Source organism: Microbacterium sp. MYb64 (assembly GCF_002979495.1).
Classification (GTDB): domain Bacteria; phylum Actinomycetota; class Actinomycetes; order Actinomycetales; family Microbacteriaceae; genus Microbacterium; species Microbacterium azadirachtae_A.
Map to the genome: position 1 here is coordinate 1 of NZ_PCOW01000009.1, position 113031 is coordinate 113031.

The following is a 113031-nucleotide window of genomic DNA, read 5'->3' on the forward strand; positions in this document are numbered from 1 at the left end:
GGCGCCCATCTCCACCGACGCGCACAACCCCGCCAGTAGGTCATCCACCTGCTGCAGAACCTCCGCCGGACTCGATCTCATACCCCCATCCAACACGGGACCACCGACATTCGAACCCCCAGATCAGCCCATATTTCCGAACTGTGCACAACTCCCCCGAAACGCAACCTGTGGAGGACGAAACAACCACCACCGCACGCGGCAGCCACCGCACATCGGCCACCGACCCTAGGATGAACGCGTGACCGATCCGCAGCAGTCCAGCCCCGTTCCGCCGCCCGCCGCGCCGGGATATCCGGCGCCGCCGGTCGCTCCGCCCGCCTACCAGCAGCAGCCGGTCGCGCCCGCGTACCCGCAGCAGCCGGTGGCACCCGTCTATCAGGCGCCGCCCGGAGCCTTCTCCGGACCCGCCGGCGGCTACGCAGACCCGTACGCTCCGGCGGCCCGTCCGGCAGGCGGCCCCGGCCTCGGCCGCGTGGCCCTGCTGCTCGCGCTCCTCGCCACCGTGGTGCTCACCATCGTGGGCGCCGTGCTCGCCTGGCAGGTCGGGCACGGCATCGGCTCCTCGACAGACCTCACGGCCCTCGAGAACAGGGTGTCCTCTGACGACCTCTCCTTCCTCACCCCCGTGCGCGATCTCATCCTGTGGGTCGAGATCACGACCTGGACGGCGACCGCGCTGGGGATCTGGGCGCTCGTGCAGGGCATCGTCGCGATCGCCAAGCGGCGCGGTCGCGGGCCCGGCATCGCCGCGGTCATCATCGCCGCGCTCGGACCGTTCGTGTACGGCCTCGTGGGCTACATCGTCTTCATCGTCGCGCTGGGCGTCGCGGCGACGCAGCGCTGACGCGCGAAGACATCCGCGTCCGTGCCGTCGCGGACGGAGTGCGGCGCCGGAGGCGCAGGGAGATCAGCGCGGCGCGTGATGCTTCTGCTGCGCCGCGAGCAGCCCGTCCTCGACCAGCAGCTCCACGGCATCCGCCGCATCGGAGATGAGGATCGGGAGGTTCGGACGCTCTGCCGCGCCGAACGGCGCGAGCACCCAGTCGGCCGGATCCTGTCGCCCCGGAGGCCGGCCGATCCCCACCCGCACGCGCGGGAAGTCGGGCGTGGTCAGCACACGAGCGACATCGCGGATGCCGTTGTGCCCGCCGTGCCCCCCGCCGACCTTGAGCTTGATCGTGTCGAAGGGGATGTCGAGCTCATCGTGCACGAGCACGATCCGATCCGGATCCACCGAGTAGAACCGGGCGAGCGCGCCGACCGGGGCGCCCGAGACGTTCATGAAGCTGTTCGGCTTGGCGAGCACGAGCTTGTCGCCGCCCGGGCGCACCCACGTCTCCACGACCCTGGCCCCGCCCTTGTGCTCGCGGAAGGTCTCGCCGCGACGAGCCGCGAGCTCGTCGAGGACCATCTGCCCGACGTTGTGCCGGGTCGTCGCGTACTTCGGCCCGGGGTTGCCGAGCCCGACGACCAGCCATGTCTGCGCCATGGATCCATCCTCCCTGAATTCGCGGGGTGCCAGGACACATCCTGGGACGACGAAGGGGGCGCGATCCGATCGCGCCCCCTTCGCCAGAAGTTCGAACCGCGGATTACTCCGCAGCGGCCTCCTCGGACTGCGCCTCGGCGACGGCCTCATCGGCAGCGGCGATCTCGCCCTCGGCCGCAAGCGCGGCGGCGGGAACGGCGACGGCGACGATGAGGGTCTCCGGGTCGGCGATCAGGGTGACGCCCTTGGGCAGCACGACGTCGGCGGCGGTGATGCGCGCGCCCTCCTCGAGTCCCTCGACCGAGACCTCGACGTGCTCGGGGATGTGGGTGGCCTCGGCCTCGACCGAGAGGTGCGTGGCGTCGAGGTTCGCGATGGTGCCCGCGAAGGACTCGCCGGTCAGCACGACGGGGAGCTCGATCGAGACCTTCTCACCCTTCTTCACGACGAGCAGGTCGATGTGCTCGATGATCTGGTGCACCGGGTCCTTCTGCACGTCCTTGACCAGGGTCAGCTCGGCGCGACCAGCGATGTCGAGCTCGAGCAGCGCGTTGGCACGACGGATCAGCAGGCCGACCTGGTGGCCGGGAAGGGCGACGTGCACCGGGTCGGTGCCGTGGCCGTAGATGACGGCGGGGATCTGGCCGGCGGCGCGCAGACGGCGGGCGAAGCCCTTGCCGAAGCTGGTGCGGAGCTCCGCGACGACCTTGTTGTCTTCAGACATGCTGTTCTCCTTGTTCACGCGCGGCGCAGGGGCTGCGCGGTGGTCTGGGTGCGTCGTCTCGACATGACGGAAGGAGAGCCAGAGCTCGCCGCGTCGATCACGGATGTGCGCGCACGCGCGTCATCCCTCGCCGAGGACCCCACCATGCTACCCGAGTTCGGCGCGCGCCACTGACGATAGGCTGTACGACATGACCGATGGTGTATTCCTCTCCGAAGCGCTGGCGTGGCTGATCGGCCTGATGGCGGTCGGTGCGACGGTGCTCTGCTTCGGCGCGCTGTTCTCGCTCGGCCGCTCCGGCTACCGCAAGGACTGACGAACCGCACACGAAGAACCGCGCCGCCCCGAGGGACGACGCGGTTCTTCTCGTGTGTGCGGCCTTCGACAGGCGCAGGGATCGCTCACCCCACGCCGAGGTAGGCCTCCTTCACGGCCGGATCGGCGAGCAGCTCCTTGCCGGTTCCGGTGCGCGTGATCGCTCCGGTCTCGAGCACGAACGCGCGATGCGCCCTTGCCAGGGCCTGGTTCGCGTTCTGCTCCACCAGCAGCACGGTCGTACCCTGCGCGTTGATCTCCGTGATGATCTTGAAGATCTGCCGGATGAACTGCGGAGCGAGCCCCATCGACGGCTCGTCCAGCAGCAGCACGCGCGGCTGCGACATCAGAGCACGGCCGATCGCGAGCATCTGCTGCTCCCCGCCGGACATCGTGCCGCCGAGCTGCTTCTTGCGTTCGTCGAGCCGCGGGAACAGAGAGAACACGCGCTCGAAGGACTCCGAGACGCCCGACTTGTTCTTCAGGCCGAACGTGCCCATGTCGAGGTTCTCCAGCACCGTCATGCCGGGGAAGATCCCCCGGCCCTCCGGCGACTGCGAGATGCCCTTGACCACCCGCAGGTGCGCCTTCATCTTCGTGATGTCCTGGCCGTCGAACGTGATGGATCCGCTCGACGGCTGGAGCAGCCCGGAGATCGTGCGCATCGTCGTCGTCTTGCCCGCGCCGTTCGCACCGATCAGCGTGACGATCTCGCCCTCGTCGACCGAGAAGGAGATGTCGTGGATCGCCTTGATCCTGCCGTAGTGGACCGCGACGTCCTTGAGCTCAAGCAGCGTCATCTTCGGGCACTCCCAGGTAGGCGGCGATCACGCGCGGATCGTTGCGGATGGTGGCGGGCAGGTCGTCGGCGATCTTGCGGCCGAACTCCAGCACCACGATGCGGTCGGTGACGCCCATCACGAGCTTCATGTCGTGCTCGATGAGCAGCACCGTGTAGCCCTCGTCCCTGATGGACCGGATGAGCGCCATCAGATCCTCCTTCTCGGCCGGGTTGAAGCCGGCGGCCGGCTCATCCAGGCAGAGCAGCTTCGGATCCGTCGCCAGCGCGCGGGCGATCTCGAGGCGCCGCTGGGATCCGTAGGACAGATCCCTCGAGCGCTTCTGCGCGTGCTGGGCGATGCCGACGAAGTCCAGCAGCGCCATCGCCCTGTCCACGGAGCTCCTCTCTTCGCGGATGTGCCGCGGGGAGCGGATCAGCGCGCCGGGCACCGAGGTGCGGTGCCGGGCGTCGAGGCCCACCACCACGTTCTCGAGCGCCGTCATCTCGCCGAAGAGCCGAATGTTCTGGAACGTGCGCGCCAGGCCCATCCGCGTGATCTGGTGCTGCTTGCGACCCTTCACCGACGTCCCCTCCAGCAGCACGTCGCCGCTGGTCGGCCGGTACACGCCGGTCATCGCGTTGAAGCACGTCGTCTTGCCGGCGCCGTTCGGACCGATGAGACCGAGGATCTCGCCGCGCCTGATGTCGAAGGTGACGTCGTCGAGCGCGGTGAGGCCGCCGAACTTGATCGTGAGGTTCTTCACCTCGACGAGCTTCTCGCCGACCGCGACCTCGATCTCGCGCTCGGACTCCGCGCCTTCGACGAGCGGCGGCGCCTCGCCCGGCACGATGTCCGGCTCCGCGCCGTCGTCGAGCGTCGACTCCGCGGCCGACACGGCGTCGGTCACGGACTCCTCCGGAGTCGCATCTGCCCTGTTCTCGTTCTCGTCGGTCATGACGCTCCTCCCTCCGTGCGCGGCGTGGGTGCTCCCGGCGGTTCGGCGCCTCTCGGCGTCTTCGGTGGCGCGACCCATTCGATCGCCTTGCGCGAATACGCCATGAGCCGCATCTTCGCCGGGATGAGGCCCTGCGAGCGGTAGATCATCAGGATCACCAGGGCGACGCCGAAGATCAGGTACTTGTAGTCGGCGACGGCGGTGAACCGCAGCGGGATGTACGCCACGATCGCGCCACCCAGGATCGCGCCGACCTTGTTGCCCGTGCCGCCGAGGACGACGGCCGCGAGGAACAGGATCGAGGTCTGCACGTCGAACTTCTGGTTGTTCACGAAGCCGACCTGACCGGCGAACAGTGCGCCGGAGAGCCCCCCGACGCTGGCACCGATCGCGAACGCCCACACCTTGTACTTGAACGTCGGGACGCCCATCGTCTCCGCGGCGTCCTCGTCCTCGCGGATCGCGATCCAGGCGCGCCCGACGCGCGAGCGCTCCAGGTTGCCCGCGAGCAGCAGGATGATGATGAGGATCGTCACGGTCAGCCAGTACCACGGGGTGCCGTTCGAGTTCGCGAAGATCGGGATCCCGTTCGGCCCGTCCCCCGGCGGGCGGCCGACGTTCTGGAAGCCGACCTGGCCCTTCATCGCCGGGATGATGGTCGCCAGGATGCGCACGATCTCACCGAAGCCGAGGGTCACGATCGCCAGGTAGTCGCCGCGCAGCCGCAGCGTGGGCACGCCCAGCACGACGCCGAAGATCATCGCGATCACCATCGCCAGTGGAAGCGTCCACAGGTAGGGGATCTTCAGGTACGGCGAGTCGGGGCTGGTGAACATCGCCGCCGTGTAGGAGCCCACCGCGAAGAAGGCCACGTACCCGAGGTCGAGCAGGCCGGCGTAGCCGACCACAACGTTCAGGCCCACGGCGACGAGCGCGTACACGGCCATCGCGAACAGCGCGAGGGGCCAGTCGTTGCCCGGCGCCGTGCTGAGCGGGAAGAAGTTCAGATACGGCATCGCATAGGCGATCGCGACGACGATCAGCATCCACCCCCACTGCGCGGGGCGGGACAGCTCGTTCCAGCGCTCGCGAAGTCCGCGGAACGGTCCGCGGCGCAGGGTGGCGATGGACTCGGTCTCGATCGTCTCTCGGGCCGCTTCTGCCGTGGGCAGCGGGCGGGGCCCGTCGGATGAGGTGCTCATGCCCTGCTCCTTCCGAGAGTGGTGCCCAGGATGCCGGTCGGTCGGACCAGCAGCACGAGGACGAGGATCACGAAGGCCACGACGTCGGCCCACTGCGCGTCTCCGAGCAGGATCTGCCCGTAGTTGCCGACGATGCCCAGCAGGATGCCGCCGAGCAGCGCGCCGCGGACGTTGCCGATGCCGCCGAGCACGGCCGCCGCGAACGCCTTGACGCCGAGGATGAACCCGCCGTTGTAGATGACGCCCGAAGGCACCAGCATCACGTAGAACAGTGCGGCGGCTCCGGCCAGCAGACCGCCGATGATGAACGTGATCACGATGGTGCGCTCCTTCGAGACGCCCATCAGGGTCGCGGTGTCTGGATCCTGCGCCACGGCGCGGATCCCGCGTCCGGTGCGGCTGCGCCGGATGAACATGTCCGTGCCGACCATCAGCAGGATCGCCGAGACGACGATGATGATCTGCTGGTTGGTGATGATCGTGCCGAACACGTCGAACACCGGCGTCGCGATGAACATCGTCACCGCCGGCTGCGCGTTCGCCCCGCCGATGAACGGCAGGAAGATCAGGTACTGGATCGCGAACGAGACGCCGATCGCGGTGATCAGGAACGCCAGTCTCGGGGCGTTCCGTTTGCGCAGCGGTCTATAGGCGACCCGTTCGACGATGAACGCGGTGCCCGCGGAGAACACCATGCCGACCACGAGCGCGAGCAGCAGATCCATGATGATAGCCAGCGGTCCGATCGTCGGCGCGCTGGGGCCGAAGCCGAGCATCGTCAGGGTGATCACGACGCCGTAGGCGCCGACGATGAAGACTTCCGAGTGGGCGAAGTTGATCAGGCTCAGGACGCCGTAGACGAGGGTGTAGCCGACGGCGATCAGGCCGTAGACGGCGCCGAAGGTGAGGCCGTCGAAGGTGGCGCTCCAGAAGTTCTGGAGCAGAGAGTTGATATCGAAATTGATCCAGGACGAGTCCATGTGCACCACGGACTGGGCGACGAGATCGAGCATTCAGTTTTCACTTCCACAGAGGGCGCGACGTTGCGCCGGGAAAGAGCAGGGGCAGGGGATCCCGCGACACGGAGGAAGCCTCCGTGCCGCGGGATCCTTTCGGTCACTGACCGATCGGACCGATGTAGGCGATCTTGCCGCTGTCGACCTTGTAGCCGTACACGGCGGGCGCCTGCAGCTCTCCCGTGGAGTCCCACTTGTAGTGCTTGCTCAGACCGTCCTTGTCGTAGTTCTTGACCCAGTCCTTGAGGTCGGCGCGGCTGACCTTGCCCGCGTCGATGCCGCTCAGCAGCACGGTGGCCGCGTCGTAGCCCTCGATGGAGTACGTGCCGGGCTCCGCGTTGGAGGCCGCCTTGTACTGGCTCTCGAAGTCCTTCAGCAGCTCGCCCGGGATGCACGGGCAGGTGAAGAAGGCGTTCTTCGACGCGTCGCCGGCCAGCTTGATGAACTGGTCGTCCTTCACGCCGTCGGGGCCGACGAAGGCGCCGGTGTAGCCCTTGGCGACCAGTTGCTGGTCGAACGGGGCGGCCTCGGCGTAGTAGCCGGCGTAGTACACCGCGTCGGGCTTCGCGGTCATGATCTTGGCGATCACGGCCGAGAAGTCCTTCTGACCGGTGGTGACCTTGTCGCTGCCGGTCTTGGCGGAGCCGAGAGCCTCGCTGGTCGCGGTGGCCAGGCCGATGCCGTAGTCGGAGTCGTCCTGCACCAGGTAGACCTTCTTGGCCTTCAGCGTGTCGGTGACGAACTTCGCGGCGGCCGGGCCTTGCTGCGAGTCGTTGCCGAGGCCGCGGAAGAACGTGGTCCAGCCGTTCTTGGTCAGACCGGGGTTCGTGGCGGACGGGGTGATGTGCACCAGCCCCTGCTGCTCGAAGATGTTGCCCGTGGCCTTCGACTCGCCGGAGAACGGCAGGCCGATGACGCCGACGATGTCCGCCTCGCTGACCGCCTGGGTGACCGGGCCGGTCGCCTTGTTCGGGTCGCCCTCGGTGTCGAACTCCTTGAGTCCGACCTGGCAGCCCGGGTTCGCCTTGTTGTGCTGGTCGATCGCGAGCTTCACGCCGTTGACGATGTTGATGCCGAGCTGGGCGTTCGGGCCGGTCTCGGCGCCGATGTAGCCGAGGGTGAGGTTCGAGCACGTGGCCTTGCCGTCACCGGCGGGAAGGACCGCGTCCTTCGGCGTGTCGACCGACGACACCGTGGGGACATCGATCTTGCTGCTGCTGCCGGTCGTCGATGACGTGCCCCCGGCCTGATTCGCGCAACCCGCGAGCAGCAGCAGTGCGGCTGCGGCTGCGACCCCCGCGACGACTTTCTTTCGGATCATTTTGTGATTGCCTTCCGACTCGGGTCATCGACCGCCCCTTGCGAACGTCGATGTCTTCAAGGTGTGGCGAGCGTACCTCCATGTACGCGTCCCGCGCACGACATTAGTCCGACGGCGTCCAGTTTTCGCCTGCTAACGCGGAACGGTTGCTCGGATCGTTACATGCCCCCACGTGCGTCCGTCGCGGGCGCGGACCCGCGACGGTCCCGCGCCGCTTCATCCCGGAACGCGGGACGCCGTCGCCGACGCGCCCGCAGAGGCGACGCGGATCCGATCGGAAGCACCGGCACCGGCGCGCGCGGCAGCCGGACGCACAGCCCTGATCCCTGCCCCAACAGCGATACCCTGAATCCATCCCCCACCGGACACACGAGGAGATCACCGTGCCCACTGCCGCTGCCAACATCGGAGTCGTCGGACTCGCCGTCATGGGTTCGAATCTCGCCCGCAACCTCGCCAGCCGCGAGGGCAACACCGTGGCGATCTTCAACCGCAGCTACGAGAAGACGCAGGGCGTGCTGGATGCGCACCCCGAGGCAGGATTCATCCCCGCCGCGACCTACCAGGAGTTCGCCGACGCGCTGCAGAAGCCGCGCACCGCGATCATCATGGTCAAGGCCGGCGCGGGCACCGACGCCGTGATCGACGAGCTCGTCAAGGTGTTCGAGCCGGGCGACATCATCGTCGACGGCGGCAACGCGTACTTCCCCGACACCATCCGTCGCGAGAAGGCCGTGCGCGCCACCGGGATCAACTTCGTCGGCGCCGGCATCTCCGGCGGCGAGGAGGGCGCGCTCACCGGGCCTTCGATCATGCCGGGCGGATCCGACGAGTCCTGGGTGACCCTGGGCCCGATCCTGCGCTCGATCGCCGCGATCGCCGAGGGCGAGCCGTGCGTGACGCACGTGGGCCACGACGGCGCCGGACACTTCGTGAAGATGGTGCACAACGGCATCGAGTACGCGGACATGCAGCTCATCGCCGAGGCCTACGACCTGATCCGCCGCGGTACGGGCAAGAGCCCGGCCGAGATCGCCGAGATCTTCGCCGAGTGGAACAAGGGCGAGCTGGAGTCGTACCTCATCGAGATCACCGCCGAGGTGCTCCGTCAGGTCGATGCCTCCACCGGCGCGCCGCTCGTGGACGTCATCCTCGACCAGGCCGGTGCCAAGGGCACCGGCGCGTGGACCGTGCAGACCGCGCTCTCCCTCGGTGTCCCCGTCTCCGGCATCGCCGAGGCCACGTTCGCCCGCTCGCTGAGCTCGCACCCCGAGCAGCGCGTCGTCGCCGGCGCGCTCCCCGGCCCGGCTGAGGAGTTCACCGTCCCCGCCGACCAGGTCGACACGTTCATCGAGGACGTGCGCCTGGCGCTGTACGCGTCGAAGATCGTCGCGTACTCGCAGGGCTTCGACGAGATCCGCGCCGGGGCCGCCGAGTACGGCTGGAACATCGACCTCGGCGCGATCTCGAAGATCTGGCGCGGCGGCTGCATCATCCGCGCGCAGTTCCTGAACCGTATCGCCGACGCGTACGCCGAGACCCCTGACCTGCCGGTCCTGATGGCCGCGTCGTACTTCGCCGAGGCGATCGGCCGCGCCCAGGCCGCCTGGCGCCGCGTCGTCGTGGCCGCCGCGCAGGCCGGGATCCCCGCCCCCGCGTTCTCCTCGTCGCTGTCCTACTACGACGGGATCCGCGCCGACCGCCTCCCCGCCGCTCTCGTGCAGGGCCAGCGCGACTTCTTCGGCGCACACACCTACAAGCGCATCGACAAGCCCGGCACCTTCCACACCCAGTGGTCGGGCGATCGCACCGAGATCGAGGCCGTCGACACGCACTGACGCAGCCCCACCGACGAGTCGTCCCCGTCAGCGCACCCCATGGAGTGCGCTGACGGGGACGACTCGCAAGTGGGGGGCTGGCGGCGGAGGTGGCGCGGCCTCAGGGGCGCGCGACGGCGCGACGGAAGGCCGCGGCGCGCGCGGCGAGGGCGGCGAGGTCTCCTGAGGGCGTCGCCGCATCGCCGAGGAGCGGGCCTCCGACACCGACCGCGAACGCTCCGGCCTCGAGGTACTCCCCCACCGACCCGACGGACACTCCGCCGACCGGGATGATCCGCGCGTGCGGCAGGGGCTCCCGGACGGCACGGATGAATCCTGGGCCGAGACCGGATGCCGGGAAGAGCTTCACGGCCGCGGCGCCGAGGTCCAGACCGCGCTGGATCTCCGTGGGCGAGTAGACGCCGGGGAGCACGCCGATGCCCTCCCTGACCGCGTACCCGACGGACTGGCTGAGCGTCGGCGTCACCATGAACTGCGCACCGGCCGAGACGGCCCTGTCGACATCCGCCGGGGTGAGGGCCGTGCCGGCGCCGATCATCGCGCCGGCCGGAGCATCCTTGACGACCTGCGCGATCGCCTCCTCCGCCCCGTCCAGGGTGAGCGCGATCTCCAGCGTCAGGACGCCGGCGTCCAGCAGCGTCCGCGCCGCCGCGACCGTGGCATCGACGTCGCTGCCGCGGAGGATCGCGATGAGCCTGCTCTCGCCGAGCCGTTCCTGCAGGCGGCCGTTGTCCACGACGCTCACGAGTCGCTCCGACCGGCCGACTCGTCGCGGTGACCGCCGAGAGGGATCGCGCCGCCCCACGGCAGCGCGGGAGCGCCGCCGACGTCGACCCGCACGCCCAGGATCGCACCATCCGCCGCGGAGGGGCGGGGCAGCCCGATGCTCGCGGTCGTGATCACCAGCAGGTCGTCGACGAGCGCGACCGCGGTCGGCCTCGTCGCGGGGAGCGCGATCGTCTCATCGAGCGTCCCGTCGGGCGAGTAGCGGCGCACCTCCCCTGCATCCCACACCGCGACCCAGAGCATCCCCTCGCTGTCGATCGTCATGCCGTCGGGGTTCCCTCCGCCGACGGCGCACACCGTGCGGCGACGCGACAGCCGGCCGTCCGGCGCCACATCGAACGCCTCGATGCTGCGGTGCGGAAGCGTGTCGATGTAGTACATCGTGGATCCCGTGCCGTCGAAGACGAGGCCGTTGGACACCGTAACCCCGCCGAGGCGTTCGACCGCGACCCCGTGCTCGTCGATGCTCCAGAGGGAGCTGTGCGGATCCCGCGGCATCGACTGGCTGCCCACCCAGAAGCGCCCGGAGGGATCGCAGGCCCCGTCGTTCATGTAGTCGTCCGGTTCGGCGAGATCCGCGACGACGGACGTGATGCCGCCCTCATCCGCCACGTGGACCACCCCGCGCTCCGTCGCGACGATCCATCCTGCCCCCGCCTCGACGAGAGGCGCCGGCGCGCCGATCTTCGCCCCGACGAGCACGGATCCGCCCTGCTGCAGTCGTCCGCCCTCGATGCGCCCCCGGTGGAAGCGCCCCGTCGCCATGTCGATCCAGGCCAGACCGCCGTCCCTGCTGTCCCAGCGCGGCGACTCGGCCTGTACGTATCGTTCGTCGGAGATGATCTCGACGGTTCGTGAGCGGGGTGAACGCGACATCCTTGCCCTCTTTCACTGGTAGGCGATAACCGTTATGTGGCAGACTATCTCACAATATGCATACCTCTTGCGCGAAAAGCGATCCGATGATGAAGCGGGGAACCTGCCGATGACTTCCACCCTCCACGGCTTGATGCCGATCCTGGCGACGCCGTTCGATGAGACGGGCGCGCTCGATCGCGCCGGCCTTCGGCGACTGGTCGACTTCGAACTCGCCTCCGGCGTCGACGGCGTGGCCGTGTTCGGGATGGCGAGCGAGGGCTTCGCGCTGACGACGGAGGAAAGACGCGCGATCCTCGACGATGTCGTCTCCGTCGTAGACGGACGCATTCCCGTCATCGCCGGCGTCAACGGCACATCGACCGCGACGTCGATCGAGCAGGCCCTCCTCGCGGAGGAGGGCGGCGCCGACGCGCTCATGGTGCTTCCGCCGTTCATGGTGAAGCCGGCCGCGGCCACGCTCGTCGACTTCTACGGAGAGGTCGCGGGATCCACCTCCCTGTCCGTCATGGTGCAGGACGCCCCCGGCGTCACCGGCGTCGCCATGACGCCGGGACTCATCGCCGAGCTCGCCCGTCTCGACGGCGTCGACTCCGTCAAGGTCGAGGCGCCGCCCACCGCCCCCAAGGTCGGGGCCGTCGTCGATGCGCTCGGCGGTACGGACTTCGCCGTGCTCGGCGGCCAGAACGCCCAGTTCTGCCTGGAGGAGTACGCGCGCGGCGCCGTCGGCACGATGCCGGCCTGCGAGTTCCCCGACCTGCTCGGCCCTGTGCTGGCCGACTTCGTCGCGGGGCGCGTCGAAGAGGCGCGCGCGGGCTTCCGTCGTATGCTCCCTCTCGTGCTGATCGGACTGCAGGGCGGCATCGCGTGGGCGGTGCACAAGGAGGTGCTGGTGGCGCGCGGGATCATCGAGCACGCCACCGTGCGCTACCCGGCGGCCCGCCTCGACGCCGGCAGCCGTGCCGCGGTGCACCTCGTCCTCGAGGAGCTCGCCCTTCCTCCCCTGCCGACCGCGGTGCGCGTGTGAGCAGTCGTGTGCTGCTGATCGGCGGCGGTTCCGACATCGGCATCGCGATCGCGCGCGCGTTCGCGGAGCGCGGCGACGCCGTCGTCGGCGTGGGACTGGAGCCGACCGTCGATCCGGCCTTCGCGAGCTTCCTCGTCGCCGACTGCAGCCGCCCGGAAGGCGCGGGAACGGCTGTCTCCGACGCGGCGGCCGCTCTCGGCGGCATCGACGTCGTCGTTCTCGCGGCGGCGCGGATGCCGATCGGCCGCGTAGAGGCGACGAGCGACGAGGACTGGCGCGGGGCGCTCGGAGCGACCCTCGACTCGGCGTTCTTCGTCGCCCGCGCGGCGCTGCCGCTGCTCGCACCAGGCTCGTCGATCGTGGCGGTCACCTCGGTCAACGCCACGCTCGCGGCTCCTTCCCTGCCCGCGTACGCCGCGGCCAAGGCCGGCGTCGAGGCGCTCATGCGGCAGCTCGCGCTGGACTACGGCCCCCGCGGGATCCGCGTCAACTCGGTGCAGCCGGGGAGCATCTCCGCCGACGACACCGGCGAGACCGAAGGCTACCCGCTGGGCAGGATCGGGCGCCCGGAGGAGGTCGCGTCGGTCGTCGCCTTCCTCGCGTCGGAGGGCGCGTCGTTCATCACCGGGGCGACGATCCCTGTCGACGGGGGGCTCTCCATGTCCTCCCCGGCCTCGTGGCTGAAGCCGGTGCTGCGCGACCGCTGGCTCTGAGGACCGTTCCGAACGAACACGAATGCCGCGCCGGAGATCCTCCGGCGCGGCATTCGTGTTCGAGGCTCAGGAGTTGGAGTCGAGCAGCCCCTGCACTTCCTTCTTCAGGGCGTTGAGACCGGCTTGGACGTCCACCTGACCGGCGAGGATCGTCGCGACACCGCCGCCGATCGCGGCGTCGATCTGCGCCGTCACCGCGACGCGATCCCAGGCCGCGGCCCGCGCGTGCTCCGACACCTGGGTGCGGAACGTCCCCTGGAACTTGTCCGCCGCGAGCGCGGGGATCTTGTCCGCGACGCTCTTCGCCGCGGGAGCCACGGCCGACCGCTCGTACAGCGCCGTCGCGGCCGCGACATCGGTCGCCGCGTAGGTGATGAACTCTCGGCTCGTGACCTCGCCCTCACCGGCCGTCGCGAACAGGCCGCTGCCCCAGGCGCGGTTGTAGGACTTCTTGCCGTCCACCGTGGGGCGCGAGATCGCGCTGACGTTGTCGACGATGTTCTGGGCCGCGCCGTTCTTCTTCAGGAAGGTCGGCACGAGCGGCGCATCGTCGTAGAGCGCCGCCCGCCCGCTCGCGAACAGGATCCGGGCGTCGCTGCGGGCGACGTTGGTCTGCGTGAGTCCCGCATCCATGAGGGACTTGTACCAGGTGATGGCCTTGACGCTCGCCGCGTCGCCGATCGTGCACTTCAGGTCATCCGTGACGACCTCGCTCCCGAAGCCCCACATCCAGTGCACGGCGTCCTTGAGGTCGGGGTTCTTGGTCACCGCCGCGTACGGGATCAGCGAGGAGTCCTGGGCCTTGATCTTCTCGAGCGCCGTCGCGAACTGCTCGACGGTCATGCCGGACTTGATGCCGACGCTCTTGGCGATCTCGCCGTTCGTGGCGATGCCGATCCCCGAAGCGGTCAGCGGCAGCACGAGCAGCTTGCCGTCCTTGGTGTACGAGTCGAGGACGCCCTGGGGGATCCCGAGACCCTTGGCCAGCTCGGTCAGATCGGCGAGCAGGTCCATGGGCGTGAGCACCTGCCATCCGCCTGACTGACCGACGCCGAGGAGCTTGCCGGAGCGGCCCGTGAGCGCGAGCTGGGTGGCGGCCTGGTCGTACGGGTAGATCACCGGCGCGACGGTCACGCCGGCGTCCTTGGAGAACCCGTCGATGATCCCCTGCCAGGCAGGCTTGAGCGCTTCCTCGCCGAGCGAGTTGCCGTAGAAGTTGATGGTCTTGGCCTTGGTCGCGGCATTTGCCGTGGCGCCCGGGGGCGTCGCGGCCGGGGTCGCGCAGCCGGCAAGGGCGAGGACGCCGAAAGCGGCCAGGGCGGTGCCGCCGCCGAGGAAGGCACGACGACTCAACTGCGAGTTCGGGATGTTCATGGGCACAGCTCCTTCAGGGACAGATCGGGAATCAGGGTGTTTCGGGGACAAGCGGCTAGCCCTTCACCGCCCCGGCCGCCAGGCCGGAGACGAAGTAGCGCTGGAGGACGACGAAGATGATGACGAGCGGGAGCGAGGTGATCAGGGAGGCCGCCATGAGCGCCGGCCAGTCCGCTGTGCCCTCGTGGATGAACGCCTGCGTGAGGCCGGCCGGCAGCGTCTGCTTGTCGGGACCTGCGAGCGTGAGCGCGAAGAGGAGGTCGCTCCACCCGCGCATGAAGGCGAACATCGCGGCGGTGATGAGCCCCGGCACGACCAGTGGGAAGACGATCCGGAACACGGTGGCGGTCCGGGAGAGCCCGTCGACCTTCGCGGCCTCGAGGATGTCGTCCGGAAGGCCGTCCATGATCCCCTTGAGCAGGAAGACGGTGAGCGGCAGCGTGAAGGTCGTGAACGAGAGGATCAGGGCCGCATACGTGTACAGCAGGCCCGCGGAGCTCAGCATCAGATACAGCGAGATGAGCAGCAGCGCACCGGGGATCAGCTGACCGATGAGGAACATGAACATGATCGCGTTGCGTCCGCGATAGCGGAACTTCGAGAGCGAGTAGGCCATCAGCCCGCCGACCAGCACGGCCAGCAGCGCGGTTCCGCTCGACACGATGATGCTGTTTCCGAGGTTCTTCAGAAGCGCGTCGTTCTGGAAGAAGCCGACGAAGTTCTCGATCGTCGGATCCACAGGGAAGAACGGCCGGTTCTGGGCGAACACGTCCTCCTTCTTCGTGAACGCCGTCGCGGTGAGCCAGTACACCGGAAGCAGGCCGAACAGGGCGAGCACGATCAGGCCCACGCGCCCGGGGACGGACAGATGAGGGCGGATGATCCCCTCGCCGACGTCGCGGTTGCGGCGCATCATTTCTCCAGTCGTCGGTTGAGGAGCAGATATCCGCTCGAGATGATCGCGAGCAGGACGAGCCAGAGCGCCCCCATCGCGGAGGCCTTGCCGAGCTCGTAGCTGCCGAAGGCGAGGTGGTAGAGACTCACGGCGAGGGTCGTGGTCGAGTTGCCTGGTCCCCCGCCGGTCATCACGAAGATCGTGTCGAAGTTGCCGAAGTTGTAGATGAACTCGAGCACGGCGACGAGAGTGACGGGACCGGCGATGTGCGGCAGCGAGATGTACCGGAAGCGCTGAGCGCGGGTCGCGCCGTCGATCGTCGCGGCCTCGATCTGCTCGCTGGGGAGCGTCTGCAGCACGGCGAGCGCGACCACCATGATCCAGGGGAAGGAGTGCCAGGTCTTCGCGATGATCACGGCGGTCATCGCTCCGACGGGATTGCCAAGCATGCTGATCTCGGGCAGGCCGAGGAGCGTCAGGATGTGGTTCACGACGCCGTAGCTGTCGTTGAAGATCCACGCCCAGAGGAACGACACGACCACACCCGGCAGCAGCCACGGCAGCATCAGCGCGCCGCGCAGGACGGTGCGGCCGCGCATCCGCGAGTTCAGCAGCATCGCCAGGGCGACGCCGAGGAACAGCGGGAAGACCGTGGACAGCGAGGCGAACACGAGCGTCGTACCGAGTCTCGCCACGAACTCGTCCCAGATCAGCGCGTAGTTGTCGAAGCCGACGAACGTGCGCTCCGGACGCAGCAGGGACTGGTCGTAGAGGCTGGTGCCGATGCTCGAGACGAGCGGGAAGATCGCGATCACGAGGAACAGCAGGACCGCAGGAAGTGCGATCATGAAACCGAAGGTGCGGTCCTTCGCGCCCAGCGTGGAGCGGCGTCCCGAGCGCGGCGGCGGGACCTGCTCGCGGATCTCTGGCCGCTCGAGGGTGGCTTGTGGCATGGCATTCACTTTCCGGGTGGGGTGGACCCTGCGGTCCCCTGCACGTCGTCGTCGCAGTCGTCGACGATGACGTGCAGTCAGTCAACCACAATGCGGATGCGAAATCCACAAAATGCATAAGACACCCACATTTGCCTTGCCTGGCATCAACAGTCTCATTAGGATGACTGGCAACGGCTTCGCAGATGCGGTGGCCGCTGGGAGGAGAAGTCGCGATGGCATCGGAATCGGTGGGGGGCACCCAGACCGTGGAGCGGGCGATGTCCCTGCTCGCCTGCTTCACCGAGGAGTCGGGTGAGCTGCGGGTCTCCGAGCTCTGCACGCTGACGGGCCTCGGGCAGTCCACCGTCTCCCGCATGATGTCGGCCCTCGACCGGATGAAGTTCGTCGTCCAGGACGGCCGGACCGGTCTGTACCGGCTCGGGCCGGCGGCGGTCGCCCTCGGGACGATCGCGCTCAACGGCTCGCCGATCTTCCGCGCGTCGCGGCAGATCGCGCAGAACCTGGCCCGCCGGATCGAGATCGGCGTGAACGTCGCCGAGCTCAGCGGCTTCACCTTCACCTACCTCTGCAACTTCGAGGGCGCGCTCGCCCCGAAGTCGTTCGCGATGGCCGGACGCACGGGCCCCCTGCACGCCACGGGCCTCGGCAAGGCCCTGCTGTCCGGAATGACGTCCGAGAAGGTCGACGAGTACTTCGAGCACTCCCCTCAGCGCTTCACCCCGCACACGATCGTCGACCGCGACGCCATGCAGGTCGCGCTCGACGAGAGCCGCAGCCGTGGATACGCGACCGAGATCGAGGAGCTCGCCTTCGGGCGCGCCTGCATCGCGGCGCCGATCCACAACAGGGCGGGCGAGATCGTCGCGGCGCTCTCGGCGAGCGGACCTCTCTCCGTGCTCGACCTGCACGCCCCGCACCAGGAGCTCGCGCTGCAGCTCATCGAGGCGGCGGACGAGATCTCGGTCGCGCTCGGCTACAGCCCTTCCCGCTCCGCGAGCGCCTTCGCGGCGCTCTGACCCGCCGCCGCGATCCGATCGCGGCGCCCTGAAGCTCATCGCCGCGGCAGACGCCGTCGGCCTCCTCCCCCACGACTGTCTTCGGAGACCCTTGTGAAGATCACGCGCGTCCAGACGTTCCCCCTCTTCCTGTCGAGGGAGGATGCAGATGACTCCTATGCGGGCGACACGGGCGTGGCCCATCGCGGCTACGTCATCCGGCCGCCGTGGCGGAGCCTGTACTCCCCCGGCTACGAGACGCTCCTCGTCAAGATCGAGACCGACGAGGGGCTCGTCGGATGGGGCGAGGCACTCGCCCCCGTCGCCCCCGAGGTGGTCGCCGCGGTGGTCGATCACCTGCTCGCCCCGCTCATCCTCGGCGAGGACCCGCGATCCGTGCGGACGCTCTGGCACAGGATGACCGAGTCCATGCGCGAGCGCGGGCATCTCACCGGGCACCAGGCGGACGCCATGGCGGCGGTCGACATCGCGCTCTGGGACCTCTGGGGGCACGCGACGGGCCTCTCCGTCTCCGAACTCGCGGGCGGTCGCTTCGCGGAGATCCTGCCGACCTACGTCTCCGGCATCCGCGGGAACGACGACGCCGAGCGCGTCGACAAGGCAACGGCGTTCGTCGAATCCGGCGTGCGGCGGATCAAGCTGCATCTCGGCACCGACATCCGCACCGATCTCGCCACCTACGACGCGATCCGTGCGGTGCACCCGGATCTCGATCTCGCGCTCGACGCGCACTGGACCTACCGGCTCGGCGAGGCGAAGGCCCTGGGGCGCGAGCTGGACGACCGCAGGGCCTGGTTCTTCGAGGCGCCCCTGGCGCCGGAGGACGTCGAGGGCCACCGCGATCTCGCCGCGTCGCTCGCGACGCCGATCGCGATCGGCGAGGCGATGCGCAGTCGTTTCGAGTTCACCGACTGGCTCGCCCGCAGGGCTGTCGGCCTGACGCAGCCCGACATCGGCCGCACGGGCATCACCGAGGGGCTCGCGATCGCCGCGGTCGCCGACGCGTTCCACGCGCAGGTCGCTCCTCATCATTCCGCCGCCTTCGGCCTCGCCATGGCCGCGGGGGTGCACGTCGCGGCGAGCGCCACCTCGCTGCTCGCCTTCGAGTACCAGCCGTTCACGCTGCCCGTCGCCAACCTCATCCTGACCACCCCGCTCGAGGTGCGACCGGATGGAGGGTTCATCGTCCCCACCGGCCCAGGACTCGGCGTCACGGTGGACGAGGCGGCCGTCGCGCAGTTCGTCCGGCGCTGACCGCAGCGCCCAGAAGAGGGGTGGACCGGAGCCGCGCTCCGGTCCACCCCTCTTCCGTCAATCCCCGACCCGCACGAACTGCGCGGCGCTGACCCGGTGGATGCTCGTGCTGCGGACCTCCAGCCGCACGACGCCGGGAGCGCCGGCGTCGTAGCGGAAGGTGCCCAGCGCACGCCAGGCGGCCGCGCCCTGGGTCTGGTCCACGATCACCTCGCTGCTGCCGCCCTGGTGCTCGACGACGTAGGCCGCCGACGTGGTCGTCGTCGGATTGGTCGGGTACCAGACCGAGACGCGGTAGAGACCCGGCTGAGGAAGGTCCGCCTTCCAGGTCACCGTGCTGCCGACGGAATCGGTGTCGCTGTACCGCGTGCGCGTCCCGTTCCAGCCGGAGAGACCGCTCGGATACCACCGTCCGGTCTCGAGGTACCCGGGCCAGGGCGACTGCGTGTGCACGATCACGCCTTCGTCGGCCATCCGCACCAGGACCCCGCGGCGCAGGGTCTGATCCAGCCTCGCCTCGAATCGCGTGCTCGATCCCGGAGCGACGCCCGCCCCTGCCGTCACGGTCCAGGTGTGCGTCAGATCGGAGCGCGGCGGCACGACGACGGCCGCGTCCCGCTGATCGATGGTCCAGCCGGTGGCGCCGTAGAGGGCGAGCGTGCCCTGGAGCGGCGTCACGCCGGTGTTGATCACCAGGGCGGTCAGCTTCACCGTCGCCCCTGGACCGCTGGCGACCTCGGTGTCCGATGCGAGCGAGACGAGCCGGCGCCGATCGATCACCTCGATCGACGCGGGCCTCAGCGTGACGGGCGTCGCCCCTGGAACCGACAGGGATCCGGCGACCTGAACCTCCCCGAGCGCGGCGGACGCCGCGATCACGACCGCGGCCTCCACGCGGACCGTCGCGTGCGCGGGAGCCGCGATCGCCGGCACTGTGCCGTCGAGCTGCCACCCGCTCGGCAGGGTCAGCCCGACGCTGCCGGCGATCGGCTGCGCCGTCCCGTTGCGCACCTCGATGATCAGCGGGACCCTGTCGCCTGCCGTGCCCGTGGCCTGGGCGACCACGTCGCCCGAGACCTCCGTGCCGGGGCCGGCGAGCCGGGCCGGCAGGCGCAGCGTGACCTCGGCCGTGGTCGCCCCGCCGGCCGAGACCGTGTAGGCGAACGTCTTCGCCGGGTCGTCCACCGGGATCGTCCACTCGTAGGGATACCCCTTGGCGGGCGCCTGCTGCGCGGCCTGTCCGCCGATCCGGTAGGAGAGCGTCGCCTGCTGCTCCGTGTCGATCTGCACGTACGCGTCGTACCCCTGCCCGCCGGGGCGCACCAGCAGCATCCCGCGGACCAGTCCGTAGTCGGTCGCCGGATCCGAATCGACCTCGCGGAAGCTGTCCGGACCGTGGTCGACGATGTCGTCGAACGGCAGCTCCGGCCGCTGCACCGCCACATCCCGGACGATCAGGGCGAGCAGTCCGTGCCCCGGCACGGTGACCGTGACCCGGCCGTCGACCGCTGCCTGGGAGGAGCGTGTGCCGTCCGCCGCAACGACCTCGACCGCCGGCGCGGCGGTGCGCGGCAGTCCGGTCAGCTCGCCGGCGAGGTCGACGACGACCTGCTGGGCGTCGGACGCCGAGTTCGTGAGGCTGAGGTAGACCGCACCGTTGCCCACACCGGCGATCCAGTTGATCAGCGGGTTGTCCAGCGCGATCAGGCCCGCCGGGAAATACGGCCACACCCCTGTCTCGCCGAAGAACGAGCCGGGCGCGTGGCCGTAGGCGAAGAACTTGAAGTAGGCGAAGTCCGCCTCGAAGACGTGCGGGAACTCGATGCTGCCGGAGCTGCGGTAGAAGCTCTCGCTGATCAGATAGTCCATGGCGAGACCCAGCTGCGCCGGCGCGTGATGGAAGTAGTACCCGGTGATCCCGACGGGACCGCTCGTGGCGAAGTCCGGCTTCATGTGCGCGACCTGGAACTGCCGGCCGTAGTAGCCGGGATACGTCGTGAATCTGCCGATCACCATGTTGTGCGCGACGTCGGCCAGCAGCGAGTCCCCGGTGTGGTGGGCGAGGCGCAGCAGCGCTCCGGCCCAGCACGGATTGAAGACGTACCCTCCGCCGGGATCCGTCACGGCGCTCACCCCGAGCTTGAACGACGAGAGCGCCTCGAAGGTGAGACCCGAGGGCGAGACGTACCATGCCGGAACAGTCTCGGTCGCCACACCCGTGACCGGATACGGCGGCAGCGATGAGCGGGACTCCCAGTCGTACTGCTGCGTGATCACGTGGCCCACCGGAACCGTGACGGTCTGGTCCGGCACGGGCCGCACCGCGGTCTGCGTGATGAACCGCTGCACCTCCCGATGCGCTCCCTCGAGGAACACCGCCTCCCCCGTCACCTCGAACAGCTCGAGCAGGTCGACCCAGTACTTGGAGAAGCTGTAGGCGAAGCCGCCCGGCGGCTGGCCGTTGCCGCGGTACGGCGTGAGGATCTGCTCCTGCACGTAGCGGCGGCCGATCAGACTCGCCTCCGCCAGATAGGCGGGATCGCCGGTGGCCCGGTAGGTCGCGAGCGGGACGGCGAAGGGCGCACGGCTCTGCCCGACGACCCCGGACTTCGTGGCCTGCACCGCGAGCCGCTGGATCCCCGCGTTCCGCCCGTGGGTGAGCTGGTAGAGGGCCGTCAGGTTCACCGCATCCGTGGGGATGCGGCCGAGCCGGTACTGCGTCGTGTCGTTGTAGACCGGGCTGCCGATGACCGGCGAGTGCCCGATCCCCTTGCGCGACACCTGGTACTCGATCAGCGGGCGGGCGCGCCGGTCGTACAGCGTGCCGCCGGTCTTGCCCGTGAGATAGTGCGCGGAGAGCACCACCCCGCTCGCGGCGGTGCGGACGGCGTCCTCGTTCTCCACGTCGACGAAGCCCTTGGCGCGGTTCCACCAGCCGGAGAAGGACGGGATGTAGTCCGTCGAGTCGTCCCCGGCGGGTTCGACGGCGATCAGGTCCGCCATCGCATGCACGGCGTCGGTCAGCGATCGCTCGTAGACGTTGCGCCGATAGGCCGTGACCCCGTACTCGCCGCGGCAGAGCGCGGTGTAGGCGTCGTAGAGGGCGCCTGCCTGTGCGGCCACGCCGAACGCGAAGCCGCGCTCCTCCCCCGCCGCCATCGCCGTGCGGAGCCCGGGTTGCGGCGAGTACATGCAGGGCACGAGGTCGAGGCTGTCGTTGCGCAGGCTCATGCCGTACGGCTGCCGGTCCGACATGAGCTGCCGCTCGTGCACGAACTCCGCGACCTCGGAGGGCAGGTAGACGCCGGAGGTGACGGGGATCCCGGCGACGGCGTACTGCGTGAGCGCCATCGGGGCGAACAGCTCCCATGCCCCGAGCGGGGCCGAGCCGTCGAGGACCGAGAGCGCGTGCTGGTACGAACCGCACAGCACCTCGTCGAGATCGTCGAGCGACCGGGCGTCCTGGCTCTGATAGCCGACGATGTAGTCCCCGGCGTTCTTCGCGGTCAGCACGTGGTGGGCTTCCGGATTGTCGCCTTCCAGCCGCCACCGCACGACCAGCTCGATGTCGTCCGTGCTGGTGCGCAGCTCGATCGCCTGCGGACCGAGCACCTGGAAGGAGGTGAATCCCAGCCAGCTCGGCGCCAGCGGGCCGTAGAGCTCCGGCGCGCTGCCGGACGGCAGCGACCCCTTCAGCACCACCCACTGCTCGTCGAAGCGGTGCGCGGAGTCCGTCACGGGGAGCCATCCGCCGTCGTGCGCGATCTCGAGATCGCGGACGATGGTCGCCCCTCCGTCCCAGGTGGCCTGGAAGAAGGTCATCCGGTGGTTCGTGCCGACCAGCTGCGCGACCTGGGTCACCGCCAGGTTCGGCTTGTCCAGCCGCCGCAGCGCGTCCGCGTAGGCGCCGGTCGCCGTGGGGAGCTCGGTGGCCGCGGCCGATGAGCCGCCGGCCTGCGCGCCGAGGACCGGCGGGAGCACACCCGCGATCACCAGCATGCGCAGCACGGATCGCCGACTCCACTGCAGGGAGCCCTCGTCATCTCTCGCGTTCTTCCTTGCAATCATGATGCATATATTGCAATCCGTATGCGATGATGTCAATGGATCCTCCCGCAAGGACGCGAACGCCGGCTGCACGGCACAATCGAGGAGGAACGCAAAAGGTGAGGAGTCAGCCGGTGCCCGGCGGAACACCCGAAGAACTGACCGAGTATTCACTCGGAGCACTGCTCGTGCCGACGCCGGAGCAGCCGGAACCGGAGGACTTCGACCGGTTCTGGCAGTCGACCTTCGCGGAGTTCGGCACCGGTGCCGTCGCGTGGCGGACCGTGCGGGAGGGGGACGCGACGCCGACGCATCGCGTGACCGAGATCCGCTTCCACTCCTCCGCGGACGAGCCGGCCACCGCGTTCGTCATGGTGCCGCACGCGGCGTCCGCCATTCGGCGCGGTCTCGTGGTCGGGCACGGCTACGGGGGCCGCACGGGTCCCGACGTCGAGCGCGTGCCCGCGGACACGGCCGCGATCTTCCCCTGCGCGCCGGGAACCCACCCCGATGCCCCCAGTCGCTTCCCCGCACTTCCGGCCGAGCACGTGCTGGCGGGTATCGCGCACCGGGACACCTATTCGCTCCGCTTCGCCGCGGCGGACGTCTGGCGCGCGGCGACCGTGCTGCTGGATCTGGCCCCTCACGCCGCGGGCGCCCTCGACTTCAGCGGCAGCAGCTTCGGCGGCGGCATCGGCGCCATGGCGCTTCCATGGGACGCGCGCTTCCGCCGCGCGGCACTGGACGTCCCCAGCTTCGGCGCGCACGCGATCCGGCTCACCCGACGCTGCACCGGGAGCGGAGAGGCCGTCCGGATGCATCTCCGCACGCATCCCGAGGCTCGATCCACGCTCGACTACCACGACGCGGCGACCGCGGCCCGCCGCCTCCGCATGCCGGTGCACGTCGGGGCCGCCGTGCTCGATCCCGCGGTCGATCCGCGCGGACAGTTCGCGGTCTACCACGCGCTCGCGGAGCCGCGGCGGCTGACGGTGCGGGCCAACGGGCACATCGACGGCCCAGAGGGACGGCTCGCCGACGCGCTGGCCCTGCAGGCGTCGATCGACTTCCTGGCGCTGCCCGACGACCGGCTGCAGAGCGAGACGAGCACCAGCCCGGCGAGCCCCGCCCCAGTCTGAGCCCCCTCCGAGGCGCTGGCCTGAGCCCCCTCCACTTGCGAGTCGTCCCTGTCAGCGCACCCCAGGGGGTCCGCTGACAGGGACGACGCGGAGATGGAGGGTCATACCTCGGCCAGGCGGCCGTTCTTGAGCCGCAGCCGACGGTGCGCGCGCTTCGCCACCGCCGAGTCGTGCGTGACCACGATGAGGGTCAGCCCCTCCGCGCAGAGCGACTCGAGCAGCACCAGGATCTCGTCGCGCATCTCCTCGTCGAGGTTGCCGGTGGGCTCGTCGGCGAGCAGCACGCGGGGCTTCTTCACGATCGCCCTGGCGATCGCGACCCGCTGCTGCTGGCCGCCGCTCAGCTCGCCAGGCAGATGATCGCCGCGGTCGGCGAGGCCCACGTGCGCGAGCGACTCGTCCACCCGAGCGCGGCGCTCCTCGGCCGGGATCTTGAGCGGTACGAGCGCCATCGCCACGTTCTCCCTCGCCGTGAGCGTGGGGATGAGGTTGAAGCCCTGGAACACGAATCCGATCTCCTCGGCGCGCAACCGGCCGAGTTCGCGGTTCGACGCGGTGGACAGCTCGGTGCCCCCGAGCGCGAGCGATCCTCCCGAGGGGCGGTCCAGAGCGCCGAGCAGCTGCAGCAGCGTGGACTTCCCCCCGCCCGTCGGGCCCTGGATAGTGACGAACTCGCCCGCCCTGATCTCGGCGGTCGCGCCGGCCAGCGCCGTGACCGTGCGTCCCTTCGTCCGGTAGGTGCGGGTGACGTCGGTCAGCCGGTACAGCGCCTGCGGCTCGGTCTCGATGATGCTCATGATGTCGTCTCCTGTTCGGGTGAGTGGGTGTCAGGCGGCGGACCGCAGCGCTTCGGCGGGGCTCAGCCTGGCCGCCCGCCATCCGCCGATCGCGCCGGCGACGAGACCGCCGAGGATCGCGAGGCCCACGGCCGCGACGAGGATCCCCACGCTGAGGGGCGCGTGCAGCACGACCGCCTGCGCGGCCTCGCCGAGGCCACGCAAGGCTCCGCCGCCTCCCCCGCCCTGGAACGCTCCGCCCGCGGCTCCCGCACCGGCCTGTCCGGTTCCCGTGCCCGCGGCGCCTCCGCCGCGCCCGAAGCCGGCGGCGGACGCGCCGGAGATCGTGGGCTGGACGAGGTTCACGACGAGGATCCCGACGAGACCGAGCGCGAGCCCCGCCGCTCCGCCGATGAGGCCCTGGACGAGCGACTCCCCGGCCACCTGGCGGACGATCCGCCCGTTCGACCAGCCGATCGCCTTGAGCGTGCCGAACTCCCTGGTGCGCCGGGCGACTCCGGAGAGCGTGAACAGCACCGCGAGGAGCACGGCGACCGCGAGCACGATGATCGACAGCCACGTGCCGAGGCCCTCGATCATGCCGGCGGCGCTCGCGAGGGATCCGGAGACCGTGGAGGCCAGATCCGCCTGCGAACTCACGGTCGCCGTCGGGAGGGCCTTGGCGAGCGCGGCCTGCACGGAGGAGATGTCGGCCGCCGACGCCGCCTTCACGTAGACCGTCGACACGACATCGCCCGTGCCGGCGATCTTCTGCGCGGTGTCCAGCGGCAGGTACACGTTCGCCGCGGTGTCGGCGGAGTCGGACGACGAGGTCACAATCCCGACGATCTTCACCGTGGATCCGCCCACGTCGATGGTGCTGCCGACGCTCAGGCTCTTCGAGGTCGCGTAGGTGCTGTCCGCCAGGGCGACCAGCTGTCCCGCATCGTCGGCGGCGAGCGCGCGCCCGGAGGAGACCTTCACCGACGACAGCGGCCCCACGGTCGTCCCCGCCGAAGGATCGACGCCCAGAACCGAGAAGGAGTTGAGGCCGAACCTGCCGCCGCCGAACCGCGGCCGCTCACCCGTGCCCGTGCCCTGGCCCTCACCCGTGGCGCCCTGCCCTGTGCCCGTCTGGCCGGTGCCCGTGCCGCCCTGCGCGCCCTGCTGGGCGATCTGCCCGTCGAACGTGAGGTTGGTCAGGCTCAGCGCACCCGTGGCCGCGGCGACGCTCCCGGTGCTCGAGATCGTCTTCACCCCGGCCGCGTCGATCGTGCCCCGCGCCGGGGAGGCCCGCAGCACAGAGGTGTTCAGGGTCGTGCTGCCGTCGCTCGCGGCGGCGCCGCCGCCGGCCCCGAAGTCGAAGCGCTGCCCGGTGTCGCTCCCGCGCTGGGCCGGTGCGCCGGTGACCGTGAGATCGGTGCCCACGCCGTAGACCCGCGCGAGCGCCTCCGTCTGCGCATCGCGCACGCCCGCCGCCAGCGCGTTGACGACGATCACCAGGGCGATCGCTATCGCGAGGCCCACGGCGACGATCACCGTCTGCTTCTTCCGCCCGGCCAGTTCCCGGCGCAGATACGTCCCGTACATGCTTCTCCTTCGATCACGCTCGTGCTGGTGACGCTAGGAGCCGGTTCTGGGGCGCGATGATGGCGCTGCTATGCGCGCGCTAAGCACGTCGGATCTCCAAAGCTCATAGACCGTTCATAGGAAACTGAGGAGAATAGATCCCATGAACGATCACGCCACTGAGCTGCGTCGCCCCGATGGCTCTCCCCTGCGGATCCTCGCGGTCGACGATGAGCCGATGCTCACCGACCTCCTCGCCATGGCCCTGCGGATGGAGGGATGGGAGGTGCGCACCGCCGGATCAGGGCTCGAAGCGCTGCAGGTCGCCCGCGACTTCGGCCCCGATGCCCTGGTCCTCGACGTCATGATGCCCGACCTGGACGGGCTCGGCGTCCTCAAGCGCCTGCGCGAGCAGGGCAACATGGTGCCCGTCGTGTTCCTCACCGCCAAAGACGCGGTGAGCGACCGGATCGCGGGCCTCACCGCCGGCGGCGACGACTACGTCACGAAGCCGTTCAGCCTGGAGGAGGTCGTCGCGCGACTGCGCGCCGTGATCCGCCGCTCCGGCGGCGCGACCACCGACGCCAGCGACTCGATCCTGCAGGTCGGCGATCTCACGCTCAACGAGGACAGCCACGAGGTGGTCCGCGCCGGCGACGAGATCGAGCTGACCGCGACGGAGTTCGAGCTGCTGCGCTTCCTCATGCGCAACGAGCGCCGCGTGCTGTCCAAGGCGCAGATCCTGGACCGGGTGTGGAGCTACGACTTCGGCGGGCGTTCGAGCGTCGTCGAGCTGTACATCTCCTACCTGCGCAAGAAGCTCGACGCCGGGCGCGAGGTGGCGCTGATCCACACCGTGCGCGGAGTCGGCTACATGATCAAGGCGCCCCAGCAGTAGGCAGCACGACTGCTGCACCGAGCACGAAGAAGGCATGCCCTCGATGAATCCGTTCCGCACCCGCCCCAGGGGCCCGCTGTCCCTGCAGACACGGCTGATGGCGGCGGTGACCGGGTTCGTCTCGCTCATCCTCGTCGTGATCGCGATCGCGACGAGCGTCGTGCTCGGCAACGTGCTCAACGGGCGACTGCAGGACGAGCTCGCCGCGACCACGAAGAACGTCGGCACCCAGGCCATGCAGAAGCTCGTGCTGGGGCACGTCGTCCCCGACGCCTCGGACCTGGTGGTCGGCCCCACCGGCGTGCAGAACGGCACGCTGGTCATCGTCGTGACCCCGGCCGGCTCCGCGACGGGCACCGTGGTCACCGCCGACCGTGTCGCGCAGGACCTCACGCCGCTGCAGATCCATCAGGCGGTCACCGCCCTCTCCGAAGGCCGCTACACCGAGGATCTCTCCCAGCTCGGCGACTACCAGTTCGTGCACCAGCCGGTCCCTGCCTCGGGGCCGGCGCAGTTCGAGGTGATCACCGGACTCCCCCGCGCGTCCACGGAGGCGCAGATCACGACCCTGTTCTCCATGATCGCGCTCACCACGATCGGCGGACTGATCCTGCTCGCGCTGTCCACCGCGATCACGATCCGGGTCGCCCTGCGCCCGCTCCGCGAGGTCGCCGCGACCGCGAACAGGGTCGCCAACCAGCCGCTCGACCGCGGCGACGTGTCGATCACCGAGCGCGTACCCGCCGCGGAGGCGGATCCGCGCACCGAGACCGGACTCGTCGGATCCGCGCTGAACACCCTGCTCGATCACGTCGACGCCTCGCTCGCGGTGCGTCAGCGCAACGAGGAGCGGATGCGGCAGTTCGTCGCCGATGCGAGCCACGAGCTGCGGACGCCCCTGTCCTCGATCCGCGGATACTCCGAGCTGTCGCTGCGCGCGCTGACACGATCCGATGCGCCGGAGGATCCCGCCACGGCCTCCGCGCACACGGCCCTCGAGCGCATCCAGGCGCAGTCCCTGCGGATGACGAGCCTGGTCGAGGACCTGCTGCTGCTCGCGCGTCTCGAGGAGGGCAGGGAGCTCACCCTCTCCACCGTCGACCTGTCCCGGCTGGCGATCGAGGGCGTCGAGGACGCCCGTCCCACGGCGCCGGATCACGTGTGGGCGATCGACGTGCCGGAGGAGCCGGTCGAGCTCATCGGCGATACGGGACGGCTGCAGCAGGTGGTCACGAACCTGCTCGCCAACGCCCGCACGCACACCCCGGCCGGCACGCGCATCGCGATCGAGGTGGCCGAAGAGGGATCAGAGGTCGTGCTCCGGGTCCGCGACGACGGACCGGGCATCGACCCCGCGGTGCGCGACGAGCTCTTCAGCCGCTTCGCCCGGGGCGACCGCTCCCGCAACAGGGCGACCGGGGGTTCGGGCCTCGGCCTGTCGATCACCAAGGCGATCGTCGACGGCCACGGCGGCACGATCTCGGTGCAGAGCGAGCCCGGCGCGACGCTGTTCACGGTCCGCCTGCCGAAGGTGCCGCAGGCGACGGCCGGTGCGACGCAGACGCGCCCCGCCGACACCGCTCCCCCGCGTCCCGCCGACAAGGACGCGCCACAGCAGCATCACGCCGATCGTCCGGCGCCGCGGCACAGGGACGAGGACGCGCCGCGCGGCGCCGAGAACCGCGGCGGCGCGGGCAGCCACCAGCTCGGCCGCACTCTCGGCGGGCGCTGAAGCCGCCCCTGGTCGGCGCCGGAGGCGGGCCTCAGTAGCCTGCGAAGGCGTCGGTCGTCACTCGTCGCGCGCCGCGCAGCGCGGGGGCGAGCTCCGCGATGAGCCGCGGCGGACCCGAGATCCAGGCGTGCCGCCGATCCAGATCCGGCACCAGCGCGTGCAGCAGCGCCGCGTCCAGCCGTGCGCCGCCCGCCCATTCCGCGCCCGAGGGCAGGTCCGCGGGCCGGTCGGGGGCGACGACCACGATCCGTGCACCGGACCCGCCGAGCTCGCGCAGGTACGCGCACTCCTCCGCCGAGGAGGCCACGAGCACGAGCACCGCATCCGCCGCGTCACGCGCACCGAGCTGCGCGACGAACGGCGTCACCCCGATTCCTGCGGCGATGAGCAGCACGGGCGCCTCGCGGGCGGGCAGCACGAAATCGCCCCACACGCCTGTCGCGGTGAGCACGTCGTCGGGCTGCACCGCGCCGAGCGCGCGCTTGTAGCTCGACCCGCGCTCGGTCTCGCGATAGGCGATGCGCACGAACGGCAGCTCCGCCGGCGTGGAGACGATGCTGAACTCGCGGCGGGTGCCCCTACTATCGGGGCGGCGGTGCGGCACCTGCAGTTCCAGGTACTGCCCCGGCGCGAACCGGAACGGGCGCCGCGCCCGGAACGTCAGCTCGTGCACGGTCGGGGTGACAGCCCTGCGGCGCACGAGCGAGAGCCTGATCCCCGCGCGGGCGACGAGCACCGCGGCGAGGAGGTTGCCGACCAGCAGCGCCCGCTCCTGGCCGAGCGTGATGATCCCGAGGCTGATCGGCCAGCCGGCGAGCGCTCCCACGATCAGCGCGACGAGCAGCTGCTGCCATCGGCGCGACGGCATGCTCAGCGGCTCGGACAGCATGAAGGCGCCGAGGAACAGCACCGGCGACTGCAGCAGCACCGACGTGAGCATCGCCCCGGGTTCCACGGCCAGCCCGGCCGCGGCCGACTGCACCGAGAAGCGCAGGATCGACACGACGGCATACACGAGCACGAACAGCAGGACGACGCGGATCCGCTCGGTGCGCCAGAGCACGAGCAGGCCCAGCACGATCACGGGGATCGCCATCGCCGGAGTGCCGACCCACCACGCCGAGAAGCCGAGGCCGGTGATCGTGAGCACCGTCGCGCCGACGGCGGCGGGATTGAGCAGGTGCCGACCGCGCCACACCAGCACGTACTTGGAGGCCGCCGCGACCACGCCCGCGAGCGCGATGCCGCCGATCTGGTCGGGATTCGCGCCGGGCTGCACCACGAACAGCAGGATGAGCGCGGTGATCAGCGACGACTCGATGCGGCGCGGGACGCGCAGCAGCGCCTGGGCGACGGCATCGGTGCAGAGCGTCGCGAGCATCAGCACAGCCAGCGTGGCGAGGATGTCGAGCGGCAGCAAGGAGACCGCGCCGACGGTGGACAGGATCGTCGCGATCGCGGCCAGCGCGAGCAGCGCGTACAGCGTGAGCCGGTACATCGAAAGCCGTCCGAGCTGCGCGACCACGCGCTGGCGCGCGCCGATCAGCGTCGCGATCATGCGAACACCTCCATCCGGTCCCCTGCCGACCACTCGACCGTTCCGTCCGTGGTCATCCGCACCCATTCCACACCGGACAGGGCCGCGAACGCGGGACCGCCGTCGAAGAACAGCGCCGTGGCGGCGGCATCCGCGACCATCGCCTCCGCGGCGATGGCCCAGGTCGCCGCGATCGTGCGCACGGGCTCCCCCGTCCGCGCATCCAGCACGTGGTGCAGCCCGCCGTGCTCCCCCGGCCACGCACGCCGGTTCACCGCCGAGCCGCAGAGCGCCGCGTCCGCGACCGTGGCGACCCCGATCGCGCGCGTCGCGTCGAACGGGTGCTCGAGACCCACCCGGACCGGCGCCCCGCTCAGGCGCAGGTCGCCGCCGGCGTCGACGAGGCGTTCGGCATGCCCCAAGAATCCGAGCAGGTCGTGCACGACGTCGACGAGACGACCCTTGCCGATCGCGCCCACATCGATGAGGGCCGGTGCATGCAGGGCGAGGGCGCCGTCGTCCCAGGCGAGCTGTTCGGCCCAGTCGGCGGGCGCCGGTCTGGCGCCCCGATCGCGGAACGAGTACTCCGCGTCGTAGCCGCGCGCGGACAGGCTGTCGCCGAGGAGCGGCTGCACGGCGCCATCGGTCGCGAGCGACAGCTCCCGGTACAGATCGAGCATCGCCACCGCATCCGGCGGCGTCGGCACCTCCTGCGGCTCCTCGGCGAGGGCCGTCACGAGCGAGTCGGCACGGAACCGAGACCAGGTGTGGTCGAAGTCGCCGATCACGTCGCGCACCGCGTCGCGTTCGCTATCCGGGAGCCGCACGGACGTGCCGATCTCCCAGACGGTGCCGATCGCCTCGAACCGCCACACGTCCATCGGCGGGCGGGGATCCACCCTAGCCCGCGGCTTCGGTGCGGATGGTGGCCAGCGCCTGGGTGAAGCCCTTGCTGGTCAGCGAGGATCCCGAGACGCGGCTCACGGAGATCTCGTCGAGCTTCTTGCCGACCACCAGTGCGGAGATCCCGCCGATGAACTGCGACTGGTAGTGCTTCGTCTCCGACGCCTGCGGGTCGCCGGTGACCTCGACCTTCGTGACGGTGTCGTCGGCGAGGGTGATCGAGACCGAGATCTTCTCGACCGTCTCCGGCGTCTGGTACGAGCCGTCGGCGGAGTAGGTGCCGTCCTTGTAGGTCGAGCCGGACCCGGTCGAGGCGCCGGCGCTCGTCGCGGACGGCGAGGAGTCAGCGCTCGCCTGCGGGGCGGGCGTCCCGGTCGTGGTCTCGGCGGACGACGACTCGGCCGCGCACCCCGCGAGCAGCAGCGTTCCAGCGATGCCGACGAGGGCGGATCCTTGACGAACCGAGGGCGAGAGCTTCATGGTTCCAGCTTCCGCAACCCTCCTGTGCGTCACCTTTGAGATGACGCATCGTGTCGTGAAGTCAGGATCCGCGCCAGCCGACTCCGTCTCAGGCGGCGCCGTCGAACATGCTCGTGACGGACCCGTCCTCGAACACCTGCTTGATCGCGGTGGCCAGCAGCGGGGCGATCGGCAGGATCAGCAGGCCCGGGAAGCGCCGCGACTCCGAGAGCGGGATCGTGTCGGTGACGACGACCTCGTCGATCGAGGAATCCTGAAGCCGCTCGCTCGCCGGATCCGAGAAGATCGCGTGGGTCGCGGCGACGATCACCTTGCGGGCACCGTTGGCCTTGAGCGCCTGGGCGGCCTTCACGATCGTGCCGCCGGTGTCGATCATGTCGTCGACCAGCAGGCAGGTGCGGCCGTCCACCGCACCGACGATCTCGTGCACCGAGACCTGGTTGGCGACCTTCGGGTCGCGGCGCTTGTGGATGATCGCGAGCGGCGCATCCAGGCTGTCCGACCAGGTGTCGGCGACGCGCACCCGGCCCATGTCCGGCGAGACGATCGTGAGCGTCTCGCGGTCCTCGGCGTTCAGGGTCCGCTCGAAATGCTCAAGCAACACGGGCTTCGCGAACAGGTGATCGACGGGGCCGTCGAAGAAGCCCTGGATCTGCGCAGCGTGCAGGTCGACACTCATCACGCGATCGGCGCCGGCGGTCTTCAGCAGGTCGGCGACGAGGCGGGCGCTGATCGGCTCGCGACCACGGCCCTTCTTGTCCTGCCGGGAGTACGGGTAGTAGGGGGCAACGACGGTGATCCGCTTGGCCGAGGCCCGCTTGGCCGCGTCGAGCATGATGAGCAGCTCCATCAGCCACTCGTTCACACCGGTCCCGAAGGACTGCACGATGAACAGGTCGCAGCCGCGGATCGAGACCTCGAAGCGGGCGTAGAGCTCGCCGGACGCGAACGTGCGGTGCTCGACAGGGGCCAGCTCGGTGCCGAGCGCCGCGGCGACCGCGGCGGTCAACTCCGGGTGCGACCGGCCGCCGGCGACGACGAGCCTCTTCTTGGTCTTGGCGACCAGTCCCGGTGCGATGTCGTTCTCGCGGTCCAGCTCGACCGTCGTGTTCTTCTTGCGCCCCATCGGACCCGCCTATTCCGCCGAATCGGCACGTGCTGCAGCGTCTGCTGCGGCCGTGCCTGCCCTGTTCTTCTCGACCCACCCCGCGACGTTTCGCTGGGGGGCGACGCTCATCGCGAGCGCACCGGCGGGGACATCCTTGCGGACGACGGCGCCGGCGGCGGTCTTCGCGCCGGCACCCAGCCTAACGGGCGCGACGAGCACCGTGTGCGAGCCCGTGTGCACCTCGTCCCCGATCTCGGTGCGGTGCTTGTTCACATCGTCGTAGTTCGCGGTGATCGTCGATGCGCCGAGGTTGACCCCGCGCCCCACAGTCGCATCGCCGACGTAGGACAGGTGCGGGACCTTCGAGTCGTCGCCGATCTGCGCGTTCTTGGTCTCGACGTAGGCGCCGATCTTGCCGTCAGCGCCGAGCGTGGTGCCCGCGCGCAGGTACGAGAACGGGCCGACCGTCGCGCGCGCGCCGATCACGGCGAGCGTCGCCTCGGAGCGGCGGACCGTCGCGTCCTCGCCGACCTCCGTGCTGACGAGCGTCGTGTCGGGGCCGATGATCGCCCCGCTCGCGACCGTGCTCGCCCGCAGGACGTGGGTGTTCGGCAGGATCGTGACATCGGGCGAGAGGGTCACGTCGTCGTCGATCCAGGTGGTCGCGGGATCCTGGATCGTCACGCCTTCTCGCTGCCAGCGGCGCACGATGCGGTCGTTCAGGGTGCGCGCGGCCTCCGCGAGCTGGACGCGGTCGTTGATGCCGAAGGTCGCGGCCGTGTCGGCGGCGATCGAGACGGCGACCTTCTCGTCCGCGGCGCGGAGCAGGCCGATCACCGCGGTGAGATACATCTCGCCCTGCGCGTTGTCGGTGGTGACCTTCGCGAGCTCGGCACGGAGCAGACCCGCACGGAACACGTACACGCCGGCGTTGATCTCGCGCGTGGCCTTCTCGGCCTCGTCCGCATCCTTCTGCTCCACGATGCGGGCCACGTCCCCCGACGCGTCGCGGATGATGCGGCCGTACCCGTTCGGGTCGTCGACGATCGCGCTCAGCACGGTCGCCGCGGCCGCGGCGGCGCGATGCCCGTCGACGAGGGCCTGCAGCGTCTCGGCCTCCAGCAGCGGCACGTCGCCGGAGAGCACCAGCACGTCGCCGTCGAATCCCTCAGGCAGCGCGTCCAGCGCCACCTGCACGGCACGGCCGGTGCCCGGGACGTCGTCCTGATCGACGATGACCGCCTCCGGATGCTCGGCGGCGAGGGCCGCGACCACCTGGTCGCGCTCGTGGCGCACCACGACCTCGACCGTGTCGGCGCCCAGCTGCGCGGCGGTCGCCAGCACGTGCCCGACGAGGGTGCGGCCGCCGATCGGGTGCAGAACCTTGGGCAGGCGGGACTTCATGCGCGTGCCCTGGCCTGCGGCGAGGACGACGATGGCGAGTGTGTTCTCCGTCATGCTCCGCCGCCAGGATTCGAACCTGGACCCCACAGCTCCAAAGGCTGGGGTGCTGCCGTTACACCACGGCGGACCGCGCCCGCCCTGTGCGGCGGTCGCGCCTCAAGTCTGCCATGCGCGGCCTGTGTGATCGGGCCGGAACAGACGCGCAACCTCCCCGCAACACCGGCCGGGCAGGGTGGCGGCATGACGATCCTGATCGACCGCGTGTCCGTCTCGACCCCCGAGCTCGAGGCGTTCCTCGCCGCGCACCTGCGGGACATGGAGCCGACGGCGCCGCCCGAGAGCCGGCACGCCCTCGACATGGCGAGCCTGCTCGCGCCCGGTGTGCGGCTCTTCGCCGCGACGGCGGACGGCGCGCTCGCGGGAACGGGAGCGCTGGCCGCTCTGCAGCCGGGTCATGAGGAGCTCAAGTCGATGCGGACCGCGCCGGCGATGCGGGGCAGGGGCGTGGCGTCCGCGATCCTCGCCGCGCTCCTCGACGATGCCCGCGCCCGCGGCATCGAGCGGATCTCCCTGGAGACCGGCGCCGCGGACTGGTTCTGGCCCGCGCACCGGCTGTACGCCAAGGCCGGCTTCGACGAGTGCGAGCCGTTCGGGTCCTACGCCGAGGATCCGCACAGCCTGTTCCTCACCATGCGGCTCACGGACTGAGCCGCCCTGTCGCACGCACCTGCGCCCTCCGATGCGCCCGCGATAATGAACGGATGAGCATCGGAGCGGATCACGCCGGCGACGAGGTCGACCGGATCGTCGCCGCGTGGAACACGCAGCGGCCGGACCTCGACTTCTCGCCCCTCGAGGTGCTCTCCCGCGTGGACCGGCTCTCCCGACTGCTCGACCGCGCCCGCCGGGACGTGTTCCGTCGCAGCGACCTCGAGCCGTGGGAGTGGGACGTGCTGTCGGCTCTGCGCCGCGCGGGCGACCCGTTCCAGCTCAGCCCGAAGCAGCTGCTGCAGCAGACCCTCGTCTCCAGCGGCACCATGACGAACCGTATCGACCGGCTCGTGGGACGCCGGCTGGTGCGCCGGGAGGCGGATCCCGGCGACGGTCGCAGCGTGCAGGTGACCCTCACCGACGACGGCAGGGTGCGCGTGGACGCCGCGATCACGCGCCTCGTCGACGCCGAGGCGACCCTGCTCTCCGCGCTCTCCCGCAGCGACCGCGAACGCCTCGCCGCGCTGCTGCGCAAGCTCAGCCTGAGCTTCGGCGCCTGAGTCTCGGCGCCCGTGCTTCGGTGCCCGTGCCGGGGAGGCCGCGTCATCCCGCGGGATCGACGAGGACGACCACCTTCCCGGTGACGCGACCCGTCTCGACGCGCTCCTCCGCGGCGGCGAGATCGTCGAACGCGTACTCGGAATCGAGGTGCACCGTGATCCGGCCCGCGTCCGCCAGGGCGGCGACGCCGGCGAGCTGCGCGCCGTCGGCCGCCACCAGGATCCGCTGCACGGGCTCCGCTCCCCAGCCGCGCAGCTCCTCCTCCTGCGCCGCGGAGAACCCGGTGATCGTGACCACCGCGGTCCCCTCCGCGACGGCGCCCCGTGGCGGGAGCGTGTCCGAGACCGTGACGATGACGGCGTCCACGGGGCCGATCGCGGCGAGCGCGGCGCCGTCGCGATAGTCGATCACCTCGTCCGCGCCCCAGCCCGCGACGAGCGCCTGCTTCGCCGCGCCGGCGGTCGCGAGCACATGCGCGCCGCGCGCCGCGGCGAGCTGCACGGCGAGGTGCCCTACGCCACCCGCGCCGCCGAGGACGAGCACGCGTGCGGCGTCGCCCTCGCGGATGCCCGCGGCGTCCAGCGCCTGCCATGCGGTCAGTGCCGCAAGGGGCGCCGCGCCTGCTTGCGCAGCGCTCCACGCCCGTGGGGCCGCCGCCAGATCGTCCGCGGGGACGGCGACGAGCTCCGCGAGCGTTTGCGCCGCCTCGGGGAATCGGGCGAGGGCGAACACATCGTCGCCCTGCGCCCAGCCCCTCACCCCGGCACCCACCTCGACGATGGTTCCCGCGACGTCCCAGCCCGGACGATCCGCATACCGGATCGGGCCGAAGTCGTGGCCGGCGGCGCGGATCTTGACGTCCACGGGGTTGAGACCGACCGCAGCGACCCGGATCAGGACCTCGCCCGGTCCCGCCACGGGGGCGTCGAGGTCCTCGAAGGAGATGACCGTCGCGGCCGCGCCGGCCCCGGTGTAGCGCGCTGCGCGCATGTTCGTCCTCCCGCCCGCCGTCAGACCTGTGCCGGAGTCCACTCGGAGACGCTGCTCAGGCGCGCGATCTCCTCGGCGGACAGCTCGAGGCGTGCGCCGGCGAGCAGGTCCGGCACCTGATCCGCGGTGCGCGCGCTGGCGATCGGGGCGACGACGGCCGGCTGCGCCCGCAGCCAGGCGAGCGCGGTCGCCGTGATCGAGGCGCCGTGCGCGTCGCCGACCTCTTCGAGGGCATCGATGATCCGCAGCCCGTGCTCGGTCGCGTACTTCGCCGCACCCGCGGCGCGCGGCGACGTCTGGTCCGTCGCATCGGTCGAGCGGTACTTGCCGGTGAGGAATCCGCTCGCGAGGGCGTAGTACGGGACGAGTCCCAGTCCGAACTCGGTCGCGAGCGGGACGATCGTCTCCTCCACCTCGTTGCGGTGCACCAGGTTGTAGTGCGGCTGGACGGCCACGGGCTGGGCGACGCCGGTGGATCGTGCGATCTCGATCCACTCGCGAATGCGGTCGGCGGAGTAGTTGGACACGGCGATGTTGCGGACCAGCCCGTTCGCGACGAGCTGCCCGAAAGCCGCGACGGTCTCCTCGAGCGGCGCCTCCGCGTCATCGAAGTGCGCGTAGTAGAGGTCGATCGCGTCCACTCCGAGCCGCTCGAGCGACGCCTCGGCCGCGCGTCGCACGTTCGCGGCCGACAGGCCGCGGAACTGCGGGTGCTGGCTCACCTTCGTCGCGACGACGAGGCCCTGGGGGCGCCGCGAGGCGAGCCACTCGCCGATGATCGTCTCGCTCTCGCCGCCGCTGTTCCCCGGCACCCAGGCGCTGTACGCATCCGCCGTGTCGATGAAGTCTCCCCCTCCCGCGACGAACGCGTCGAGCACCGCGAAGGATGTCTCGCGGTCGGCGGTCCAGCCGAACACGTTGCCGCCGAGCGAGAGCGGGAAGACGGACAGGTCACTGGATCCGATGCGAGTCATACCGGGGGCAACCCGGCGACCCCCGACGCTGTTCCCGTGCGACGGCAGATGACGCGGACGCGCCGAGACGGCCGGCCCGGTCGGCCCGGTCGATCGTGGCGTCCCGCCGCCCGAACTAGGCTGGTGCGAATGGGCATGCCCTCTCCCCTTCCCGTGCGCGACGGCGTCGGCGCGACGCGCCTGCGCGTGCCCGTCGAGGGACCCTGGCCGACCGTCCGCGCGTTCATGGCGGAGCGCTTCTTCCATCTCGATCCGAAGCTCCTGCTGGACCGCTTCGACCGCGGCGAGATCGTGGCGTTCGACGGCACGCCCCTCGCACGCGAGACCCCGCTCGGCGTGCACGACTTCGTGTGGTACTACCGGGAGCCGCCGGTCGAGAGGCAGATCCCGTTCGATGTCGAGATCCTGCACCAGGACGCCGATCTCATCGTGGTCGACAAGCCGCATTTCCTCCCGACGACCCCCGGTGGCAAGTACCTGCAGAACTCGGCGCTGGTGCGGCTGCGCAATGCGCTCGACATCCCCGAGCTCACGCCCATCCACCGCCTCGACCGCGCGACGGCGGGCCTGCTGATGTTCTCGACGCGGCCCGTCACGCGCGGCGCGTACCAGCTGCTGTTCGAGAAGCGCCGGGTCGAGAAGGTCTACGAGGCCGTCTCGCTGCTGCCCGAGGACTGGGATCTGCGGAGGCCCGCGCTCGGCGGATCCGCGTTCCCGCTCGTGCATCGCAACCACATCGAGAAGCTGCGCGGGCAGGTCTGCGTGCAGGTGGATCCGGCGCGCGAGCCGAACGCGGAGACGCTCGTCGAGCTCCTCGGATTCGACGAGCGGGTGCTGCACACCCTGCTCCGCCCGCACAGCGGACGCATGCACCAGTTGCGCGTGCACCTCGCCGAGCTCGGTGCCGGGATCCTCAACGACGCGTTCTACCCCGACCTCCTGCCCGAGGCGCCGGACGACTTCGCCCATCCGCTGCAGTTGCTCGCCCGCGAACTGCGCTTCACGGATCCGCTGACCGGCACCCCCCGCGAGTTCCGCACCCGCCGTTCGCTACAGGACGCACCGGCCCGGGAGTGACGGCCCCGGCGGCAGCCCCGGCTCCGACCTCCCCGTCCCTCCACCTCCGTTTTGGGGCGCGATCCTGCCGTTCGGGGCGCACCACGCCGGGAAATCCTTGCCGGACGCGCCCCAAAACGACAGAACCCGCCCCGAACCGGTCCTCAGCCGCGCGGATCGGGAGATGATCGTCCCATGCGGATCGAGATCCTGACCATCGACGGCTGCCCGAACGGGCCCGCCGCGGAGCGCGCCGTGCGCCACGCGCTCTCCGAACTGGGATTCGATACGGAGCCCGCGGTCCGCGTGATCCGCACCCCCGCCGAGGCCGCCGCAACCGCCTTCGCCGGTTCGCCGACCGTGCTCGTCGACGGCGTGGACGCGGTGCCGGGATCCGCGCCGATCCAGGATCTGGCCTGCCGGGTGTACCGCACGGCGGACGGCCCCTCGGGCCACCCCACCGCGGAGATGCTCGTCCCGGCCCTACGCGCGGCGCTCCGCCGCTGACCGCGCCCGCCGCCATCTCCGGTTCGGGGCGCGATCACGCCGTTCGGGGCGCCCCCTGACCGGAAAATCCGGTGTGGCGCGCCCCAAAACGACAGAACACGCCCCAAACCAGGACAGCGCCCACCTCGAAGCCGGGACAGAACACGCCCCGAAACGGGACAGTGCCCACCGACCGGGCCGCCGCCCGACCGGCTCAGCGCCGCATGATGCGCCGGGCGAGCCAGGTGCCGAGGGTCTGCACGAGGTGCACGAACACGACGATCAGGATGATCGCGGCCCACATCACGACGGGCTCGAACTGGCGGAAGCCGTAGACCTGGGCGAACGCGCCCAGGCCGCCGCCGCCGACCAGCCCCGCCATCGCGGTCATGTCGATGAGCGCCACGACCACGAAGGTGTAGCCGAGGATCAGCGGCCCGAGGGCCTCGGGCATCGCGACCGTGAGGAGGATCCGCCAGGGTCCGGCGCCCATCGACCGCGCGGCCTCGATCACGCCGGGCGAGACCGAGACGAGGTGCTGCTCGACGATGCGGCCGATCGCGAACGACGCGGCGACGCCGATCGCGAAGGCGCCGGCGTTGATGCCGATGCCCGTGCCGATCACGATCCGGGTGAACGGCTGCAGCACGGCGATGAAGATCACGAACGGGATCGGCCGGAAGAAGTTCACCAGGAACGAGATGAGGATGCTCACCGGACGGTTCGGCAGCAGACCGCCGGGACGCGTGACGTACAGGCCGATCCCGATGATCGTGCCGATCACGCCCGCCATCGCGAGCGCGAAGGTGGTCATGTACAGCGTCTCGAGCGCGGCCTGCCAGAAGTCCGGGAGCAGTTCGATCAGGCGATCCATCAGCGCACCCCGCCTTCCGGCCGAGCCGTCCCCGCGGGTGCGTCGGATCCGATCTCGGTCACGGTCGCGTGCTCCCGGATCTTCCGGAGCGCGGCGTCGATCGCCGCGTCCGCACCGCGGATCGCGAGCGTGAGATGGCCGAACGCGCGGCCGCGGATGTCGTTGATCCCGCCGTAGACGAGTTCGAACGCGAGGCCGGCCTCGGCGAGGTCCAGGAACACCTGGGCCTGCGAGGAGTCGCCGTCGCGGAACGAGAACGTGACGAGCCGGCCCTCGTGGCGCGCGCCCAGCGACGCCTGCTCCGCGGGACTGGGGATGCCCTTGATGACGGTGCCGACGAAGCGCTGCGACGCCGGGTTCCTGGGGTTCGAGAACACCTCGAAGACCTCGCCCTGCTCGACGACGCGCCCGCCCTCCATCACGGCCACCTTGGTGGCGAGGGTCTGGATCACGTCCATCTCGTGCGTGATCACGACGATCGTCACGCCCTGCTCACGGTTCACCCTGGCGAGCAGTTCGAGCACCTCATGCGTCGTCTGCGGGTCGAGGGCGCTGGTCGCCTCGTCGGCGAGCAGGATGGCGGGCCGAGTGGCCAGGGCGCGCGCGATGCCGACGCGCTGCTTCTGGCCGCCGGAGAGCTGCTCGGGGAAGGCCTTGGCCTTGTCGGAGAGCCCGACGAACGCGAGCAGCTCCGTCACCCGCGCCTCGATATCGGCCTTCGCCCAGCCCGCGAGCGTGAGCGGGTAGGCGATGTTCGCCCTGACCGTCTTCGCGGAGAACAGGTTGAACTGCTGGAAGATCATGCCGATCCCGCTGCGCACACGACGCAGCTCGCGCTCCGTGAGCGTCGTGAGGTCGACGCCGTCCACGATCAGGCGCCCGCTCGTGGTCGGCTCCAGTGCGTTGATCAGGCGCACCAGGGTGGACTTCCCTGCCCCGGAGTATCCGATGATCCCGAAGACGTCGCCCTGGGCGATGTCGAGGGACACGTCGTCGATGGCGATCACGGGCGCCCCGTCCCGCGCGGTCGGCGGATAGGTCTTGGTCACGCCCTGCAGGCTCACGATCGGCATGGGTTCTCCGGTTCGGTTCTGCGTCACGGGGTTCTCGCGACGCGGAGCCGGGCGACGCGGTTCCGCATCGCCCGGCTCTGTCGTGCACGACGGGGATCGATCCCCCGCCGCCGGCCCGAGGGCCTCAGTTCTTGTGCGCCTTGACGTCCGACTCGACGGTCGCCTGCACCTTCTGCAGGTCGGCGGCGGAGAGGACCGTCGGGATCCCGATGTCGCCCGAGGCCTTCTTGAGACCCGCCTGCACGGCCGGATCCTTCTGGAAGATCTCGACGAGCTTCAGGTACGTGGGGTTGTCCTTGTCCTTCGCCCGTGCGGCGAAGATGTTGACGTAGGGCTGGGCGGTCGCATCCTTCGCGTCGTCCTGCGTGAGGGCGTCCGCGAACGTGAGCCCTGCGTCCTTGACGAAGTCGTTGTTGATGATCGCGGCGTCGACGTCCGGCAGCGAGGTCGGGATCAGCGCGGCCTCGAGCGGGGTGACCTTGACCTTGGAGGCCGCGGTGTCGACGTCGGCGACATCGGACAGGGCGGTGCCGCCGGACTTCAGCTTCACGAGACCCGCCGACTGCAGCACGAGCAGGGCGCGCGCCTGGTTCGACGCGTCGTCCGGAACCGCGACCGTCCCGCCGGCCGGGATCTCCTTCACGCTCTTGTGCTTCTTCGAGTACAGGCCGAGCGGGTAGATCGCGGTGGATCCGATCGCCTGCAGGTCCTTGCCGGACTTCACGTTGTACTGCGCGAGGTAGACGATGTGCTGGAACTCGTTGAGGTCGAGCTCACCCTCGGCGAGCGCGGGGTTCGGCTGCTCGTAGGAGCCGAAGTCCACCAGCTCGACGGTGATGCCCTCCTTCTTGGCGGCCTCGACGAAGGCGGGCCACTGCGGGTCGCTCTTGCCGACGACGCCGACCTTGACGGTCTTGCCGGACTCGGAGGTCGGGTCGGATCCGGCGCCCGATGCGGACGAGCAGCCGACGAGGGAGACGACGAGCGCGGCGGCCGCGGTGGCGGCGGCGAGCGCGGTGGTGAGGGTGCGGGACATGGCTGTGAGTTCCTCTCTTGGGGGACTCGACCACGCTACGAGGGGCTCCGAGCGCCCTCCGAATCGACCCGTCACACGGCGTCACAGCTCCGCGCCGGCACCCGTCTTCACGAGCTCGGACTCGGCCTCCGCGGCGGGGGCCGGCATTGCCGCACCTCGGCCGCGAGCCCGACGGACGAGCCGGGCTGCGAGATCGATCAGCACGCCGACCACGATCGACAGCACGATGCCGGCCAGCGCCGCGAGCAGGGGCGAATGCCCGAGCCAGGCGGAGGCGACGGACGCGATCACCGCGCTGAGCGCGACCCAGCAGACGGCCGCGACGAGCGACAGCGGCAGGAACCTCCGATACGGCAGCCTGGTCGCCCCGGCGGTCATGTTGACCGCGACCCGCCCGACCGGGATGTACCGCGCCACCAGCAGGTACACGGCAGGACGGGAGGCCAGGCGCTCGCCCGCCCACTCGAACGCGGAGCGCACGCGGGGACGCCGCATCCAGGCCCACCGCTCCGTGCCCACGCGACGGCCGATCGCGTACGCGGCGCTGTCGCCGGCTGCCGCGCCCACTCCGGCGGCGATGAGGACCAGGATCGCCGTAGGTGTCGCCGCAGGCCCCGTCGCGAAGGCCAGCGCCAGGGCGCCGACGACCACCGTCTCGCTCGGCACCGGTGGGAAGAATCCGTCCAGGAAGCAGAACAGCAGGATCAGGAGCGGCGCCCACGGGGTGAGGAGGAAGGAGCTCAGGAGGTCGGCCATGACCTCACGGTAGGTCGCGGCAGGATCCGGTCGCGTCCCTCTGCAGAGTGATCCTCGCCGCCCGTCGTACTACGGGAGTAGGACGGGCGGCACGCGGAGCGTCGCGGTCAGTCGAAGTCCTCGAGTCCCTGCAGGCGGAGCTGCTCGAGGTCGAGCCGCGCGGAGATCCGCCGCACGACGAGGTCGTCGACCGTCCCGGAGCGGCGCAGGCCCAGCAGCACCTCGCGCTTGCGGTCCAGCAGCCCGAGCTTGAGGCGCGTGAACTCCTCGTGGCGCACGAGCGGCGAGCGCTGCAGGAGGTCCACATCCTCCGAGGTCGCGATCATCTGCAGCGTCGCGCCCTCGATGAGCGTGCGGCGCGGAGCGGATCCACCCGCCGCGCCCTGCTCGTCGGCGGCGATCGGCTCGCCGCCGATGCCGTCGGATCCGATGCCGCCGGACGGAACCCCGTCGGATCCCGAGGCGTCCTCCTCCGGCTCGGTCCCCGCCGCGAGCGGATCGGGCTGTCCGAGCATCTCGTCGAGCGCCTTGACCTCGGCGTCCACGAGCGCCTGCTCGCGGGCGAGGGTGCGCGCGTTGGCGTACTCGAGCATCTGATAGCCCTCGAACCGGATCCGGTCGCGCACGTCGTCGCTGACCTCGAACCGCACCGCGAGGTCGTCGAGCGCCGAGAGCGCCGCCCCCGAGATCGTGCGCTCGGCGAGCTCGTACTCCTCGACCTCGCCCTGGTCGGCCGGGATCCGCGCCCAGCGCACGATCGCCGGCAGCAGCGTGCCCTGCACGAGCAGGCTCAGCAGGATGACGCCGGCCGTCACGAACACGATCTCGTCGCGGCCGTCCAGCGCTCCCCCGGCGACGGCGCCTGCGGGCACCGACAGCGCGATCGCGAGCGACACCGCGCCGCGCATGCCCGCGAACGTGCTCAGCACGCGCGAGCGCGCCCTGACGCCGCGCGGTGGGCGGGGACCCGTGCGCTGGTAGAACGGCACGCTGAGCAGCTGGAACAGGTAGCGCACGACGAGGAGCGCGACCCAGACCGCGAGCGTGACGAGCACGAGGCGCCCGATCGCGCCGGCCGAGATCTGGTGCACGACGTACTGCACCTCGAGTCCGATCAGCACGAAGAGCGCGCCGTTGAGCAGGAACACCCCGAACGGCCAGGCGGACTCGGCCTGCCGGCGGGACTGCGCCGTCGTCACGGTCGGCGAGACGTACGCGATGATCACGCCGGCGACCACGACCGCGAGCACGCCGGAGGCGGTGATGAGCTCGGCGAGCAGGAATGCGACGAACGGGACGAGGAGCAGGGCCGTGTTGATCACGATGGTCGAGGAGACCGCACGCAGCAGCAGGAACGCGAGGGCCGCGACGGCCACACCGGCCGCGATGCCGCCGAGGTACGAGACGATCACCGACCAGGTGACGCTCAGCGGGGTGATGTGCCCGCCGACCGCGAGCGAGATGCCGATCGCGTACAGCACGAGCGCCGTGCCGTCGTTGGTGAGGCTCTCGGCCTTGAGCTTCATGAACATGCGGCGCGGCAGCAGCCGGCCGAGGGCGGCGACCGCGGTCGCGTCGGGCGGCGCGACGGCCGCGCCGAGGATCAGCGCGGTCTCCCACGGCAGCCCGAAGAGCAGCCCGATGCCGGCGACGGCGAACGCGGAGACCACGACGAGCAGCGTGCTCATGGGCAGGATGTAGCGGAAGTCGCGGCGGATCGCGCGCAGCGACGTGGTCAGGCTCTCCCAGAACAGCATGACCGGCAGGAACAGCAGCAGCACCGTCTCCGGCGGCAGCTGGATCTCCCGGAGGGCCGGCACGAATCCCAGCGCGAGGCCGATGATCACGAGCACGAGCGGCAGCGCGAGCCGGAGCCGCGGTGCGAGCAGGGCGCCCGTGAGGATCGTGAGCCCCAGCAGGACGGTGACTTCGAGACCTTCCATGCGCGGTCTCCTCTCGTCTCGCATACGGACCGCGAGTGCCGTCCGCCCAGAGCACAGCATCGCCTAGGACCACGGTATTCCCGCGTGGGACTCCGTCGCCATCGATGTCGGCACATCCGCCAGACGGAGAATCGCCTTCCGGGACCCCGTGCAATAATCCCAGCCACGATGGGGACGACATGATCAGGGAACCGCGCAGCGCGTTCGTGGGGCGAGGGCGAGAGCTCGACGCGCTCTCCGCGCTGCTCCACGACACTCGGCTCGTCACCCTCACCGGTGTCGGCGGCGCCGGCAAGACGCGCCTGGCGATCCGGGCGGCGAACGCCCACGCCGACGCGACCGGCGATCCCGTCTGGTTCGTCGCTCTCGACGGCGTCCAGGATCCGCGGCGGCTCCCGCTCGCGGTGGCCCGTGCGCTCCCGCTGGGCGAGCAGTCCGTCCGGGATCCCCGCGAGTTCGTCATCGAGGTGCTCGGCGAGGCCCCTGCCCTGCTCGTGCTGGACAACTGCGAGCATCTGGTCGACGCCGTGGCCGCGATGGCCGACGAGCTGCTCGACGCGGTGCCGGGGCTGAGGATCGTGGCGACGAGCAGGCGGCGCCTGGAGCTGGACGGCGAGAACGTCTTCGCGGTGCCGCCGCTGGAGGTGGAGACCGCGGCGGGGGACGTCTCGGAGGCCGTCGCGCTGCTGACCGCCCGCGCCCGCGCGGCGGATTCCTCCTTCGTGCTGCACCCGGAGGAGGCCCCGATCGCGGTGGAGATCTGCCGCACCCTCGATGGTCTTCCCCTCGCGATCGAACTCGCGGCGAGCAGACTGCGCACGCTCTCCCCCGCCGATCTCGCCGCCCGTCTGTCGTCGCGCTTCACCGTGCTGCGCGGAACCTCCCGCTCCGCGGTCGCCCGCCAGCGCACGCTGCGCGCGGTCGTCGACTGGAGCCACGACCTCTGCTCCCCGCCGCAGCGCGCGCTGTGGGCCGCGGTGAGCACGTTCGCCGGCCCGTTCGACCTGGCTGCCGCCGCGGCGGTGGCAGGCGAACCGGAGGAGACCATCCTCGATCTGCTCGACGAACTGGTGGCGCAGTCCCTCGTGGAGGCGGATCGCGACGCCGGCAGGTTCCGTCTGCTGGAGACGATCCGCGGCTACGGGCGGGAGCTCGCCGAGGACTCCGGAGCGAGGCCGGCACTCGTCCGCCGCCATCTCGCGCACTACGCCCGCGTGGCCGCCGACGCGAACCGGCACTGGTACGGACCGCGGCAGGCCGAGACGATCGCGGGGCTCCGCGCGGATCGGGCGGAGCTGCAGGCAGCGCTGCGCGCGGCGGCCGCGCTCGACACCGCGGCCGCACTCGGCCTGTTCGCCGATCTCCGCTACCACTGGGGCGTCGGCGGATACCTGCTCGAGGGGCGCGGATGGGCGTCCCGGCTGCTCCCGCTGGCCGATGCGGCGCCCGACCTGCGCGTGCCGGCCCTGCTCACGGCGACCTGGCTGTGTCTGCTGCAAGGGGATCTCGACGAGGCACGGATCCGTCTCGATGAGGCGGCGGTCCTGTCGACGGACCTGCCTGCGGCGCTCCGTACCCGGACCGAGATCGAGCGTCATCGCTGGAACGGCACGCTCGCCCTCTTCTCGGGAGATGCGGCGCACGCCCGCGAGGAGTTCGCGCACTCGATCCGTCTCGCCGTCGACGCCGGTCTTCCGGAGGAGTCGATGTTCGCGCAGTTCCAACTGACGACCGCGATGAGCCACCTCGGCCTGCCGGACGCTGCGCTTCCCGCCGCGGCCGCGGAGCGCTATGCGGACGCGACCGGAGAGCGCTGGATGCGTTCGCTCGCCCTCTGGGCGCGCGCGCTGGCCTCGTTCACCGAGCGAGCGCTCGACGACGCCGAGAGCATCGCGCAGGAGGCGCTGGCCGTCGACACCGGGATCGACGATCCGGCGGGCGACTGCCTCGTGCTGGAGCTGCTGGCGTGGATCGCCGCCGCGCGCTCGCGCGCCGAACGCTCGGCCGTGCTGCTGGGCGCCGCCCGGAGCCGGTGGCGGCGGATCGGATCCGGCATCGAGGTGCACGGCCCGCAGATGACGGCGCACCACGACCGCTGCGTCGAGATCGTGCACGCGCGGCTCGGGCGCCGCGCCGCCGAGCGCCTCGCCGCCCTCGGCGAGCGCCTCTCGCCGGCGGAGGCGGCCTCCTTCCACGAGGACCGCGCACCGCGGCCCCCGGCTCTGAGCGACCGCGAGCGCGAGGTCGCCGCGGGCGTCCACGCCGGGCTGAGCAACCGCGGGATCGCCGAAAGCCTGGTGCTCTCGGTGCGCACGGTCGACACGCATGTGCAGCGCATCTTCGCGAAGCTCGGAATCTCCTCCCGCGCGCAGATCGCCGCGTGGTACGAGGCGGACTCCGCCGGTTCGAATCGGTAATCCTACGGATACCGCGGCGCAGGGCCCTCCCGCAGACTGACCCGGACGACGACGCCGCCCCGCGCTCCGCCGCTCTGCGACCGGGTCCGCATCCCGTCGTCGACCCGTAGCTCGACGAGGAGAGGACCGATCATGACGATCGCAGAAGAGGCGCCCGTCGCCGCGCACCCGGCCTTCCGGCCAGGACGGCTGTTCATCGGGGGGTCGTGGCGCGAGGCGTCCGACGGCGGCCGGATGGACATCCTCACCCCGGCGACCGGACAGAAGCTCACGGATGTCGCCCGTGCGACGGCCCAGGACGTGGACGACGCGGTCGCCGCGGCCCGCGCCGCCTTCGACTCCGGCGTGTGGTCCGGGCTCTCCAGCCGCGAGCGGGCCCGCATCCTGCAGCGCGCGCACGACCTGCTGCGCGAGCGCACCGAGGAGCTCGCGCAGGCGGAGAGCGCGAACGCCGGCAAGCCGATCACGTTCGCGCGGATCGTCGACGTCAATAACGCCGCGGAGCTGTACGAGTACTACGCGGCGCTGGGGCACCACCTCGACGGCGAGGTCAGGGAGATCTCCGCGCACGCGCACGCCTACGTGAAGAAGGAGCCCTACGGCGTGGTCGCGGCGATCACGCCCTTCAACTTCCCGCTGATCCTGTCCAGCTCCAAGATCGCGCCCGCGCTGATCGCCGGCAACACGATCGTGCACAAGCCCGCGAGCGACACCCCGCTGAGCGCCCTGATCGTGGCCGAGGTGCTGCAGCAGGCCGGCGTGCCGGACGGCGTCTTCAACGTCGTCACCGGTCCCGGCTCGACGCTCGGCGATCATCTGGTCGGACACCCCGGGGTGGACAAGGTCGCCTTCACCGGCTCGACCGAGGTCGGAGCCCGCGCAGCGGCGCTCGCCGGGAAGTCCCTCACGTCGTTCACGGCCGAACTGGGCGGCAACGCCGCCAACATCCTGTTCGCCGACGCCGATCTGGACACCGCGATCGGGACGGTCATCTCCGCCTTCGTCTTCAACAGCGGCCAGTTCTGCATGGCGGGACCACGTCTCCTGGTGGAGCGGCCGATCTACGAGGTCGTGCTCGGCATCCTCGCCGACGCGGTGCCGCAGGTCCCGTTCGGGGACATCACCGATCCGGCCACGGTGATCGGCCCCGTCGCGAGCCGCAGCCAGCTGGAGAAGGTCGCCGGCATCGTCGACCGCGCGCGGGCCGCGGGAGCGCGCGTGGTCACGGGCGGCGAGAGGGTCGACCTCGACGGCGGCTTCTACTACGCGCCCACGGTGCTCGCCGACCTCGACCCGGCCGCCGAGGCGGTCGTCGAGGAGATCTTCGGCCCGGTGCTGACGGTGCAGCCTTTCGACACCGAGGACGAGGCCATCGCGCTCGCCAACGACACGAGATACGGGCTGGCCAGCGGCATCCAGACCTCGGATCTCGCACGGGCGCACCGGGTCGCCGCCCGCCTGCACGCCGGCATCACCTGGGTCAACGGCTGGGCGATCCTCGACCCCGCGATCCCGTTCGGCGGCGTCAAGGCCTCGGGGTGGGGCCGGGAAGGCGGTCCGGAGGCGATGGCGTCGTATCAGCGGTCGCACGCGATCGTGATCGGCCTCGGCCCGGAGGACCCGCGGTGACCGCGGGGCGCGCCGCCGTCCTGGAGGCGGGGGCGTTCACGGTCTCCGATGTCGACTACGGCGACCCCGGCCGGGACGAGGTGCTCGTGCGGCTGGTCGCGAGCGGCCTGTGCCACACCGACCTCGCGGTCCTCGCCGGCGGGATCCCGTTCCCTGCCCCCGGGATCATCGGGCATGAGGGCGCGGGCGTCGTCGAGCGCGTCGGGCCGGGGGTGACGGAGGTCGCACCGGGCGACAAGGTCCTGCTCAGCTTCGCCTCCTGCGGCGACTGCGCGGCCTGCACGGCGGATCACCCGGCGTACTGCGAGACCTGGCTGCCGCGGAACCTGCTCGGCGCCCTGCGCCAGGACGACGCCGGAACGATCACCCGCGACGGGCAGCCCCTCGCCGGCCACTTCTTCGGCCAGTCCTCGTTCGGCACCTTCGCGATCGCCGACCGGCGCTCGCTCGTGAGGGTCGCCCCGGACGCGGACCTCACCGCCATCGCCCCGCTCGGCTGCGGCGTGATCACCGGCTTCGGCTCGATGTGGAACGTGCTCGACCCGGGCCCGGACGACATCGTCGCCGTGTACGGGGCCGGCGCGGTGGGTCTGTCCGGGGTGATCGCGGCGTCTCTGCGCTCCCCCGCACGACTCATCGCGATCGACCTCGTCGCGGAGCGGCTGGACCTCGCCAGGGAGCTCGGCGCGACCGACGTGATCGATGCAGGCGCCGAGGACGTCGCCGCGCGCCTCGCGGAGATCACGGCGGGCCACGGCGTCGATCTGAGCTTCGACACGACGGGGAGTCCCGGCGTCGCCAGGGCCGCGCTCGACGCCGCGGCGATCCGCGGCACGGTGCTGGTGTGCGGCGCGCCGCCGCCCGGAACCGAGATCGCCGTCGACATCCAGGGGATCCTCACGGGCAAGGTGCTGCGCGGCGTCACGATGGGCGATGCCAGGCCGCAGCAGCTGATCCCGCAACTCGTCGCGCTGCATGCCGAGGGCCGGCTTCCGCTGGAACGGCTGGAACGCGCCTATGAGCTCGACGAGATCGCACGCGCCGCCGAGGACATGCACCACGGCCGCACGGTCAAACCGGTGATCGTGTTCTGAGGGATACGGCGCCGAGCAGCGGTCGAGAGGTCAGTGCGCCGCGTCGGCGAGAACGGACGGCGCACCACCCGCCGCAGCGGGAGGCGCGCTGTCGCTCGTCGACTGGAGCACCAGGTGCGCGCGCTCGTGCCCGCTCCGCAGGCACTCCTGCACGGTCCACCCGCGCAGGAGGCCTGCGAGGTAGCCGCCCGCGAACGCGTCGCCGGCGCCGACCGGCTCGACCACCTCCGTCGGGATCGCGGGCACGAAGATCGGGCCGTCTGCGGAGAACTCGGTGGCGCCGACGTCGCCGTCCTTGACGATCAGCCGTGCCGGTGCGGGGAGGTGCGCGCGCACGTCCTCCGCGGTCCGGCACCCCCAGAGCGTCTCCGCCTCGTCGCGCCCCACGAAGACGATGTCCGCGCGGTTCGCCAGATCGCGGAGGATCGGGGCGGCATCGGCGACCGGCCACAGCCCTTGACGGTGGTTCACATCGAAGCTGAGGAGCGCGCTGCTCGCGGCGACGCGATCGAACACCGCATCGATCATCGCGGCGCAGTCGTCCGAGAGCGCGGGGGTGATCCCCGAGACGTGCACGACCGCCGCCTGCTCGATCGGGATCATCGCGATCGACGCGGAGGTCATCCGCGACGCGGCGGATCCGGCACGGTAGTAGCTGACGCCGCGCCCCGGATCCTTGAAGAAGACTCCGGTGGGCGCGGTCTCATCGAACGACACCCAGCGGGTGTCGATGCCGTGCGACTCGATCTCGCGGCGCACCCGGCGTCCGAGCACGTCGTCTCCGAGCGCGCTCACCCAGGCGGCCGCGCCGCCGAGCGCCGCCACGTGCCCTGCCACGTTGGATTCGGCCCCGCCGACGCGCAGCCGGATGCTCTCCGCATCGAGGAGGGACTCCGCCCGGCTCGGCGTCACCATCGCCATGGTCTCGCCGATCGCGATCAGCGCGGGAACGTCTGCAGTTGCCATTCCGGCATTCTCTCCCACCGAACGCCACTGACGCAACACGCGTTGCATTAGGCGCAACGCTCTCCGCTCCCCGGCGGTCAGCCCAGCTGCTCGGTGAGTTCGAACCAGCGCAGCTCGAGCTCCTCGACCTCGGCCTCCCGCGCGGAGATCTCCTTCATCTTCTCGCCGAGGCCCGCGTAGTCGGACTGATCGTGGTCGGCGAGGGCGTGCTTGGCGCGGTCGATCTGCTCGGCGAGCTTCTGCATGCGGCGCTCCAGGGCGGTCAGCTCCTTCTCCGCGGTGCGACGATCGGCGCCGCTCAGGGCGGGCTCCGCGGCCGGCGCGGACGTGGATGCGGAGGCGGATCCCGCCACAGGCGCCTTCTGGTACGTCTGCTCGAGCGCCCGCAGCCGCAGGTACTCGTCCACCCCGCCCGGCAGGTGCCTGAGCCGCCGGTCCAGGATCGCGTACTGCTGGTCCGTCACGCGCTCCAGGAAGTAGCGGTCGTGGCTCACCACCAGCAGCGTGCCGGGCCAGGAGTCGAGGAGATCCTCGATCGCCGCGAGCATGTCGGTGTCCATGTCGTTCGTGGGCTCGTCGAGGATCATCACGTTGGGCTGATCCAGCAGCACGAGCAGCAGCTGCAGCCGGCGCTGCTGGCCGCCCGAGAGGTCCTTGACGGGCGTGGAGAGCTGCGCCGAGGAGAAGCCGAGCCTCTCCAGCAGCTGTCCCGGCGTCAGTTCGGCCGCCTTGGATCCGGTGCCGAACGTGTACGTCGTGCGCAGCCGGCCGATCACGATGCGCACCGGCTCGTCCCAGACGTCCTGCAGTTCGTCCAGGCGCTGGGTGAGCGTGCGCACCTGCACGGTCTTGCCGTGCTTGACCCGGCCGCTCGTCGGCGCCAGCGTGCCCGCCACGAGGCCGAGCAGGGTCGACTTGCCCGCGCCGTTGACGCCGAGGATGCCGGTGCGCTCCCCCGGCGCGATCCGCCACTCGACATCGCGCAGCACTTCCCGCTCCGGGGTGGACGCGGAGGCGGGGAAGGTGACGCCGGCGTCGATGAGATCGACGACGTCCTTGCCGAGCCGCGAGACGGCGAGCGACTGCAGCCCGATGCGGTCGCGGATCTCAGGCACGTCGGAGATGAGCTCGTTCGCCGCGTCGATGCGGAACTTCGGCTTCGACGTGCGCGCGGGGGCGCCGCGGCGCAGCCAGGCGAGCTCCTTGCGCGCGAGGTTCTGCCGCTTCGCCTCGGTCGCCGCCGACATCCGGTCGCGCTCGACGCGCTGCAGGATGTACGCCGCGTAACCGCCCTCGAACGGCTCGACGATCCGGTCGTGCACCTCCCAGGTCTCGGTGCACACCTCGTCCAGGAACCAGCGATCGTGCGTCACGACCATGAGCGCTCCCTGGTTCGCTGACCAGCGCCTCTTCAGATGCTCGGCGAGCCAGCCGATCGCCTCCACATCGAGGTGGTTGGTGGGCTCGTCGAGCGCGACGATGTCCCAGTCCCCCACGAGCAGCTTCGCCAGCGAGACGCGGCGGCGCTGGCCACCGGAGAGGTCGGCGACGGAGGCGTTCCAGTCCAGGTCGCTCACGAGGCCGTCGATCACGTCGCGGATCTTCGGGTCCCCCGCCCACTCGTGCTCCGGGGTGTCGCCGACGATGGCCCCGCCGACGGTGAGGGCGTCGTCGAGCACGTCCGCCTGGTCGAGCACCCCGATCGTGGTGCCGCCGCGCACGGTCACGCGCCCGGTGTCGGGCTCCAGGCGTCCGGCGAGCATCGCGAGCAGGCTGGACTTGCCGTCGCCGTTGCGGCCGACGATCCCGATCCGGTCCCCCTCTTCGATGCCGAGGGTGACGGAGTCGAAGACGATCCGGGTGGGGAACTCGAGATGGAGGCCTTCGGCCCCGAGGAGATGTGCCATGTCGGATCCAGGGTAGTCGGGCCGCCAGGGATCCCGCCGAGCCCGAAGGGCGCCCGCCGGCTCAGGCCAGGCGCAGGTGCACGATGTCGCCGGCGGCGATGCGGTGCTCGGATCCGTCCGCGGTGACGATCAGGCAGCCGTCCTGACCGAGCCCCGTCGCCTCGCCGACCAGATCGGCACCGCCCGGCAGCATCACGCGCACCGTCCGGCCGAGCGTGACGCAGCGGGCGGCGACGGCGTCGTGCAGACCGCTCGCGACGGCCGAGCCGTGCTCCGAGAGCCCCTCGATCCACCCGTCCAGGCGGGCCAGGTAGCCGGCGACGAGCAGATCGAGATCGGCCTCCACGCCCTCGACGGCGAACGAGGTCGCGGTCTCGACCGGGAGCTGCGCGGCCGACATCGCGGTGTTGACCCCTGACCCGACGATCACGACGTCGGATCCGGTGGCCTCGGCGAGGATGCCGCAGATCTTGCGGTCGCCCACCAGCACGTCGTTCGGCCACTTCACGCCCACGGCGCGCTCCGGCAGCTGAGCGGCGATCGCATCGGCCATCGCGAGGCCCGCCGCGAGCGGGATCCAGCCGCGCTCGGCGACGGGGACCCGCGGCACGCGCAGCAGCACCGACAGTGCCAGCGCGGATCCGGCCGGCGCCGTCCACACGCGGTCGAGGCGGCCACGGCCCGCGACCTGATCCTCGGTGAGGATCGCGGACAGGTGCGGCCAGCCGGCCTCGTCCTCCGCATACGCGCGCAGATCGGCGTTCGTGGATCCGGTCGAGGCGACGATCTCGAGGCGCGCGGCGGCCGCGGTGCTGTGCGGGAAGCTCATCCGGTCACCCTATCCGCGGGGCCCGCAGCGCACGCGGGCGGACCGGCGACGATCAGAGGGTCCGCACAGAGGATCCCGCTCGGGTGTTGTGCCTCTCATCCAACGGACCCCCGGGCCCCGGCGCTAATGTGGAAAGCGTGACGGACACCCCTGACCTCTACACGACCGCCGGCAAGATCGCCGACCTCCGCGCCCGCTACGACGAGGCCGTCGTCGCGGCCGAGGCGAAGGCCAAGGAGAAGCAGCACGCCAAGGGCAAGATGACGGCCCGCGAGCGCATCGAGCTGCTGGTGGACCCCGGCAGCTTCGTCGAGTTCGACGAGTACGTGCGGCACCGCACGACCGCGTTCGGCATGGACAAGAACCGGCCGTACGGCGACTCTGTCGTCACCGGCGTCGGCACCATCAACGGTCGGACCATCGCGGTCTACTCGCAGGACTTCACGACCTTCGGCGGCTCGCTCGGAGAGGTCTCCGGCGACAAGATCATCAAGATCATGGAGTTCGCGCTGCGCAGCGGCGTGCCCATCATCGGCATCCTCGACTCGGGCGGAGCCCGCATCCAGGAGGGCGTGCTCGCGCTCAGCAAGTACGGCGAGATCTTCCGGGCGAACACCCGCTCCTCCGGCGTCATCCCGCAGATCTCCATCATCATGGGCCCGGCCGCGGGCGGCGCCGTGTACGGCCCGGCGCTGACCGACTTCGTGATCATGGTCGACAAGACCAGCCAGATGTTCGTCACCGGGCCCGACGTCATCAAGACCGTCACCGGCGAGGACGTCGGGATGGAGGAGCTCGGCGGTGCCTATACGCACAACACCCGCTCCGGCGTCGCGCACTACCTCGCCGAGGACGAGGACGACGCGATCGACTACGCGCGCACCCTCCTCGGCTTCCTGCCGGACAACAACATGGCGGAGCTGCCGTCGTACTCCAACGACTTCGAGTTCGAGACGACCGATGCGGATCGCACGCTCAACACGCTGATCCCGGACTCCGCGAACCAGCCCTACGACATCCACACCGTCATCGAGCGCGTCGTCGACGACGGCGAGTTCCTCGAGGTGCAGCCGCTGTTCGCGCCGAACATCGTGATCGGCTTCGGCCGCGTCGAGGGCCGCTCGGTCGGCATCATCGCCAACCAGCCCTCGCAGATGGCGGGCACGCTCAACATCGAGGCCGGCGAGAAGGCCAGCCGCTTCGTGCGCTTCTGCGACGCCTTCTCCATCCCGATCGTCACGCTCGTGGACGTGCCGGGCTACCTGCCGGGCACCGACCAGGAGTGGACCGGCGTGATCCGTCGCGGCGCCAAGCTCATCTACGCCTACGCCGAGGCCACCGTGCCCCTCGTGACCGTGATCCTGCGCAAGGCCTATGGCGGCGCCTACATCGTGATGGGCTCCAAGCAGCTCGGGGCGGACGTGAACCTCGCCTGGCCCACGGCCGAGATCGCCGTCATGGGCGGCCAGGGCGCGGTGAACATCCTCTACCGCGGGGAGATCAAGCGCGCGGAGGAGGCCGGCGAGGATGTCGCCGCCGTCCGCACCCGCCTCGCCAACGAGTACACCTACAACGTGACCAGCCCGTTCCTGGCCGCCGAGCGCGGCGAGATCGACGGCGTCATCGAGCCGGCGAACACGCGCGTCTCGATCGCGAAGGCGCTGCGGGCGCTGCGCGGCAAGCGCGCAGAGCTGCCCCCGAAGAAGCACGGGAACATCCCGCTGTGAGCGCGGAGGACGACGGGGCGGTCGAGATCCAGGTGCTGCGCGGCTCCGCCACCGAGGAGGAGCTCGCGGCGCTCATCGCCGTGCTCTCCGAAGCCTTCGTGGCCGAGGAGGCGGATGCCGTGGCCGCCGAGAAGCCGGTGTCGGCCTGGGGCCGCACGCAGCGCGCCCTCAGGGCCCCGCTGCGACGGGACATCCCCTGGGGCCGCTTCTCCGGCTGACCGCGCCTCCTGCGCAGGAGAGCGGGCTTCTGGGGGCCTCCGACGGGATTTTCACCTCGGTCTGGATTTGTCCCCCAAAATACCTACAGACATCCCTCTTGCAACCCGGAAGACTCTTTCTTGCAACGCTTCGCGTTCGACCGGATCTCTGCCACAGGGTAGGCAGACGATCTCCGGTCTCCGCGGACAGTTTTCGGGTAACTGTTCCGCACCTGGCGAGGGGTGGGCGGCTTCGCCGCCCCTCGCCCTTTCTTTTGCCCGCACGCTGATCCGGACGGCCTCAGGCAGACCGATCATCGGTTGCGAGTGCACGCGCCGGTCATTGCGGGGGCGTGCGAGAGATCACTCCTCGCGCGAGCGCGGGATCTCGTGCCACAGCTCGACGGAGTCCTCGTCGGAGGACTCCCCCGCCGCGGAGCGTCCGACCACGGTGACCGCGATCCGTGCGTCCCTCGGCGCGCGGATGATGAGCCGCGCGGAGGACGAGTCCGCGAGCACGTCCGCCAGCTCCTCGCGGATCAGGCCCTTGGTCTGCTCGTCGAGTCCCTCCAGCCCGCCGTCGTCGAACACGGTCACGGTGGCGCCCCTCGCGCGCGCCGTCTCGATCGCCGCGCGGGCGCGCTCGTTGAGCAGCTCTCCGCCGCGGATCTCGTCGCGGAGCCGCCCCTCGGAAAGATGCGCCTCCTGCCGCTCCTCGACGGACAGGTCGCCCCGGGTCGCGATGACCCTGGCGAGGATCGGACCCGCGACCGCGAGCGCGTACTGGACGCGTTCGCGGCGCTCGCGCTGACGCACGGTCTGGGTCGCCTGCCAGGCCGACGCCGCCTGCTGGATCCCCGCGAGGCGATCGGTGTCCCGCACAGCGCGCCGCCAGAAGGCGACCAGCAGCTGGGCGATCACCATCCACACCGTGGATCCGACGAGCCCGAGACCGAGCGAGTCGAGGATGCCGATCCACAGCGTCGACGCGATCGTGAGCAGGAGCAGCACCAGCCATCCGGCGAGCGGGCGGCGGCGCACGATGCAGACCACGCCGATCAGGCCCACGGAGCCGATGTACCAGGTGGCGTAGGGAGCGCGCAGCGCGGCCGGATCCAGGCCGAGGTTGCTCAGCTGCGGGATCGCGATGGCGGAGGCGAGCGCCAGGGCGGCGGCCCAGCGCGGCATCTTCACCGCGCGAGCGGCGCCGACGATGGCGATCACGGCGAAGGACACGAGGTAGATCAGGACTGCGAGCAGCACGAGCAGCGGACGCGGCGGCGGCGAGGTCCACCACAGCGCTCGCGCGGAGAAGTAGCAGGCGAACACGAGCGCGAGCCCGGTCGCGACGATGCGGACGGTGAGCCTCATATCCGCGACCAGCCCAGCGTGACGACCGTGCCGTGACGGTCGGAGTCGATCGTGGCGCTGCCTCCGACCGCCGTCATCCTGGCGAGGATCGAGGCGCGGATCCCGAGCCGGTCGGCACCGACCTGAGAGGGGTCGAATCCGCTGCCCGTGTCGCTGACCTTGACGGTGAGTCCCGTGTCGCCGTGCCCCTCGACCACCACGGCGAGCCCGCGCGCGGAGGCGTGCGCGACCGCATTGCCGATCGCCTGCCGTGCCGCGAGCGCCATCGCGCGGGCGACGCGGTCGGGGACGGCGCCGTGGCCGAACTGCTCGACCTCGATCGTGAGCCCCATCTGCGTCACGGCGTGGCGCAGGTCCTCGGCGAGCAGCGCGACCTCCACTGGCTCGTCGCTGCCCTCCTGCGCGGGGGCCTCGGCGTTCGCGAGGCGGGTCAGGGCCTCCCTCGCCATGTCCATCGCGAGGGCGCGCTCGCGGTCGGTGCCCGCGCGCTCGGCCGCGATCAGCGCCGCCAGCACGCTGTCGTGCATGAGCGCCGCCACGGCGACGCGCTCGTGCTCGACCGCCTCGGCGGAGGCGGCCTCGGTGTAAAGCGCGACCGCGCGCCCCCTGGCGTCGTCGACGCCGTTCGCGACCGAACGGAACATCCAGCCCAGGGCGACCAGCACGAGCCCGAGGATCAGCGTGAAGGACACGTCGAACGCCGTGACGATCCAGAAGTCCGGTCCGAAGTCGCCCTGCATGAGTCGCACGGTGCCGTAGATGAACGGGCCGACAAGCGCCCACGCGACCTGCACGCCGAGCGGGAACGCGACGACCGCCGCGACGCCGGCCACGTTGACGAGGAAGAAGATCCACGGCTGCTCCGTGGGCACCACGTTCTTGTGGGTCGCCACGAACGGCCACAGCAGCAGGTCGATGAGATACGCGACGAAGAAGATCCCGGCTGTCAGGCGCACCCCGCGCCCGAGCGTGCAGCACACGAGCATCGCGAGCCACGGCACGAACACCACCGCCATCATCGCGAGGTGCGACGCATCGACGACCTGCAGCGTGACGAGCGCGGTGACGAGTGCCTGGGTCCCCAGCGCGAGCGCGCCGACCCCGACGACGATCGCGATGATGCGCTCCATCCGCCGTCCGGCGAAGCGCTCCAGTTCCTGGCCGACCTCGCCGGGCGTGGGGATCTTCTCCCACGCCTCTCTGAGACCCTGATCCGCGGACACGCGTCAGCCCCTCGGCTGCGGCGCCGGGATGGCGCTCACCGCGGCCGGTGCGCCGCGCTGCCCGCTCGGTTCAGGAGACACCCTGCGGATCCTCCTGCGCCGTCTCCACGATGCCGTCCTCCATCGCGCGCCGCAGCAGGTCGACCTTGGTGGGGGCAGGCCGCCCCACCTCGACGTACTTGACCCTGATCCGGGTGATGTTCTCCTTGGCCGTCGAGTAGGCGACGCCGAGCCGCTCCGCCACGACCTTGAGCGGCAGGCCCGTCGCGTAGAGGCGGAGCACTTCGCGCTCGCGGGTGGACAGCTGCGCGTCCGCGAAAGCCGTGTCGCCGTCGACCGCGTTCGCCCACTCTACGTTGTTCAGGGCCTCGCCCCGCGCGACCGTGCGCACGGCGGCGATCACGTCGTCCAGCGGCGAGGACTTGCTGATGACCCCCGCGGCCCCTGCGGCGAGCGCCTCGCGCACCGAGACCGGCCGGTCGGCGACGCTGTGGATGACCACGCTGGAGCCGTCGACGACGAGCCGGGTGACGTTCTCCGTCACGGTCGTGCCGTCGCCCAGGGTGAGATCGAGCACAACGACGTCGGCGGGAGCATTGCCCGCGCGGCTTCGTGCATCGAGGTACTCCGCCACGCCGGCGCCCGCGAAGACGACGTCGAAGGACGCCCGCTCGAGCGCGGCGGCGAGTCCCAGACGAACGGACTCGTGGTCGTCGATCAGGGCTACGCTGCTCACGGTCTCACCCTATCCCGCCCCGACGCGGCTCACCGCGTGAGGAGGGCCACCGTCTCCAGGTGGTGGGAGTGCGGGAACAGGTCGAAGGCGCGGAGTGCGCGCGGCTCGTATCCCAGGCCCCGGAACGTGGCGAGATCCCGGGCGAGGGCGACCGGGTCGCAGGCCACGTAGGCGATCGCCGCCGGATCCAGCGCGGCGACGTCCTCGACGACGGCCCGTCCGGCGCCGGAACGGGGCGGGTCCAGGATCACGGCGCCGCCGGCGACGCCCTCGGTCGCCGCGTCGTCGGCGCGCAGGAAGCGGTCCACACGCGCGGTGACCGCCTGAACGCCGAGATCGCGCAGGTTCGCGGCCGCATGCCGGGTGGCGCGAGGGGCGGATTCGACGGTGGTGATCCGCCGCGCGCCGAGCCGCGCCAGAGTGGCCGAGAACAGGCCGACGCCGCCGTACAGGTCGAGGTGCATCGCGTCAGCATCGATCTGCCCGTCGAGCAGCTCGGCGACGGCCCCGTCGAGGAGTCCCGCGGCGGCCGGATGGATCTGCCAGAAGCCATCGGCGTCGAGCGTGAAGGAGCGCTCACCGACGCGCTCGACGATGGTCTCCGGTGCGGGGCGCCGCGGCCCGCGACGCCGGGCGCCGTGCGCGACGCGCTCCGCCTCGGTGCGGAGCACGCGGCGCACTTCGCCGTCGGAGGGCTCGACGAGCTCGATCCGGCCTTCCGGCAGCCCGCGCAGCTCGCGCGCGGCCGCGCCGATCGCGGGGCGGGCGAGCACGTGCTCGGCGACCGGCACCACGCGGTGGCTGCGCGCGGCGTAGGGGCCGATCCGCCCCTCCCCGTCCACGTGCAGGGTGACCCTGGTGCGCCAGTTCTCGTCGGTTCCCGTGGCCTCGACCTCCGGAGCGTCGATCCCTCCCCCGGCGAAGCGGTCCAGCGCCTCCTGCAGCACCCGGCGCTTGAGCACGCGCTGGTGCCCGATCTCGATGTGCCCGAGGTCCGCGCCGCCCGGCCGCTGCTCCGGTGCGCGCGACACATCGGCCTCCGGCCACACGTGCGGGCGCCGGTGCTCCGACGCGTCGAGCACCTCGACGGTCTCGGCCCGCCAGAACGAGCGCTTGTCGGGACCGTCGGCCCCCGAGCCCGCCGAAGGGTCGGTCAGCCGCGCCCGGACGCGCTCACCGGGGATCGCATCCGAGACGAACACCACGCGCCCCTCATGCCGGGCGATGAAGACGCCGCCGTGCGCGATGGCGGTCACGTCGAGGTCGAGAAGAGCGCCCTCGGACGCGTCGGTCCCTGAGCGGGTCGAAGGGTCGGTCACCCCTCGATCATCCCAGACCTGGGCGATCGCCCGCCGCCGGATCCGGATCCGCGATCGCCGCACCGCTAGCGTGGACTCATGCGCGTGTGCCTCGCCTCCACCTCGCCCGCCCGGCTCGCTCTGCTGCGGCAGAGCGGCATCGAACCGCTGTGTCTGAGTCCCGATGTGGACGAGGACGCGGTCGCCGCCGCCGAAGCGGACCGCCTCGGCAGGCCGCTCGCGCCGGAGGAGGTCGTGCTGCTGCTCGGGCGCGCGAAGGCCGCCGACATCGCCGCGCGGATCCATGACGCGCATCCGGACTTCGAGGGGATCGTGATCGGCGGCGACTCGATGTTCGAGCTCGACGGCGAGGTGCACGGCAAGCCGCACACTCCGGAGCGCGCGCTCGCGCGCTGGCACGCCATGCGCGGCAGGACCGGCGTGCTGCACTCCGGGCACAGCGTCATCCTGGTGCGCCCCGGCGCACCCGCCGAAGAGGCGCACGCGGTCGCCGAGGCCGCCGTGACGTTCGCCGCCGACATCGATGACGCCGAGCTCGAACGGTACGTCGCCACCGGGGAGCCCCTGCTCGTGGCGGGCGCCTTCACCGTGGACAGCCTGGGCGGCGCCTTCATCGAGCGGGTCGACGGCGATCCCTCCACGGTCGTCGGCATGTCGCTGTCCACTCTCCGGCACCTCACCGGAAGGCTCGGGATCCGTTGGACCGACCTGTGGAACGCGGTGCCGCGGTCCTCCTGAGCCGGCTCCCGGAGGACCCGGTTCGTAGGATCCGGGACGTGATCCGCGCCGATTCTTGTGGAGAGTCGTCAAAAATATCGGCGGCGCTGTCGATAGGCTGACATTCATGCCTGACATCGCCAAGGTGCTCGTCGCCAACCGCGGCGAGATCGCCGTCCGCATCATCCGCGCCGCGCGCGACTCCGGTCTCTCCTCCGTCGCCGTCTACGCAGACCAGGACCGTGATGCCATGCACACGCGCCTGGCCGACGAGGCCTACGCCCTCGACGGATCCACGAGCGCCGAGACCTACCTGCAGATCGACAAGATCCTGTCGGTGGCCCGCCGCGCCGGGGCCGACGCCGTGCACCCCGGCTACGGCTTCCTCGCCGAGAACGCCGCCTTCGCCCGTGCCGTGATCGGCGCCGGCATGGTGTGGATCGGCCCGTCCCCCGAGGCCATCGAGGCGCTGGGCGACAAGGTCACCGCGCGCCACGTCGCCGAGAAGGTGGGCCTGCCCATCGCGATCAAGGCCGCCTACGGCGGCGGCGGACGCGGCCTCAAGGTCGCGCGCGAGCTCGACGAGGTCGCCGAGATGTTCGAGTCCGCCACCCGCGAGGCCGTCGCCGCCTTCGGTCGCGGCGAGTGCTTCGTGGAGAAGTACCTCGACAAGCCGCGCCACGTCGAGACCCAGTGCCTCGCCGACGCCGAGGGCAACGTCGTCGTCATCTCGACGCGCGACTGCTCGCTGCAGCGCCGCCACCAGAAGCTCGTCGAGGAGGCGCCCGCGCCGTTCCTCACCGAGGAGCAGAACGCCCTGCTGTACTCGGCGTCCAAGGCCATCCTCAAGGAGGTCGGCTACGTCGGCGCGGGAACCTGCGAGTTCCTCATCGGCGCCGACGGCACGGTGTCCTTCCTCGAGGTGAACACCCGCCTGCAGGTCGAGCACCCCGTCTCCGAGGAGGTCACCGGCATCGACCTCGTCCGCGAGCAGTTCCGCATCGCGGCCGGCGGTACCATCGACTACGACGACCCCGCCCCGCAGGGCCACTCGATCGAGTTCCGCATCAACGGCGAGGATCCCGGCCGGGGCTTCCTGCCGCAGCCCGGACCGATCCACGTCTTCAAGACCTTCGGCGGCCCCGGCCTGCGCCTGGACTCCGGTGTGACCGCGGGCGATGTCGTCTCCGGCGCGTTCGATTCCCTGCTCGCGAAGATCATCGTGACCGGCAAGGACCGTGCAGAGGCGCTCGAGCGCTCGCGTCGTGCGCTCGACGAGTTCGAGGTCTCCGGCCTGCCGACCGTGCTGCCGTTCCACCGCAAGGTCGTGAACGACCCCGCCTTCACCGCCGAGGACGGCCGCTTCGGCGTCTACACGCGCTGGATCGAGACCGAGTTCGTCAACGACATCCCCGCGTGGGACGGCGAGCTGGAGGCCGCGGCCGAGCCCAAGGGCCGGCACACGGTCGTCGTCGAGGTCGCCGGCAAGCGCCTCGAGGTCAGCCTGCCCGACCGCGTCGCCGCCTCCGTCGTGGGCACGGGCGGGCGCCCCGCGGCGGTGCCGCCGTCGCGTCGCAGCCACGCCAAGACCGTGAACGCGGGCGCGTCCGGCGATGCGGTGAAGTCGCCGATGCAGGCGACGGTCGTCAAGGTCGCCGTCGAGGAGGGGCAGCAGGTCGTCAAGGGCGATCTTGTGGTCGTGCTCGAGGCGATGAAGATGGAGCAGCCGCTGCAGGCGCACAAGGACGGCGTCATCGGCAACATCAACGCCGATGCCGGCGCGACCGTGTCGGCCGGCCACCAGCTCCTCACGATCAGCTGACCGGATCCTCGGCCCGCGAAGGGCCCCAACGACGAAGAAGCGGCGCTCCCCTGAGGGGGCGCCGCTTCTTCGCGTCAGCGTCAGTTCGCGATGTAGACCTGGTGCATCGCGCGGGTCGCGTCGGTGATGCTGCTCGTGATCGACGGGTAGGCGGCGAACACGCGCGACACCTGGTCGACGTTGAGACGGCGCTCCACGGCGATCGCGAGCGGGTAGATCAGCTCCGAGGCGCGCGGCGCGACGATCACGGCGCCGATGACCGTGCCGGATCCCTTGCGCGCGATGATCTTGACGAAACCGTCGCGGATCCCCTGCATCTTGGCGCGCGGGTTGGCGGCGAGAGGCAGCTTGTAGGCGATGCCGTCGGCCACGCCGTCCTCGATGTCCTTCTCGGAGAAGCCGATCGTCGCGATCTCCGGGGCGGTGAAGATGTTCGCCGTGATCTTGAGCTTCTCGAGCGGGATCACGATGTCGCCGAGGGCATGGAACACGGCCGTGCGGCCCTGCATCGAGGCGACGGAGGCGAGCGGGAAGAAGTTCGTGCAGTCGCCGACCGCGTAGATGTTGGAGACCGACGTCCGCGCGACCCTGTTGACGCGGATGTGGCCCGACGCGGTCAGCTCGACGCCGACGTCCTCGAGGCCGATCCCCGCCGTGTTCGGGATGGATCCGACCGCCATCAGGCAGTGGCTGCCCTCGACCGTGCGCCCGTCCGAGAGCGTCACGGTGACGCCGTCCCCGGTGCGCTCGACCTTGTCGGCGCGCGACTTGGACAGCACCTGCATCCCGCCGCGCTTGAAGACCTTCTCGAGCACGTGCGCCGCATCCTGGTCCTCGCCGGGGAGCACCTGGTCGCGGCTGGAGATCAGGGTGACCTTCGCGCCGAGGTTCATGTACGCGGAGGCGAACTCGGCGCCGGTGACGCCGGAGCCGACCACGATGAGATGCTCGGGCAGCGTCTTCATGTCGTACAGCTGCGTCCAGGTGAGGATCCGCTCGCCGTCCGGCTTGGCCGAGTCCAGCTCGCGCGGGGACGCCCCCACGGCGACGATGAGGGTGTCGGCCTCCACGCGGTCGAACTCGGTGCCGTCCACGGACGTCGCGACGACGATCGCGTTCGGGCCGTCCAGGCGACCGTGGCCGGAGAGGATCGTCACGCCCGCGTCGAGCAGCGTCGTGCGCATGTCCTCGGACTGCTGCCCGGCGAGCGCCATCAGGCGCTTGTTCACGGCGGCGAGGTTGATCGCGACCTGCGGCTTGAGCGGCTTGCCCTCCGCGCCCTTCGCGTAGAACTGCACGCCGAGGTCGGTGGCCTCGCTGATCGCGACGGCCGCGTCCGCCGTGGCGATCAGGCTCTTGGAGGGCACCACGTCGGTGAGCACGGCGGATCCGCCCACGCCGACCCGTTCGACGAGCGTCACCTCCGCTCCGAGCTGTGCTGCGGCGAGCGCCGCCTCGTAACCGCCGGGACCGCCACCGAGCACGGCGACACGCTGAGAGCGCTCGAACATCAAGGTCATGGGATCCATTCTTCCGCATCCGCACGGCGCGGACGATCCGGGCGAGCGCTGCTCTTCCGCGCCCTCCTCGCCCGCTCGGGGTGCGGGGCCGTATCCTCGATCTCATGGCTGACTGGAACCACCCCCTCGACGACCCGAGTGCCGACCCCTTCGCGATCGCTGCAGAGGCCGCCTCCGACATCCACCGGCTCACCGGCGTCGAGCGTCATGACATCGCCGTCACCCTCGGCTCCGGCTGGGGCAAGGCCGCGGAGCTCATCGGCGAGACCGTCGCGACCATCCCCGCCACCGAGGTCACCGGCTTCTCCAAGCCCGCGCTGGAGGGTCACGTCGGCACGCTCCGCAGCATCGTCACCCCCGGCGGGAAGAACGTGCTCGTGATCGGAGCGCGCACCCACTACTACGAGGGCCACGGCGTCCGCCGCGTCGTGCACAGCGTGCGCACCGCCGCCGCCACGGGCGCTGCGACCATGGTGCTCACCAACGGCGCCGGCGGCATCCGCGAGACCTGGAAGCCCGGGCAGCCGGTGCTGATCAGCGACCACCTCAACCTCACCGCGGATTCGCCGCTCGAAGGCGCGACCTTCATCGACCTCACCGACCTGTACAGCGCGCGACTGCGCGACCTCGCCCGCACGATCGACCCGAGCCTCGATGAGGGCGTCTACACGCAGTTCCGCGGCCCGCACTACGAGACCCCCGCCGAAGTGCAGATGGCGAAGGCCATGGGCGGCCACATCGTCGGCATGTCCACCGCGCTCGAGGCGATCGCGGCGCGGCAGGCCGGCATGGAGATCCTCGGCTTCTCGCTCATCACGAACCTCGCCGCGGGGATCCAGAAGACGCCGCTCAGCCACGCCGAGGTGATCGAGGCCGGCCGGGAGGCGGAGCCCGTCATCTCGGATCTGCTCGCCCGCGTGATCGGGGCGCTGTGAGCGCGCAGGAGGCGACGCTGCTCACGCAGGCACGCGCCTGGCTGCGTCAGGATCCCGACCCGGAGACCCGGGACGAGCTCGCCGGTCTCATCACGAGCGCCGGTTCCGGTGACGAGGCGGCCGTCGCCGACCTCGCCGACCGCTTCTCCACGCGTCTCGCCTTCGGCACCGCCGGGCTGCGCGGCGAGCTCGCCGCCGGTTCGAACCGGATGAACCGGGTGCTCGTGGCGCAGGCCGCCGCGGGCTTCGCCGCGTACCTGTCCGAGAAGGCGTCGGCGGGAACGCCGACCGTCGTCATCGGGTACGACGGGCGCAAGAACTCCCGCGTGTTCGCGAAGGACTCGGCCGAGATCTTCGCCGGCGCGGGGCTGCGGGCGATCCTGCTGCCGCGGCTGCTGCCGACCCCGGTGCTCGCGTTCGCCGTGCGGCACCTCGGCGCGGACGCCGGTGTGATGGTGACCGCGAGCCACAACCCGCCGAACGACAACGGCTACAAGGTGTACCTCGGCGGCGCGGACCAGGGCTCGCAGATCGTCGCGCCCGCCGACGCCGAGATCGCCGCGCACATCCAGCAGGTCGCCGACCACGGGGACGTACGGGCGATCCCGCGCTCCGAGGCCTACGAGACCGCCGGCGAGGACATCGTCGAGGCGTACGTCACGGCGACCGCCGCCGTGGCGCCGGCTCCGGTCGGCACCGCGGGGCTGCGCTGGGTCTACACCGCCATGCACGGGGTGGGCTGGGAGACGTTCTCCCGCATCATCGGCGACGCCGGCTACCCCGCACCGTGGACGGTGAGCGAGCAGCGCGACCCCGATCCCACCTTCCGCACCGTCTCCTTCCCCAATCCGGAGGAGCCCGGCGCCATGGACCTCGCGTTCGCGAAGGCGCGCACGCTGGGCGCAGAGCTCGTGATCGCGAACGACCCCGATGCGGACCGGCTCGCGGTCGGCATCCCCGACGAGACCGCCGAGGGCGGCTGGCGCCGGCTCACCGGCAACGAGGTCGGCCTGCTGCTCGGCTGGCGCGCCGCGCGCGCGGCCACGGCGGATGGTCCCGCCGCGCCGGGGACGTCGCTGGCGTGCTCGCTCGTGTCCTCCCCCGCACTCGGCGCGGTCGCCGCGCGGTACGGGCTGGACTTCCACGAGACCCTCACCGGCTTCAAGTGGATCTCCCGTGCTCCCGGCATCGCATTCGGCTACGAGGAGGCCCTGGGCTATCTGGTGAACCCGGAGACGGTGCGCGACAAGGACGGCATCTCCGCCGCGGTCGCCCTGCTCGGGCTTGCCGCCGAAGCGCGCGGACGCGATGCGACGCTCGTGGATCTGCTCGAGGAGGTCGCCGCCGAGGTGGGTCACTTCGCGAGCGGCCAGGTGTCGATCCGCGTCGACGACGTCGCCGTGATCGGCCGGATCATGGCCGCACTGCGGCAGGATCCCCCCGCCGCCTTCGGCGAGACCGCGATCTCGTCTGTCGAGGATCTGCTCACGGCCGCCGAGGGCGCGCCCGCCGGCGACGTGCTGCGCTACCGTCTCGCCGACGGCTCCCGGGTGATCGTGCGCCCGAGCGGCACCGAGCCCAAGCTCAAGGTGTACCTCGACGCGCGCGCGGACTCGGGCGAGGCGGCCCACGCCGCCGTCGCCGCGCTGGACGCCGCGATCCGCGAGTTGCTCGCCCGCCTCGGCTGAGCCGGGCCGCCCGGCCTCACTCCCTCCGGGCCCCCCGGTTTTGGGGCGCGCTTCGACGGTTTGGGGCGCGTCCCACCGTGTTTTCCGGGCCTGACGCGCCCCAAAACGGATGAACGCGCCCCAAACCGGTCGCCCCTTGCCTCGGCTCGGGGGGACCTCGCCCCGGATCCGGCGGCACGTCGTACGCGTTCCTCCACGGCCCTGACTCGGTTTGGGGCGTGATTCTTTGGTTCGGGGCGCGTTGCACACCGAAATCGGGGCACGGCGCGCCCCAAAACGGAGTCACGCGCCCCAAACGATCGGACTCGCTACCAGACCGGCCGATCACGCCCCCGGATCACGCGGGCCGGATACCGAACGCGGCGAGACGCCGTCCCAGCACGAGGGCCGTCTCGATGTGTCCCCAGCCCCACCGCGCGAGCCTGCGCTGCGTGGCGCCTCGGATCCAGTCCTCGCGCTGCTTCTCCTCGTCGAGCACCTCTGCGCCGCTCCGCCCCGCGAGCATCCCCGCATCGGCGTACTTGACCGCGCCGTCGAACTCGCCGAAGGCCCGTGCCGCGGGATCATCGAGCGCGAAGTCCACGAAGTACGAACCGTGGGGCCCTGGCACTTCGACCTGAAGCCGGATGCTCCGGAATCCGAGCTCGACGAGTCGGATCCGGCTGATGCTCTCTCCGGGGAGCTGCGCCCTGCCGTCGGCGAACGCCAGAACCCGATCCGCGCGGTGCCGCCCGTGCGCGAATCGGTGCGCGATGCCGTGGGCGGCGCCGAGGAACGCTCTCGCCTCGTCCTCGTCGTAGATTCCAGGTCCCGGCACGCAGCGTGCACGCAGCGCCGCGTCCGCCACCACCACCGCGCTCTCGAAGCCCGCCGTGCGAACGACGTCCGCGACGGTGCGTTCGAGCGTCGTGCAGCGCAGTCCGCGGATCTCGACGATCTCCTCCTCGGGTACGGATCCGCGATGCCGGATCGTCCCGACCGCGGATCCGGGACGCGCGTGCGACACGGTGAGATGCACGCGCGTGCGATCGGGGCGGAACAGCGGAAGCCCGTGCAGCGCGGCGGCGGTCTCGTGCGAGAACACGGCGTCGTCCGCGATCAGCCCGAGCGCATGCGCACGGGCGATGACCCGCCCCTCGGTCGACGCAGCGGCCCAGTCCTGCCGATGCGCGTAGACGCCGGGCCGGATCCGCTCCAGGTCCCGGCCGTCGTCCGCCACGCGGTCGCCCGTCTTCGTGCGGCGGATGCGTCCGAGCTCTGCGGCGTGATGCACCGCGGGGATGAGGAGGGTCATCGCCCCATCCTGAGGCGCGGGTCCGCGTCTCCTATGGGCGTGTACGGAATGCGTGGAGAACTCGCCCACGACGCGATCTGTGCAGGGCGTTGCCGGGGTGGGCGGCCCCGTTTCGGGGCGCAGCCTCACGTTTTGGGGCGCGTCCGGCCCGGATTTCGTGGCGCGGCGCGCCCCAAAACGTCAGAGCGCGCCCCAAACCCTCGGTGGGAACCAAGACCTCGGTGGGAACCAAGGCCTTCGGGTCGGGACCTCGAACCTCGGTGCGGTGGGGAGCCCCGAGGCCGGCGGCCGTGGCGGGAAGCGCTCCGCGGCCCCGATACGCTCGGACCATGGATTTCGCGGCGCCCGTCACCCTCGAGAACGACTTCGTGCGGCTGGAGCCGCTCGCCCCCGCCCACGCCGAAGACCTCGCCCTCGCGACCGCCGGGCTCGAGGACCGCTGGTACACCTCGGTGCCGTCCGCAGAGGGCGTTCCCGCGGAGATCGCGCGGCGCCGTGCGCTGCATGTCGAGGGCGCCATGAACCCGTTCGCGATCGTGCGGCTCGACACCGGCCGCGCGGTCGGGATGACGACCTTCTGCGATATCGATCAGGCCAACCGCACCGTCGAGATCGGATACACCTGGCTGTCGCCCGAGGTGCACGGCACGGCCGTGAACCCGTCCGCCAAGCGCCTGCTGCTGGGACACGCCTTCGAGCAGTGCGACGCGATCAGGGTGCAGTTCTGCACGCATTTCCACAACCGGCAGTCCCGCACCGCGATCGAGCGGCTCGGGGCGAAGCTGGACGGGATCCTGCGCAACGACCGCATCGGACCCGACGGCGCCTTCCGCGACACCGTGGTGTACTCGATCCTCCCCCACGAGTGGCCCGCGGTCCGCAACGGCCTCGACGCCAGGCTCGACAAGCGCCGCTGAACTCGGCCTGCCCCGTCCGCGAAGCCGCACTCGCCTGCGCTCTCAGCGGAAGGATAGGATCGGGGCACTGCGCGCGGAGACCCCGAGCCGCGCACGGATGAGGAGAGCATGACGACGAAGTCATATGCCGTGATCGGCGCCGGCCCCTCCGGACTGGCTGTCATGCGCGCACTGCGGAAGGCGGGGATCGAGGCCACCGGCTACGAGGCCTCGCACGACGTCGGCGGACTGTGGGACATCACGAATCCGCGCAGCACGATGTACTCCTCCGCGCACCTGATCTCCTCGCGCACCACGACCGAGTTCACCGAGTTCCCGATGGACAGCGACGTCGACTACCCGGGTCACCGTGTGCTCAAGCGCTACTTCGACGACTACGCCGACGAGTTCGGGCTGCGCGAGCACTTCCGCTTCGGCACCAGGGTGGATCGCCTGGAGCGCGACGGCACCGGCACCAGCACCGGCACCGGCACCGGCACCGGCACTGGCACAGGCAGCGGGTGGATCCTGCGCGCGACGGCGAACGGCGAAGACGGCGCGGACGCGACCATCACCGAGCGTCACGATGGCGTGATCCTCGCCAACGGCACGCTCGCGGAGCCGAACGTCCCGGAGTTCCCCGGAGAGTTCGCCGGCGAGATCATGCACACCAGCGCGTACAAGGATCCCGCTCAGCTCGCGGGCCGGCGCGTGCTCATCATCGGCGCAGGCAACTCCGGCTGCGACATCGCGGTGGACGCCGTGCACCACGCCGAGAGCGTGGACATGAGCGTGCGCCGCGGTTACTACTTCGTGCCGCGCTACCTTTTCGGCCGGCCGAGCGACACCCTCAACCAGGGCAGACCGCTGCCCGCGCGGATCAAGCAGGCGATCGACTCCCGCGTGCTGCGCGCGTTCACCGGCGACCCGGTGCGCTTCGGCTTCCCCAAGCCCGACTACCGCATCTACGAATCGCACCCGATCGTGAACACCCTCGTGCTGAACCACCTCGGTCAGGGCGATCTGCGGATCCGGGCCGACATCGAGCGCTTCGACGGCTCCACGGTGCGCTTCCGCGACGGCACCGCGGGCGACTACGACCTCATCCTGCTCGCGACCGGCTACGCCCTGGACTACCCCTTCGTCGACCGGGAGCACCTGAACTGGACGGGCGCCTCGCCACGGCTGTTCCTGAACGTCTTCCCGCCGTCGTTCAACGGCCTGTACATGATGGGGATGATCGAGGCGAGCGGGATCGGCTGGCAGGGCCGCTACGAGCAGGCCGAGCTGATCGCCGCCTACCTCGCCGCCGAGAACGCGGATCCGGCCCGCGCCGAGCTCTTCCGCGACAGGGTGACGACCCAGTCATGGCCCGACCTCACCGGCGGGTACCGCTACCTGGGCCTCGCGCGCATGTCGTACTACGTCAACAAGGACGCCTACCGGCGCGCGGTGCGCACCGAGAAGGCGGCCCTCTCCGAGCGCACGGCACCGGCCGGAGCGGGGCGCGGGGGCGCATGAACGTCGACGACGTCGTGGTGCACTTCGCACCTGGCACGCTGACGATCCTCAACGTCGTCCTCGGGCTCATCATGCTCGGGATCGCGCTGGACACCTCGCCGAAGGACTTCCGGGTCGTGCTCACGCATCCCAAGCCCTTCGTCGTCGCGATCCTCGCGCAGCTGCTGGTGCTTCCGGCCGTCACCTTCGGCCTCACCATGATCCTGCCGGTGACGCCGTCCATGGCGCTCGGCATGATCCTGGTCGCGTGCTGCCCGCCCGGCAACATCTCCCAGGTCCTGACCCACCGCTCGGGCGGCAACACCGCACTGTCCGTGTCCATGACGGCGGTCGGCAACCTGCTCTACATCGTCGCGATGCCGCTGAGCATCGCGTTCTGGGGATCCCTGCACTCCACGGCCAGGCACCTGCTGCACCGGGTCGCCGTGAACCCGTGGCAGATGCTGCTGGAGATCCTGCTGATCATCGGCCTGCCGTTCGCCCTCGGCCTGCTGCTGCGCGCCCGCCTGCCGCGCCTGGCGACGCGCGTGCAGCCGTTCGTGCGCTGGTTCGGACTGATCGCCCTCGTGGGCTTCATCGTCGGAGCGCTGGCGGGCAACTGGGCCGTCTTCCTCGGCGTGATCGGATCCGTGCTGCTCGTGGTCGCGATCCACGATGCGGTCTCGCTCGCGATCGGATACGGCACCGCGGTCCTCGGCGGGCTCGGCACCCGGGAGCGCAAGGCGATGACGTTCGAGGTCGGCATCCGCAACGCCGGCCTCGGGCTCGGCCTGGTGTTCACGTTCTTCGGCGGACTCGGCGGCATGGCGGTCGTCGCCGGCTGGTGGGGCGTGTGGGACATCGTCGCGGGGCTCTGTGTCGCTACGCTCTGGGGCATGCACACCACGCGCCGCACCGGTTCGCGCACCGGCGATGCCTCCCGCCGAGCCGTCAGGGCAGGAGATCGATGAGACGCGTCCTGGTCACCGGCGGTGCCGGCTTCCTCGGCAGCAGGGTCACCGGACTCCTGTCCGATCACCCCGGTGTCGACGTCGTCCTCTCCGGCGATCTGCGCGATTCGGAGGTGCCAGGCGTCGTCTCGGTCGAGGTGGACGTCACGGACCCGCGAGGGCTGCCGGAGCTGCTGCGCCATCACCGCGTCGACACGGTCGTGCATCTTGCCGCGATCGTGAATCCGGGCCGCGACGTGCAGGGCGAGTTCCGCGTCGATGTGCAGGGTTCGTCCAACGTGCTGGCGGCCTGCGTGGAGGCCGGCGTGCGCCGCCTCGTGGTCTCCAGCTCTGGCGCCGCATACGGCTACCACGCCGACAATCCGGACTGGATCGACGAGACGGATCCGCTGCGCGGCAACGACGAGTTCCCGTACTCGCGGCACAAGCGCATGGTCGAGGAGATGCTCGCCGCCGCGCGCACCACGCACCCGGCCCTGGAGCAGGTGATCTTCCGGATCGGCACGATCCTGGGCCCCACGGTGCGCAATCAGATCACGGCGCTGTGGGACGCGAAGCGGATCCTGCACATCGCCGGATCCGATTCCCCCTTCGTGTTCGTCTGGGTGGACGACGTCGCCGCGGCGATGGTGCGCGCCGCGCTCGGCGAGGGCCCCGCCGGGATCTACAACGTGGCGGGCGACGGGGCGCTGACCGTGCCCCAGATCGCCCGGCGGCTGCGCAAGCCGCTGCTGACGATCCCCGCACCGCTGCTCGCGATCGCCCTCGCGATCGGCAGCGCCCTGCGCCTGACCGATCACGGGCCCGAGAAGATCCGCTTCCTGCGCTACCGGCCCGTGCTGCGCAACGACCGGCTGAAGGAGGAGTTCGGCTACACGCCGCGGCTCACCTCGGCGGAGGCGTTCGAGGAGTACCTGCGCACGCACCCTGACGTCGTGCGCGCCGACTGATCGACACGACACCGCGCACCCCTCAGCCGGTCTTCGTGAACACCCCGAGACCCGACGGCTGCGGAACCTGCGCGAACTTGTCGAAGTACGCCAGCGTCACGCCGCGCACGGCGCCGCCCGCACGATGGAACTCGGCCGAGGAGAGGGATCCAGGAGGCGCCCCCTCCCCTGTCGGTGCGAACGACAGCGTGTCTCCGTCCCACGGATCGATGTCGAACGTGTAGGCGCCCGTTGGGCCCATCGCCCCGTGCAGCTTGCCGCCGGAGGACGTGATCGTGAGAGTGCCGAGGTACGGGCTCGTGTAGGTGCCGACGTAGTCCGCGTCGGGGCCTTGCGGCGTGGCGCCGGCCGGCGGTTTCTCGCCCGCCAGGTCGCCGACAGGAGCGTTGTAGTGCGCGAAGACACCGCCGTAGGCCTTCACCCAGTCGCGGGTCTGCGCACCGTAGAGCACATCGTCGAGGAACTCCTGGTTGACGGCCTCCGGCACGCCGATGGGCGCCCCGTTCGTGAGCACGACGATGCCCAGGTCGAGATCCGGGACCATCGCCTCGGCAGTGGCCGTACCGAGCTCGAACCCGCCGGAGTGGCTCAACACCACCCGTCCTCCGGCGCCCGATCCGACGTTGCTGCCGAAGCCGTAGTGCCCTGGCCGCTGGTCGAGCGCGCTGTTGCGGGAGTTCACGATCTGCGCCGAGAACGCCTGGGTGAGCGGCGCAGGGTCGATGAAGTCCTTGCCGGCGAGCTTGCCGTCGGCGAGGACCACCGCCATCCACTTGGCCACGTCCCCGGCCGTCGATGCCACGCCGCCGGCCGGCGCCTCCGCATCGGGGTCGCGATCGAACAGCGGCTCGAAGTCGTCCGTCCCGATCCGCGTGTGCTGCACCGCCCGGTCGCGCGTGGCGAGGAACTCGGCATGAGACGTCGTGGTGGAGGTCATCCCGAGCGGGTCGAACAGCAGCTCCTTCGCCGTCTGCTCCCAGGTCTCGTGCCGCGAGGCGGCCACGGCCACGGCGCCGGTGGTGAGCCCGAAGTTCGAGTACTGGTACGTCGTGCGGAAGGGCGCGAGCGGGATCTGGTTCAGGTGCGCCAGGATGTAGTCGCGGTCGAAGCCGAGATCCTCGAGCTCGTCGCCGCCGCCGGTCGGGATCCCGGTGCGGTGCGCGAAGGCATCGCCGATCGTGGCGTTCGCCGTGACGTACGGATCGTTGAAGGTCATCGACGGCATCAGGTCCTTGATCGGGGTGTCCCAGGTGATGCTCGGATCCTCGGTCATCGCCCGCGCGACGATCGTGCCAGAGATCGGCTTCGACATCGACGCGATCATGAACAGGGTGTTGACGTCGACCGGCGCTCCGGTGCGCTTGTCACGCACCCCGTATGCCCCCTCGAACACGGTCTTCCCCTTCGAGACCACGGCGACCGTGGCACCGGGGACGCCGGTGCGCTTGAGCGCGTCGGCGACGTGCGCCGGGAGCTTCTTCAGCGCGGCGGCGACGGCGGTGTCGCGATCGGTGTACAGCGGCATCACGTCCTGGTTCGGCGCCGTCCCGGTCTGCACGTGCACCGGCTGTCCGCCCTGCGCCGGCACCGAGCAACCCGCCACGGCGCCGACCATCAGCAGCGTCACCGAGGCGGCGATCAGCGGCGACCCCGGGCGCACCCCACCGCTCCTCTTCCTTGCTGATCCCATCTCGCTCCTCTTCCCGCGGCTCCCCTCGGTGAGGCTAGCGAGCGCGGAACCCGCGGGGCAAGACGTCATCGCGTGCCGAGACCGATTCGTTCCCGTCGGCCTGTCAGGGCTTCGTCAGCTCCTGAGCGAGCATCACCAGGATGCCGCTGGGTCCGCGGAGGTAGGTGAGCCTGTAGACGTCCTGGTAGTTCGCGACGCCCCGCAGCGGGAAGCACCCGTGGCGGGCGGCGATCGCCAGGGACTCGTCGATGTCGTCGACGGCGAACGCGATCCGATGCATGCCGATCTCGTTCGGGAGGGTCGGCGCCGTCTCGATCGCCTCGGGATGGATGTACTCGAACAGCTCCACGCGCCCGTGTCCGTCCGGCGTCTGCAGCACGGCGATCCGCGCGTGGTTGCCGTCGAGTCCGACGGCGGTGTCGGTCCACTCCCCCGAGACGGTGTCGCGGCCCAGCAGGGCGAGCCCGAGGTCGGTGAAGAAGGCGATGGTCGCCTCGAGGTCGTGGACGGCGATGCCGACGTTGTCCATGCGGATGGCCATGCCTCGCACTCTACGCCGCCCTCAGCGCGAGCCCTCGCGTCAGTGCGTGCCGGCTTCGACCAGGATGACGCCGCCGACGATGACGGCGAGGCCGATCGCCGTCATGACCGAGATGCGGTCGCGGAACAGCACGCGCCCGAGGACGGCGGTGGCGGCGACGCCGAGCGCCGCCCAGACCGCGTACGCGATGCCGACCGGCATGCCGAGCGCCAGCACGGCGCCGAGCAGCACGTAGGAGGCGAGATAGCCGAGCACGATGGCAGGGATGTGGCGCCGGCGCCGGAAGCCCTCTGATGCGCGCAGGCTCAGCGTCGCGGTCACCTCCGAGGCGATCGCGCCGAGCAGCAGCAGCCAGGTCATGACGCGCTCTCCGATCCGCCACGGGCGTGCCGGGTGCCGAGTTCCGCGAGCAGGACGCCCGCGATGATGACCCCGAGACCGACGAGGGAGAGCGGGCTCAGCGCCTCCGCGAACAGCGCCGCAGCCGCGAGCGCCGTGAGCGCCACACCGATCGCGGACCAGATGCCGTAGGCGACGCCCACCGGCATCCCGCGGGTGAGGACCATCCCGAGCAGCCAGAACGACCCGCCGTACCCGAGCACGACCACGCACAGCCACCACCAGGATCCGCCCGTCGACACCGCACGCAGGCTCAGCGTGGCGCTGACCTCCAGCACGATCGCGAGCAGCAGGGGCGGCCAGGCGCTGGCCTGGCGCGGGACGACGGCCTCGGCATCCGGCACCCGGCCGGACTCGTCAGGCGAGGACATCGTCGAGCAGCGGATGCAGGTGCCGTGAGCGCAGCGCCGCGGCAGCGGTCGTGGCGCCCGCCGCGAGGGCGTCGCCCACGGCATCGCCCGCGAGCGTCGCGTCGAGCACTCCGGCGAAGAAAGCGTCTCCGGCGCCGTTGGTGTCGACGACCTCGACCGGCACTGCCGCCACGCGATGCAGCACGCCGTCGCGGTCGACCGCGATCGCGCCCTCGGCGCCGAGCGTGCAGACCGCGAGCTGGGCGCCCGCATCGATGCAAGCGCGCAGGAACGCCTCGGGATCCGGCAGGCGGTCGGCGTTGCAGAAGAGGACGTCTGCCGCCTCGAGGAACGGCCGGTGGAACGCCGCGGCGCCGTCGTAGTCGTGCAGATCGACCCAGATCGGAGCCCCGGTCGCCCGCGCCTCCTCGATCGCGGAGAGCCCCTCGGCGGAGAGGTCGAGCACGACCGCCGCGGCGCCCGCGAGCGGGGGCTCGTCGCCGACGAGCTCCTGCCACCGCGGCGCGAGCTCGGGCGACGACAGGAAGAGCGATACCCGCTCGCCGGCGCCCGTCATGAGGTTCAGATGACGCTCGGAGACGGTGGCCTCGCGCAGCCCGAGCAGGGGCACTCCCGCGCGGCCGAGCGCGTCGCGGATCCGCACGCCCGCCGGATCCGCGCCGACCCTCGCGCGCAGCGACACCGCGCGGCCGAGGCCTCGCAGGCTCAGCGCCTTGCCCGCGCTCGTGCCCCCGACGGTCTGCCAGTCCGCCTCGGCGAACTGCATGTGCGGCGTCGGTTCGGGCAGCCTGTCCAGCAGCACGATCGTGTTCCACGACACCGCGCCGACGATCGCGACGCGCCCCTCAGCGGGGGCTTCACTCATCGAAGCCCTCTGCGATCAGTTCCACGAGCTCCTCGCGCTCCTCGACGGGGAGGAAGGCGCCGGCGGCGGCGTTGAACTGGAAGGACTCGAGGTCCTCGAGGTCGTAGCCGAAGGCGTCCACGAGCAGCGCCATCTCGCGGGTCAGCGAGGTCGCGCTCATCGTGCGGTTGTCGACGTTCACGGTCACCGCGAAGCCGAGCTGGTACAGCAGGTCGAACGGGTGGTCGCCGAACTCGGTCCCCCAGGCGGCGATCGCGCCGGTCTGCAGGTTGGACGACGGCGAGAGCTCGAGCGGGATCTCCCGATCGCGCACCCAGCGCGCCAGATCGCCGAAGCGGACCTGCACCTCCTCGCCCTCCCGGTTGACGATCTCCAGGTCCTCGGCGATGCGCACGCCGTGACCGAGGCGGAGTGCGCGGCCGTCGACCAGGGCGGAGCGGATCGAGTCCGGTCCCGCGGCCTCGCCCGCGTGCACGGTCGTGGGGAACATCTGCCCCGCCAGGTACTCGAAGGTCTCCCGGTAGCGCGAGGACGGGTAGCCCGCCTCTGGACCTGCGGTGTCGAAGCCGACCACTCCGCGATCGCGGTTGGCGACCGCGAGCTCTGCGATCTCGCGCACGCGGTCGGTCTGCCGCATCGCGGAGAGCAGCTGCCCCACCCGGATGCTCTTGCCCCGGCTCTCCGCGGCGTCCTCCGCCTCGTCGATGCCGTCCTGCACGGCGTCGACCGCCTGCTGCAGACTGAGCCCGGTCGTCAGGTGGAGCTCCGGCGCCCAGCGCACCTCGCCGTACACGACGCCGTCGCGCACCAGGTCCTCGACGAACTCGCGAGAGATGCGGCGCAGGTTCTCGGCGCTCTGCATGACGGAGAGCGACACGTCGAACGTCTTCAGGTAGTCGACCAGGGATCCGGCCGCGGCCTGCGTGCGGAACCACATCGCCAGCGCCGTCGGATCCGTGTGCGGCAGTTCGATCCCCGCCGCATCGGCGAGCTCGATGATCGTGGCGGGACGCACCCCGCCGTCGAGGTGATCGTGCAGCGAGACCTTGGGGAGGCTCCGGAGGGACAGGCCCTCGACCTCCAGGTCGCCGTTCGCGTCGATGGGCATGACAGATCCTTCCTCAGCGGTCGATCGATGGGAATCGTCAGGGATGTTCCGAGAGGAACCGGACAGGGCGCCGCGCGGACGCCGCGCCCGGAATCAGCCTAGGCCGTGATGCGCTCTCGCACGAGGGGCGCGCGCTCGATGTGCTCCGCGCCGATCTCCCACGCGCCGTCGACGGCGTCCAGGGCCCGGTCGAACCGCGCCGCGTCGTCGGCCGAGAGCGTGAACACCGGATCCCCCGCGCGCACGGCGTCGCCGGGCTTCACGTGCAGGTCGATGCCCGCGGCGAACACCACGGCGTCCTCGGCCCTGGCGCGGCCCGCACCGAGGCGCCAGGCGCCGATGCCGAACGGCAGCGCGTCCATGCGGGTCACGAATCCGTCCGAGGGGGCGGTCACGGTGTGCGTCTCGCGCGCGGTCGGCAGCGCCGCATCCGGGTCGCCGTCCTGCGCACGGATCATGGCCTTCCACGAGTCCATCGCGCGGCCGTCGTCGAGCGCCCGCTCCACGTCCGCGTCGGGCTGGCCGCTGAGCGCCAGCATCTCCCGGGCGAGGGCGAGGGTGAGTTCGCGGATGTCGGCCGGGCCGCCCCCGGCGAGCACCTCGACCGATTCGCGCACCTCGTTCGCGTTGCCGATCGCGAGTCCGAGCGGGACGTTCATGTCGGTGAGCAGCGCGGTGGTGTGCACGCCGGAGTCGGTGCCGAGCGCCACCATCGTGCGGGCGAGCTCGCGGGCGCGGTCGATGTCCTGCATGAAGGCGCCGGATCCGAACTTCACGTCCAGCACGAGCGCGTCGGTGCCCTCGGCGATCTTCTTCGACATGATGCTCGAGGCGATCAGCGGGATCGCCTCGACCGTGCCGGTGACGTCGCGCAGCGCGTAGAGCTTCTTGTCGGCCGGGGCGAGGCCGGATCCCGCCGCGCAGATCACAGCGCCGACATCGCCCTGCAGCTGCGCGAACATCTCCTCGTTGCTGAGCGCGGCGCGCCAGCCGGGGATCGCCTCGAGCTTGTCCAGGGTGCCGCCGGTGTGACCGAGGCCGCGCCCGCTCAACTGCGGGACCGCCACGCCGAAGCAGGCGACGAGCGGCGCGAGCGGCAGCGTGATCTTGTCCCCCACGCCACCGGTGGAGTGCTTGTCGACCGTCTTCTTGCCGAGGGCGGCGAAGCTCATCCGCTCCCCCGACGCGATCATCGCGTCGGTGAGCACGCGGATCTCGTCGCGCTCCATGCCGCGCTGGAACACGGCCATCGCGAACGAGGCCATCTGCGGATCCGTGACGTAGCCGCGCGTGTAGGCGTCGACCATCCAGCGCAGCGCGGGCTCCGGCACGGTCCCGCCGTCGCGCTTGGCGCGGATCACGTCGACGGCATCAAAAGGCTCAACACTCAACGTCCTTCTCCATTCGGTCCCTGAGCCCGTCGAAGGGCGCTCGGCCCGAACGCGTCGGGCAGAACTTCGTCGATGGTCCTGATCCCGGACACGGTCTCGAGCAGCATCCCCGGTGCGGAGTGCTCGAACAGCAGCTGACGGCAGCGGCCGCAGGGCATGATGGTCTCGCCCTCGCCGTTCACGCAGAGGAACGCGACGAGACGCCCGCCTCCCGACATGAACAGGTCGCCGACCATCGCGCACTCGGCGCACAGCGTGACGCCGTAGGAGGCGTTCTCCACGTTGCAGCCGGACACGATCCGGCCGTCGTCGACGAGCGCCGCGGCGCCCACCCGGTAGTGCGAGTACGGCGCGTAGGCCTTCCGCTGGGCCTCGTCGGCGACGCGGCGGAGCTCGTCCCAGTCGATGTCCATGAACGTCCCCCTAGGACTTGATGTACGGCTTGCCGTCGGCCGCCGGCGCCTTGATCTGGCCGACGAAGCCGACCACGGCGAGGATGGTCACGACGTACGGCAGCATCAGCATGAACTCGCCCGGGATCGGCGTGCGCAGCACCGTGAGCAGGTTCTGCAGGTTCGTCGCGAAGCCGAACAGCAGGGCGGCGAGGGCCGCGCGCACCGGATCCCACCGGCCGAAGATCACTGCGGCCAGCGCGATGAAGCCGAGGCCGGCGGTCATGTCCTTGGTGAACTGCGGCACCGAGACGAGCGTGAAGTAGGCGCCGCCGATGCCGGCGATGGCGCCCGCGAGCTGCAGGTTCCAGAACCGCGTCGGGTTGACCTTGATGCCGACCGTGTCGGCGGCGTGCGGGTGCTCGCCGACCGCGCGCACGCGCAGCCCCCAGCGGGTGCGATACATCGCCCACGCGACGAGCGCGACCACGACGTACATCAGGTAGACGAGGAAGGTCTGGTTGAACAGCGCGGGGCCGATCACCGGGATGTCGCCGAGGATCGGGATCTTGATGAGCGAGAACCGGGTCGGGCTGTTCAGCGTCTGCGCGTTCGGGGCGAGCACGCCCTGGTAGAGGAAGCCGGTCAGACCGGAGGCGAAGACGTTGAGCACGACGCCGACGATCACCTGGTCGACCAGGTACTTGATCGCGAAGGCGCCCAGCACGAGCGAGATGAGGATGCCGCCGAACATCGCGCCGATGAGGCCGACGAACGGATTGTGCGTGAGGGATCCGAGGATCGTCGCGGTGAAGGCGCCCAGCAGGAACTGGCCCTCGATCGCGACGTTCACGACGCCCGCGCGCTCGCCGATCACGCCGGCGAGGGCGCCGAACACGAGCGGCACCGCGAGCGAGATGGATCCGCCGAGCAGGCCGGTCAGGGTGATCGCGCCACCGGCGCCGGCGCCGGCCCAGGTGAGGAACGCCGTCATCGCCAGCAGGGCGTACACGATCGGCAGCCAGAGCGAGATCTTGCGGTACTGCAGCGCCGCGACGAGCGCGAGGACGCCGAGCACGAGTGCGAGCGCCCACGCGATCCACAGCAGCGGACCTGCCGGCACAGGGATGTCGCCCAGGCGGATCGCCGCACTCGCCTCGGACAGGCGGAAGGTCGTGGTCCCGTAACGGGGCGCGAACAGGAACAGCAGGCCGAGGAGCGCGACGATCGCGAGCAGCGTGATCGGCGTCTTCAGCGAGCGGACCTTGACGACGGTCGGCGCGTCGAGGGCAGGCGCCGAGGTGAGGGAGGTGCTCATGCGGCCGCCGCCTTCGTGTCGGAGGAATCGGAGTTCTTCGAAGCCCGTCGCGCGATCCGCGCCTTGGCGCGCTGCGAGCGCTCCGAGTCGTCCTTGGGCAGGAAGAAGATGGTGCGGATCAGCGGAGGCGCGGCGATGAACAGCACGATGAGCGACTGCACCACCAGCACGATGTCGACCGGGATCGACTGCAGCGCCTGCATCGGGAACGATCCGGCCTTGAGTGCGCCGAACAGCAGACCAGCCCAGAAGGTGCCCCAGGCGCGGCTGCGACCGAGCAGCGCGACCGTGATCGCGGTGAACCCGATGCCGGCGTCGATGCCGCCGTCGAACCCGCCCGTGATCGTGCTCTGGATCTGGAACATGCCGGCCAGGCCCGCGAGCCCGCCGGAGAACAGCATGGCGTAGATGTACACGCGCGGGACGCTGATGCCCGCGGCCCGTGCGGCGCTGGGGTTCTCCCCCACCGCCCGCATCCGGAAGCCGAGGCTCGAACGCTCGACGAGCCACCACACGAACAGCGTCGCGACGATGACGATCGGGAAGCCCCAGTCGATCAGGTCGAGGCCGGGGAGCTTGGGCAGCACCGCGTTCGCCGGAGTCGGCCGCGAGATCGGCTGGATCTGCCCCGGCCGCTGCAGCAGCTGCGGCACCTGCACCAGCCACGTCACCAGGTAGAAGGCGATGTAGTTGAGCATGATCGTGAGGATGACCTCGTGGGCGCCGGTGCGCGCCTTGAGCAGTCCAACGAGCCCGCCCCAGAGTGCGCCGGCGGCGATGCCGATGATGAGGGTCAGCGGGATCTGGATGATCGGCGGCAGGTTGAGCTGGAACGTGACCAGGGCCGCTGCCGCACAGGCGATGAGCATCTGGCCGCGCGCGCCGATGTTGAACAGACCGACCCGGAACGCGACCGCAATGCCGAGACCGGCGGCGATGAGCGGCGCCGCGAACGCGATCGTGCTGCCCAGAGGCTTGACCGCGGACCAGAAGTCGGTGGCGCTGAAGTCGATGACGGATCCGTTGAACAGGGCCGTGTAGGCGCCGGCCACGACCGTCCACGCCGCCCCCAGGGTGTCTCCGGGGCGTGCGAAGAAGTAGCCGGCCGCAGCCTGCACATCGGGGCTGGTGATGGCGATCAGTACGCCGCCGACGACGAGGGCGAGCACGATGGCGAGCACCGTGGTGACCGCGCTGCCGCGCAGGATCTCCCGGAGCACGCGGTTCGAGACCGGCACCTCCTGGATGTTGCGGGTCATCGGCGGCTCTGGCGCCGGCGTCTGAGGTTCGGTCGCGGTGCTCATGCGGCAGCCTCCGTCGGGTTCTCGCCGGCCATCATCAGGCCGAGCACATCGCGCGGGGTGTCTCCGGGGACGATCCCGACGACGCGTCCGCGATACATGACCGCGATGCGGTCGGCGAGGGCGGTGACCTCGTCGAGCTCGGTCGACACCACGACCACGGGGATTCCGGAATCGCGGGTGGCGACGATGCGCTTGTGGATGAACTCGATGGATCCGACATCCACGCCGCGAGTCGGCTGCGATGCCAGCAGCAGCTTGAGGTCGCGGTTGAGCTCGCGCGCGATCACGACCTTCTGCTGGTTTCCGCCGGACAGCGAGCCGGCCGCCTGGCCGGGCCCCTGGGTGCGGATGTCGAACTCGGAGATGCGCTTCTTCGCGAAGTCGTCCAGCACGCCGCGCAGGATCGTCCCGAAGCGGCTGAACGCCGGGTCGTCCGAGCGGTCGAGGATGAGGTTCTCTGCCACGGAGAACGCGCCGACCAGGCCGTCCTCGTTGCGGTCCTCCGGTACGAAGCCGACTCCGGCGTCGAGCACCTGGTGCACGTTGCGGCCGACCAGCTCGACGCCGTTCAGCGAGATGGATCCCGTCACCCTGGTGCCGAGTCCGATGATCGCCTCGGCGAGCTCGGTCTGCCCGTTGCCCTGGACGCCCGCGATCGCGAGCACCTCGCCGGGGTGCACCTCGAAGCTCACGTCGTCGACGACGACGACGCCGTCCGGGGCGATCACGCGCAGATCCTTCACACGCAGCCCGCCCTCGCCGATCTTCGGCGGATCCTTGTGCACCGTGAGCTCGACCGCACGGCCGACCATCATCGATGCGAGCTCGGTGTTCGAGGACTTGGGGTCGGCCTCGCCGACCACCCTGCCGAGCCGGATCACCGTGATCTTGTCGGCGATCGCGCGCACCTCGCGCAGCTTGTGCGTGATGAACACGATGGCGGTGCCCTCATCGCGCAGCTGCTTCATGATCTCCATGAGCTCGTCGGTCTCCTGCGGCGTGAGCACGGCGGTCGGCTCGTCGAAGACGAGCACCTTCGCGTCGCGGCTCAGCGCCTTGATGATCTCCACGCGCTGCTGCACGCCGACCGGGAGGTCGCCGACGATCGCGTCCGGGTCGACCTCGAAGCCGAACCGGGAGGCGACCTGTCGCACGTGCTCACGGGCGGCCGCGATGTCCAGCACGCCGAGCGCCTTGGACTGCTCGTGCCCGAGCATCACGTTCTCGGCAACGGTGAACACCGGGATGAGCATGAAGTGCTGGTGCACCATGCCGATGCCGGCCGCCATCGCGTCGCCGGGGCCGCGGAAGTGCTGCGGCACGCCGTCGAGCAGGATCTCGCCCTCATCGGCCTGGTACAGGCCGTAGAGGACGTTCATCAGGGTCGATTTGCCGGCCCCGTTCTCGCCCAGCAGGGCGTGGATCTCGCCGCCCTCGACGACCACGTCGATGTGGTCGTTGGCGACAAGGGATCCGAAGCGTTTGGTGATGCCGCGGAGCTCGAGCTTCATAGTGGTGACCCTATCCGGGAAGGCGTGTCTCAAAGAAGAGCGCGGGACGTCCGACCCGCCCGTCGAGCCATCAGGCTGCGGCGGCGGACCGGAACGTCCCGCGTCGAAGGGGGATTACTTCGGGGAGCTGGGCGACACGACCTTGATGTCGCCCTTGATGATCTTGTCCTGCAGCGCCTTCAGCTCGTCGGTCAGGCCCTTCGGGAGCTTGCTCTCGAAGTCGTGGAAGGACGACAGGCCGACGCCGTTGTTCTCCAGGGTGCCGACGTACGCCGTCGGGTCGAAGGAGCCCTTCGCCGTCTCGGTGACCGTGCTGTACACCGCGTCGTCGATCCGCTTCATGATCGAGACCAGGATCTGGTCGGCGACCGACGGGTCGGCCACGGCGAGGTCGGAGTCGACGCCGAGCATGACCGTCTTCTTGCCGCCGTCCTTGATCGCCGCGCTCGCGGAGAGGTAGATCGGGCCGCCGACGGGGAGGATCGGGTCGACGCCCTGGTCCAGCACCGAGTTCGCGGTCTGCTTGGCGACGTCGTTCGCCTGGAACGCGCCGGTGAACGAGCCGTCCTGCTTGTCCTTATCCCAGCCGACGACGGCGACGTTCGCGCCCTTGTCCTCGTTGTACTTCTTGACGCCGTCGACGTAGCCGTCCATGAAGATCGTCACGGGCGGGATCTTCATGCCGCCGAAGGTGCCGACCTTGTTCGCGCCGGACTGCGCCGACCAGGCCGCTGCGGCGTAGCCGCCGAGGTAGGCCGCCTGAGCGGTGTCGAACAGCAGCGGCTTGATGTTCGGCGCCGCCGGCTTTCCGGTGTTCTTGGGGTCGGCCATCGAGTCGATGATGCCGAAGTTGAGCTTCGGGTTGGCGATGGCCGCGTCAGCGATCGCCTGGTCCAGCTTGAAGCCCACACCGATGATCAGCGTGCACTTCCCCGCGATGAGGGAGTCGATGTTCGGCTTGTAGTCGCCGTCCGCCTTGGACTCGACCGTGATCGGCTTGACGCCGAGGTCCTTGCCGGCCTTCTCGATGCCGTTCTTGGCCGACTCGTTGAAGGACTTGTCGTTGAACCCGCCGCTATCGGAGACGAGGCAGGGCTTGAAGTTGGCGTCGGCGGGCTTCGCCGCGCTCGAGCTCGCCGGGGCAGGAGCGGAACCGCAACCTGCGAGGGCGACGATGACACCGGCCGCGACGGTCGCGCCGATCAGCTTCTTGGTGAGGGAGATGGTCACTCGGGCCTCCAGAACACGAGCCCGCGGCCATCGCGGGTCACTTGAAAGTTACCGACTATGACGGGGATCGGGCATCCTCGTCCGTGTCGCTGGAGTCAATGGTTACAAACATGAGATCACATGCGCTCGTCCGTGCTCATATGAGCAGATCACTCTGACCATCCCTGCTTTCGTGCAGAGTCGTGCGCATCTGCTGATGAACCGCCGGCGCGTCAGAGCACGTCGTCGCGGCCGTTGAGCTTGAGCGACTCCACGACGCCCTTCACCCGCTGCGCGTGCTCGATGGTGGTCACGAGCAGCGCATCAGGGGTGTCCACCACGACGATGTCCTGCACCCCGACCAGGCTGATCACCCGGGAGGTCTGGCTGACCAGGATCCCGCTCGCCGCGTCCGACAGCACGCGCGCCGAGGGGCCGAGCACGGCCAGGTCGTTCTTGCGCCCGTTGAGGATGAGCTTGGTGAGCGAGGCGAAGTCCCCCACGTCGTCCCAGTCGAAATGGCCGGGCACGACGGCCAGCCGGCCGCCCTCGGCCGCCGGCTCGGCGACGGCGTAGTCGATCGCGATCTTCGGGAGCGCCGGCCACACCCGGTCGACGACCGCTCCACGGCGATCGCGATCGTCCCACGCCTCTGCGAGCTCGAGGAGCCCCGCGTGCAGCGCGGGCTGGTGCCGCTCGAGCTCCGCCAGCAGCACGTCGGCGCGGCTGATGAACATGCCCGCGTTCCAGAGGTAGCTGCGGTCCTCGTAGTAGGTCTTCGCGGTGGCCAGATCTGGCTTCTCCACGAACCGCTCGACGAGCGACGCCTCGCGCACGCCGTCCACGTCGAGCTCCTCGCCCTGCTTGATGTAGCCGAAGCCGACCGCGGGCTCGGTCGGGGTGATCCCGATCGTGACGATGAACCCCTGCCGTGCGACCTCGACGGCGTCGCGCACGGCGAACTCGAACTTGCGGGTGCTGCGGATGACGTGATCGGCGCTGAAGGATCCGATGATCACGTCCGGCTCGCGGCGGTGCAGGATCGCCGCGGCGAGTCCGATCGCCGCTGCCGACTCGCGCGGCTCCGACTCCAGGAACACGTTCCGGTCCGGGATGCCGGGGAGCTGCGCCTCGACGGCGGCCCGGTGCGCACGACCCGTCACGACCGCGATCCGGTCGTGTCCCGCGAGCGGTTCGATCCGGTCCCAGGTATCGCGCAGCAGCGACTGTCCAGAGCCGGTCAGGTCGTGCAGGAACTTCGGCGCGTCCGCGCGGGACAGCGGCCACAGCCGGCTCCCGATGCCCCCTGCGGGGATGACGGCGTAGAAGTCGGGGATCGGCTCGCGCATGGTCACCAGAGTAGCGAGCGCCCCCCGAGCGACTCCTCCGAGCCCGCGCGCACGATCGCAATCGTGCATGGTTCCGATCGCAGAAGCGCATCGTGCTAAGGGTCGCCTTCGTCGCTCCCAGCCAGCTGACAGGAATAGGATGAGGGGGATCGGACGCCTGCGCGCCGCGATCCTTCGCTATCGATCAGGGAGGACGACTGTGTCCGCAAGCACTCGCTTGACACCTTCGATTGCGGAAACCACGTCCAAGACGCCGCGCGGCACCCTCTACCGGGGTCGCGAAGGCATGTGGTCCTGGGTTCTGCATCGCATCACCGGAATCTCCATCTTCTTCTTCCTCCTGGTGCACGTGCTCGACACGTCGCTCATCCGGGTCTCGCCGGAGGCGTACGACGCCGTTCTCGGCACGTACAAGAACCCGATCATGGGGCTGGGCGAGACGGTGCTCGTCGCCGCGATCGTGTTCCACGCGCTCAACGGCCTGCGGATCATCCTGGTCGACGTGTGGTCCAAGGGCGCCCAGTACCAGCGGCAGATGTTCTGGATCGTCATCGGCCTCTGGCTGGTGCTGATGGCCGGTTTCGCACCGCGCCACCTGATCAACGTGTTCTCGCACGTGGGAGGTGCGAGCTGATGGCCGCTGACGTCTTCACCACGCAGCACATGGCGGCTCCGCGCCGCAACAAGGGCTTCAACATCGAGAAGTGGGGCTGGATCTACATGCGCGTGTCGGGCGTCGTGCTCGTCGTGCTGATCTTCGGCCACCTGTTCGTCAACCTCATGCTCGGCGAGGGCATCCACGCCCTGGACTTCGCGTTCGTCGCCGGCAAGTACGCGACGCCGTTCTGGCAGTGGTGGGACGTGCTGATGCTGTGGCTGGCGCTCATCCACGGCGCCAACGGCATGCGCACGGTCGTCAACGACTACGTCGGCCACTCGGGTGTCCGAAAGACGATCCTGGTCGTGCTCGGCCTGGCCACCGCGCTGCTCATCCTGCTCGGCACCCTCGTCGTGTTCACCTTCGACCCCTGCAACGGCGTGTTCGAGAGCGGCGCCATGTGGGACACCTGCAAGGCGCTGGGCAAATAGCCCGGCGATCGGCGACGAGACAAGCTCCCCCGCGGCAGCGGCGAGAAAGCTCAGAGAATAGGCAGAACCAGTGACCACTGAGACCCAGGATTCCGTCGTCAAGAACGGCGTGCACCACCATCAGTTCGACATCGTGATCGTCGGCGCCGGCGGCGCCGGGATGCGAGCGGCGATCGAGGCCGGCCCCGGCGCGAAGACCGCGGTGATCTCGAAGCTCTACCCCACCCGCTCCCACACGGGCGCGGCGCAGGGCGGCATGGCCGCGGCGCTCGCGAACGTCGAGGAGGACAGCTGGGAGTGGCACACCTTCGACACCGTCAAGGGCGGCGACTACCTCGTCGACCAGGACGCGGCGGAGATCCTCGCCAAGGAGGCCATCGACGCGGTCATCGACCTCGAGAACATGGGCCTTCCGTTCAACCGCACGCCCGAGGGCAAGATCGACCAGCGTCGCTTCGGCGGGCACACGGCCGAGCACGGCAAGACGCCCGTCCGGCGTGCGTGCTACGCGGCGGACCGCACCGGTCACATGATCCTGCAGACGCTGTTCCAGAACTGCGTGAAGCTCGGCATCAACTTCTTCAACGAGTTCTACGTGCTCGACCTCATCACGGTGAAGGACGAGGCGGGCAAGACCGGCATCGCCGGCGTGGTCGCCTACGACCTGTCCACGGGTGAGCTGCACGTCTTCCACGCCAAGGCCGTGATCTTCGCGACCGGCGGCTTCGGCAAGATCTTCAAGACCACCTCGAACGCGCACACCCTCACCGGAGACGGCGTCGGGATCGTGTGGCGCAAGGGCCTGCCGCTGGAGGACCTCGAGTTCTTCCAGTTCCACCCGACCGGCCTCGCCGGTCTCGGCATCCTGCTCACCGAGGGCGCACGCGGTGAGGGCGCGATCCTGCGCAACGCCTCCGGCGAGCGCTTCATGGAGCGCTACGCCCCCACGATCAAGGACCTCGCACCGCGCGACATCGTCGCTCGCTGCATGGTGCAGGAGGTCGCGGAGGGCCGCGGAGCGGGCCCGCACAAGGACTACGTGCTGCTGGACTGCACGCACCTCGGCGCCGAGGTCCTGGAGACCAAGCTCCCCGACATCACGGAGTTCGCGCGCACCTACCTCGGCGTCGACCCCGTCGTCGAGCCGGTCCCCGTGATGCCGACCGCGCACTACGCCATGGGCGGCATCCCGACCAACAACAGCGGCGAGGTGCTCGCCGACAACGACACGATCGTCCCCGGTCTGTACGCCGCGGGCGAGTGCGCCTGCGTGTCGGTGCACGGCGCCAACCGCCTCGGCACGAACTCGCTCCTGGACATCAACGTGTTCGGCAAGCGCAGCGGCCGCAACGCCGTCGAGTACGTCAAGACGGCCGAGTTCCTGCCCCTCCCCGAGGCGCCGGAGACCGCGGTCAAGGAGATGCTCGAGGGCCTGCGGAACAACGCGGGCACCGAGCGCATCGCCGTGCTGCGCAAGAAGCTGCAGGAGGAGATGGACAAGGGCGCGCAGGTGTTCCGCACGCACGACTCCCTCCAGCACGTGCTGGGCGTGATCGCGGAGCTCCGCGAGCGCTACAAGAACGTGCACGTCGACGACAAGGGCAGCCGGTTCAACACCGATCTGCTCGAGGCCGTCGAGCTGGGCTTCCTCCTCGACATCGCCGAGGTCGTCGTCTACGCCGCGCAGAACCGCGAGGAGAGCCGCGGCGGCCACATGCGCGACGACTTCCCGAAGCGCGACGACGAGAACTACATGCAGCACACGATGGCGTACCTGACCGGCGACCCGCACTCGTCGACGCCGAGCGACCACATCAAGCTCGACTGGAAGCCGGTCGTGTTCACGAAGAACGAGCAGGGCGAGTTGAACTACCCGCCGATGGAGAGGAAGTACTGATGTCCGCCGCCGTCGTTGAGGAAGTCGTCTCTGAGGCCGTCGTCGAAGACACCGGCGTGCAGTCCTTCCTCGTCACGTTCAACATCCGCCGCTTCGACCCCGAGGTCGACAGCGAGCCGCACTGGGTCGACTACGACGTGGAGCTCTACGCGACCGACCGCGTGCTCGACGCGCTGCACAAGATCAAGTGGGAGGTCGACGGATCCCTCACGTTCCGCCGCTCCTGCGCGCACGGCATCTGCGGATCCGACGCGATGCGCATCAACGGCCGCAACCGCCTCGCCTGCAAGACGCTGATCAAGGACCTGGACATCTCCAAGCCGATCTACGTCGAGGCGATCAAGGGCCTGCCGCTCGAGAAGGACCTCGTCGTCGACATGGATCCGTTCTTCGCCGCGTTCCGCGAGGTGAAGCCGTTCCTGCTGACCACCAGCGAGCCGGAGAAGGGCAAGGAGCGCGTGCAGTCGATCGCCGACCGCGCGATCTTCGACGACACCACCAAGTGCATCCTGTGCGCCGCGTGCACCTCGTCGTGCCCCGTGTTCTGGACCGACGGGCAGTACTTCGGCCCCGCCGCGATCGTGAACGCGCACCGCTTCATCTTCGACTCGCGCGACGACGCCGCCGACGTGCGCCTCGACATCCTCAACGACAAGGAGGGCGTCTGGCGCTGCCGCACGACCTTCAACTGCACCGAGGCCTGCCCCCGCGGCATCGAGGTCACCAAGGCGATCGCCGAGGTCAAGCAGGCCGTCCTGCGCGGTCGTCCGTAACAGGACCCGTTCCGCACCTCCGGAGAGGCGCCACCCCGTGCGGGTGGCGCCTCTCCGCGTCTCCCCCACTCGGCGGCAGGCGACCGCGGAGCACTCGCTAGGGTGAGATCGTGGTGGATTCGGAGCCGGAGCTGCGTGCGCGCTTCGAGGCGCCCATCGAGCGGGCCGCGGCGATCACGCGGCGGACGATGCAGGCCTTCCCGATCCGGGTATGGCGGCGGTTCCTGCAGCGCAACGGCTTCCTGCTCTCCGCCGGGATGAGCTATCAGGGCCTGTTCGCGGTGTTCGGGCTCCTCTACCTCGCGTTCGCCTCTGCGGGGCTCTGGCTCGGCGGCAGCGACCAGGCGATCGCCCTGGTGACGGCGATCGCGAACAGCTACATCCACGGCATCATCGGCGAGAACGGGCTCGTGCATCCCGATGCCGTGCAGGGCTTCGCCGCGGAGGCCACGAACGTGCTGAGCATCACCGGCATCGTCGCCGCCGGCGTCGTCGCCTGGACCGGCATCACCGCCGTGACCTTCACCCGGCGCGCGGTGCGCGACATCTTCGGGCTCCCCTACGACAACCGCAGCTTCGTGCTGCTGAAAGTGCGCGACGGGCTCGCAGGGGCGGCCTTCGGACTCGCGCTGCTGGCCGGGTCCGTCCTCGGCTTCGTCGGCGTCTGGGCGCTGCGGCAGGTGTTCGACCTGTTCGGCTGGCACGTCGGCACCACGGTCTTCGATGTGGTGACGCGGCTGGGCTCGGTCGTGGTGATGTTCGCGATCGACTCCGCGGCGATCGCGCTGCTCGTACGGTTCCTCACCGGCACGCGGCTCGCCTGGAGCACGATCCTGCCCGGGTCGATGCTGGGCGGCGGAGCCGTCGTGGTGCTGCAGCTGGGCGCCGGCCTGCTGCTCGCGCACTCCCCCAACAATCCTCTGCTCGCGACGTTCGCGGTGATCATCGCGATGCTGCTGTGGTGCCGCTGGGTGGCGGTCGTGATCCTGGTCGCCGCGGCGTGGATCGCGCTGACCGCCGAGGATCGGGATCAGCCGCTGCAGGAGGTCGACGAGGACGCCGCGCACCGCGCGGAGCTGGCAGCGCTCGTGCTCGCCGCGGAGGTGCGGCTGCGCCGCGCGGAGAAGGAGCACGAGACCGCGCCGTGGTGGCGTCGGCGCGCGACGGCGCGCGCGGTGCGCGAGGCCCGCGAGGAATGGGGCGACGCGCTCGCGGACGAGGCGGCCGCCGCTCCCGCGGAGGACGAGGAGGGCATGCTCGGCCTGCTGCTCGAAGGTCCGCGGCGGGAGCGGGCTCCGCGCCGGAACGACGATGTCGGGGGCGCTCGTTAGGCTGGGAGCCATGCCCCACCTGCGTATCGCCACGGTCAACGTCAACGGGATCCGCGCCGCGGTCCGCAATGGAATGCACGGCTGGCTCGACGACGCCGGCGTCGATGTGCTCACCCTGCAGGAGGTGCGCGCGCAGGACGAGCACCTCGAGGCGGCGTTCCCCGGCTGGTCGATCCTGCACGACGAGGCCACGGCCAAGGGCCGCGCGGGCGTCGCTGTGCTGAGCCGCGAGCCCGCCCTCGCCTCCCGGACGACACTGGGCGCCGAGGACTTCGACTCGAAGGGGCGCTGGCTCGAGGCCGACTTCTCGCTCGGCGGCTCGCCGCTCACGGTCGTCAGCGCCTACGTGCACAGCGGTGAGGCCGACACTCCGAAGCAGGACGAGAAGTGGAAGTTCCTCGATGCGATGACCACGCGCATGGGCGAGCTGGGCGCCGACGGCGCCCTCGCCCTCGTCACGGGCGACCTCAACGTGGGTCACCGGCCCCTCGACATCCTGAACTGGAAGGGCAACGTCAAGAAGTCCGGCTATCTGGCTCGCGAGCGGGCCTACTTCGACCGCTTCCTCGGCGCCGCCGGCGAGCCGGCCGTGGGTCAGGAGGGCATCGGCCGGGGAATGGTCGGGCAGCTCAGCGACACCCGCCCCTACGCCGCGGAGGGCGGCGGCAAGGGCCTCGGCTGGGTCGACGTGGGACGTGTCGCGGCCGGCGAGGTCGCGGGCCCGTACACCTGGTGGACCATGCGCGGCCAGGCCTTCGACAACGACTCCGGCTGGCGCATCGACTACCACCTCGCCTCGGCGCCGCTCGCCGCCCGTGCGACGAACTACCGCGTCGCCCGCGCCGCGACCTACGCCGAGCGGTGGAGCGATCACACCCCGGTGCTCGTCGACTACACGTTCTGAGTCTCAGCCCGGTCCCCGCCGCCGGGAGACGGTCGGGTGCTCGTCACGGTCACCATAGGATTGATCCGTGACGAAACCCCGCCTCTACTCCGGAATGCAGCCCTCCGCCGACTCCCTCCAGGCCGGCAACTACATCGGGGCCCTGCTGCAGTGGCGGGACCTGCAGAACTCCTACGACGCGTTCTTCTCCGTCGTCGACCTGCACGCGATCACCGTGCCGCAGGATCCGGCCGAGCTGCGCGAGAAGACCCGTCGCACCGCCGCGCAGTACATCGCGGCCGGGATCGAGCCCTCCCAGTCGACGCTGTACGTGCAGTCGCACGTGCGCGCACACGCGGAGCTCGCCTGGATCCTCAGCACCATCACCGGCTTCGGCGAGGCCGGCCGGATGACCCAGTTCAAGGACAAGTCGTCGCGCTTCGGCGCGGACGCGACCTCGGTCGGCCTGTTCACCTACCCCGTGCTGATGGCCGCCGACATCCTGCTCTACCAGACCGACGTCGTGCCGGTGGGCGACGACCAGAAGCAGCACGTGGAGCTCACGCGCGATCTCGCGGAGCGGTTCAACTCCCGCTTCGGTGAGACGTTCGTCGTGCCGATCCCGGTGATCCAGAAGGACACCGCGCGGATCTACGACCTGCAGAACCCCACCTCGAAGATGTCGAAGTCGGCCGAGACCGACGCCGGCGTGCTGTGGCTGCTGGACGACCCGGCGAAGTCGGCGAAGAAGATCATGCGCGCCGTGACCGACAACGAAGGATCCGTCCGGTACGACCGCGAGAACAAGCCCGGCGTCTCGAACCTGCTCACGATCTACGCGGCGCTCACCGGCCGCCAGATCCCCTCGATCGAGGACGAGTACGCGGGTCGCGGCTACGGCGACTTCAAGAAGGGTCTCGCCGAGGTCGTCGTGAACGAGTTCGGCCCGGTGCGCGAACGCGCGAACGAGCTGCTCGCCGACCCTGCAGAGCTGGACCGCATCCTCGCGGCCAACGCGGCCCGTGCCGACGAGGTCGCCGACAGGACCCTCGCCGCGGTCTACGACAAGGTGGGTCTGCTCCGCCGCGTCGTGCTCTGAGGCGACCGGTCGTCTGCAGGACGTCCTACGCGTCGAACTCAGTCGATTCCGTGCGCCATCGTGCATCGCGGCGCATCAAGCGCCGAAATCGACTGAGTTCGGAACGACGAGCCGTCGCGCCCGCCGGAGCCCGCGCAGACCCCGAAGCGCCAGGACGACAGCTTCCCGGTCGTACAGTATGTCTTCGGCGACGAGTCTCAGCACGCAGAATCCCCATGCCGCCAGACGGCGATCCCGTTCGTAGTCGCGGAGCCGCTGTTTCCAGCTCTCGTGATGCGCCCTCGAATCGCATTCGACGACCAGCCAGCCATCGAGCACCATGTCCACACGGGCGAAGCCGAATTCGACCTGGGGCACGACGGCGAACCCCAAAGTCCTGGCGGCGATGCGCACCAGCGTTTCCGGACCGGACTCTGCCCGCCCATCGACCATCCGGCGCAGGGCCCGCATGCGCCGAGGGGCGATCTCGAACACCTCCTCGAGGCCATCGAGATCTATCAGGCGCTGGTGCAGCGCGCTGTCCAGCGATGCCACGGAATCTCGTGGCTCCTGGCAGGACATCGCCTGTGCGAGTGCCTCGACGATGGGAACTTCCAGGTCATTCCACGGCGCCGAGCACGCACGCCAGTGCCGCACGATTCCGCGTGGCGGACGGATCTGCCGCGAGGAATGCGGCGTCATCTGCACGTGCAGGGGGTGGCTCGCCCGCACGAACACGCCGGCGAGCGCGAGTGCGCTGACGCAATCGACACGTCCGCCCAGCTGCCCGGCCCGGACCGCCGGGACAGCGCTGCCCGCCACCGTGTACTGCCCCTTCCTCAGCCGGATCAGCACGCCATGCCGCACCGCTTCGGTGATGTCCCTGCCGGTGTGCCCCTCGGCACGGAGCTCGAATGTCCGGAATCGCTGGTCGATCATGGACCCGAGGATGGCGAGTCCTCGACGGTCTCGGGGGCGCCCCGACGAAACTGGTGCGCAATCGGGCCGCTGTCACATCTGTGGAGGACGAACGAGAACGACGGTCCACCATTGCGAACTCAGTCGATCCGGGCGATGCCGCGGCCGAGAACGACGAGGCGGCCCGAATCGACTGAGTTCGTGGCGAGGGGGAAGCGAGACCGCGGCCTACTCCCCGCCTAGGCTGGGTCGATGGAACCCGCAACCCTCCGCACGGAGCGACTGGTCCTGCGCGCCCCGACCTCGGCGGATGCGGATGCGATCACCGAGGCGTGCCAGGATCCGGAGATCCCGCGCTGGACGACCGTTCCTAGCCCCTATGCGCGCGAGGATGCCGAGGACTTCATCCGGCTCGTCGGCGAGTGGTGGGAGGACGGATCCGAGACCGTGTGGGCGGTGTTCGCGGACGACGTCCTGGTCGGTTCGATCGGGCTGCACCACATCGCCGACCACAGGACGGGCGGAGACGCCGAGCTCGGGTACTGGGTCGCGGCCCCGGCTCGCGGTCACGGCTACCTCACCGAGGCCGCCCGCGCCGTGATCGACTGGGGCTTCGCCGAGCTCGGGCTCGCCCGCATCGGCTGGCGCGCCGTGGTGGGCAACATCCCGTCCGCGCGCAGCGCCCGTGCCCTCGGCTTCCGGTTCGAGGGGACTCACCGCCGGTTCCTGACCAGCCCTCGGGGCCGGGACGACGGCTGGGTGGCGGGACTTCTGCGGACGGACGACCGCACGCCGGTCGCCTGGCCGATCGACCTCGGCTGAGGCCTCCTCCCCGGCCGCACCACCGGGCGGCATCCGGACCGGCCTGCCCCGATGTCGGACAGGGGTGGCAGGATGAACGCATGCCGGAGATGCCTGAGGTGCAGGGGCTGGTCGACTTCCTCGCGGAACGCGCGGTCGGGCTCACCATCACGCGTGCCTCGGTGTCGGCGATCGCCGCGCTCAAGACCTTCGACCCGCCCGTGACCGCGCTGGCGGGCTCGCGCATCGAGGGTGCGGAGAGGCACGGCAAGTTCCTGGATCTGACGCTCGAGAGCGACGCCGAGCCGCACCTGCACCTCGTGTTCCACCTCGCCAAGGCCGGATGGCTGCGCTGGTACGACGCTCTGCCCACCACGCTGATCCGCCCCGGCAAGTCGCCGATCGCGCTGAGGATCGCCTTCGACGACGGGAGCGGCTTCGACCTCACGGAGGCCGGCACGAAGAAGTCCCTCGCGGTGTACGTCGTCCGGGATCCGGCCGACGTTCCGGGCATCGCGCGGCTGGGCCCAGATCCCCTTGATCCGTCGTTCTCGCGCGAGGTGTTCGCGGCGCTGCTGGACGGGCGGCGCACCCAGATCAAGGGCCTGCTGCGCGACCAGGCCGTGATCGGCGGCATCGGCAACGCCTACTCCGACGAGATCCTGCACGCCGCCCGGATGTCCCCCTACGCACCTGCCGGGGGCCTCGGCGATGCCGACGTCACCCGGCTCTACGACGCGATGCAGTCGACGCTCCGCGAAGCCGTGGCCGAGGCGAGCGGCAAGCCGCCCGCCGACCTCAAGGACGCGAAGCGGCGCGGCATGCAGGTGCACGCCCGCCGCGGCGAAGCATGCCCGGTCTGCGGCGACACGGTGCGCAGCGTGTTCTTCGCCGACCGGTCGCTGGAGTACTGCCCGACCTGCCAGACCGGCGGCAAGGTGCTCGCGGACCGTCGGCTGTCCCGGCTGCTGAAGTGACGCCGCGCGCGACATGGGGTGTCACAGAACCATCCACCGGAATGAAACCAGCACCGGCGCGTTGACTAAGCTGAGAGCAATACAACGTGCTCCGGGGTCGGTGAGAATCCGAACCGGCGGTGACAGTCCGCGAACCGAGGATCCGACAGGGATCCGAGGCCGATCCGGTGGAATTCCGGGACCGACGGTGATGCGAGCGAAGGCTTGCGAGTCCGGATGAGAGGAAGCACGCACGATCGACGTGCGCCTGACCCCGGTGACCTGACCTGGATGAGGAAGGCGACATGACGGCGACAGCGGTGGAGCGGGCGGCGATGACGCACGCGCTCGAGATCGCGCGCCGCGGCCCCCGCGGGCTCAACCCGCAGGTCGGCGCCGTGATCCTCTCCCCCTCGGGCGACCTGCTCGCCGAGGGCTGGCACCGCGGCGCCGGCACCTCGCACGCGGAGGTCGATGCGCTCTCGAAGCTCACGCCGGAGCAGCTCCGCGGCGCGACCGCGGTGGTGACGCTCGAGCCGTGCAACCACACCGGGCGCACGGGCCCGTGCGCCCAGGCGCTCATCGACGCGGGCGTCCGCCGAGTGATCTATGCGCTCGACGATCCTGGGGTGGTCTCCGGCGGAGGCGCCGAGCGGATGCGCGCCGCGGGCGTCGACGTCGTCGCCGGCGAGCAGGCCGAGGCCGCGCGCGCCCTGATCGGCGATTGGCTCACCGTGCAGCGGCTCGGCCGGCCGCACGTGACCGTGAAGTGGGCGCAGAGCCTGGACGGGCGCGCCGCCGCGGCGGACGGATCCAGTCAATGGATCACCGGTCCCGCCGCCCGCGCCGATATGCACCGTCGTCGCGCGGCTGCGGACGCGATCGTCGTCGGCACCGGAACCGTGCTGGCCGACGACCCCGCCCTCACCGCCCGGGACGGCGATGCGCTGCTCCCCCACCAGCCGATTCCCGTGGTGATCGGCGCCAGGGAGACCCCCGCCGACGCCGCCGTACGCCGTCACCCGCACGAGCCCATGTTCTACGCGGAGCACGACCTCGCGGCCGTCCTCGCGGACCTGCGCGACCGCGGGGTCCAGCGCGTGTTCGTCGAAGGCGGCCCGACCCTTGCCAGCGCGTTCCTCGCGGCGGGTCTCGCCGACGAGGTGCTCGCGTATCTGGCGCCCGTGCTGATCGGCGGACCCAAGCTCGCACTCACCGACATCGGCGTGCCCTCGATCGGAGACGCACGGCGCCTCGTCGTGGACGAGTGGCTGCCGCTCGGCGCGGACCTGCTGGTGCTGGCCCACCCGGCGGACGCCGAAGGAACGACTTCGACCGTCGCCCCAGCGGCGACCGCAGACCTGAATACCTCCAGGAACGAAGGAGCAGCCTGATGTTCACCGGAATCATCGAGGAGATCGGCGAGATCACCGCGATCGCGCCCGCCGGCGACGGCTGGCGCCTGACCGTGCGCGCCCCGAGGGCGGCGTCCGACGCCGTGCACGGCGAGTCGATCGCCGTGAGCGGCGTGTGCCTCACCGTGGTCGGGTCCACCTCGGACACCTTCGACACCGACGTCATGAAGCAGACGCTCGACGTGGCCGCGATCGGCGGCGCGACCGTCGGCACGCGGGTGAACATCGAGAAGGCGATGCCGGTCGGCGCGCGCCTCGGCGGCCACATCGTGCAGGGCCACGTCGACGGGGTCGGCGAGGTGCTCGAGGTGCGCCCCGGCGCGCAGTGGAGCGTGCTGCGCATCTCCCTGCCGCACGATCTCGCCCCGCTCGTCGTGGACAAGGGATCCATCTCCGTCGACGGCACGTCGCTCACGGTGAGCGCCGTCAGCGAGCCGTCCGCGCCGGCCGCCTGGTTCGAGGTGTCGCTGATCCCGGAGACCCTCTCGGCGACCACGCTCGGATCCCGGTCCGTCGGCGACCGCGTGAACCTCGAGACCGACATCCTCGCCCGGCACGTCGAGCGGCTGCTCGCGTTCCGTGCCGCAGACGCAGGCGCCGACAGCGCCGCCACACCGGAAGGAGGCTCGCGATGAGCCTTTCCACCATCGAAGAGGCGCTGGAGTCGCTCCGCGCCGGCCGCCCGGTGCTCGTCGCCGACGATGAGAACCGCGAGAACGAGGGCGACGTCATCCTGTCGGCCGAGCTCGCGACGCCCGAGTGGATCGCGTGGACCGTGCGCTGGACCTCCGGGTACCTGTGCGCGCCCATGCCTGCCGACATCGCCGACGCGCTCAACCTGCCGCCGATGGTCGAGGCGAACGAGGACGCCCGCAGCACGGCGTACACGATCAGCGTCGACGCGGCCTCCGGGGTCACCACGGGCATCAGCGCGGCCGACCGCGCCCGCACGCTGAACGTGCTCGCGGACGCGGCATCCACCCCGACCGACCTGATCCGTCCTGGGCACGTGCTGCCGCTGCGCGCGGTCGACGGCGGCGTGCGTCAGCGCGGTGGTCACACCGAGGCCGCCGTCGAGCTCATGCGCCTGGCGGGCCTGCGCCCGGTGGGCGCGATCGCCGAGGTCGTCGCCGAGGACGGCAGCATGATGCGCCTGCCAGGCCTCATGGAGCTCGGCGAGCGCGACGGGATCCCCGTGATCACGATCGAGCAGCTCATCGCCCACCTCAACGAGACGGACCCGCGGGACGAGGCGGACTGCGTCGCGAACAACACCCGACGCCGCGTGAGCCTGCGGGCGGACGCCACGGTGCCCACCACGCACGGCGTGTTCCGGTTCCTCGCCTACAAGGACCGCATCACCGGGACCGACCACATCGCGGTCGTCTCCGGCGAGCCGACCGAGACCGCCCTGGTGCGGGTGCACTCCGAGTGCCTGACCGGCGAGGCGTTCGGCTCCCTCAAGTGCGAGTGCGGTCCTCAGCTCGAGGCGGCGCTCGATGCGATCGAGCAGGACGGCGGCATCGTCATCTACATGCGCGGGCACGAGGGACGCGGCATCGGCCTCATCAACAAGCTGCGCGCCTACGCGCTGCAGGAGGAGGGACTCGACACCGTCGACGCCAACCTCGCCCTCGGCCTGCCCGCCGATGCCCGCGACTACGCGGCGGCCGCCGGGATCCTCACTGACCTCGGCGTGAAGCGGGTGCGCCTGCTCACGAACAACACCGACAAGGTGGCGCAGCTGCGCGATCTCGGCCTCGACGTGATCGAGCAGGTCCCGCTGATCGTGGGCGTCGGTCCCAACAACCACCAGTACCTCGAGACCAAGCGCGACCGCATGGGCCACATCATCGGCGAGTCCGAACTCGCCGCTGCCCTGGCGGCGAACGGCGCGGAGAACGGAAGAGACGACGCATGAGCGGCGCAGGAGCACCCACCACCGGCGGATTCGACGCGAGCGGCCTGAACGTCGTGATCGTCGCCGGCACCTGGCACGAGACGATCACGAACGGCCTCATCGCGGGCGCGCAGCGCGTGCTCGAGGAGACCGGCGCGAACCACCGCCTGGTGCGGGTCCCCGGTTCGTTCGAGCTCGCGGTGGCGGCACAGGCCGCGTTCGCCGGCGGTGCGGACGCGGTGGTCGCGCTCGGCGTGATCATCCGCGGTGGCACCCCGCACTTCGAGTACGTCTCGGCCGCCACCACCGACGGCCTCACCCGGGTCTCCCTCGACGCGGGCAAGCCCGTCGGCTTCGGCGTGCTGACGCTGGACGACGAGCAGCAGGGTCTCGACCGTGCGGGCCTCGAGGGCTCCAAGGAGGACAAGGGCGCCGAGGCGGCCGACGCCGCCCTGCGCACCGCACAGGTCATCCGCTCCCTGCGCGGCTGAGTCGGCTCCACCGGGCTCCCCGGGCTCCCCGGGCTCACCGGGAGCCCTCTCATCTCCGAGTCGTCCCTGTCAGCGCACGCTATGGCGTCCGCTGACAGGGACGACTCCGTGTGAGGGGGTTTATTGCGCTGATCTGGTGAATTCGGGGTCGGAATGTCGGTGGCCCGGTGTTGACTGGGCATATGGCAGACGTGAGCGGTGCGGTACTGGATCCAGGGATGAACCCCGCGGATCCGGCCGTCGTGCTGACCGCGCTCCTCACCGGGTTGGAAGCGACGGAAGCTGCGATCATCCGGCTGCACGCGTTGCGGGAGGCGCAGCTCGCTGTGGCGCAAGACGTCGCCGTGGCGATCGCGGCGTCCGAACGGTCCGGATCGACGCCGGGTGCGGCGGCTGAGCTCGCCGCCCGGTCTGTCGCGGCGGAGATCGCCGGCGTGCTGCGCATGTCGGACCGAGTGGTGCAGGGTCGGATGGCGCGGGCGGCGGATCTCGTGGCCCGATTCCCCGCGACGATGCGGGCGTTCACCGATGCTCGGATCAATGCCGCGCATGTCCGCACGATCCACGATGCGGGCGCCCGCCTCGACGAGACGGTGCGGGCGGAGTTCGAGCAGATCGCGGTCGCCGCTTCGGAGGGCGAGACGCCGCATCGGGCGAAACGGATCGTCGAACGGGTCGCGGAACGGTTGGCGCCGCGGAGCTTGACCGAGCGGCACCGGGACGTGCAGGAGCACCGGCGGGTGTGGCGGGAAGACCTCGGAGACGGGCAGAAGGCCCTCGGACTGATCCACTCGGCCGCGATCGTCGACGGAATCTACGACCGGCTCACCCAGCAGGCACGGGCGGTCGCAGTCGCCAATTCGCAGGCCGCGAAGGAAGCGTTCGAAAGTTCCGATCCGGGCAGCCTCGGCGACCCGAACGACGCGCGGACGATGGATCAGCTGCGCGCCGACCTCTGCGCCGACACTCTCCTCACCGGGGCCGCGTCGGGCCACGACACGCCCTCCGGGCTCCTGACTGCGATCCAGGCACGGGTCGAGGTCACCGTCCCGGTGCTCACCCTCGTGGCGGCCGACGCCGGCAGCGGGACGGGGTCCGGCACCCCCTTCGGTGCGCGCACCGAACAGCCCGCCGAACTCGCCGGCGGGCAGCCCATCGACACGCACACCGCCCGCACGCTCGCCGGCGGGGCCACCGCCTGGGAACGGGTCCTCACCCACCCCGTGACCGGGGCGATCCTCGCCGTCGACCACTACCGCCCCAACACCGACCTGCGCCGGCTCCTGCACGCCCGGGATTCCCGATGCCGGTTCCCGACCTGCGGGCTCCCACCCGCCGCGCAGGACCTCGACCACACCATCGACGCCGCCTACGGCGGGTCTACGGAGGAAGGCAACCTCGGCGGACTCTGCCGCCGCCACCACGTCCTGAAGCATCAGACCGCGTGGAAAGTGAAACAGCGTGGCGCCGGGATCTTGGAGTGGACCAGTCCTGTCGGGCGCACCTACATCGACAGGCCGCCCCCGCCCGTGACGTTCACCGTCGAGGATCCGGATCCACCGCCCGGATCCGGCATCGCCCCGGCGCCGTTCTGACCGAGCGCCACGCAGCTGAGGTGCGCCTACCTGGCGCCGCCTCCGGTCCGGGCATAGCCTGAGGCCATGGAGACCCTCCGCGCCATCGTCGTGTTCATCCACCTGCTCGGCTTCGCCACGCTCTTCGGCGCCTGGCTCGCTCAGGCCGTCGGGGGCAAGCGCGAGTTCACGCAGCTGATGAACATCGGCCTCGCGATCGCCGGCCTCGCGGGCCTCGCCCTCGCCGCGCCGTGGGGCATCACCTGGACACCCGGCATGAGCTTCTACATCAAGATCACCGTCAAGCTCGTGGTGCTCGTCATCATCGGCGCGATGATCGGAATGGGCATGGCCCGCCAGAAGCGCGGCGAGAAGGTGCCCGCCGGCATGTTCTGGAGCGTCGGCGCCCTCACCCTGCTGAACGCGGGCCTCGGCTACTTCTGGCACTGAGCGCACGCCGCTCGACGAAGTCTTATGAGACGCGGGATCCGATCGTTCGGATCCCGCGTTTCGCGTCGTGAGCGGCGTCACACTCCGCCGCGGCCGCGTGTCCACCTGTGGATCGGCTGAACGTCAGGCGTAGACTCCCCCGGTGCCCGTCGCACGGCTGGGGACCCGGCGAGCGCAGAACGACGCACCGACCGGAGGACCGCATGAGCACCGACACCGTGACCGCACCCGCCAATCCCAGATCCCGGGTGATCCTCGCCAGCCTCATCGGCACGACGATCGAGTTCTACGACTTCTACGTCTACGCGACCGCCGCGGTCCTCGTCTTCCCGATCCTGTTCTTCCCCACCGGCAACGACACGACCGCGCTGCTCGCCTCGTTCGGCGTCTTCGGCGCCGCGATGATCGCGCGCCCGATCGGCGCCATGGTCTTCGGGCACTTCGGCGACCGCTACGGACGCAAGGCCACGCTCGTCGCCTCCCTGCTCACGATGGGCATCGCCACCTTCCTGATCGGCCTGCTGCCCACCTTCCAGCAGATCAACTGGTGGGCGGCGCTGCTGCTGCTGATCCTCCGACTCGCCCAGGGCTTCGCCCTCGGCGGCGAGTGGTCGGGCGCCGCGCTCGTCGCCACCGAGAACGCGCCGGAGGGCAAGCGCGCCTGGTACGGATCCTTCCCGCAGCTGGGCGCACCGCTCGGCTTCATCATCGCCAATGGCCTGTTCCTCACCATCAACGCCTTGCTGCCGCACGCGTCCGACCCGACGCTGAAGTCGGAGGCGTTCCTCAGCTGGGGCTGGCGCGTGCCGTTCCTGTTCTCCGCCGTCATGGTGATCATCGGCCTCTGGGTGCGCCTCAAGCTCGTCGAGTCGGAGACCTTCAAGCGCGCCGAGGACAAGGGCACCATCCGCAAGCTGCCGCTCGCGACCGTGTTCCGCCACCACGGGAAGCACCTGATCCTCGGCACCTTCGTGATGCTCGCGACCTACGTGCTGTTCTACCTGATGACGAACTTCACGCTCTCGTTCGGCACGAAGCCGTCGTCCGTCGAGGTCGCGTCGGCCGCCGCGCAGAAGGCCGCCGAGGCCAAGGGCGTCGCCTTCGATCCGGCCGCGTTCGCCGCGCAGTTCTACCCCGGCCAGGGCTTCGGCTACACCGACTTCGTGGTCATGCAGATCATCGGCGTGGTCTTCTTCGGCATCTTCACGCTCGTCTCAGGGCCGTGGGCGGATCGGATCGGGCGCCGCAAGCTCCTCATCTGGACCACGATCGCCATCATCCTGTTCGGCTTCACCTTCCCGCTGTTCCTCGGACAGCACGCCGGCGAGCCCTTCGCGGTGGTGCTGACCCAGTCGTTCCTGATCCTCGGCTTCCTGCTCATGGGCATCACATTCGGCCCGATGGGCGCGCTGCTGCCCGAGCTGTTCCCGACCAACGTCCGCTACACGGGATCCGCGGTCGCGTACAACGTGTCGTCGATCCTCGGCGCCGCGGTGGCTCCGCTCATCGCGGTGTGGCTGTGGCAGTCGGCGGGCGGATCCTCCTGGCTCGTGGGTCTGTACCTGTCGGCGATGGCCGTGCTCACCCTCATCGCGCTGATCCTCATCCCCGAGACCAAGGACCACGCCTACGAGGACGATCTCGGGGTGTCCGCCGGGAGCTGAATCAGATCCGTCAACATCGATTGACAAGCCTCCTCGTGTCAACAAGCATTGACACGAGGAGGCTTTCATGATGAAGACGGCACAGGCGACGGACCCCCACGGCGAGCCCTTGGCGGAGCTGCACCGGCTGGTCGCAGCGCGCCGGGACATCGCCCGCGCCGAGGAGGTGCAGGTGCGCCGAGCCCGCGCGAACGGCTACTCCTGGCAGGCGATCGCGAGCGCACTGGGCACCACGCGCCAGGCCGCGCATCGGCGGTTCGGCCGGCACTGAACGCGGCAGGCTCAGCCGCGGGTCGCGTCCGCCCAGCGCAGCACCCTCAGGGCGCGCAGCGTGACCCAGCGACTGGGGAATCCCTCCCGCTCGCCGTCCATCTCGAACGGTGTCGGCCCCTCGTGCGTGTTCTCCAGGCGCCACGCCCCGTCCGGCCCCTGCTTCGCGCGCAGCAGCTCGATCGCCTCGGCGCAGCGCGGATCACCCGCGGGCCTGGCTCGTCGCAGATAGTCCAGTCCGCGCAGGACGTCGTAGAACCAGCGCACCGGATAGGACGTCATCGTGAACCGCGGGTCGATGACCTCGCCCGTGCTGCGCCGCCGCAACAGCCGGCGATCGAGCAGGTACTCCTCCGCGGCGATCCGCACCGCCCGCCCCTCCTCCGTGCCGCCGGTCGCCTGCTCCCAGTCGAGCAGTCCCTCCAGCACGCAGATCGTGGAGTGCAGGGACGACGTCGTGGCACCGTACTCGGCCCAGCAGTTCCACCCGCCATCGTCGAGCCGGCTGTCGAGCAGGGTCTTGACCACCGCGTCTCCCGACTCGCCGACATGGGCGGCGATCGTCAGCACGACGCCGTTGACGCACGGCTCCGTCTCGCCGTCGAAGTAGGGCGGGGATCCCGGCTGATCCCACCGCACACCGTCGCGCACGCGCGCGACCGCGCGCCGCATGCGCTCGTCCGCGGGGTCGACCCCGAAGTCGACGAGCTGCTGCAGGCTGAAGTGCGTGGCCGTCCAGGCGTCGTACATCGGACGGCTCTCATCGACCCAGCCCGGCCGGTACACCCCGCCGTCCCACATCCCGTCCTCCGTCTGCAGCGCGAGCAGCCGGGCGCCCCATCCCTCGCCGGCCACGCGGGCGCGCTCGGCGGCCACCTCCTCGGGAGCGGCGTCCGTCAGATCCCGCAGGACCTGCCAGCGGATCGCGGGATCCCCGTCCATCAGGTAGTCGATGACGTCCATGCCGCGACGCTACCCCTCGCCCCCGACACGCGCACGGGGCGCGCCCGCTAGGAGAAGTCCGCGAGAACGCGGCGGGCGGCGCCGTCGAGCGTCAGCGTTCCGCCATAGGGCAGGATCCACTGCGGTCTCGTATGACCGAACGGCACCCCGACGCAGACCACCGCGTCGGGGTTGTACCGCGCGAAGGCCGCGAGCACGGCGTCCCGTTGCGCGGCCCGCGCCGCCGCGCGCTCCGGCGCGGCGGGCACGATCTCGCGCGTGCTGACCGGAGGCCGGGCGACGACTGCCCCAGCCACCCGCGCGAGCAGTCCCCGCTCCCCGTAGGAGCGCAGCTGCTCGGCGACGGCCGCGGCGGGCGTCAGCCGCTCACTGGTCTCCAGCAGCAGGATCGTGCCGTCGAGCTGCTCCGGACGCGGGAAGCGATCGGCGAGCGCGAGCTGGGCGAGCACCTCCGCGCAGCCGCCCCAGGTCGGCGCCGAGACCGTCTCCGCGGGTCCGGCCCAGGTCCACGGCTCGGCGGGCTCACGGTCGCCGTCCTCGTGAAGCGCGGCAGGATGCTCCCACGGCCGCCCGAAGTCCTCGGACTCCCCCGGTTCGGCGACCTCGAGGGCGCCGCCGTCGAGCAGCGCCGCCCTGAGCGATCGCGCGTGGACGTCGTCGACGGCCGGCCCCGCGCCGAGATGCACCTGCGTGGATCCGCCGTGGAAACCCGCGACGCCATGCCGCCATAGCCAGTTCAGGATGTTCGTGTTGTCGCTGTAGCCGAGGAACGGTTTCGGATCCGCCTGCGCGAGCTCCGCATCGAGATGCGGGGTGACCAGGATCTGGTCGTCGCCGCCGATGGTCGCGAGGATCGCCCGGATCGACGGGTCGGCGAAGGCCTCGTTCACGTCGGCCGCGCGCGCTTCGGGACTCGCGCCGAGCTGCCGCGTCGTCGGGTACTCGACCGGCACGAGTCCGGCGAGCGCGGTCAGTCGGCGCATCGCCTGCTCGTGGATCGCGGCCGAGACCGCGGGCGCCGCGAAGGCCGGCGAGAGCACCGCGACACGGTCGCCGGGACGGGCCTTGGGCGGATGCAGCATGCGTTCCACCCTAGGTCGCTGAAGCAGAAGGTCGCCCGCACGCAAAGCCGCGGCGACAGGATGCCGGGGACCACTCAGCCTTTTCGCCCCTGACATCCCGCCGCCGCGGGTCCTGGTGGATCCGGGCGCTCGCGCGAGCAGCCCGGATCACGTCTTATGCGCTCGCCAGGCGGTAGCGCAGCGAGGCAAGCTCGGTGGTGAGAGCCGCCGGGAGGCGGTCGCCGAACGTCGCGAAGAACTCCTCGGTCGAGTCGGCCTCACGGGACCACGACGCGGCGTCGACGCGGAACAGCTCCGCGAGATCCTCATCGGTCACATCCGCGCCCTCGAGGTTGAGGTCCTCGATCTTCGGCAGACGCCCGATCGGGCTGTCGACCGCGCCGACCTCGCCCTCGATACGACGGATGATCCAGTCGATCACGCGGGCGTTGTCACCGAAGCCCGGCCACAGGAACCGGCCGTCGGAGCCGCGGCGGAACCAGTTCACCTGGAAGATGCGCGGCGCCTTGTCGAAGCGGACCGCACGGCCCATCTTCAGCCAGTGCGCGAAGTAGTCGCCCATGTTGTAACCGCAGAACGGCAGCATCGCGAACGGGTCGCGGCGCAGCTCGCCGAGCGTGCCCTCGGCCGCGGCCGTGCGCTCGGACGAGATGGTCGCGCCGAGGAACACGCCGTGGCTCCAGTCCGTCGCCTCGACGACGAGCGGCACGTTGGTGGCGCGACGTCCGCCGAAGAGGATCACATCGAGAGGCACGCCCTCGGGGTCCTCCCAGTCCTCCGCGATCTGCGGGCACTGCGCCGCCGACACCGTGAAGCGCGAGTTCGGGTGCGCAGCAGGACGACCGGACTCCGGGGTCCACGCGTTGCCCTCCCAGTCGATGAGGTTCGCGGGCGCCTCGTCGGTCAGGCCCTCCCACCACACGTCGCCGTCGGGGCGCAGCGCCACGTTCGTGAAGATCGTGTTACCCCAGAGGGTCTCGACCGCGGTGACGTTGGTCGACTCCCCGGTGCCCGGCGCGACGCCGAAGAAGCCGGCCTCGGGGTTGATCGCGCGCATGCGCCCGTCCGCCCCGGGGCGGATCCAGGTGATGTCGTCGCCGAGGGTCTCGACCTTCCAGCCGGGGATCGTCGGGCGGAGCATCGCGAGGTTGGTCTTGCCGCACGCCGACGGGAACGCGGCGGCCACGTGGTAGGCCTTGCCCTGGGGCGAGACGACGCGGATGAGCAGCATGTGCTCGGCCATCCAGCCCTCGTCGCGGGCGAGGACCGAGGCGATCCGCAGCGCGAAGCACTTCTTCGCGAGGATCGCGTTGCCGCCGTAACCGGAGCCGAAGGAGTACACCTCGAGCGTGTCGGGGAAGTGCACGATCCACTTCTCGTCGTTGCACGGCCAGGTGGTGTCCGCCTCGCCGGCGGCGAGCGGAGCCCCGACGGAGTGCACGGTGCGCACCCACTGGGCGCCCTTCGCGATCTCGCGGACGACGGCCGCGCCGACGCGGGTCATGATGCCGATCGAGGCGACGGCGTAGGCGCTGTCGGTGACCTGCACGCCGATCTGCGAGATCGGCCCGCCGACCGGGCCCATCGAGAACGGCACGACGTACATGGTGCGACCGCGCATCGAGCCCTCGAAGATCTCGTTCATCTTCGCGTGCATCTCGGCGGGATCCGCCCAGTTGTTGGTGGGGCCGGCGTCGATCTCCTTCTCGGAGGCGATGAAGGTGCGCCCTTCGGTGCGGGCGACGTCGCTCGGGTGCGAGCGGGCCAGGTAGGAGCCGGGGCGCCACTCTGGGTTGAGCTTGATGAGCTTGCCCTCGTCGACGAGCTCGTGCAGCAGCGCGTCGTTCTCGGCAGCGGATCCGTCGATCCAGTGCACGCGGTCCGCCTGGGTCAGGGCGCGGATCTCGTCGACCCAGGCGCTGAGCGCGGCGAAGGCCGGCGTGTCATACTCGGGAGCCGCACCGTACTCGCGCACGGGTGCGAGGTGGGTGGTCCGCGGGGTGGACGTCTCGGCGATAGCCATGGCCTGCTCCTTAAATCCTGGGGCGTTGTAACCATTCTGTGCGAGTAATCGGCACTCTTCGGGTCGATCTTGGCTTCAAGAACCTGAATTCTTTCGCTAGGATCAAAAGCATGGCTTCAGGACTCGAGCTCACCACCCTCGGACATCGCATCCGACACCACCGCACGCGCAGCGGCATGACGCTGGACGAGCTGGGCGCCGCCGTCGGTGTCGCCGGCTCCCAGCTCAGCCTCATCGAGAACGGCAAGCGCGAGCCGAAGCTCTCCCTGCTGCAGGCCATCGCGAATGCGACGGGCACCGAGGTGAGCGACCTCATCTCGGGTGAGCCGCCGAACCGGCGTGCGGCGCTGGAGATCGAACTCGACCGCGCGCAGTCCAGCTCGGTGTTCCGCCAGCTCGGCATCACGCCCGTGCGGGTGAACAAGGGCATGCCCGACGAGACCATCGAGTCGATCCTGGGGCTGCACCGGGAGCTGCACCGCCGCGAGCGCGAGGCGATCGCCACGCCGGAGGAGGCACGACGCGCCAACACCGAGCTGCGCCTCAAGATGCGTGCCCTGGACAACCACCTGCCCGACATCGAGGCGCTCGCCGAGAAGCAGCTCAAGGCGGCGGGCCACTCCTCAGGAGCGCTCACCCACCGCACCGTGAGCATCATGGCCGAGCAGCTCGGCTTCGAGCTGCTCTACGTCGACGACCTGCCCCACTCCACGCGGTCGGTCACCGATCTCGAGCACGGTCGGATCTACCTGCCGCCCGCGTCGATCCCCGGCGGGCACGGCCTCCGCTCGATGGCACTGCAGGCGATGGCGCACCGGATGCTCGGACACACCCCTCCCACCGACTACGCCGACTTCCTGCAGCAGCGGCTCGAGATCAACTACTTCGCCGCGTGCTGCCTGGTGCCTGAGACGGCGGGCGTCGCCTTCCTGCAGCAGGCGAAGAAGGACCGCAACCTCGCGGTCGAGGACTTCCGCGACGCGTTCGGCGTGACCCACGAGGCCGCCGGCATGCGGATGACCAACCTCATGACGACGCACCTCGACATGCGGCTGCACTTCCTGCGCGTGGACGAATCCGGCGCGCTCACCCGCGTGTACGAGAACGACGACCTCCCGCTGCCGACGGACGTCACGGGATCCGTCGAGGGCCTCACGGTGTGCCGCAAGTTCTCCGCGCGGGCGGCCTTCAGCCAGCGCAACCGCACCACCGAGCACTACCAGTACACGGACACCCCGTCCGGCACGTTCTGGTGCTCGACGCAGACCGGATCCACCGACGGCGGCGGCTTCTCGATCACGGTCGGCGTGCCGTTCGACGACGCGCGCTGGTGGCGCGGCAGGGAGACCACCGACCGCGCGCAGTCGACCTGCCCGGACGAGGCGTGCTGCCGCCGTCCCCCGGCCGGCATCGCGGAGCGCTGGAGCAGCAAGGCCTGGCCGAGCGCCCGCGTGCACACGCACATGTTCTCGCCGCTCCCCCGCGGTGCGTTCCCCGGTGTCGACGACAACGAGGTGTACTCGTTCCTGGACCGGCACGCGGCCCAGTAGCGTGGCAGCATGCCCCTCGCCCTCGTCACCGGCGCCGCACGCGCCGACAGCATCGCGGCGGGGATCGTGCCGCGCCTTCGTCAGAGCGGTTGGACCGTCGTCACGAGCGATCTCGGTGACGCCGACCACCCGGCGGATCTGTCGACGACGGACGGCCCCGAGGCGCTGATCGACACGGTCGTGCGCGAGCACGGAACGATCTCCGCTCTGGTGCTGAGCCATGCCTACGACGTCGAGTCGGGGATCCTGGACACGACCGCGGAGAGCTTCGATCGGCACGTCGCCGTGAACGCGCGCGCCACGCTGCTGCTGATCGCGGCGTTCGCGCGGCAGGCGGCCCCCGAGGGCGGGGCGATCGTCGCCCTCACGAGCGACCACGTGACGGGGAACCTGCCGTACGGGGCGTCCAAGGGCGCGCTCGACCGCATCGTGATCTCCGCGTCGCGAGAGCTCGGGCCCCGAGGGATCTCCGCGAACGTGCTGAACCCGGGCCCGATCGACACCGGCTGGATGGACGAGGGCGTCCGCGAGCACCTCGCCGGGCTGACGCCGCAGGGACGTCTCGGTCGTCCGGCCGATGTCGCGGCGCTGGTGGACTTCCTGGTCTCCCCGGAAGGACGCTGGGTGTCCGGCCAGCTGCTCAAGTCCGACGGCGCCTTCTCCGCCGAGTTCTGAGCCGGGCGTCCGCGCGGCGGTGAGCGACCGTCAGTGCGCCGAGACGAAGTCGGCGTAGCGGCGCAGGGCCGAGGCCACGGCAGCGGGATCCGGAGCCGGCTCCCCGCCGAAGAGCTCGGGGACCGGGTCGTCGCGGTGCCGGCCGACGGCCGCCGAGTGCGTCCATGCGCCGGCGATCCGGCCCGCCGCGAGCAGGCTCGCGCGCACCATGCCGTTCTTGCCGGGACCGATCAGTGCCATGCTCTCGGCCGTGGCCACCGCCGAGCGGTCGGCGTAGGAGATGTAGTACTCGTCGAACATGGGCAGTGCGAGCGTCGCGGCGTCGTCCGCTCCGGCGGCACGGCGAGGGCGAACAGTACCGATGAACACGCCCTCCGCCTTCTCCGTCACCCTCGCGCGCCCCCGCTCGACGGCGTCGCGCGCCACGGTGATCGGCAGGCCGGACCACCAGGCGAAGTCGTCGACCGTCACGGGCCCGTGCCCGTCGACGTAGCGGACGAACAGCTCGGCCAGCGGATCCGCGGGCGGCGCGGTCTCGGGGAGCCATTCCTCGCCGAGCATGAACAGCTGCTCGCGCGAGACCGCGTCGTCCCGGTGCACGACCGGCCCCTGCACCAGGATGCCGCGCACGTTGAGCGCGTAGATGAGGTGCACCCCGCGCTGGCCCGCCGGATCGATGCCGATCTCGGCGAGGTCGTCGAAGAGCTGCGCCCTCGTGCGCCCTCCGTCGGCGAGTCGCTCGCGGAACGCCGACTCGACGCGCGCGACGAGCGCGTCGTCGATGCCGAGCTGGCGCTGGCGCGTCGCGTCCTGCCGGAGCTGCCGATCGCCCGTCACCGAGAGCACCCACCGCACATCTTCGGCGGGGATCACGTGCAGCGTGCCGCGCATGGTGTGCGTGCGCACGAGCTCGCCGCGATCGAACGCCGCATCGACGGCGGCGAGCGTCGGAGCACCGGACGAGCGGATCCCGAGCGCCCAGCGTCCGGCGACGAACTCCTGGCCCTGCACGGCGAGCATGTGCCGGGCGGCGGCGACAGGGGTGCGAGCAGGGGCGGTGAGCCGGTGCGAGCGGAGCCGTTCGCTCAGGAGTGCCGTCATGGGTCCATCATGCCGCGGGGTCCGGACATCGACCGGGGGCGTCAGGCGTTCACACATTTCGGGGCGTCCTCTACGCGTTTGGGGCGCGTCTCGCCGGAAAAATCCGACGGGACGCGCCCCAAAACGTGAGAGTGGGCCCCAAAACGAGTGGGACGGACCGGAAACAGGGCCTCAGGCCTGCAGCGTGACCTCGCGGCGCACCGGCAGCACGACCGGGTGCGAGCCGGCCATGACCTCGAGCACGCGGATGACCTGGCTCGAGTAGCCGAACTCGTTGTCGTACCAGACGTAGAGGATCACGTCGGTGCCGTTCGCGATCGTCGCGAGGCCGTCGACGATCCCGGCCCTGTGCGAGCCGACGAAGTCGGTCGAGACGACCTCGGGCGACTCGACGTAGTCGATCTGCTGGCGCAGCTTGGAGTGCAGCGACACCCGGCGCAGGTAGTCGTTGATCTCGGCCTTCTCCGCCGGACGCTCCAGGGTCAGGTGCAGCACGGCGAGCGACACGTCGGGCGTGGGCACGCGGATCGCGGATCCGGTCAGCTTGCCGGCGAGCTCGGGCAGAGCCCGGGCGACGGCCTTCGCGGCGCCGGTCTCCGTGATGACCATGTTCAGCACCGCCGAGCGGCCGCGGCGGTCGCCCTTGTGGAAGTTGTCGATGAGGTTCTGGTCGTTCGTGAAGGAGTGCACCGTCTCGACGTGGCCGCGGACGATGCCGTAGGCCTCGTCGACGGCCTTGAGCACCGGGGTGATCGCGTTCGTCGTGCAGGAGGCGGCGGACAGGATCCGGTCGCCGTCCTCGATGGTGCCGTGGTTGATCCCGTGCACGATGTTCTTCAGGTCGCCCTTGCCGGGCGCGGTGAGCAGGACGCGGGCGACGCCCGTGGACTCCAGGTGGCGGCTGAGGCCCGCCTCGTCGCGCCAGCGGCCGGTGTTGTCGACGACGATCGCGTCGCGGATGCCGTAGGCGGTGTAGTCGATCGTGCCGGGGTCGTCCGAGTAGATGACCTGGATCCGGGTGCCGTTGGCGATGAGCTGCGAGTTCTCCTCGTCGACGTCGACGGAGCCCTCGAAGCGGCCGTGCACCGAGTCGCGCAGCAGCAGGGAGGCGCGCTTGACGAGGTCGTTCTCGGCGCCCTTGCGCACGACGATGGCGCGCAGCCGCAGGCCGCTGCCTCCGCCGGTGTGCGCGATGAGGATGCGGGCGAGCAGGCGCCCGATGCGGCCGAAGCCGTAGAGCACGACGTCGGTGGGCTCGGCGGGAGCCGTCTCGCCCAGCGCAGGGGCGAGCTCGGCGCGGAGGCGCTCGACGATCTCGGCGGCGTCGCCCTGCGCGTGCTCCACGAGACGCCCGATGTCGAGCGAGGCGGAGGAGGGGGCGAGCTCGCGGAGCGCCTCGAGCACGGCGAGGGTGTCCTCGAGCGGGAGCTCGTCGTGGCCGAGGCCGGCGACGCGCTCATGCACCTCGAGGATCTCGGTGGTGGACAGGCCGAGCAGGCGGTGCCCGTGCAGCGACGTGACCACGTCGCGATCGCGGTTCAGCCCGCCGATCAGCGGGATCATCCGCTCGGCGAGTTCTTCTCTGGCCTTCCAGTCGTCGCGGCGCGCGGCGAAGTCGTTCATCAGCGTCCTTGCATGCACATGCGCCAGGGGATCGATGGCGCGGGATCGGGTGGGGGCGGATCCGCCCCTATCCAGGGTAGGCGGCCGCCCTGGCCGCATCCGACCGATCCAGGCCGCAAGAATCGGGCTTCTTTGCGCCTCGCACAAGGCGGACCCGTGCCTCTCCGGACGGCGGCCGCACAATGCCGCGGACCTGCATCCCTGACGCATCGATCTATTCGTCTACACTGGTGGAATAATGAACCAGACACCGCTCGTCGACGACGCCGATCTCCTCCTGCACGGCGGACGGATCCACACCCTCGACGGGCAGGGGGCAACGACCGACGCCCTCGCCGTCCGCTCCGGCCGCATCGTCGCCCTCGGGGCCGACGCGCTCCGAATGCACGCGACCAAGACCGTCGACCTCGACGGACGCACCGCGATTCCCGGGGTGAACGACTCCCACCTGCACGCGGCCTGGCTGGGCGCGCGCTGGCCGCACCTGTTCTTCTCCGCCACGCCCCCGGCGGAGCAGCCCGCCGGCGCGCTCGTGCACACCGCCGCCGAGCGCCGCGCGGCCCTGCAGAACGCCTGGCGCCTGCTCGCCGAACTCGGCATCACGAGCTACACCGAGCCGGGGATCGGGCCGGGCGAGGACGCGGGCGAGACCGGCTGCTTCGGCACCGCCATGATGGACGCCTACCTCGCGCTGCACCGCGAGAAGGCGCAGACGGCGCGGGTGACCCTGCTGCGCCTGTTCGGCACGCTGGACGGATCCGCGGAGCTCGAGG

General features: G+C 70.6%; 102 protein-coding genes and 1 tRNA gene (1 of these 103 only partly in view). 47 read left to right on the forward strand and 56 right to left on the reverse strand.

Translation table 11 applies throughout. The features are described from left to right. The first annotated feature begins 241 nt into the window (after positions 1-241). Positions 242-847: a hypothetical protein gene (locus tag CQ044_RS09885; protein ID WP_105688315.1), complete on the forward strand. Its 606-nt coding sequence runs from the start codon at positions 242-244 to the stop codon at positions 845-847. Between the two features lie 63 nt (positions 848-910). On the opposite strand, the gene pth is transcribed toward CQ044_RS09885, so the two are convergent. Then, positions 911-1492 carry an aminoacyl-tRNA hydrolase gene (gene pth, locus CQ044_RS09890; protein WP_105688316.1) on the reverse strand — a complete coding sequence of 194 codons (582 nt, stop codon included), beginning with the start codon at positions 1490-1492 and terminating at the stop codon, positions 911-913. A gap of 103 nt (positions 1493-1595) precedes the next feature. Further along, complete coding sequence (locus tag CQ044_RS09895) at positions 1596-2216, reverse strand: 50S ribosomal protein L25/general stress protein Ctc (RefSeq protein WP_105688317.1); 621 nt, start codon at positions 2214-2216, stop codon at positions 1596-1598. 190 nt (positions 2217-2406) lie between these two features. Here CQ044_RS09895 and CQ044_RS19835 point away from each other — a divergent pair, with 190 nt between their 5' ends. Continuing rightward, positions 2407-2532, forward strand: coding sequence for a hypothetical protein (locus tag CQ044_RS19835; RefSeq protein WP_258133241.1), 126 nt, complete (start codon positions 2407-2409; stop codon positions 2530-2532). Between the two features lie 85 nt (positions 2533-2617). Here CQ044_RS19835 and CQ044_RS09900 read toward each other — a convergent pair whose 3' ends face one another. The 5 genes from CQ044_RS09900 to CQ044_RS09920 form a co-directional block, all read right to left on the reverse strand. Further along, a complete protein-coding gene (locus CQ044_RS09900; protein WP_374954854.1) occupies positions 2618-3325 on the reverse strand; it encodes an ABC transporter ATP-binding protein in 708 nt (235 codons plus the stop codon). Beyond that, positions 3318-4268, reverse strand: coding sequence for an ABC transporter ATP-binding protein (locus tag CQ044_RS09905; RefSeq protein ID WP_105688319.1), 951 nt, complete (start codon positions 4266-4268; stop codon positions 3318-3320). The genes CQ044_RS09900 and CQ044_RS09905 overlap by 8 nt, the downstream gene beginning before the upstream one ends. Next, on the reverse strand, positions 4265-5470 hold the full coding sequence (locus tag CQ044_RS09910; protein WP_082076481.1) for a branched-chain amino acid ABC transporter permease: 1206 nt from the start codon (positions 5468-5470) through the stop codon (positions 4265-4267). The genes CQ044_RS09905 and CQ044_RS09910 overlap by 4 nt, the downstream gene beginning before the upstream one ends. Further along, positions 5467-6483, reverse strand: coding sequence for a branched-chain amino acid ABC transporter permease (locus tag CQ044_RS09915; protein WP_105688320.1), 1017 nt, complete (start codon positions 6481-6483; stop codon positions 5467-5469). Before CQ044_RS09915 ends, CQ044_RS09910 begins: the two co-directional genes overlap by 4 nt. A 103-nt stretch (positions 6484-6586) precedes the next feature. Next, positions 6587-7807, reverse strand: coding sequence for a branched-chain amino acid ABC transporter substrate-binding protein (locus CQ044_RS09920; protein WP_105688321.1), 1221 nt, complete (start codon positions 7805-7807; stop codon positions 6587-6589). A gap of 383 nt (positions 7808-8190) precedes the next feature. Here CQ044_RS09920 and gndA point away from each other — a divergent pair, with 383 nt between their 5' ends. Continuing rightward, positions 8191-9645 carry an NADP-dependent phosphogluconate dehydrogenase gene (gndA, locus tag CQ044_RS09925; RefSeq protein ID WP_105688322.1) on the forward strand — a complete coding sequence of 485 codons (1455 nt, stop codon included), beginning with the start codon at positions 8191-8193 and terminating at the stop codon, positions 9643-9645. 100 nt (positions 9646-9745) lie between these two features. Here the strand turns inward: gndA and CQ044_RS09930 are convergent, their stop codons facing one another. Both CQ044_RS09930 and CQ044_RS09935 read right to left on the reverse strand, forming a co-directional pair. Beyond that, complete coding sequence (locus tag CQ044_RS09930) at positions 9746-10390, reverse strand: bifunctional 4-hydroxy-2-oxoglutarate aldolase/2-dehydro-3-deoxy-phosphogluconate aldolase (protein ID WP_219844953.1); 645 nt, start codon at positions 10388-10390, stop codon at positions 9746-9748. Further along, positions 10387-11307 (reverse strand): SMP-30/gluconolactonase/LRE family protein, encoded by a 921-nt coding sequence (locus CQ044_RS09935; protein ID WP_105688323.1) that lies wholly within the window; start codon positions 11305-11307, stop codon positions 10387-10389. The genes CQ044_RS09930 and CQ044_RS09935 overlap by 4 nt, the downstream gene beginning before the upstream one ends. A gap of 109 nt (positions 11308-11416) precedes the next feature. On the opposite strand from CQ044_RS09935, the gene CQ044_RS09940 reads away from it, so the two are divergent. Both CQ044_RS09940 and CQ044_RS09945 read left to right on the forward strand, forming a co-directional pair. Next, positions 11417-12334, forward strand: coding sequence for a dihydrodipicolinate synthase family protein (locus CQ044_RS09940; protein ID WP_105688324.1), 918 nt, complete (start codon positions 11417-11419; stop codon positions 12332-12334). Further along, on the forward strand, positions 12331-13047 hold the full coding sequence (locus CQ044_RS09945; RefSeq protein ID WP_105688325.1) for an SDR family NAD(P)-dependent oxidoreductase: 717 nt from the start codon (positions 12331-12333) through the stop codon (positions 13045-13047). The genes CQ044_RS09940 and CQ044_RS09945 overlap by 4 nt, the downstream gene beginning before the upstream one ends. Positions 13048-13113: 66 nt before the next feature. Here the strand turns inward: CQ044_RS09945 and CQ044_RS09950 are convergent, their stop codons facing one another. Genes CQ044_RS09950 through CQ044_RS09960 form a run of 3 tightly spaced genes read right to left on the reverse strand, consistent with a single transcriptional unit; the run spans position 13114 to position 16269 of the window. After that, positions 13114-14421: an ABC transporter substrate-binding protein gene (locus CQ044_RS09950; RefSeq protein ID WP_105688326.1), complete on the reverse strand. Its 1308-nt coding sequence runs from the start codon at positions 14419-14421 to the stop codon at positions 13114-13116. A gap of 55 nt (positions 14422-14476) precedes the next feature. Next, positions 14477-15337, reverse strand: coding sequence for a carbohydrate ABC transporter permease (locus CQ044_RS09955; RefSeq protein ID WP_235281562.1), 861 nt, complete (start codon positions 15335-15337; stop codon positions 14477-14479). Then, positions 15334-16269 carry a carbohydrate ABC transporter permease gene (locus CQ044_RS09960; protein ID WP_105688327.1) on the reverse strand — a complete coding sequence of 312 codons (936 nt, stop codon included), beginning with the start codon at positions 16267-16269 and terminating at the stop codon, positions 15334-15336. The genes CQ044_RS09955 and CQ044_RS09960 overlap by 4 nt, the downstream gene beginning before the upstream one ends. Positions 16270-16484: 215 nt before the next feature. On the opposite strand from CQ044_RS09960, the gene CQ044_RS09965 reads away from it, so the two are divergent. Next, positions 16485-17288 (forward strand): IclR family transcriptional regulator, encoded by an 804-nt coding sequence (locus CQ044_RS09965; protein WP_045270438.1) that lies wholly within the window; start codon positions 16485-16487, stop codon positions 17286-17288. A 93-nt stretch (positions 17289-17381) separates the two neighbouring features. Next, the gene (locus CQ044_RS09970) at positions 17382-18542 is read left to right on the forward strand and encodes a mandelate racemase/muconate lactonizing enzyme family protein (protein WP_082076479.1); all 1161 of its coding nucleotides are present in this window, start codon (positions 17382-17384) and stop codon (positions 18540-18542) included. Positions 18543-18599: 57 nt separating this feature from the next. On the opposite strand, the gene CQ044_RS09975 is transcribed toward CQ044_RS09970, so the two are convergent. Next, the gene (locus tag CQ044_RS09975) at positions 18600-22610 is read right to left on the reverse strand and encodes a hypothetical protein (RefSeq protein ID WP_146116778.1); all 4011 of its coding nucleotides are present in this window, start codon (positions 22608-22610) and stop codon (positions 18600-18602) included. Between the two features lie 113 nt (positions 22611-22723). On the opposite strand from CQ044_RS09975, the gene CQ044_RS09980 reads away from it, so the two are divergent. Further along, positions 22724-23728 carry an acetylxylan esterase gene (locus tag CQ044_RS09980; RefSeq protein WP_181158268.1) on the forward strand — a complete coding sequence of 335 codons (1005 nt, stop codon included), beginning with the start codon at positions 22724-22726 and terminating at the stop codon, positions 23726-23728. 101 nt (positions 23729-23829) lie between these two features. On the opposite strand, the gene CQ044_RS09985 is transcribed toward CQ044_RS09980, so the two are convergent. Further along, positions 23830-24525 (reverse strand): ABC transporter ATP-binding protein, encoded by a 696-nt coding sequence (locus CQ044_RS09985; protein WP_181158269.1) that lies wholly within the window; start codon positions 24523-24525, stop codon positions 23830-23832. Between the two features lie 30 nt (positions 24526-24555). Next, the gene (locus CQ044_RS09990) at positions 24556-26094 is read right to left on the reverse strand and encodes an ABC transporter permease (RefSeq protein ID WP_105688330.1); all 1539 of its coding nucleotides are present in this window, start codon (positions 26092-26094) and stop codon (positions 24556-24558) included. A 142-nt stretch (positions 26095-26236) separates the two neighbouring features. Between CQ044_RS09990 and CQ044_RS09995 the strand changes: the two genes are divergently transcribed. Then, positions 26237-26971 carry a response regulator transcription factor gene (locus CQ044_RS09995; RefSeq protein ID WP_045270808.1) on the forward strand — a complete coding sequence of 245 codons (735 nt, stop codon included), beginning with the start codon at positions 26237-26239 and terminating at the stop codon, positions 26969-26971. 34 nt (positions 26972-27005) lie between these two features. After that, entirely contained in the window at positions 27006-28703 is a 1698-nt protein-coding gene (locus tag CQ044_RS10000) for a cell wall metabolism sensor histidine kinase WalK (RefSeq protein WP_258133244.1), read from the forward strand. A 31-nt stretch (positions 28704-28734) separates the two neighbouring features. Here CQ044_RS10000 and CQ044_RS10005 read toward each other — a convergent pair whose 3' ends face one another. From CQ044_RS10005 to CQ044_RS10030, 6 genes are all read right to left on the reverse strand, one after another. Next, complete coding sequence (locus CQ044_RS10005; protein ID WP_105688331.1) at positions 28735-30261, reverse strand: FAD-dependent oxidoreductase; 1527 nt, start codon at positions 30259-30261, stop codon at positions 28735-28737. After that, the gene (locus CQ044_RS10010) at positions 30258-31121 is read right to left on the reverse strand and encodes an FAD:protein FMN transferase (protein WP_105688332.1); all 864 of its coding nucleotides are present in this window, start codon (positions 31119-31121) and stop codon (positions 30258-30260) included. The genes CQ044_RS10005 and CQ044_RS10010 overlap by 4 nt, the downstream gene beginning before the upstream one ends. 19 nt (positions 31122-31140) lie before the next feature. After that, complete coding sequence (locus CQ044_RS10015) at positions 31141-31623, reverse strand: FMN-binding protein (protein WP_105688333.1); 483 nt, start codon at positions 31621-31623, stop codon at positions 31141-31143. 88 nt (positions 31624-31711) lie between these two features. Beyond that, complete coding sequence (locus CQ044_RS10020) at positions 31712-32749, reverse strand: ribose-phosphate diphosphokinase (protein ID WP_105688334.1); 1038 nt, start codon at positions 32747-32749, stop codon at positions 31712-31714. 9 nt (positions 32750-32758) lie between these two features. Further along, positions 32759-34189 carry a bifunctional UDP-N-acetylglucosamine diphosphorylase/glucosamine-1-phosphate N-acetyltransferase GlmU gene (gene glmU, locus CQ044_RS10025; RefSeq protein WP_105688335.1) on the reverse strand — a complete coding sequence of 477 codons (1431 nt, stop codon included), beginning with the start codon at positions 34187-34189 and terminating at the stop codon, positions 32759-32761. Between the two features lies 1 nt (position 34190). Continuing rightward, a tRNA-Gln gene (locus CQ044_RS10030) sits at positions 34191-34262 on the reverse strand. Between the two features lie 113 nt (positions 34263-34375). Here CQ044_RS10030 and CQ044_RS10035 point away from each other — a divergent pair. Next, positions 34376-34843: a GNAT family N-acetyltransferase gene (locus tag CQ044_RS10035; RefSeq protein ID WP_105688336.1), complete on the forward strand. Its 468-nt coding sequence runs from the start codon at positions 34376-34378 to the stop codon at positions 34841-34843. A 53-nt stretch (positions 34844-34896) separates the two neighbouring features. After that, positions 34897-35406 carry a MarR family winged helix-turn-helix transcriptional regulator gene (locus CQ044_RS10040; protein WP_181158270.1) on the forward strand — a complete coding sequence of 170 codons (510 nt, stop codon included), beginning with the start codon at positions 34897-34899 and terminating at the stop codon, positions 35404-35406. Positions 35407-35449: 43 nt separating this feature from the next. Here CQ044_RS10040 and CQ044_RS10045 read toward each other — a convergent pair whose 3' ends face one another. Next, complete coding sequence (locus tag CQ044_RS10045) at positions 35450-36397, reverse strand: NADP-dependent oxidoreductase (RefSeq protein WP_146116779.1); 948 nt, start codon at positions 36395-36397, stop codon at positions 35450-35452. 20 nt (positions 36398-36417) lie between these two features. Continuing rightward, a complete protein-coding gene (locus CQ044_RS10050; protein WP_105688338.1) occupies positions 36418-37371 on the reverse strand; it encodes an aldo/keto reductase in 954 nt (317 codons plus the stop codon). Positions 37372-37506: 135 nt separating this feature from the next. Here CQ044_RS10050 and CQ044_RS10055 point away from each other — a divergent pair, with 135 nt between their 5' ends. Both CQ044_RS10055 and CQ044_RS10060 read left to right on the forward strand, forming a co-directional pair. Continuing rightward, positions 37507-38448, forward strand: coding sequence for a pseudouridine synthase (locus CQ044_RS10055; protein ID WP_219844954.1), 942 nt, complete (start codon positions 37507-37509; stop codon positions 38446-38448). A gap of 174 nt (positions 38449-38622) precedes the next feature. Beyond that, positions 38623-38934, forward strand: coding sequence for a hypothetical protein (locus CQ044_RS10060; RefSeq protein ID WP_105688340.1), 312 nt, complete (start codon positions 38623-38625; stop codon positions 38932-38934). A gap of 193 nt (positions 38935-39127) precedes the next feature. Here the strand turns inward: CQ044_RS10060 and CQ044_RS10065 are convergent, their stop codons facing one another. The 5 genes from CQ044_RS10065 to CQ044_RS10085 all read right to left on the reverse strand — a co-directional run bounded on the left by CQ044_RS10065 (position 39128) and on the right by CQ044_RS10085 (position 44595). Beyond that, entirely contained in the window at positions 39128-39787 is a 660-nt protein-coding gene (locus CQ044_RS10065) for a methionine ABC transporter permease (RefSeq protein WP_105688341.1), read from the reverse strand. Further along, complete coding sequence (locus CQ044_RS10070; RefSeq protein WP_105688342.1) at positions 39787-40860, reverse strand: methionine ABC transporter ATP-binding protein; 1074 nt, start codon at positions 40858-40860, stop codon at positions 39787-39789. The genes CQ044_RS10065 and CQ044_RS10070 overlap by 1 nt, the downstream gene beginning before the upstream one ends. A 124-nt stretch (positions 40861-40984) precedes the next feature. After that, positions 40985-41896, reverse strand: a complete 912-nt coding sequence (locus CQ044_RS10075; protein WP_105688343.1) for a MetQ/NlpA family ABC transporter substrate-binding protein — start codon at positions 41894-41896, stop codon at positions 40985-40987. An 81-nt stretch (positions 41897-41977) separates the two neighbouring features. Continuing rightward, a complete protein-coding gene (locus tag CQ044_RS10080; RefSeq protein ID WP_105688344.1) occupies positions 41978-42652 on the reverse strand; it encodes a DedA family protein in 675 nt (224 codons plus the stop codon). Positions 42653-42759: 107 nt separating this feature from the next. Further along, positions 42760-44595, reverse strand: coding sequence for a Na+/H+ antiporter (locus tag CQ044_RS10085; RefSeq protein ID WP_105688345.1), 1836 nt, complete (start codon positions 44593-44595; stop codon positions 42760-42762). Between the two features lie 179 nt (positions 44596-44774). Here CQ044_RS10085 and CQ044_RS10090 point away from each other — a divergent pair, with 179 nt between their 5' ends. From CQ044_RS10090 to CQ044_RS10100, 3 genes are all read left to right on the forward strand, one after another. Next, positions 44775-47012: a LuxR C-terminal-related transcriptional regulator gene (locus CQ044_RS10090; RefSeq protein ID WP_105688346.1), complete on the forward strand. Its 2238-nt coding sequence runs from the start codon at positions 44775-44777 to the stop codon at positions 47010-47012. A 132-nt stretch (positions 47013-47144) separates the two neighbouring features. Further along, the gene (locus CQ044_RS10095) at positions 47145-48641 is read left to right on the forward strand and encodes an aldehyde dehydrogenase (protein WP_105688347.1); all 1497 of its coding nucleotides are present in this window, start codon (positions 47145-47147) and stop codon (positions 48639-48641) included. Then, complete coding sequence (locus tag CQ044_RS10100) at positions 48638-49735, forward strand: NAD(P)-dependent alcohol dehydrogenase (RefSeq protein WP_105688348.1); 1098 nt, start codon at positions 48638-48640, stop codon at positions 49733-49735. Before CQ044_RS10095 ends, CQ044_RS10100 begins: the two co-directional genes overlap by 4 nt. A 30-nt stretch (positions 49736-49765) precedes the next feature. Here the strand turns inward: CQ044_RS10100 and CQ044_RS10105 are convergent, their stop codons facing one another. The 3 genes from CQ044_RS10105 to CQ044_RS10115 all read right to left on the reverse strand — a co-directional run bounded on the left by CQ044_RS10105 (position 49766) and on the right by CQ044_RS10115 (position 53437). Beyond that, the gene (locus CQ044_RS10105) at positions 49766-50701 is read right to left on the reverse strand and encodes a sugar kinase (protein WP_105688349.1); all 936 of its coding nucleotides are present in this window, start codon (positions 50699-50701) and stop codon (positions 49766-49768) included. Between the two features lie 77 nt (positions 50702-50778). Next, positions 50779-52608 (reverse strand): ABC-F family ATP-binding cassette domain-containing protein, encoded by a 1830-nt coding sequence (locus CQ044_RS10110; protein ID WP_105688350.1) that lies wholly within the window; start codon positions 52606-52608, stop codon positions 50779-50781. A gap of 61 nt (positions 52609-52669) precedes the next feature. Next, positions 52670-53437 carry a biotin--[acetyl-CoA-carboxylase] ligase gene (locus CQ044_RS10115; protein ID WP_105688351.1) on the reverse strand — a complete coding sequence of 256 codons (768 nt, stop codon included), beginning with the start codon at positions 53435-53437 and terminating at the stop codon, positions 52670-52672. Between the two features lie 128 nt (positions 53438-53565). On the opposite strand from CQ044_RS10115, the gene CQ044_RS10120 reads away from it, so the two are divergent. Both CQ044_RS10120 and CQ044_RS10125 read left to right on the forward strand, forming a co-directional pair. Then, a complete protein-coding gene (locus CQ044_RS10120) occupies positions 53566-55164 on the forward strand; it encodes an acyl-CoA carboxylase subunit beta (protein ID WP_105688352.1) in 1599 nt (532 codons plus the stop codon). Then, complete coding sequence (locus tag CQ044_RS10125) at positions 55161-55382, forward strand: acyl-CoA carboxylase subunit epsilon (protein WP_105688353.1); 222 nt, start codon at positions 55161-55163, stop codon at positions 55380-55382. Before CQ044_RS10120 ends, CQ044_RS10125 begins: the two co-directional genes overlap by 4 nt. Positions 55383-55724: 342 nt before the next feature. On the opposite strand, the gene CQ044_RS10130 is transcribed toward CQ044_RS10125, so the two are convergent. The 4 genes from CQ044_RS10130 to CQ044_RS10145 form a co-directional block, all read right to left on the reverse strand. Next, positions 55725-56732 carry a hypothetical protein gene (locus CQ044_RS10130; RefSeq protein WP_105688354.1) on the reverse strand — a complete coding sequence of 336 codons (1008 nt, stop codon included), beginning with the start codon at positions 56730-56732 and terminating at the stop codon, positions 55725-55727. Then, a complete protein-coding gene (locus CQ044_RS10135; RefSeq protein ID WP_105688355.1) occupies positions 56729-57955 on the reverse strand; it encodes a sensor histidine kinase in 1227 nt (408 codons plus the stop codon). The genes CQ044_RS10130 and CQ044_RS10135 overlap by 4 nt, the downstream gene beginning before the upstream one ends. A gap of 70 nt (positions 57956-58025) precedes the next feature. Next, a complete protein-coding gene (locus tag CQ044_RS10140; RefSeq protein ID WP_105688356.1) occupies positions 58026-58691 on the reverse strand; it encodes a response regulator transcription factor in 666 nt (221 codons plus the stop codon). A gap of 29 nt (positions 58692-58720) precedes the next feature. Next, positions 58721-60010, reverse strand: coding sequence for a class I SAM-dependent RNA methyltransferase (locus CQ044_RS10145; protein ID WP_105688357.1), 1290 nt, complete (start codon positions 60008-60010; stop codon positions 58721-58723). Between the two features lie 78 nt (positions 60011-60088). Between CQ044_RS10145 and CQ044_RS10150 the strand changes: the two genes are divergently transcribed. Together CQ044_RS10150 and CQ044_RS10155 are read left to right on the forward strand one after the other, a co-directional pair. Then, the gene (locus CQ044_RS10150) at positions 60089-60748 is read left to right on the forward strand and encodes a nucleoside triphosphate pyrophosphatase (protein WP_105688358.1); all 660 of its coding nucleotides are present in this window, start codon (positions 60089-60091) and stop codon (positions 60746-60748) included. A gap of 106 nt (positions 60749-60854) precedes the next feature. Further along, on the forward strand, positions 60855-62549 hold the full coding sequence (locus tag CQ044_RS10155) for a biotin carboxylase N-terminal domain-containing protein (protein WP_105688359.1): 1695 nt from the start codon (positions 60855-60857) through the stop codon (positions 62547-62549). A gap of 80 nt (positions 62550-62629) precedes the next feature. Here CQ044_RS10155 and CQ044_RS10160 read toward each other — a convergent pair whose 3' ends face one another. Then, on the reverse strand, positions 62630-64078 hold the full coding sequence (locus CQ044_RS10160) for an NAD(P)H-quinone dehydrogenase (protein ID WP_045270837.1): 1449 nt from the start codon (positions 64076-64078) through the stop codon (positions 62630-62632). A 95-nt stretch (positions 64079-64173) separates the two neighbouring features. On the opposite strand from CQ044_RS10160, the gene CQ044_RS10165 reads away from it, so the two are divergent. Together CQ044_RS10165 and CQ044_RS10170 are read left to right on the forward strand one after the other, a co-directional pair. Continuing rightward, the gene (locus tag CQ044_RS10165; protein WP_105688360.1) at positions 64174-65004 is read left to right on the forward strand and encodes a purine-nucleoside phosphorylase; all 831 of its coding nucleotides are present in this window, start codon (positions 64174-64176) and stop codon (positions 65002-65004) included. After that, positions 65001-66692: a phospho-sugar mutase gene (locus CQ044_RS10170; protein ID WP_105688361.1), complete on the forward strand. Its 1692-nt coding sequence runs from the start codon at positions 65001-65003 to the stop codon at positions 66690-66692. Before CQ044_RS10165 ends, CQ044_RS10170 begins: the two co-directional genes overlap by 4 nt. Before the next feature lie 337 nt (positions 66693-67029). On the opposite strand, the gene CQ044_RS10175 is transcribed toward CQ044_RS10170, so the two are convergent. Then, positions 67030-67986, reverse strand: coding sequence for a hypothetical protein (locus tag CQ044_RS10175; protein ID WP_105688362.1), 957 nt, complete (start codon positions 67984-67986; stop codon positions 67030-67032). Positions 67987-68315: 329 nt separating this feature from the next. Between CQ044_RS10175 and CQ044_RS10180 the strand changes: the two genes are divergently transcribed. From CQ044_RS10180 to CQ044_RS10195, 4 genes are all read left to right on the forward strand, one after another. Further along, entirely contained in the window at positions 68316-68903 is a 588-nt protein-coding gene (locus CQ044_RS10180) for a GNAT family N-acetyltransferase (protein WP_105688363.1), read from the forward strand. 108 nt (positions 68904-69011) lie between these two features. Beyond that, positions 69012-70403 (forward strand): NAD(P)/FAD-dependent oxidoreductase, encoded by a 1392-nt coding sequence (locus CQ044_RS10185; RefSeq protein ID WP_105688364.1) that lies wholly within the window; start codon positions 69012-69014, stop codon positions 70401-70403. After that, positions 70400-71353 carry a bile acid:sodium symporter family protein gene (locus tag CQ044_RS10190; protein ID WP_105688365.1) on the forward strand — a complete coding sequence of 318 codons (954 nt, stop codon included), beginning with the start codon at positions 70400-70402 and terminating at the stop codon, positions 71351-71353. The genes CQ044_RS10185 and CQ044_RS10190 overlap by 4 nt, the downstream gene beginning before the upstream one ends. After that, positions 71350-72303, forward strand: a complete 954-nt coding sequence (locus tag CQ044_RS10195; RefSeq protein WP_105688366.1) for an SDR family oxidoreductase — start codon at positions 71350-71352, stop codon at positions 72301-72303. Before CQ044_RS10190 ends, CQ044_RS10195 begins: the two co-directional genes overlap by 4 nt. 22 nt (positions 72304-72325) lie before the next feature. On the opposite strand, the gene CQ044_RS10200 is transcribed toward CQ044_RS10195, so the two are convergent. The 13 genes from CQ044_RS10200 to CQ044_RS10260 all read right to left on the reverse strand — a co-directional run bounded on the left by CQ044_RS10200 (position 72326) and on the right by CQ044_RS10260 (position 85751). After that, entirely contained in the window at positions 72326-73963 is a 1638-nt protein-coding gene (locus tag CQ044_RS10200; RefSeq protein ID WP_258133245.1) for a serine hydrolase, read from the reverse strand. 133 nt (positions 73964-74096) lie between these two features. Further along, complete coding sequence (locus tag CQ044_RS10205) at positions 74097-74534, reverse strand: VOC family protein (RefSeq protein ID WP_105688367.1); 438 nt, start codon at positions 74532-74534, stop codon at positions 74097-74099. Between the two features lie 39 nt (positions 74535-74573). Continuing rightward, positions 74574-74894 carry a multidrug efflux SMR transporter gene (locus tag CQ044_RS10210; RefSeq protein WP_105688368.1) on the reverse strand — a complete coding sequence of 107 codons (321 nt, stop codon included), beginning with the start codon at positions 74892-74894 and terminating at the stop codon, positions 74574-74576. After that, the gene (locus CQ044_RS10215; protein WP_105688369.1) at positions 74891-75304 is read right to left on the reverse strand and encodes a multidrug efflux SMR transporter; all 414 of its coding nucleotides are present in this window, start codon (positions 75302-75304) and stop codon (positions 74891-74893) included. Before CQ044_RS10215 ends, CQ044_RS10210 begins: the two co-directional genes overlap by 4 nt. Next, on the reverse strand, positions 75291-76169 hold the full coding sequence (locus CQ044_RS10220) for a carbohydrate kinase family protein (RefSeq protein WP_105688370.1): 879 nt from the start codon (positions 76167-76169) through the stop codon (positions 75291-75293). Before CQ044_RS10220 ends, CQ044_RS10215 begins: the two co-directional genes overlap by 14 nt. Beyond that, positions 76162-77277, reverse strand: coding sequence for an adenosine deaminase (locus tag CQ044_RS10225; protein WP_045270847.1), 1116 nt, complete (start codon positions 77275-77277; stop codon positions 76162-76164). The genes CQ044_RS10220 and CQ044_RS10225 overlap by 8 nt, the downstream gene beginning before the upstream one ends. A gap of 98 nt (positions 77278-77375) precedes the next feature. Beyond that, entirely contained in the window at positions 77376-78668 is a 1293-nt protein-coding gene (locus tag CQ044_RS10230) for a thymidine phosphorylase (protein ID WP_105688371.1), read from the reverse strand. Next, complete coding sequence (locus CQ044_RS10235; protein ID WP_105688372.1) at positions 78665-79081, reverse strand: cytidine deaminase; 417 nt, start codon at positions 79079-79081, stop codon at positions 78665-78667. Before CQ044_RS10235 ends, CQ044_RS10230 begins: the two co-directional genes overlap by 4 nt. 10 nt (positions 79082-79091) lie before the next feature. Further along, positions 79092-80378 carry an ABC transporter permease gene (locus CQ044_RS10240; RefSeq protein WP_105688373.1) on the reverse strand — a complete coding sequence of 429 codons (1287 nt, stop codon included), beginning with the start codon at positions 80376-80378 and terminating at the stop codon, positions 79092-79094. Next, the gene (locus tag CQ044_RS10245; protein WP_105688374.1) at positions 80375-81682 is read right to left on the reverse strand and encodes an ABC transporter permease; all 1308 of its coding nucleotides are present in this window, start codon (positions 81680-81682) and stop codon (positions 80375-80377) included. Before CQ044_RS10245 ends, CQ044_RS10240 begins: the two co-directional genes overlap by 4 nt. Continuing rightward, positions 81679-83193: an ABC transporter ATP-binding protein gene (locus CQ044_RS10250; protein ID WP_045270852.1), complete on the reverse strand. Its 1515-nt coding sequence runs from the start codon at positions 83191-83193 to the stop codon at positions 81679-81681. The genes CQ044_RS10245 and CQ044_RS10250 overlap by 4 nt, the downstream gene beginning before the upstream one ends. Positions 83194-83307: 114 nt before the next feature. After that, positions 83308-84423 (reverse strand): BMP family protein, encoded by a 1116-nt coding sequence (locus tag CQ044_RS10255; protein WP_105688375.1) that lies wholly within the window; start codon positions 84421-84423, stop codon positions 83308-83310. A 212-nt stretch (positions 84424-84635) separates the two neighbouring features. After that, positions 84636-85751 carry a mannose-1-phosphate guanylyltransferase gene (locus CQ044_RS10260; RefSeq protein WP_105688376.1) on the reverse strand — a complete coding sequence of 372 codons (1116 nt, stop codon included), beginning with the start codon at positions 85749-85751 and terminating at the stop codon, positions 84636-84638. 199 nt (positions 85752-85950) lie between these two features. Here CQ044_RS10260 and sdhC point away from each other — a divergent pair, with 199 nt between their 5' ends. From sdhC to trpS, 7 genes are all read left to right on the forward strand, one after another. Next, positions 85951-86385, forward strand: a complete 435-nt coding sequence (gene sdhC / locus CQ044_RS10265; RefSeq protein WP_258133246.1) for a succinate dehydrogenase, cytochrome b556 subunit — start codon at positions 85951-85953, stop codon at positions 86383-86385. After that, positions 86385-86840 carry a succinate dehydrogenase hydrophobic membrane anchor subunit gene (locus CQ044_RS10270; RefSeq protein WP_105688378.1) on the forward strand — a complete coding sequence of 152 codons (456 nt, stop codon included), beginning with the start codon at positions 86385-86387 and terminating at the stop codon, positions 86838-86840. Before sdhC ends, CQ044_RS10270 begins: the two co-directional genes overlap by 1 nt. A gap of 70 nt (positions 86841-86910) precedes the next feature. Further along, entirely contained in the window at positions 86911-88737 is a 1827-nt protein-coding gene (gene sdhA / locus CQ044_RS10275) for a succinate dehydrogenase flavoprotein subunit (RefSeq protein WP_105688379.1), read from the forward strand. Then, positions 88737-89510, forward strand: coding sequence for a succinate dehydrogenase iron-sulfur subunit (locus CQ044_RS10280; protein ID WP_105688380.1), 774 nt, complete (start codon positions 88737-88739; stop codon positions 89508-89510). Before sdhA ends, CQ044_RS10280 begins: the two co-directional genes overlap by 1 nt. A gap of 110 nt (positions 89511-89620) precedes the next feature. Next, on the forward strand, positions 89621-90841 hold the full coding sequence (locus tag CQ044_RS10285; RefSeq protein WP_258133247.1) for a YihY/virulence factor BrkB family protein: 1221 nt from the start codon (positions 89621-89623) through the stop codon (positions 90839-90841). Positions 90842-90851: 10 nt separating this feature from the next. Beyond that, positions 90852-91745, forward strand: coding sequence for an exodeoxyribonuclease III (locus tag CQ044_RS10290; protein WP_181158271.1), 894 nt, complete (start codon positions 90852-90854; stop codon positions 91743-91745). Positions 91746-91812: 67 nt separating this feature from the next. Next, positions 91813-92823 (forward strand): tryptophan--tRNA ligase, encoded by a 1011-nt coding sequence (trpS, locus tag CQ044_RS10295; RefSeq protein ID WP_105688382.1) that lies wholly within the window; start codon positions 91813-91815, stop codon positions 92821-92823. A gap of 75 nt (positions 92824-92898) precedes the next feature. Here trpS and CQ044_RS10300 read toward each other — a convergent pair whose 3' ends face one another. After that, complete coding sequence (locus CQ044_RS10300; protein WP_105688383.1) at positions 92899-93741, reverse strand: endonuclease domain-containing protein; 843 nt, start codon at positions 93739-93741, stop codon at positions 92899-92901. A gap of 231 nt (positions 93742-93972) precedes the next feature. Between CQ044_RS10300 and CQ044_RS10305 the strand changes: the two genes are divergently transcribed. The 10 genes from CQ044_RS10305 (at position 93973) to CQ044_RS10350 (ending at position 103242) form a co-directional block, all read left to right on the forward strand. Then, on the forward strand, positions 93973-94542 hold the full coding sequence (locus CQ044_RS10305; protein ID WP_105688384.1) for a GNAT family N-acetyltransferase: 570 nt from the start codon (positions 93973-93975) through the stop codon (positions 94540-94542). Positions 94543-94622: 80 nt separating this feature from the next. Continuing rightward, positions 94623-95498, forward strand: a complete 876-nt coding sequence (locus CQ044_RS10310) for an Fpg/Nei family DNA glycosylase (protein WP_105688385.1) — start codon at positions 94623-94625, stop codon at positions 95496-95498. A gap of 284 nt (positions 95499-95782) precedes the next feature. Next, positions 95783-96871 (forward strand): bifunctional diaminohydroxyphosphoribosylaminopyrimidine deaminase/5-amino-6-(5-phosphoribosylamino)uracil reductase RibD, encoded by a 1089-nt coding sequence (ribD, locus tag CQ044_RS10315; RefSeq protein ID WP_105688386.1) that lies wholly within the window; start codon positions 95783-95785, stop codon positions 96869-96871. Further along, complete coding sequence (locus CQ044_RS10320; RefSeq protein WP_045270865.1) at positions 96871-97527, forward strand: riboflavin synthase; 657 nt, start codon at positions 96871-96873, stop codon at positions 97525-97527. The genes ribD and CQ044_RS10320 overlap by 1 nt, the downstream gene beginning before the upstream one ends. Further along, positions 97524-98813 carry a GTP cyclohydrolase II gene (gene ribA / locus CQ044_RS10325; RefSeq protein WP_105688387.1) on the forward strand — a complete coding sequence of 430 codons (1290 nt, stop codon included), beginning with the start codon at positions 97524-97526 and terminating at the stop codon, positions 98811-98813. The genes CQ044_RS10320 and ribA overlap by 4 nt, the downstream gene beginning before the upstream one ends. Beyond that, positions 98810-99283 (forward strand): 6,7-dimethyl-8-ribityllumazine synthase, encoded by a 474-nt coding sequence (gene ribH, locus CQ044_RS10330; RefSeq protein ID WP_045251317.1) that lies wholly within the window; start codon positions 98810-98812, stop codon positions 99281-99283. The genes ribA and ribH overlap by 4 nt, the downstream gene beginning before the upstream one ends. A 182-nt stretch (positions 99284-99465) precedes the next feature. Next, positions 99466-100878 carry an HNH endonuclease signature motif containing protein gene (locus tag CQ044_RS10335; RefSeq protein ID WP_258133249.1) on the forward strand — a complete coding sequence of 471 codons (1413 nt, stop codon included), beginning with the start codon at positions 99466-99468 and terminating at the stop codon, positions 100876-100878. 66 nt (positions 100879-100944) lie between these two features. Further along, entirely contained in the window at positions 100945-101307 is a 363-nt protein-coding gene (locus tag CQ044_RS10340; RefSeq protein WP_045270868.1) for a hypothetical protein, read from the forward strand. A 203-nt stretch (positions 101308-101510) separates the two neighbouring features. Continuing rightward, the gene (locus CQ044_RS10345; RefSeq protein WP_105688389.1) at positions 101511-102971 is read left to right on the forward strand and encodes an MFS transporter; all 1461 of its coding nucleotides are present in this window, start codon (positions 101511-101513) and stop codon (positions 102969-102971) included. Positions 102972-103038: 67 nt separating this feature from the next. Next, positions 103039-103242: a hypothetical protein gene (locus CQ044_RS10350; RefSeq protein WP_045270872.1), complete on the forward strand. Its 204-nt coding sequence runs from the start codon at positions 103039-103041 to the stop codon at positions 103240-103242. An 11-nt stretch (positions 103243-103253) separates the two neighbouring features. On the opposite strand, the gene CQ044_RS10355 is transcribed toward CQ044_RS10350, so the two are convergent. The 3 genes from CQ044_RS10355 to CQ044_RS10365 all read right to left on the reverse strand — a co-directional run bounded on the left by CQ044_RS10355 (position 103254) and on the right by CQ044_RS10365 (position 107309). Further along, positions 103254-104204 carry a hypothetical protein gene (locus CQ044_RS10355; protein WP_105688390.1) on the reverse strand — a complete coding sequence of 317 codons (951 nt, stop codon included), beginning with the start codon at positions 104202-104204 and terminating at the stop codon, positions 103254-103256. A 47-nt stretch (positions 104205-104251) separates the two neighbouring features. Then, entirely contained in the window at positions 104252-105286 is a 1035-nt protein-coding gene (locus tag CQ044_RS10360) for a S66 peptidase family protein (RefSeq protein ID WP_105688391.1), read from the reverse strand. A gap of 154 nt (positions 105287-105440) precedes the next feature. Beyond that, positions 105441-107309, reverse strand: a complete 1869-nt coding sequence (locus tag CQ044_RS10365) for a phosphoenolpyruvate carboxykinase (GTP) (RefSeq protein WP_105688392.1) — start codon at positions 107307-107309, stop codon at positions 105441-105443. A 110-nt stretch (positions 107310-107419) separates the two neighbouring features. Here CQ044_RS10365 and CQ044_RS10370 point away from each other — a divergent pair, with 110 nt between their 5' ends. Beyond that, positions 107420-108859, forward strand: coding sequence for a helix-turn-helix domain-containing protein (locus tag CQ044_RS10370; protein WP_045270875.1), 1440 nt, complete (start codon positions 107420-107422; stop codon positions 108857-108859). Between the two features lie 9 nt (positions 108860-108868). Next, positions 108869-109534: an SDR family oxidoreductase gene (locus CQ044_RS10375; protein ID WP_105688393.1), complete on the forward strand. Its 666-nt coding sequence runs from the start codon at positions 108869-108871 to the stop codon at positions 109532-109534. A gap of 30 nt (positions 109535-109564) precedes the next feature. On the opposite strand, the gene CQ044_RS10380 is transcribed toward CQ044_RS10375, so the two are convergent. Beyond that, positions 109565-110635: a winged helix DNA-binding domain-containing protein gene (locus tag CQ044_RS10380; protein WP_105688394.1), complete on the reverse strand. Its 1071-nt coding sequence runs from the start codon at positions 110633-110635 to the stop codon at positions 109565-109567. Positions 110636-110806: 171 nt separating this feature from the next. After that, positions 110807-112258, reverse strand: coding sequence for a glyceraldehyde-3-phosphate dehydrogenase (locus CQ044_RS10385; RefSeq protein WP_105688395.1), 1452 nt, complete (start codon positions 112256-112258; stop codon positions 110807-110809). A 238-nt stretch (positions 112259-112496) separates the two neighbouring features. Here CQ044_RS10385 and CQ044_RS10390 point away from each other — a divergent pair, with 238 nt between their 5' ends. Beyond that, a protein-coding gene (locus CQ044_RS10390) for an amidohydrolase (RefSeq protein WP_105688396.1) crosses the window boundary here: on the forward strand, positions 112497-113031 show its 5' end (the start). The gene runs 794 nt beyond the window's last position; 535 of the gene's 1329 nt are visible here — the first part of the coding sequence; its start codon is at positions 112497-112499; its stop codon lies off the right edge, out of view.

What these genes read in the sequence shown, in the direction of transcription:
- pth (WP_105688316.1), bottom strand. Translation starts at nt 1,492, where the DNA reads ATGGCGCAGACATGGCTGGTCGTCGGGCTCGGCAACCCCGGGCCGAAG.
- CQ044_RS09895 (WP_105688317.1), bottom strand. Translation starts at nt 2,216, where the DNA reads ATGTCTGAAGACAACAAGGTCGTCGCGGAGCTCCGCACCAGCTTCGGC.
- CQ044_RS19835 (WP_258133241.1), top strand. Translation starts at nt 2,407, where the DNA reads ATGACCGATGGTGTATTCCTCTCCGAAGCGCTGGCGTGGCTGATCGGC.
- CQ044_RS09905 (WP_105688319.1), bottom strand. Translation starts at nt 4,268, where the DNA reads ATGACCGACGAGAACGAGAACAGGGCAGATGCGACTCCGGAGGAGTCC.
- CQ044_RS09910 (WP_082076481.1), bottom strand. Translation starts at nt 5,470, where the DNA reads ATGAGCACCTCATCCGACGGGCCCCGCCCGCTGCCCACGGCAGAAGCG.
- CQ044_RS09915 (WP_105688320.1), bottom strand. Translation starts at nt 6,483, where the DNA reads ATGCTCGATCTCGTCGCCCAGTCCGTGGTGCACATGGACTCGTCCTGG.
- CQ044_RS09920 (WP_105688321.1), bottom strand. Translation starts at nt 7,807, where the DNA reads ATGATCCGAAAGAAAGTCGTCGCGGGGGTCGCAGCCGCAGCCGCACTG.
- CQ044_RS09935 (WP_105688323.1), bottom strand. Translation starts at nt 11,307, where the DNA reads ATGTCGCGTTCACCCCGCTCACGAACCGTCGAGATCATCTCCGACGAA.
- CQ044_RS09940 (WP_105688324.1), top strand. Translation starts at nt 11,417, where the DNA reads ATGACTTCCACCCTCCACGGCTTGATGCCGATCCTGGCGACGCCGTTC.
- CQ044_RS09950 (WP_105688326.1), bottom strand. Translation starts at nt 14,421, where the DNA reads ATGAACATCCCGAACTCGCAGTTGAGTCGTCGTGCCTTCCTCGGCGGC.
- CQ044_RS09955 (WP_235281562.1), bottom strand. Translation starts at nt 15,337, where the DNA reads ATGATGCGCCGCAACCGCGACGTCGGCGAGGGGATCATCCGCCCTCAT.
- CQ044_RS09960 (WP_105688327.1), bottom strand. Translation starts at nt 16,269, where the DNA reads ATGCCACAAGCCACCCTCGAGCGGCCAGAGATCCGCGAGCAGGTCCCG.
- CQ044_RS09965 (WP_045270438.1), top strand. Translation starts at nt 16,485, where the DNA reads ATGGCATCGGAATCGGTGGGGGGCACCCAGACCGTGGAGCGGGCGATG.
- CQ044_RS09975 (WP_146116778.1), bottom strand. Translation starts at nt 22,610, where the DNA reads ATGATTGCAAGGAAGAACGCGAGAGATGACGAGGGCTCCCTGCAGTGG.
- CQ044_RS09985 (WP_181158269.1), bottom strand. Translation starts at nt 24,525, where the DNA reads ATGAGCATCATCGAGACCGAGCCGCAGGCGCTGTACCGGCTGACCGAC.
- CQ044_RS09990 (WP_105688330.1), bottom strand. Translation starts at nt 26,094, where the DNA reads ATGTACGGGACGTATCTGCGCCGGGAACTGGCCGGGCGGAAGAAGCAG.
- CQ044_RS09995 (WP_045270808.1), top strand. Translation starts at nt 26,237, where the DNA reads ATGAACGATCACGCCACTGAGCTGCGTCGCCCCGATGGCTCTCCCCTG.
- CQ044_RS10000 (WP_258133244.1), top strand. Translation starts at nt 27,006, where the DNA reads ATGCCCTCGATGAATCCGTTCCGCACCCGCCCCAGGGGCCCGCTGTCC.
- CQ044_RS10005 (WP_105688331.1), bottom strand. Translation starts at nt 30,261, where the DNA reads ATGATCGCGACGCTGATCGGCGCGCGCCAGCGCGTGGTCGCGCAGCTC.
- CQ044_RS10010 (WP_105688332.1), bottom strand. Translation starts at nt 31,121, where the DNA reads ATGGACGTGTGGCGGTTCGAGGCGATCGGCACCGTCTGGGAGATCGGC.
- CQ044_RS10015 (WP_105688333.1), bottom strand. Translation starts at nt 31,623, where the DNA reads ATGAAGCTCTCGCCCTCGGTTCGTCAAGGATCCGCCCTCGTCGGCATC.
- CQ044_RS10020 (WP_105688334.1), bottom strand. Translation starts at nt 32,749, where the DNA reads ATGGGGCGCAAGAAGAACACGACGGTCGAGCTGGACCGCGAGAACGAC.
- glmU (WP_105688335.1), bottom strand. Translation starts at nt 34,189, where the DNA reads ATGACGGAGAACACACTCGCCATCGTCGTCCTCGCCGCAGGCCAGGGC.
- CQ044_RS10035 (WP_105688336.1), top strand. Translation starts at nt 34,376, where the DNA reads ATGACGATCCTGATCGACCGCGTGTCCGTCTCGACCCCCGAGCTCGAG.
- CQ044_RS10040 (WP_181158270.1), top strand. Translation starts at nt 34,897, where the DNA reads ATGAGCATCGGAGCGGATCACGCCGGCGACGAGGTCGACCGGATCGTC.
- CQ044_RS10045 (WP_146116779.1), bottom strand. Translation starts at nt 36,397, where the DNA reads ATGCGCGCAGCGCGCTACACCGGGGCCGGCGCGGCCGCGACGGTCATC.
- CQ044_RS10050 (WP_105688338.1), bottom strand. Translation starts at nt 37,371, where the DNA reads ATGACTCGCATCGGATCCAGTGACCTGTCCGTCTTCCCGCTCTCGCTC.
- CQ044_RS10055 (WP_219844954.1), top strand. Translation starts at nt 37,507, where the DNA reads ATGCCCTCTCCCCTTCCCGTGCGCGACGGCGTCGGCGCGACGCGCCTG.
- CQ044_RS10060 (WP_105688340.1), top strand. Translation starts at nt 38,623, where the DNA reads ATGCGGATCGAGATCCTGACCATCGACGGCTGCCCGAACGGGCCCGCC.
- CQ044_RS10065 (WP_105688341.1), bottom strand. Translation starts at nt 39,787, where the DNA reads ATGGATCGCCTGATCGAACTGCTCCCGGACTTCTGGCAGGCCGCGCTC.
- CQ044_RS10070 (WP_105688342.1), bottom strand. Translation starts at nt 40,860, where the DNA reads ATGCCGATCGTGAGCCTGCAGGGCGTGACCAAGACCTATCCGCCGACC.
- CQ044_RS10075 (WP_105688343.1), bottom strand. Translation starts at nt 41,896, where the DNA reads ATGTCCCGCACCCTCACCACCGCGCTCGCCGCCGCCACCGCGGCCGCC.
- CQ044_RS10080 (WP_105688344.1), bottom strand. Translation starts at nt 42,652, where the DNA reads ATGGCCGACCTCCTGAGCTCCTTCCTCCTCACCCCGTGGGCGCCGCTC.
- CQ044_RS10085 (WP_105688345.1), bottom strand. Translation starts at nt 44,595, where the DNA reads ATGGAAGGTCTCGAAGTCACCGTCCTGCTGGGGCTCACGATCCTCACG.
- CQ044_RS10090 (WP_105688346.1), top strand. Translation starts at nt 44,775, where the DNA reads ATGATCAGGGAACCGCGCAGCGCGTTCGTGGGGCGAGGGCGAGAGCTC.
- CQ044_RS10095 (WP_105688347.1), top strand. Translation starts at nt 47,145, where the DNA reads ATGACGATCGCAGAAGAGGCGCCCGTCGCCGCGCACCCGGCCTTCCGG.
- CQ044_RS10105 (WP_105688349.1), bottom strand. Translation starts at nt 50,701, where the DNA reads ATGGCAACTGCAGACGTTCCCGCGCTGATCGCGATCGGCGAGACCATG.
- CQ044_RS10110 (WP_105688350.1), bottom strand. Translation starts at nt 52,608, where the DNA reads ATGGCACATCTCCTCGGGGCCGAAGGCCTCCATCTCGAGTTCCCCACC.
- CQ044_RS10115 (WP_105688351.1), bottom strand. Translation starts at nt 53,437, where the DNA reads ATGAGCTTCCCGCACAGCACCGCGGCCGCCGCGCGCCTCGAGATCGTC.
- CQ044_RS10130 (WP_105688354.1), bottom strand. Translation starts at nt 56,732, where the DNA reads ATGAGGCTCACCGTCCGCATCGTCGCGACCGGGCTCGCGCTCGTGTTC.
- CQ044_RS10150 (WP_105688358.1), top strand. Translation starts at nt 60,089, where the DNA reads ATGCGCGTGTGCCTCGCCTCCACCTCGCCCGCCCGGCTCGCTCTGCTG.
- CQ044_RS10155 (WP_105688359.1), top strand. Translation starts at nt 60,855, where the DNA reads ATGCCTGACATCGCCAAGGTGCTCGTCGCCAACCGCGGCGAGATCGCC.
- CQ044_RS10160 (WP_045270837.1), bottom strand. Translation starts at nt 64,078, where the DNA reads ATGGATCCCATGACCTTGATGTTCGAGCGCTCTCAGCGTGTCGCCGTG.
- CQ044_RS10165 (WP_105688360.1), top strand. Translation starts at nt 64,174, where the DNA reads ATGGCTGACTGGAACCACCCCCTCGACGACCCGAGTGCCGACCCCTTC.
- CQ044_RS10175 (WP_105688362.1), bottom strand. Translation starts at nt 67,986, where the DNA reads ATGACCCTCCTCATCCCCGCGGTGCATCACGCCGCAGAGCTCGGACGC.
- CQ044_RS10180 (WP_105688363.1), top strand. Translation starts at nt 68,316, where the DNA reads ATGGATTTCGCGGCGCCCGTCACCCTCGAGAACGACTTCGTGCGGCTG.
- CQ044_RS10185 (WP_105688364.1), top strand. Translation starts at nt 69,012, where the DNA reads ATGACGACGAAGTCATATGCCGTGATCGGCGCCGGCCCCTCCGGACTG.
- CQ044_RS10190 (WP_105688365.1), top strand. Translation starts at nt 70,400, where the DNA reads ATGAACGTCGACGACGTCGTGGTGCACTTCGCACCTGGCACGCTGACG.
- CQ044_RS10195 (WP_105688366.1), top strand. Translation starts at nt 71,350, where the DNA reads ATGAGACGCGTCCTGGTCACCGGCGGTGCCGGCTTCCTCGGCAGCAGG.
- CQ044_RS10205 (WP_105688367.1), bottom strand. Translation starts at nt 74,534, where the DNA reads ATGGCCATCCGCATGGACAACGTCGGCATCGCCGTCCACGACCTCGAG.
- CQ044_RS10210 (WP_105688368.1), bottom strand. Translation starts at nt 74,894, where the DNA reads ATGACCTGGCTGCTGCTGCTCGGCGCGATCGCCTCGGAGGTGACCGCG.
- CQ044_RS10215 (WP_105688369.1), bottom strand. Translation starts at nt 75,304, where the DNA reads ATGTCCTCGCCTGACGAGTCCGGCCGGGTGCCGGATGCCGAGGCCGTC.
- CQ044_RS10220 (WP_105688370.1), bottom strand. Translation starts at nt 76,169, where the DNA reads ATGAGTGAAGCCCCCGCTGAGGGGCGCGTCGCGATCGTCGGCGCGGTG.
- CQ044_RS10225 (WP_045270847.1), bottom strand. Translation starts at nt 77,277, where the DNA reads ATGCCCATCGACGCGAACGGCGACCTGGAGGTCGAGGGCCTGTCCCTC.
- CQ044_RS10235 (WP_105688372.1), bottom strand. Translation starts at nt 79,081, where the DNA reads ATGGACATCGACTGGGACGAGCTCCGCCGCGTCGCCGACGAGGCCCAG.
- CQ044_RS10240 (WP_105688373.1), bottom strand. Translation starts at nt 80,378, where the DNA reads ATGAGCACCTCCCTCACCTCGGCGCCTGCCCTCGACGCGCCGACCGTC.
- CQ044_RS10245 (WP_105688374.1), bottom strand. Translation starts at nt 81,682, where the DNA reads ATGAGCACCGCGACCGAACCTCAGACGCCGGCGCCAGAGCCGCCGATG.
- CQ044_RS10250 (WP_045270852.1), bottom strand. Translation starts at nt 83,193, where the DNA reads ATGAAGCTCGAGCTCCGCGGCATCACCAAACGCTTCGGATCCCTTGTC.
- CQ044_RS10260 (WP_105688376.1), bottom strand. Translation starts at nt 85,751, where the DNA reads ATGCGCGAGCCGATCCCCGACTTCTACGCCGTCATCCCCGCAGGGGGC.
- CQ044_RS10270 (WP_105688378.1), top strand. Translation starts at nt 86,385, where the DNA reads ATGGCCGCTGACGTCTTCACCACGCAGCACATGGCGGCTCCGCGCCGC.
- CQ044_RS10280 (WP_105688380.1), top strand. Translation starts at nt 88,737, where the DNA reads ATGTCCGCCGCCGTCGTTGAGGAAGTCGTCTCTGAGGCCGTCGTCGAA.
- CQ044_RS10290 (WP_181158271.1), top strand. Translation starts at nt 90,852, where the DNA reads ATGCCCCACCTGCGTATCGCCACGGTCAACGTCAACGGGATCCGCGCC.
- CQ044_RS10300 (WP_105688383.1), bottom strand. Translation starts at nt 93,741, where the DNA reads ATGATCGACCAGCGATTCCGGACATTCGAGCTCCGTGCCGAGGGGCAC.
- CQ044_RS10305 (WP_105688384.1), top strand. Translation starts at nt 93,973, where the DNA reads ATGGAACCCGCAACCCTCCGCACGGAGCGACTGGTCCTGCGCGCCCCG.
- CQ044_RS10310 (WP_105688385.1), top strand. Translation starts at nt 94,623, where the DNA reads ATGCCGGAGATGCCTGAGGTGCAGGGGCTGGTCGACTTCCTCGCGGAA.
- ribD (WP_105688386.1), top strand. Translation starts at nt 95,783, where the DNA reads ATGACGGCGACAGCGGTGGAGCGGGCGGCGATGACGCACGCGCTCGAG.
- CQ044_RS10320 (WP_045270865.1), top strand. Translation starts at nt 96,871, where the DNA reads ATGTTCACCGGAATCATCGAGGAGATCGGCGAGATCACCGCGATCGCG.
- ribA (WP_105688387.1), top strand. Translation starts at nt 97,524, where the DNA reads ATGAGCCTTTCCACCATCGAAGAGGCGCTGGAGTCGCTCCGCGCCGGC.
- ribH (WP_045251317.1), top strand. Translation starts at nt 98,810, where the DNA reads ATGAGCGGCGCAGGAGCACCCACCACCGGCGGATTCGACGCGAGCGGC.
- CQ044_RS10335 (WP_258133249.1), top strand. Translation starts at nt 99,466, where the DNA reads ATGGCAGACGTGAGCGGTGCGGTACTGGATCCAGGGATGAACCCCGCG.
- CQ044_RS10340 (WP_045270868.1), top strand. Translation starts at nt 100,945, where the DNA reads ATGGAGACCCTCCGCGCCATCGTCGTGTTCATCCACCTGCTCGGCTTC.
- CQ044_RS10345 (WP_105688389.1), top strand. Translation starts at nt 101,511, where the DNA reads ATGAGCACCGACACCGTGACCGCACCCGCCAATCCCAGATCCCGGGTG.
- CQ044_RS10350 (WP_045270872.1), top strand. Translation starts at nt 103,039, where the DNA reads ATGATGAAGACGGCACAGGCGACGGACCCCCACGGCGAGCCCTTGGCG.
- CQ044_RS10355 (WP_105688390.1), bottom strand. Translation starts at nt 104,204, where the DNA reads ATGGACGTCATCGACTACCTGATGGACGGGGATCCCGCGATCCGCTGG.
- CQ044_RS10360 (WP_105688391.1), bottom strand. Translation starts at nt 105,286, where the DNA reads ATGCTGCATCCGCCCAAGGCCCGTCCCGGCGACCGTGTCGCGGTGCTC.
- CQ044_RS10365 (WP_105688392.1), bottom strand. Translation starts at nt 107,309, where the DNA reads ATGGCTATCGCCGAGACGTCCACCCCGCGGACCACCCACCTCGCACCC.
- CQ044_RS10370 (WP_045270875.1), top strand. Translation starts at nt 107,420, where the DNA reads ATGGCTTCAGGACTCGAGCTCACCACCCTCGGACATCGCATCCGACAC.
- CQ044_RS10375 (WP_105688393.1), top strand. Translation starts at nt 108,869, where the DNA reads ATGCCCCTCGCCCTCGTCACCGGCGCCGCACGCGCCGACAGCATCGCG.
- CQ044_RS10380 (WP_105688394.1), bottom strand. Translation starts at nt 110,635, where the DNA reads ATGACGGCACTCCTGAGCGAACGGCTCCGCTCGCACCGGCTCACCGCC.
- CQ044_RS10385 (WP_105688395.1), bottom strand. Translation starts at nt 112,258, where the DNA reads ATGAACGACTTCGCCGCGCGCCGCGACGACTGGAAGGCCAGAGAAGAA.